Origin of the sequence: Thermococcus sp. Bubb.Bath, from assembly GCF_012027595.1 — an archaeon.
In the GTDB taxonomy this organism is placed as follows: domain Archaea; phylum Methanobacteriota_B; class Thermococci; order Thermococcales; family Thermococcaceae; genus Thermococcus.
This window is the reverse complement of the sequence record NZ_SNUR01000002.1, coordinates 274,057-357,032: the sequence shown is the minus strand read 5'-3', so window position 1 is coordinate 357,032 and position 82,976 is coordinate 274,057. Positions and strand designations below refer to the sequence as shown.

At 52.0% G+C, this 82,976-nt stretch carries 98 protein-coding genes and 10 tRNA genes (1 of these 108 running past the window's edge); 34 read left to right on the top strand and 74 right to left on the bottom strand.

The window, feature by feature from the left end; translation table 11 throughout:
* Nucleotides 1–209: 209 nt before the first annotated feature.
* From E3E29_RS07210 to E3E29_RS07200, 3 genes are all read right to left on the bottom strand, one after another.
* A tRNA-Leu gene (locus E3E29_RS07210) sits at nt 210–297 on the bottom strand.
* A gap of 36 nt (nt 298–333) precedes the next feature.
* Nucleotides 334–1,020 (bottom strand): ribose-5-phosphate isomerase RpiA, encoded by a 687-nt coding sequence (gene rpiA, locus E3E29_RS07205; protein ID WP_167910260.1) that lies wholly within the window; start codon nt 1,018–1,020, stop codon nt 334–336.
* Between the two features lie 12 nt (nt 1,021–1,032).
* Complete coding sequence (locus E3E29_RS07200; RefSeq protein ID WP_167910259.1) at nt 1,033–1,401, bottom strand: hypothetical protein; 369 nt, start codon at nt 1,399–1,401, stop codon at nt 1,033–1,035.
* Between the two features lie 207 nt (nt 1,402–1,608).
* On the opposite strand from E3E29_RS07200, the gene minD (E3E29_RS07195) reads away from it, so the two are divergent.
* The 9 genes from minD (E3E29_RS07195) (at nt 1,609) to E3E29_RS07155 (ending at nt 10,173) form a co-directional block, all read left to right on the top strand.
* Nucleotides 1,609–2,388 carry a cell division ATPase MinD gene (gene minD / locus E3E29_RS07195; RefSeq protein WP_167910258.1) on the top strand — a complete coding sequence of 260 codons (780 nt, stop codon included), beginning with the start codon at nt 1,609–1,611 and terminating at the stop codon, nt 2,386–2,388.
* Between the two features lie 5 nt (nt 2,389–2,393).
* Entirely contained in the window at nt 2,394–2,642 is a 249-nt protein-coding gene (locus E3E29_RS07190) for a hypothetical protein (protein ID WP_167910332.1), read from the top strand.
* Between the two features lie 121 nt (nt 2,643–2,763).
* On the top strand, nt 2,764–3,003 hold the full coding sequence (locus tag E3E29_RS07185; protein ID WP_167910257.1) for a hypothetical protein: 240 nt from the start codon (nt 2,764–2,766) through the stop codon (nt 3,001–3,003).
* A gap of 83 nt (nt 3,004–3,086) precedes the next feature.
* Nucleotides 3,087–4,598, top strand: coding sequence for an AMP phosphorylase (locus E3E29_RS07180; protein WP_167910256.1), 1,512 nt, complete (start codon nt 3,087–3,089; stop codon nt 4,596–4,598).
* A 304-nt stretch (nt 4,599–4,902) separates the two neighbouring features.
* Nucleotides 4,903–5,106 carry an archaeal histone HpkA gene (hpkA, locus tag E3E29_RS07175; RefSeq protein WP_167910255.1) on the top strand — a complete coding sequence of 68 codons (204 nt, stop codon included), beginning with the start codon at nt 4,903–4,905 and terminating at the stop codon, nt 5,104–5,106.
* An 82-nt stretch (nt 5,107–5,188) separates the two neighbouring features.
* Complete coding sequence (locus E3E29_RS07170) at nt 5,189–6,463, top strand: TIGR04013 family B12-binding domain/radical SAM domain-containing protein (protein WP_167910254.1); 1,275 nt, start codon at nt 5,189–5,191, stop codon at nt 6,461–6,463.
* A gap of 78 nt (nt 6,464–6,541) precedes the next feature.
* Nucleotides 6,542–6,934 carry a toprim domain-containing protein gene (locus E3E29_RS07165; protein ID WP_167910253.1) on the top strand — a complete coding sequence of 131 codons (393 nt, stop codon included), beginning with the start codon at nt 6,542–6,544 and terminating at the stop codon, nt 6,932–6,934.
* Nucleotides 6,931–8,361, top strand: a complete 1,431-nt coding sequence (dnaG, locus tag E3E29_RS07160; RefSeq protein ID WP_167910252.1) for a DNA primase DnaG — start codon at nt 6,931–6,933, stop codon at nt 8,359–8,361. Before E3E29_RS07165 ends, dnaG begins: the two co-directional genes overlap by 4 nt.
* A 90-nt stretch (nt 8,362–8,451) precedes the next feature.
* Nucleotides 8,452–10,173: a glutamate--tRNA ligase gene (locus E3E29_RS07155; protein ID WP_167910331.1), complete on the top strand. Its 1,722-nt coding sequence runs from the start codon at nt 8,452–8,454 to the stop codon at nt 10,171–10,173.
* 68 nt (nt 10,174–10,241) lie between these two features.
* On the opposite strand, the gene E3E29_RS07150 is transcribed toward E3E29_RS07155, so the two are convergent.
* The 3 genes from E3E29_RS07150 to E3E29_RS07140 form a co-directional block, all read right to left on the bottom strand.
* Nucleotides 10,242–11,528, bottom strand: coding sequence for a sodium-dependent transporter (locus E3E29_RS07150; RefSeq protein ID WP_167910251.1), 1,287 nt, complete (start codon nt 11,526–11,528; stop codon nt 10,242–10,244).
* Nucleotides 11,529–11,664: 136 nt separating this feature from the next.
* Nucleotides 11,665–14,157: a maltodextrin phosphorylase gene (malP, locus tag E3E29_RS07145; RefSeq protein WP_167910330.1), complete on the bottom strand. Its 2,493-nt coding sequence runs from the start codon at nt 14,155–14,157 to the stop codon at nt 11,665–11,667.
* A 96-nt stretch (nt 14,158–14,253) separates the two neighbouring features.
* Nucleotides 14,254–16,125, bottom strand: coding sequence for a phosphoenolpyruvate carboxykinase (GTP) (locus E3E29_RS07140; RefSeq protein ID WP_167910250.1), 1,872 nt, complete (start codon nt 16,123–16,125; stop codon nt 14,254–14,256).
* A 157-nt stretch (nt 16,126–16,282) separates the two neighbouring features.
* On the opposite strand from E3E29_RS07140, the gene E3E29_RS07135 reads away from it, so the two are divergent.
* The 4 genes from E3E29_RS07135 (at nt 16,283) to E3E29_RS07120 (ending at nt 17,899) form a co-directional block, all read left to right on the top strand.
* Nucleotides 16,283–16,990, top strand: coding sequence for a phospho-sugar mutase (locus E3E29_RS07135; RefSeq protein ID WP_167910249.1), 708 nt, complete (start codon nt 16,283–16,285; stop codon nt 16,988–16,990).
* 79 nt (nt 16,991–17,069) lie between these two features.
* Nucleotides 17,070–17,684, top strand: a complete 615-nt coding sequence (tmk, locus tag E3E29_RS07130; RefSeq protein ID WP_167910329.1) for a dTMP kinase — start codon at nt 17,070–17,072, stop codon at nt 17,682–17,684.
* Between the two features lie 51 nt (nt 17,685–17,735).
* Nucleotides 17,736–17,813 (top strand) — tRNA-Ala (locus E3E29_RS07125).
* Between the two features lie 8 nt (nt 17,814–17,821).
* Nucleotides 17,822–17,899: transfer RNA gene (locus E3E29_RS07120), tRNA-Val, on the top strand.
* A 492-nt stretch (nt 17,900–18,391) separates the two neighbouring features.
* On the opposite strand, the gene E3E29_RS07115 is transcribed toward E3E29_RS07120, so the two are convergent.
* The 4 genes from E3E29_RS07115 to E3E29_RS07100 all read right to left on the bottom strand — a co-directional run bounded on the left by E3E29_RS07115 (nt 18,392) and on the right by E3E29_RS07100 (nt 20,998).
* The gene (locus E3E29_RS07115) at nt 18,392–18,877 is read right to left on the bottom strand and encodes a DUF835 domain-containing protein (RefSeq protein WP_167910248.1); all 486 of its coding nucleotides are present in this window, start codon (nt 18,875–18,877) and stop codon (nt 18,392–18,394) included.
* A 294-nt stretch (nt 18,878–19,171) separates the two neighbouring features.
* The gene (mce, locus tag E3E29_RS07110; RefSeq protein WP_167910247.1) at nt 19,172–19,570 is read right to left on the bottom strand and encodes a methylmalonyl-CoA epimerase; all 399 of its coding nucleotides are present in this window, start codon (nt 19,568–19,570) and stop codon (nt 19,172–19,174) included.
* 4 nt (nt 19,571–19,574) lie between these two features.
* Entirely contained in the window at nt 19,575–20,531 is a 957-nt protein-coding gene (meaB, locus tag E3E29_RS07105; RefSeq protein ID WP_167910328.1) for a methylmalonyl Co-A mutase-associated GTPase MeaB, read from the bottom strand.
* 38 nt (nt 20,532–20,569) lie between these two features.
* Nucleotides 20,570–20,998 carry a cobalamin B12-binding domain-containing protein gene (locus E3E29_RS07100; protein ID WP_167910327.1) on the bottom strand — a complete coding sequence of 143 codons (429 nt, stop codon included), beginning with the start codon at nt 20,996–20,998 and terminating at the stop codon, nt 20,570–20,572.
* 120 nt (nt 20,999–21,118) lie between these two features.
* Here E3E29_RS07100 and E3E29_RS07095 point away from each other — a divergent pair, with 120 nt between their 5' ends.
* Complete coding sequence (locus E3E29_RS07095) at nt 21,119–21,775, top strand: PHP domain-containing protein (protein ID WP_167910246.1); 657 nt, start codon at nt 21,119–21,121, stop codon at nt 21,773–21,775.
* 41 nt (nt 21,776–21,816) lie between these two features.
* On the opposite strand, the gene E3E29_RS07090 is transcribed toward E3E29_RS07095, so the two are convergent.
* From E3E29_RS07090 to E3E29_RS07080, 3 genes are read right to left on the bottom strand one after another with little or no spacing between them, the layout of a single operon-like run.
* Complete coding sequence (locus tag E3E29_RS07090) at nt 21,817–22,377, bottom strand: Maf-like protein (RefSeq protein WP_167910326.1); 561 nt, start codon at nt 22,375–22,377, stop codon at nt 21,817–21,819.
* A gap of 19 nt (nt 22,378–22,396) precedes the next feature.
* Nucleotides 22,397–22,765: a hypothetical protein gene (locus E3E29_RS07085; RefSeq protein WP_167910245.1), complete on the bottom strand. Its 369-nt coding sequence runs from the start codon at nt 22,763–22,765 to the stop codon at nt 22,397–22,399.
* A gap of 41 nt (nt 22,766–22,806) precedes the next feature.
* The gene (locus E3E29_RS07080) at nt 22,807–24,615 is read right to left on the bottom strand and encodes a PINc/VapC family ATPase (RefSeq protein WP_167910325.1); all 1,809 of its coding nucleotides are present in this window, start codon (nt 24,613–24,615) and stop codon (nt 22,807–22,809) included.
* A gap of 98 nt (nt 24,616–24,713) precedes the next feature.
* Between E3E29_RS07080 and minD (E3E29_RS07075) the strand changes: the two genes are divergently transcribed.
* The 3 genes from minD (E3E29_RS07075) (at nt 24,714) to asnB (ending at nt 27,767) form a co-directional block, all read left to right on the top strand.
* Nucleotides 24,714–25,451, top strand: coding sequence for a cell division ATPase MinD (gene minD, locus E3E29_RS07075; protein ID WP_167910244.1), 738 nt, complete (start codon nt 24,714–24,716; stop codon nt 25,449–25,451).
* Nucleotides 25,452–25,460: 9 nt separating this feature from the next.
* Nucleotides 25,461–26,207 carry an ATP/GTP-binding protein gene (locus E3E29_RS07070; protein WP_167910324.1) on the top strand — a complete coding sequence of 249 codons (747 nt, stop codon included), beginning with the start codon at nt 25,461–25,463 and terminating at the stop codon, nt 26,205–26,207.
* A gap of 108 nt (nt 26,208–26,315) precedes the next feature.
* Nucleotides 26,316–27,767, top strand: a complete 1,452-nt coding sequence (gene asnB, locus E3E29_RS07065; protein ID WP_167910243.1) for an asparagine synthase (glutamine-hydrolyzing) — start codon at nt 26,316–26,318, stop codon at nt 27,765–27,767.
* On the opposite strand, the gene E3E29_RS07060 is transcribed toward asnB, so the two are convergent.
* From E3E29_RS07060 to E3E29_RS07050, 3 genes are all read right to left on the bottom strand, one after another.
* A complete protein-coding gene (locus E3E29_RS07060) occupies nt 27,761–28,963 on the bottom strand; it encodes a hypothetical protein (RefSeq protein WP_342764687.1) in 1,203 nt (400 codons plus the stop codon). The genes asnB and E3E29_RS07060 overlap by 7 nt on opposite strands.
* 78 nt (nt 28,964–29,041) lie before the next feature.
* Nucleotides 29,042–30,064: an L-threonylcarbamoyladenylate synthase gene (locus E3E29_RS07055; RefSeq protein WP_167910241.1), complete on the bottom strand. Its 1,023-nt coding sequence runs from the start codon at nt 30,062–30,064 to the stop codon at nt 29,042–29,044.
* Nucleotides 30,061–30,501 carry a hypothetical protein gene (locus tag E3E29_RS07050; protein WP_167910240.1) on the bottom strand — a complete coding sequence of 147 codons (441 nt, stop codon included), beginning with the start codon at nt 30,499–30,501 and terminating at the stop codon, nt 30,061–30,063. The genes E3E29_RS07055 and E3E29_RS07050 overlap by 4 nt, the downstream gene beginning before the upstream one ends.
* 60 nt (nt 30,502–30,561) lie before the next feature.
* Here E3E29_RS07050 and E3E29_RS07045 point away from each other — a divergent pair, with 60 nt between their 5' ends.
* Both E3E29_RS07045 and E3E29_RS07040 read left to right on the top strand, forming a co-directional pair.
* Nucleotides 30,562–31,266 carry a nucleotidyltransferase domain-containing protein gene (locus E3E29_RS07045; RefSeq protein ID WP_167910239.1) on the top strand — a complete coding sequence of 235 codons (705 nt, stop codon included), beginning with the start codon at nt 30,562–30,564 and terminating at the stop codon, nt 31,264–31,266.
* 57 nt (nt 31,267–31,323) lie between these two features.
* A complete protein-coding gene (locus E3E29_RS07040) occupies nt 31,324–32,085 on the top strand; it encodes a hypothetical protein (RefSeq protein ID WP_167910238.1) in 762 nt (253 codons plus the stop codon).
* A 5-nt stretch (nt 32,086–32,090) separates the two neighbouring features.
* Here the strand turns inward: E3E29_RS07040 and serS are convergent, their stop codons facing one another.
* From serS to E3E29_RS07025, 3 genes are all read right to left on the bottom strand, one after another.
* Nucleotides 32,091–33,455 (bottom strand): serine--tRNA ligase, encoded by a 1,365-nt coding sequence (serS, locus tag E3E29_RS07035; RefSeq protein WP_167910323.1) that lies wholly within the window; start codon nt 33,453–33,455, stop codon nt 32,091–32,093.
* Nucleotides 33,456–33,530: 75 nt separating this feature from the next.
* The gene (glp, locus tag E3E29_RS07030; protein ID WP_167910237.1) at nt 33,531–34,733 is read right to left on the bottom strand and encodes a gephyrin-like molybdotransferase Glp; all 1,203 of its coding nucleotides are present in this window, start codon (nt 34,731–34,733) and stop codon (nt 33,531–33,533) included.
* Between the two features lie 74 nt (nt 34,734–34,807).
* Nucleotides 34,808–34,885 (bottom strand) — tRNA-Arg (locus E3E29_RS07025).
* A 67-nt stretch (nt 34,886–34,952) separates the two neighbouring features.
* Between E3E29_RS07025 and E3E29_RS07020 the strand changes: the two genes are divergently transcribed.
* The gene (locus tag E3E29_RS07020) at nt 34,953–35,411 is read left to right on the top strand and encodes an Lrp/AsnC family transcriptional regulator (protein WP_167910322.1); all 459 of its coding nucleotides are present in this window, start codon (nt 34,953–34,955) and stop codon (nt 35,409–35,411) included.
* Here the strand turns inward: E3E29_RS07020 and E3E29_RS07015 are convergent.
* Nucleotides 35,395–35,733 (bottom strand): hypothetical protein, encoded by a 339-nt coding sequence (locus tag E3E29_RS07015; protein ID WP_167910236.1) that lies wholly within the window; start codon nt 35,731–35,733, stop codon nt 35,395–35,397. The two genes, E3E29_RS07020 and E3E29_RS07015, sit on opposite strands and share 17 nt — an antisense overlap.
* A gap of 3 nt (nt 35,734–35,736) precedes the next feature.
* A complete protein-coding gene (locus E3E29_RS07010; RefSeq protein WP_167910235.1) occupies nt 35,737–36,456 on the bottom strand; it encodes a phosphoribosyltransferase family protein in 720 nt (239 codons plus the stop codon).
* A 363-nt stretch (nt 36,457–36,819) separates the two neighbouring features.
* Here E3E29_RS07010 and E3E29_RS07005 point away from each other — a divergent pair, with 363 nt between their 5' ends.
* Nucleotides 36,820–38,109: a dicarboxylate/amino acid:cation symporter gene (locus E3E29_RS07005; protein WP_167910234.1), complete on the top strand. Its 1,290-nt coding sequence runs from the start codon at nt 36,820–36,822 to the stop codon at nt 38,107–38,109.
* A gap of 14 nt (nt 38,110–38,123) precedes the next feature.
* Here the strand turns inward: E3E29_RS07005 and E3E29_RS07000 are convergent, their stop codons facing one another.
* Genes E3E29_RS07000 through E3E29_RS06990 form a run of 3 tightly spaced genes read right to left on the bottom strand, consistent with a single transcriptional unit; the run spans nt 38,124 to nt 40,233 of the window.
* Nucleotides 38,124–38,636 (bottom strand): YkgJ family cysteine cluster protein, encoded by a 513-nt coding sequence (locus E3E29_RS07000; protein WP_167910233.1) that lies wholly within the window; start codon nt 38,634–38,636, stop codon nt 38,124–38,126.
* 5 nt (nt 38,637–38,641) lie between these two features.
* Nucleotides 38,642–38,887: an Lrp/AsnC family transcriptional regulator gene (locus E3E29_RS06995; protein ID WP_167910232.1), complete on the bottom strand. Its 246-nt coding sequence runs from the start codon at nt 38,885–38,887 to the stop codon at nt 38,642–38,644.
* Nucleotides 38,884–40,233: a signal recognition particle protein Srp54 gene (locus E3E29_RS06990; RefSeq protein WP_167910231.1), complete on the bottom strand. Its 1,350-nt coding sequence runs from the start codon at nt 40,231–40,233 to the stop codon at nt 38,884–38,886. The genes E3E29_RS06995 and E3E29_RS06990 overlap by 4 nt, the downstream gene beginning before the upstream one ends.
* A gap of 470 nt (nt 40,234–40,703) precedes the next feature.
* On the opposite strand from E3E29_RS06990, the gene E3E29_RS06985 reads away from it, so the two are divergent.
* The 4 genes from E3E29_RS06985 (at nt 40,704) to E3E29_RS06970 (ending at nt 44,641) form a co-directional block, all read left to right on the top strand.
* Nucleotides 40,704–40,913 (top strand): hypothetical protein, encoded by a 210-nt coding sequence (locus E3E29_RS06985; protein WP_167910321.1) that lies wholly within the window; start codon nt 40,704–40,706, stop codon nt 40,911–40,913.
* A 103-nt stretch (nt 40,914–41,016) separates the two neighbouring features.
* A complete protein-coding gene (locus E3E29_RS06980; RefSeq protein WP_167910230.1) occupies nt 41,017–42,351 on the top strand; it encodes a hypothetical protein in 1,335 nt (444 codons plus the stop codon).
* Nucleotides 42,352–42,391: 40 nt separating this feature from the next.
* Nucleotides 42,392–43,195: an S-methyl-5'-thioadenosine phosphorylase gene (mtnP, locus tag E3E29_RS06975; protein ID WP_167910320.1), complete on the top strand. Its 804-nt coding sequence runs from the start codon at nt 42,392–42,394 to the stop codon at nt 43,193–43,195.
* Nucleotides 43,196–43,300: 105 nt separating this feature from the next.
* Entirely contained in the window at nt 43,301–44,641 is a 1,341-nt protein-coding gene (locus E3E29_RS06970) for an NAD(P)/FAD-dependent oxidoreductase (RefSeq protein WP_167910229.1), read from the top strand.
* Between the two features lie 364 nt (nt 44,642–45,005).
* Here E3E29_RS06970 and E3E29_RS06965 read toward each other — a convergent pair.
* Nucleotides 45,006–45,083 (bottom strand) — tRNA-Arg (locus E3E29_RS06965).
* 102 nt (nt 45,084–45,185) lie between these two features.
* On the opposite strand from E3E29_RS06965, the gene E3E29_RS06960 reads away from it, so the two are divergent.
* Nucleotides 45,186–45,263, top strand: a tRNA-Gly gene (locus E3E29_RS06960).
* A gap of 260 nt (nt 45,264–45,523) precedes the next feature.
* On the opposite strand, the gene E3E29_RS06955 is transcribed toward E3E29_RS06960, so the two are convergent.
* The 4 genes from E3E29_RS06955 to E3E29_RS06940 all read right to left on the bottom strand — a co-directional run bounded on the left by E3E29_RS06955 (nt 45,524) and on the right by E3E29_RS06940 (nt 47,813).
* Entirely contained in the window at nt 45,524–45,949 is a 426-nt protein-coding gene (locus E3E29_RS06955) for a hypothetical protein (protein ID WP_167910228.1), read from the bottom strand.
* A gap of 72 nt (nt 45,950–46,021) precedes the next feature.
* A complete protein-coding gene (locus E3E29_RS06950) occupies nt 46,022–46,876 on the bottom strand; it encodes a hypothetical protein (RefSeq protein ID WP_167910227.1) in 855 nt (284 codons plus the stop codon).
* A gap of 12 nt (nt 46,877–46,888) precedes the next feature.
* On the bottom strand, nt 46,889–47,158 hold the full coding sequence (locus tag E3E29_RS06945) for a hypothetical protein (RefSeq protein WP_167910226.1): 270 nt from the start codon (nt 47,156–47,158) through the stop codon (nt 46,889–46,891).
* Complete coding sequence (locus E3E29_RS06940; RefSeq protein ID WP_167910225.1) at nt 47,151–47,813, bottom strand: recombinase family protein; 663 nt, start codon at nt 47,811–47,813, stop codon at nt 47,151–47,153. Before E3E29_RS06940 ends, E3E29_RS06945 begins: the two co-directional genes overlap by 8 nt.
* 270 nt (nt 47,814–48,083) lie before the next feature.
* Here E3E29_RS06940 and E3E29_RS06935 point away from each other — a divergent pair, with 270 nt between their 5' ends.
* The 4 genes from E3E29_RS06935 to E3E29_RS06920 all read left to right on the top strand — a co-directional run bounded on the left by E3E29_RS06935 (nt 48,084) and on the right by E3E29_RS06920 (nt 56,364).
* Nucleotides 48,084–49,589 (top strand): hypothetical protein, encoded by a 1,506-nt coding sequence (locus tag E3E29_RS06935; protein ID WP_240922799.1) that lies wholly within the window; start codon nt 48,084–48,086, stop codon nt 49,587–49,589.
* A gap of 150 nt (nt 49,590–49,739) precedes the next feature.
* Nucleotides 49,740–53,033: a helicase-related protein gene (locus tag E3E29_RS06930; protein ID WP_167910318.1), complete on the top strand. Its 3,294-nt coding sequence runs from the start codon at nt 49,740–49,742 to the stop codon at nt 53,031–53,033.
* Nucleotides 53,034–53,045: 12 nt separating this feature from the next.
* A complete protein-coding gene (locus E3E29_RS06925) occupies nt 53,046–53,600 on the top strand; it encodes a Holliday junction resolvase-like protein (protein ID WP_167910224.1) in 555 nt (184 codons plus the stop codon).
* Between the two features lie 37 nt (nt 53,601–53,637).
* Nucleotides 53,638–56,364, top strand: a complete 2,727-nt coding sequence (locus E3E29_RS06920; protein ID WP_394352981.1) for a DUF1156 domain-containing protein — start codon at nt 53,638–53,640, stop codon at nt 56,362–56,364.
* A 5-nt stretch (nt 56,365–56,369) separates the two neighbouring features.
* Here the strand turns inward: E3E29_RS06920 and E3E29_RS06915 are convergent, their stop codons facing one another.
* Both E3E29_RS06915 and E3E29_RS06910 read right to left on the bottom strand, forming a co-directional pair.
* A complete protein-coding gene (locus tag E3E29_RS06915) occupies nt 56,370–57,068 on the bottom strand; it encodes a hypothetical protein (RefSeq protein ID WP_167910222.1) in 699 nt (232 codons plus the stop codon).
* Complete coding sequence (locus E3E29_RS06910; RefSeq protein WP_167910317.1) at nt 57,038–57,787, bottom strand: hypothetical protein; 750 nt, start codon at nt 57,785–57,787, stop codon at nt 57,038–57,040. Before E3E29_RS06910 ends, E3E29_RS06915 begins: the two co-directional genes overlap by 31 nt.
* Nucleotides 57,788–57,959: 172 nt before the next feature.
* Here E3E29_RS06910 and E3E29_RS06905 point away from each other — a divergent pair, with 172 nt between their 5' ends.
* Together E3E29_RS06905 and E3E29_RS06900 are read left to right on the top strand one after the other, a co-directional pair.
* Nucleotides 57,960–58,160: a hypothetical protein gene (locus E3E29_RS06905; RefSeq protein WP_240922798.1), complete on the top strand. Its 201-nt coding sequence runs from the start codon at nt 57,960–57,962 to the stop codon at nt 58,158–58,160.
* Between the two features lie 173 nt (nt 58,161–58,333).
* A complete protein-coding gene (locus E3E29_RS06900; RefSeq protein ID WP_167910221.1) occupies nt 58,334–60,991 on the top strand; it encodes an ATP-binding protein in 2,658 nt (885 codons plus the stop codon).
* Nucleotides 60,992–61,233: 242 nt separating this feature from the next.
* Here the strand turns inward: E3E29_RS06900 and E3E29_RS06895 are convergent, their stop codons facing one another.
* The 5 genes from E3E29_RS06895 to E3E29_RS06875 all read right to left on the bottom strand — a co-directional run bounded on the left by E3E29_RS06895 (nt 61,234) and on the right by E3E29_RS06875 (nt 63,835).
* Nucleotides 61,234–61,491 (bottom strand): hypothetical protein, encoded by a 258-nt coding sequence (locus E3E29_RS06895; RefSeq protein WP_167910220.1) that lies wholly within the window; start codon nt 61,489–61,491, stop codon nt 61,234–61,236.
* 139 nt (nt 61,492–61,630) lie between these two features.
* Nucleotides 61,631–61,792 (bottom strand): hypothetical protein, encoded by a 162-nt coding sequence (locus E3E29_RS06890; protein ID WP_167910219.1) that lies wholly within the window; start codon nt 61,790–61,792, stop codon nt 61,631–61,633.
* Nucleotides 61,789–61,929: a hypothetical protein gene (locus tag E3E29_RS06885; RefSeq protein WP_167910218.1), complete on the bottom strand. Its 141-nt coding sequence runs from the start codon at nt 61,927–61,929 to the stop codon at nt 61,789–61,791. The genes E3E29_RS06890 and E3E29_RS06885 overlap by 4 nt, the downstream gene beginning before the upstream one ends.
* 38 nt (nt 61,930–61,967) lie before the next feature.
* A complete protein-coding gene (locus tag E3E29_RS06880) occupies nt 61,968–62,834 on the bottom strand; it encodes an integrase (RefSeq protein ID WP_167910217.1) in 867 nt (288 codons plus the stop codon).
* A 701-nt stretch (nt 62,835–63,535) separates the two neighbouring features.
* Complete coding sequence (locus tag E3E29_RS06875; RefSeq protein WP_167910216.1) at nt 63,536–63,835, bottom strand: FUN14 domain-containing protein; 300 nt, start codon at nt 63,833–63,835, stop codon at nt 63,536–63,538.
* 106 nt (nt 63,836–63,941) lie between these two features.
* Here E3E29_RS06875 and E3E29_RS06870 point away from each other — a divergent pair, with 106 nt between their 5' ends.
* Nucleotides 63,942–64,271 (top strand): PadR family transcriptional regulator, encoded by a 330-nt coding sequence (locus E3E29_RS06870; RefSeq protein WP_167910215.1) that lies wholly within the window; start codon nt 63,942–63,944, stop codon nt 64,269–64,271.
* Between the two features lie 27 nt (nt 64,272–64,298).
* On the opposite strand, the gene E3E29_RS06865 is transcribed toward E3E29_RS06870, so the two are convergent.
* The 20 genes from E3E29_RS06865 to E3E29_RS06770 form a co-directional block, all read right to left on the bottom strand.
* Nucleotides 64,299–64,457 (bottom strand): 50S ribosomal protein L40e, encoded by a 159-nt coding sequence (locus tag E3E29_RS06865; RefSeq protein ID WP_167910214.1) that lies wholly within the window; start codon nt 64,455–64,457, stop codon nt 64,299–64,301.
* A 59-nt stretch (nt 64,458–64,516) separates the two neighbouring features.
* A tRNA-Leu gene (locus tag E3E29_RS06860) sits at nt 64,517–64,604 on the bottom strand.
* A gap of 37 nt (nt 64,605–64,641) precedes the next feature.
* Entirely contained in the window at nt 64,642–65,247 is a 606-nt protein-coding gene (gene rpsB / locus E3E29_RS06855; protein WP_167910213.1) for a 30S ribosomal protein S2, read from the bottom strand.
* A gap of 14 nt (nt 65,248–65,261) precedes the next feature.
* The gene (locus tag E3E29_RS06850) at nt 65,262–66,293 is read right to left on the bottom strand and encodes a hypothetical protein (RefSeq protein ID WP_167910212.1); all 1,032 of its coding nucleotides are present in this window, start codon (nt 66,291–66,293) and stop codon (nt 65,262–65,264) included.
* A 6-nt stretch (nt 66,294–66,299) separates the two neighbouring features.
* The gene (locus tag E3E29_RS06845; RefSeq protein WP_167910316.1) at nt 66,300–66,473 is read right to left on the bottom strand and encodes a DNA-directed RNA polymerase subunit K; all 174 of its coding nucleotides are present in this window, start codon (nt 66,471–66,473) and stop codon (nt 66,300–66,302) included.
* Nucleotides 66,474–66,516: 43 nt separating this feature from the next.
* A tRNA-Pro gene (locus tag E3E29_RS06840) sits at nt 66,517–66,594 on the bottom strand.
* An 18-nt stretch (nt 66,595–66,612) separates the two neighbouring features.
* Nucleotides 66,613–66,810: a DNA-directed RNA polymerase subunit N gene (locus E3E29_RS06835; RefSeq protein WP_167910211.1), complete on the bottom strand. Its 198-nt coding sequence runs from the start codon at nt 66,808–66,810 to the stop codon at nt 66,613–66,615.
* Between the two features lie 32 nt (nt 66,811–66,842).
* Entirely contained in the window at nt 66,843–67,250 is a 408-nt protein-coding gene (locus E3E29_RS06830) for a 30S ribosomal protein S9 (protein WP_167910210.1), read from the bottom strand.
* Nucleotides 67,251–67,261: 11 nt separating this feature from the next.
* Nucleotides 67,262–67,690 (bottom strand): 50S ribosomal protein L13, encoded by a 429-nt coding sequence (gene rplM, locus E3E29_RS06825; protein WP_167910209.1) that lies wholly within the window; start codon nt 67,688–67,690, stop codon nt 67,262–67,264.
* A 6-nt stretch (nt 67,691–67,696) separates the two neighbouring features.
* Nucleotides 67,697–68,062 (bottom strand): 50S ribosomal protein L18e, encoded by a 366-nt coding sequence (locus tag E3E29_RS06820; RefSeq protein WP_167910208.1) that lies wholly within the window; start codon nt 68,060–68,062, stop codon nt 67,697–67,699.
* A gap of 65 nt (nt 68,063–68,127) precedes the next feature.
* Nucleotides 68,128–68,212, bottom strand: a tRNA-Leu gene (locus tag E3E29_RS06815).
* A 1-nt stretch (nt 68,213) separates the two neighbouring features.
* Nucleotides 68,214–69,002 carry a DNA-directed RNA polymerase subunit D gene (locus tag E3E29_RS06810; RefSeq protein ID WP_167910207.1) on the bottom strand — a complete coding sequence of 263 codons (789 nt, stop codon included), beginning with the start codon at nt 69,000–69,002 and terminating at the stop codon, nt 68,214–68,216.
* A 30-nt stretch (nt 69,003–69,032) separates the two neighbouring features.
* On the bottom strand, nt 69,033–69,452 hold the full coding sequence (locus tag E3E29_RS06805) for a 30S ribosomal protein S11 (protein ID WP_167910206.1): 420 nt from the start codon (nt 69,450–69,452) through the stop codon (nt 69,033–69,035).
* Nucleotides 69,449–69,991 carry a 30S ribosomal protein S4 gene (locus E3E29_RS06800; RefSeq protein WP_167910205.1) on the bottom strand — a complete coding sequence of 181 codons (543 nt, stop codon included), beginning with the start codon at nt 69,989–69,991 and terminating at the stop codon, nt 69,449–69,451. Before E3E29_RS06800 ends, E3E29_RS06805 begins: the two co-directional genes overlap by 4 nt.
* A 10-nt stretch (nt 69,992–70,001) precedes the next feature.
* Nucleotides 70,002–70,451 (bottom strand): 30S ribosomal protein S13, encoded by a 450-nt coding sequence (locus tag E3E29_RS06795; RefSeq protein ID WP_167910204.1) that lies wholly within the window; start codon nt 70,449–70,451, stop codon nt 70,002–70,004.
* A gap of 38 nt (nt 70,452–70,489) precedes the next feature.
* A tRNA-Ser gene (locus E3E29_RS06790) sits at nt 70,490–70,576 on the bottom strand.
* Entirely contained in the window at nt 70,562–71,149 is a 588-nt protein-coding gene (locus tag E3E29_RS06785; protein WP_167910203.1) for a class I SAM-dependent methyltransferase, read from the bottom strand. Before E3E29_RS06785 ends, E3E29_RS06790 begins: the two co-directional genes overlap by 15 nt.
* Before the next feature lie 40 nt (nt 71,150–71,189).
* Nucleotides 71,190–71,369: a hypothetical protein gene (locus tag E3E29_RS06780; RefSeq protein ID WP_206205820.1), complete on the bottom strand. Its 180-nt coding sequence runs from the start codon at nt 71,367–71,369 to the stop codon at nt 71,190–71,192.
* Between the two features lie 136 nt (nt 71,370–71,505).
* A complete protein-coding gene (locus tag E3E29_RS06775; protein WP_167910201.1) occupies nt 71,506–71,865 on the bottom strand; it encodes a hypothetical protein in 360 nt (119 codons plus the stop codon).
* 155 nt (nt 71,866–72,020) lie between these two features.
* A complete protein-coding gene (locus E3E29_RS06770) occupies nt 72,021–73,037 on the bottom strand; it encodes an RNA-guided pseudouridylation complex pseudouridine synthase subunit Cbf5 (RefSeq protein WP_167910315.1) in 1,017 nt (338 codons plus the stop codon).
* A 123-nt stretch (nt 73,038–73,160) separates the two neighbouring features.
* On the opposite strand from E3E29_RS06770, the gene E3E29_RS06765 reads away from it, so the two are divergent.
* Nucleotides 73,161–73,598, top strand: a complete 438-nt coding sequence (locus E3E29_RS06765) for a hypothetical protein (RefSeq protein ID WP_167910200.1) — start codon at nt 73,161–73,163, stop codon at nt 73,596–73,598.
* 19 nt (nt 73,599–73,617) lie between these two features.
* Here E3E29_RS06765 and E3E29_RS06760 read toward each other — a convergent pair whose 3' ends face one another.
* From E3E29_RS06760 to rplX, 18 genes are all read right to left on the bottom strand, one after another.
* Nucleotides 73,618–73,869: a 50S ribosomal protein L14e gene (locus E3E29_RS06760; RefSeq protein ID WP_167910199.1), complete on the bottom strand. Its 252-nt coding sequence runs from the start codon at nt 73,867–73,869 to the stop codon at nt 73,618–73,620.
* Nucleotides 73,870–73,882: 13 nt separating this feature from the next.
* A complete protein-coding gene (gene cmk, locus E3E29_RS06755) occupies nt 73,883–74,446 on the bottom strand; it encodes a (d)CMP kinase (protein WP_167910198.1) in 564 nt (187 codons plus the stop codon).
* Between the two features lie 16 nt (nt 74,447–74,462).
* A complete protein-coding gene (locus tag E3E29_RS06750; protein WP_167910197.1) occupies nt 74,463–74,735 on the bottom strand; it encodes a 50S ribosomal protein L34e in 273 nt (90 codons plus the stop codon).
* Nucleotides 74,736–74,777: 42 nt separating this feature from the next.
* On the bottom strand, nt 74,778–75,299 hold the full coding sequence (locus E3E29_RS06745) for an EMC3/TMCO1 family protein (protein ID WP_167910196.1): 522 nt from the start codon (nt 75,297–75,299) through the stop codon (nt 74,778–74,780).
* A complete protein-coding gene (locus tag E3E29_RS06740) occupies nt 75,292–75,882 on the bottom strand; it encodes an adenylate kinase (protein WP_167910195.1) in 591 nt (196 codons plus the stop codon). The genes E3E29_RS06745 and E3E29_RS06740 overlap by 8 nt, the downstream gene beginning before the upstream one ends.
* A gap of 74 nt (nt 75,883–75,956) precedes the next feature.
* Nucleotides 75,957–77,387 carry a preprotein translocase subunit SecY gene (gene secY / locus E3E29_RS06735; RefSeq protein WP_167910194.1) on the bottom strand — a complete coding sequence of 477 codons (1,431 nt, stop codon included), beginning with the start codon at nt 77,385–77,387 and terminating at the stop codon, nt 75,957–75,959.
* A gap of 35 nt (nt 77,388–77,422) precedes the next feature.
* Complete coding sequence (locus E3E29_RS06730; RefSeq protein ID WP_167910193.1) at nt 77,423–77,869, bottom strand: uL15 family ribosomal protein; 447 nt, start codon at nt 77,867–77,869, stop codon at nt 77,423–77,425.
* An 11-nt stretch (nt 77,870–77,880) separates the two neighbouring features.
* On the bottom strand, nt 77,881–78,348 hold the full coding sequence (locus tag E3E29_RS06725) for a 50S ribosomal protein L30 (RefSeq protein WP_167910192.1): 468 nt from the start codon (nt 78,346–78,348) through the stop codon (nt 77,881–77,883).
* Nucleotides 78,349–78,359: 11 nt separating this feature from the next.
* Nucleotides 78,360–79,067, bottom strand: a complete 708-nt coding sequence (gene rpsE, locus E3E29_RS06720; RefSeq protein WP_167910191.1) for a 30S ribosomal protein S5 — start codon at nt 79,065–79,067, stop codon at nt 78,360–78,362.
* A complete protein-coding gene (locus E3E29_RS06715) occupies nt 79,064–79,669 on the bottom strand; it encodes a 50S ribosomal protein L18 (protein ID WP_167910190.1) in 606 nt (201 codons plus the stop codon). The genes rpsE and E3E29_RS06715 overlap by 4 nt, the downstream gene beginning before the upstream one ends.
* 10 nt (nt 79,670–79,679) lie before the next feature.
* Nucleotides 79,680–80,126 carry a 50S ribosomal protein L19e gene (locus E3E29_RS06710; protein WP_167910189.1) on the bottom strand — a complete coding sequence of 149 codons (447 nt, stop codon included), beginning with the start codon at nt 80,124–80,126 and terminating at the stop codon, nt 79,680–79,682.
* Between the two features lie 10 nt (nt 80,127–80,136).
* Nucleotides 80,137–80,517 carry a 50S ribosomal protein L32e gene (locus E3E29_RS06705; protein ID WP_167910188.1) on the bottom strand — a complete coding sequence of 127 codons (381 nt, stop codon included), beginning with the start codon at nt 80,515–80,517 and terminating at the stop codon, nt 80,137–80,139.
* Between the two features lie 10 nt (nt 80,518–80,527).
* Entirely contained in the window at nt 80,528–81,082 is a 555-nt protein-coding gene (locus E3E29_RS06700; RefSeq protein WP_167910187.1) for a 50S ribosomal protein L6, read from the bottom strand.
* Nucleotides 81,083–81,096: 14 nt separating this feature from the next.
* The gene (locus E3E29_RS06695) at nt 81,097–81,489 is read right to left on the bottom strand and encodes a 30S ribosomal protein S8 (RefSeq protein WP_167910186.1); all 393 of its coding nucleotides are present in this window, start codon (nt 81,487–81,489) and stop codon (nt 81,097–81,099) included.
* Nucleotides 81,490–81,500: 11 nt separating this feature from the next.
* On the bottom strand, nt 81,501–81,671 hold the full coding sequence (locus E3E29_RS06690) for a 30S ribosomal protein S14 (RefSeq protein WP_167910185.1): 171 nt from the start codon (nt 81,669–81,671) through the stop codon (nt 81,501–81,503).
* Nucleotide 81,672: 1 nt separating this feature from the next.
* Nucleotides 81,673–82,224 (bottom strand): 50S ribosomal protein L5, encoded by a 552-nt coding sequence (locus tag E3E29_RS06685; RefSeq protein ID WP_167910184.1) that lies wholly within the window; start codon nt 82,222–82,224, stop codon nt 81,673–81,675.
* A gap of 11 nt (nt 82,225–82,235) precedes the next feature.
* Nucleotides 82,236–82,967 carry a 30S ribosomal protein S4e gene (locus E3E29_RS06680; RefSeq protein ID WP_167910183.1) on the bottom strand — a complete coding sequence of 244 codons (732 nt, stop codon included), beginning with the start codon at nt 82,965–82,967 and terminating at the stop codon, nt 82,236–82,238.
* A protein-coding gene (rplX, locus tag E3E29_RS06675; RefSeq protein WP_167910182.1) for a 50S ribosomal protein L24 crosses the window boundary here: on the bottom strand, nt 82,967–82,976 show its 3' end. It continues 359 nt past the right edge of the window; only the last 10 of its 369 coding nucleotides appear in the window; its start codon lies off the right edge, out of view; the stop codon is at nt 82,967–82,969. The genes E3E29_RS06680 and rplX overlap by 1 nt, the downstream gene beginning before the upstream one ends.

Genomic DNA, 82,976 nt, shown 5'->3' with positions numbered 1-82,976 from the left:
TGCACTCTTTTTGTGACCCCTTAAAGAAGGGTTTTTAACTCTAAAAGTAGTCTTTCAAGAAGTTTGTTTTTTGTTCTGGCGTCCGAAGGACGCCTTGAGGAGAGCAAACCCTATGAAACGACAATTTTGTTGGTAAACCCCCTCGAGAATTTCCTTTTTTAGAAAGCACGCAATCTTTCCGCCAGCGCTTTCGTCAGAAAGGGCTGTTGTGGTGCGGGGGACGGGATTTGAACCCGCGAACCCCTACGGGACGGGACCCTGAATCCCGCGCCTTTGACCAGGCTCGGCAACCCCCGCGTCGCCACTCGATGAAGGCAGGGCGAACTTATAAACTTAACGTTCCAGCCGCCTTACCCCCTCTGGGGTACCCACCAGCACAACGTCGGCTATATCGGCGAATATTCCGTTCTCAACCACTCCAGGAATGCTGTTGAGCTCCATCTCCATGTCAAGTGGGTCTTCTATCATCGCGAAGCGTGCGTCGAGGATGAAGTTCCCGTTGTCCGTAATCACGGGCCCGTCCTTCTTGACCGCCATCCTCAGCTCAGCCTCTGCGTTGAAGACCTCAAGCTCCTCCGCTATTGCCCTCCACGCTGCAGGAATTACCTCTATTGGGACGGGCATCTTCTGGCCGAGTCTCTCCACGAGCTTGCTCTCATCGACGAGAACCAGAAAAGTCCCGGCCCGGTACTCGATTATCTTCTCCATTGTGAGCGCAGCACCGCGGCCCTTTATCAGGTTGAGTCCTGGATCAACCTCATCCGCACCGTCGACGGCCAGGTCTATGGCGTCTACTTCCTCCAAAGATACTATTGGTATCCCCGATTCGATTGCAAGGAGTCTAGATTGATGGGAAGTTGGAATCCCGTATATTTCAAGCTCCTCCTCCATGACCTTCTTGCCGAGGAGCCGTATGAAATGGGCCGTCGTTGAACCCGTCCCGAGACCCACTACCATATCGTCTTCAACGAAGGAAAGGGCCTCGCGCGCGGCCGCCTTCTTAATCTCTTCAACGCCCATGACAATCACCCCTCAAGTGCTTACGTTAGTCCCATTCATCATGTGGGAAAGCAGGCTCTTGTCATTGTACGGAACCGGCGTGAAGTGGATTCCCACCGTATAGACAAGCATCGTGAAGTAGAGCCAGAACAGGAACCAGCCCCAGAAGGCCTTCTTCAGGATTGCACTCCTGAGCTGGTTGCCTTGGAGCCCCTTGATCTCCTCAGGGAGGTCACCTCTAAGTATGAGTTTGACGAAGACGTCGGTAACCACGTACAGGAGGGCACCTATTATCCACGCGGCCCGTGATTCCACGGAGAGTGCGCCGCTGATGGTTCCAGTGATGGCACCCCAGAGGTAGACTACCAGTGCAAATTTTTGGTCTGCTCGCACTTCTCTCACCCACCCTAGCTTTTTCTTTGACTTTAAAACCTTTGTCCGTCGTCAGGGTCACCTTTTCCATTCATCCTGAAGAAAGTAAAACTTGGAAAACCATAAAAACCACAAAAGATAAAAGCTCAAAGGTCAAAAGAGGCCTATGTAGAAATGCGAGGGCTCGCGACACGGATAATTTAGTCGGAGTCAAATCTGAGTATGGGGGTGTAACTCTTGGAGGGCCGTTCAATCGTTTTTGCATCTGGAAAAGGTGGAACCGGAAAAACAACCACCGTGGCGAACCTGGGTGTGGCGCTGGCCCAGTTTGGCAAGGAGGTCATCCTAATAGACGCGGACATAACTATGGCCAACCTGAGCCTCGTTCTCGGAATGGAGGACATACCAATAACGCTCCACGACGTTCTCGCCAGAGAAGCGGACCTCAAAGATGCTATATATGAGGGGCCCGCCGGTGTCAAGGTTATTCCTGGTGGCCTAAGCCTTGAGAAGGTCAAGAAGGCCAAACCCGAGAGACTGAGGGAAGTCATACGCGAAATAAGCCAGATGGCAGATTTCATACTCATCGATGCCCCTGCTGGTCTGGAGATGACGTCCGTCACCGCTCTGCTCATCGGTAAGGAGCTCATAATCGTCACCAATCCTGAGATTTCTGCAATAACCGATTCCCTCAAGACCAAGCTCATAGCCGAGAAGCTCGGAACGTTGCCTCTCGGAGCGATCCTCAACAGGGTAACCAACGAGAAAACCGAGCTCAGTCCGGAGGAGATAGAGGCAATCCTGGAGGTTCCAGTCCTGGCCATGATACCGGAAGACCCGGAGGTCAAACGTGCGAGTGCCTACGGTGTTCCGCTAGTCGTTAAGAACCCGACTAGTCCAGCTGCAATAGCGATAAAGCAGCTCGCGGCCAAGCTTGCAGGCGTTAGGTGGGAAGCACCACAGCCTGAGAGCCCGATAAAGAGGGTCTTCAAGGCAATATTCGGCGGCAAGAGGTGATGGCAATGAACGCAGCGTTGCTCTACGCTCTCGTTATTATACTAGTGTTCGTCAACCTTCTCCTGTTCATGCTCTACCTCTCGTCCAAGAGGAACCCATACTCCGTGGTCTACGATGAAGAGACTAAGAGCGCCCTCAAGAGGCGTGTTACCAACCTTAAAGAGGAGCTTGAGGACGAGCTGGTGGACTTCGACGTCGAGGAGTGGGAGAAGGAGCTCGAAGAGAGTATTGACGAAGAGGTAAAGAACCTCTGATGGCCTTCTCTCCTTTTGATTCCTTTTCTGATTTAGTCCTTCTTGCGGTCTTTCACAGAGGTTGAAGGCATGCGTTAAACTTTTAAAGTCACCCTTTGTTATTAATCCGGGGGTGAGACGCATGAGGGTGCGTCTCGGATACCCCGATAGACTTCTGGTGGTGGATGGAAAGACGGTTTATCTATTCAAAAAACGCCTCTACAGCGCCCCGCTGGAGGAGATAACGAAATGGGTACGTGGGGAGGAGGCACTTCTGCCACCTGTCATGAGGGAAGTCGCCATCGATGTTGTCAATGCACTGGAGTTACTTCAGAAGACGAGAGTTTACAGTAGCGGAACCCCCAAAGCTGCGGTAACTTAATCCACTTCTTTTCTAAAATCGAAGGAGTTAAAAGGGATCCCATCCAAGAGAAGTGATACCACAGAGTTGATGGAGGGAATAAAATGAAGGCAAAGGTTAGGATACTGGATGTGTACAGCGGCAGGTACTCTGTATTCATAAACGCAGAAGAGGCCAAGAAAGCCAAACTCCACCCTGACGATCTGGTGAAAATAGAGTCGGGGAAGAAGACAGTCTTCGGGAGCCTCGTTATAAGTGACCTCGTTGGTCCTGGTGATGTGGGGGTTAGCAGGGATGTGCTACAGCTTCACAACCTGGCCGAAGGAGAGATAGTGGGAGTCTTCCCGGCAGGAATCCCTGAGAGCGTCCGCTACATCAAGAAGAAGATGCACGGTGAGAAGCTCAGGAAGGTTGAGATAGAAGCTATAGTCAGGGACATCGTTGACAGGAAACTCAGGGACATTGAGATAAGCTCTTTCGTGACGGCCCTGGAGGTAAACGGCCTCGACATGGACGAGATAGCTGCCCTGACCATAGCGATGGCAGAGACTGGAGACATGCTCGATATCGACAGGAAGCCGATAATGGACGTCCACAGCATAGGTGGCGTTCCAGGAAACAAGACCAACATCCTCGTCGTCCCGATAGTAGCAGCGGCAGGCCTTACGATCCCGAAGACAAGCTCAAGGGCAATCACCAGCGCCGCAGGAACAGCGGACGTTGTCGAGGTCTTCGCAGACGTAAGCTTCTCATTGGATGAAATAAAGCGTATAGTTGAGAAGGTTGGGGCCTGTCTGGTCTGGGGAGGTGCCCTCAACCTCGCACCTGCTGACGACATAACGATTAAGGCCGAGCGCGCCCTCAGTGTTGACCCTACTGGACTCATGCTCGCCAGCATCATGTCAAAGAAGTACGCAATGGGCAGCCAGTACGTCCTCATTGACATACCAACGGGAAGAGGAGTGAAGGTGGAAACCGTTGATCAGGCTCGCTCCCTCTCAAGAGACTTCATAGAGCTCGGAAAGAGGCTTGGACAGTACGTCGAGGTGGCGGTTACTTACGGCGGCCAGCCGATAGGCCACACAGTCGGTCCCTCCCTCGAGGCTAAAGAGGCCCTCACCGCACTAATGACAGGAAAGGGGCCGGGAAGCCTCATAGAGAAGGCCACGGGACTCGCGGGTATACTCCTTGAAATGGGTGGAGTCGCCCAGGAAGGTAATGGAAAGAAAATGGCCAAGGAAATCCTGGAGAGCGGCAAGGCATGGGAAAAGATGAAAGAAATCATAGAGACACAGGGCGGAGATCCCAACATCAAGCCCGATGACATACCAGTGGGCGACAAGACCTACACATTCACCGCGACCACCAGCGGCTACGTGACGGCAATCGACAACAGGGCAATAACCGGAATCGCCAAGGCCGCGGGGGCACCTGAAGACAAGGGCGCTGGACTAGAACTCTACGTCAAGGTCGGTGAGAAAGTAAAGGAGGGCGACCCACTGTTCACGATACACACGGAGAGCGAGGCAAGGCTCGACCAAGCGATAGTGTTTGCTAGGAGAACCGAACCAATACGAATAGAGGGCATGGTTCTGCAGAGGATAGGGAACATCTGATTCCCATTATCCTCTTTTTGGCCCTATTCTTGTAAGCTCCCCTAATTCCAAATAAGCCCTAATGGGAAACGATTATTCAATTTCTACCGGGCCACTATTACACAAATCCTCCAATTTGAATATGGGGCGGGTATTGGGTATATGGCAGCGGATTCTTTTTTCTCAAAACTTTTTTTTCGTGATAGGACGGGCCTACCTCTCAAAATAGCCCGTTCAGACCCACTATCCCCCCGTTTTACCGAAAGGTTTATATACCTCCAATTGCTAAAAGACTAATGAAAAACCCTTTGTGGAGGTGTAGCAAATGGCCGAGTTGCCGATTGCCCCGATAGACAGATTGATTAGGAAGGCTGGCGCCGAGAGGGTCAGCGAGGACGCCGCCAAGGTTCTCGCCGAGCACCTTGAGGAGTACGCCATCGAGCTTGCCCGGAAGTCCAACGAGTTCGCCAGGCACGCTGGCAGGAAGACCGTCAAGGCCGAGGACATCAAGCTCGCCATAAGGGCCTGAAGGCCTTTTTGACCTTTTTCTGCTTTTGTATTCCTATTTCTGTACCGTTACCGTTTTAAGCCCCTCCCATCCTCAAGCTCCCATGCCGGATATAGCCATCAGAATGACCAAACGCAACTACAACGCCTTCGTTCATCTCCTTGGGGCCCTGGAGGGTCAGGGATTTGACCTCGGAGAGCTTCTCATCACGAGGGACTTCAGAGAGATACTCCAAGCAAAGCCAAAAGTCGTCCTCTACTCCTTCTTCACAGAAGAAATCTGGGGCTCTCTTCCGGAGGAGGTTAAACTTCTCAATGAACGAGGCTCACTTCTCGTAGCCGGAGGCTACCACGCGATAGCAATGCCCAAACACACCCTCAACCAGCTCGGCTTTGATATAGCAGTTATCGGCGAGGGGGAAGAGGTCCTCTACCAGCTCCTCACAGCTCTCAAGAGGGGGGGTTATAAAATCACAAAGGAGCTGGCCAACATCAGGGGTCTCGCGTTCTACCTCAACGGGGAGTTCACATTTACTGGCTTCGCGAAGGTCGAGGACTTCTGGCGCTTTCCCCCGTATCCAGAAAGCGTGAGGCTGATTTCGCCGATAGAAATAACCCGCGGCTGTCCCTTCGGCTGCTACTACTGCCAGACTCCCTACATTAAGGGCCTCCGCATGAGGCACAGGCCGATAGACCAGATAGTGAGGTATTCAAGAAGAATGAAGGACATGCGCTACATCACCCCCAACGCCTTCGCCTACGGCAGTCCCGGCGCAATATTGAAGCTCGACAAGCTCGAGGCCCTGCTTAAAGCCCTCCAGCCCCTGAGGAAAGAAGGTAGGAGGCTCTTCTACGGCACCTTTCCAAGTGAGGTAAGACCAGAGTTCGTCCTACCCGAGACGCTGGAACTGCTCATAGACTACGCTGACAACAGGAGACTGGCCATAGGCGCCCAGAGTGGCGACGACGCCATGCTTAAAGCAATGCACAGGCTTCACAGGGTCGAGCACGTTCAGCGGGCCGTTGAGTACATGCTTGAGTACGGTTTCGAGCCGGTTGTGGACTTCATAGTTGGCCTGCCTCATGAGACAGAGGAAAGCCAGAGAAAGAGCATCGAGCTTATGAAGTGGATAATGAGAAAAGGCGGGAAGGTTCGCGCCCACTACTTCATGCCCCTGCCCGGAACGCCGTGGTCGCGCTGCAAACCCTCCCCCCTGAGTGACGAGATGAAGAAGTTCCTCGGAAGGATGGCCGCGAAGGGGAAGATAGAAGGTTCATGGGGCAACCAGATAGAGCTCTCCAGGAAGCTTCAAAAGCTGATGGAGGGGTTCTACGAGGAGCCAATGAGCCACACTGTTCCGGTGAGGAACGTCTGCTAAATCACCTCTCATTGATATCGGCTGAAGCCACAACCCAAAACCTTATAACGCAATTGAGTATTTCCACGCGGGGAAGTCATGTATCCCGAAAACTATAAAAGGTTCCTGGAGCTTATAGACACACTGCGAGAGTTTGAAGGGGCCATCATAGTTGAGGGCCCGCGAGACGAGGTGGCTCTGAGGAATCTGGGGGTCAGAGCGGAGATAATAAAGCTCTCACGCTTGCCGCTTTCCGAAATCGCGCTCACTGCATCACAATATCGTGAAGTCATGATACTTACGGACTTCGACAGAAAGGGGGAAGAGCTGGCAAAGAAGCTCCTCTCCTACCTCTCGGGTTATCCCTGCAGGGTGGACTCAAGGACAAGGAAGGAGCTCAAAAAACTTGCCAAAAAGGACATAAAAGGCATTGAAGATCTCTATGGTCTTTATCTCTCCGTTTCTGGCCCCCGATTGGAGGGGTTTCAATGAAGAGAAAGAAGAGTGTACTTCACCAGATCCTCTCGGAGAAGAGGAAAGCAGAAAAAGTAAGGGGTGGTAACATGTCAGCTAAAGATGAGTTCGGAACCACAAAATACATAATCTACGCTGAATTTGAGGCAAACGGTGTTGTTGAAAGACCGGATGTTGTCGGCGCTATTTTTGGTCAGACGGAAGGACTCCTCGGGGACGATCTCGACCTGAGGGAGCTCCAGAAGACCGGAAGGATTGGAAGGATAAGGGTTGAAGTTCACACGAAGGCCGGAAAGACCTACGGGACTATAACTGTCCCATCGAGCCTTGACAGAGTTGAGACGGCTATTCTCGCGGCGGCGCTTGAGACGATCGACAGGGTAGGACCCGCCGAAGCGGGCATCAAAGTTCTCCGCATAGAGGACGTCCGCGCCACCAAGAGGAAGTACATCATAGAGAGGGCAAAGCAGATACTCGAGGGCCTGATGGAGCAGGAGATTCCGGAGACCCAGGAGCTCACGGAGGAGGTCAAGAAAGCCGTGAGGGCGAAAGAGCTCATAGAGTACGGCCCCGAGAAGCTTCCAGCCGGACCGCACGTTCCGTTCTCTGACTCAATCATAGTTGTCGAGGGCAGGGCAGACGTCCTCAACCTGCTTAAACATGGGATAAAGAACGCCATAGCTGTTGAAGGGACATCAATTCCAGAGACCATCATAAAGCTCAGCAAGGAGAGGATCGTAACCGCCTTCACTGACGGCGACCGCGGTGGCGAGCTGATACTCAAGGAGCTGCTCCAAGTTGCCGATGTGGACTACGTGGCCAGGGCCCCCGAAGGAAAGGAAGTCGAGGAGCTCACCAAGAAGGAGCTCGTTAAGGCTCTGAGGAGCAAGATACCAGCGGAGCAGGTCATCACCGAGATGTTTTACAAGGGCAAGAACTTCTACGACATACTGAAAGAGAAGGCGGAAGAAAAGGAGAAGCCGACGACGCACAGGGAAGTGAAGCCACCCACATCGGCGCCGGCACCAATACCGCAGCCAGAACCAGTTAAAAGAGAGGCACCTACACACCCGCCACAGAAGCACGAACCTCCCCAGAGACCCCCGGTCCAAAAGCCCGCGGAGGAGTCAAAGATCATAAGGCCCATCCAGGGAGGAAAAAGCGAGGTCGGGAAGTTTGAGAACTTCATCGAGAGGGTGAAAAAGGAGCAGACAGCGGTTCTTCTCGACGAGAACATGAATGTCATAGCTGAGATACCTGTCAGGGACCTGCTGAGTACGATAACCTCAAAGGACGGTGTCCACGCGGTGGTCTTCAACGGCATCATAACCCAGCGGCTTATCGACATAGTCAGTGAGAAGGGGGTAAAGTACCTGGTCGGTGCCAGAAAGGCCAACGTGGTAAGGAGGCCGATAGACCTCAAGATAATCACCTTCGCCGAGTAAAGGGCGCTCTTTTCACCTTCCCTTTTGTCCTCCTTTTGAGTCTCGAATAACTTTATAACCGCCCGTCCCGTTCTCTCCCCGGTGAGGAAGATGAACCTGGAGGAAACTGTGCTTAAGTACGCTCTCATAAACGCTTACCAGCACGGCGGGAAGGCCAACTCGAAGGCTGTCATAGGAAAGGTCTTGGGCGAGAACCCCAAGCTCAGACCGAGGGCCAGGGAAATAATACCCCTTGTTAACGAGGTGATTGAGAAGGTCAACTCCCTTTCTCCAGGGGAGCAGGAGGCAAAGCTCCGGGAGATTTATCCAGAGTTCTTTGAGGAGAAGGAGGAAAAGAAGGAGGAGAAAAAAGGCCTCCCACCCCTCCCCAAGGCGGAGAAAGGAAAGGTCGTTACGCGCTTTGCTCCAAACCCCGACGGCGTCTTCCACCTCGGAAACGCAAGGGCCGCTATCCTGAGCCACGAGTACGCGAGGCTCTACGGGGGCAAGTTCATACTAAGGTTTGACGACACAGACCCCAAGGTCAAGAGACCAGATCCTATATTCTACAAGTGGATTCTCGAAGACCTCGAATGGCTCAACATGAAGCCGGACGAGGTTCACATTGCGAGTGACAGGCTTGAACTCTACTATTCATACGCTGAGAAGCTCATAAAGATGGGCAAGGCATACGTGTGCACCTGTCCGCCCGAGAAGTTCCGCGAACTCCGGGATAAGGGAATAGCCTGCCCCCACCGCGAGGAACCACCGGAGATTCAGCTCGAACGCTGGAGGAAGATGCTGAACGGGGAGTACAGGGAAGGCGAGGCCGTTGTCAGGATAAAGACCGACCTCAACCACCCGAACCCAGCCGTCCGCGACTGGCCCGCACTCAGGATAATCGACAACCCCAACCACCCACGGACAGGGGACAAGTACCGTGTCTGGCCTCTCTACAACTTCGCGTCAGCAATTGACGACCATGAACTTGGCGTTACCCACATCTTCCGCGGGCAGGAGCACGCGGAGAACGAGACGAGGCAGCGCTACCTCTACAATTACCTCGGCTGGGAATATCCAGTGGCGGTTCACCACGGAAGGCTGTCCATTGAAGGAGTCGTCCTGAGCAAGTCCAAGACGAGGAAGGGGATAGAGGAGGGCAGATACCTCGGATGGGACGACCCGCGGCTTGGAACAATCCGGGCACTCAGGAGGAGAGGGATACGACCTGAGGCAATAAAGGAGCTCATAATCAAGGTGGGGATAAAGACAAGCGACACAACCGTAAGCTGGGACAACTTAGCCGCAATAAACAGGAGGCTGATAGAGCCAATAGCCAACCGCTACTTCTTCGTCGCGGACCCTGTTCCGGTGTACATTGAGGGCTATGAGGAGGAGTTCACGGCGGAGATACCTCTTCATCCCGACCACCCTGAAAGAGGAATGAGGAAGCTCAAGTTCGAGCCAGAAAAGCCGGTCTATGTTTCGAAAGACGACATGGGGCTCTTCAAGCCTGGTAACTTCGTCCGCCTCAAGGATCTCTTCAACGTGGAAATCCTCGAAGTGAGCGAGCAGGGCATAAAGGCCAGATTTCACAGTGTTGAGTATGAGGTGGCCCGGGAAAACCGCTGGAGGATGGTTCACTGGATAACAGAAGGGAAGTCCTGTGAGGTTCTTATTCCAGAGGGTGAGGAGCTTCTCGTAAGGAGGGGTCTCCTGGAGAGCGACGCAGCCGTTAAGGTCGATGACGTTGTTCAGTTCGAGCGCGTTGGCTTCGTCAGAATAGATGCCGTAGAACCGGAGAGGATAGTGGCGATTTTTGCCCATAGGTGACCGTTTCTTATTTTTTATTTCGAGGATCAAGAAGGGGGCAAAATAAGAAAAAACAAACCCAAAAAAGCTCATTCTCCCCTCGGGATGATGGTGTCGCCAAAGAAACCAAAGAGCACAACAAGCACCGCCAGTATCGCTGAACCAATGTATATCCCGCCTTTTCTGAAGAGGTCCACTATGGCGTAAAGGCCTCCTCCCGCAAATATGGCTATCATGATCCAAGCAAACGCGGTCTCAGGGCCGGAGGCACCCTTCTTAATCGTCAGCACTGAATAGAGCTCAAATATGGCAGTGAAAAACAGTGCGGCGCTGACTGCGTTGAGGACCATCTCCGCGGCGCTGGGTGGCGCATCAACTATGGCGAGAACTGCCACGATTCCCGTCAGGTAAAGAGCGGCTCTGTTCCTGCCAACCCTGAAGGAGGATTCCATGATTTGGAGGCCAACCTCTGCAATCGGGAGGATACTTGTGAGACCAGCCATGAAGACGGAGAGGGCAAAGAGACCTAGAAGCAGGGGATGAGCCGAAAGAATATTCGGCAGGTTTTTCATGACGTTAATGGCCGCTTCGTTTCCCCCGTAAACGTACTTAACCAGCCTCCCAGGTGATGTTGGGGCCAGTCCGTAGATAACAATGACAGCCGAGAGGAAGCCGATGATAACCTGAATCACCACTCCAGTACCGATGATGAGCTTGCTGTTGAAGCGCTCGTTCATAAAGCTTCCCAGCATTAGGTAAAAGGCAAATCCAAGACCAATTCCATATATGGCCCTTGATGCAGTGTCTTTGATCATTTCAGGGGTTATTCCATGACTGGACGTGGCCATGTGCTTCGCCAACGCCAAGAACTCGGCGGTGCTTGGTATCGTAAGCTTGAATGCAACTGCGGTGACAGTTATCGCTAGAATGAAAAACAGTGCTCCACCAGCCATTATCAAGAACGTCTTATCCTTGGCACGCGTGAGGATTACGTAGACTATCGCCAGCATTGTAAAAGCTGCGATTAATCTTCCAGCGATTCCCGTCCCGACAACGGGCCCCAGGAACACCAGCATTGTGTTGGCGGTGTAGTACGACAGGAACATCAGGATAACGACCAAGATAGTCAGTATCATGGCCGGCCGCTTCGTCACCTTCCTGTAGAGCTCTGCGAAGTGATAGCCGGATTTCATTACCTTCTCGGCCTCAATAATGGCCACGTATGTCAGTATGGCCAAGAAGATCAGGTGTAGGACAAGGCCTGTCATTCCATACTCAAGCCACATCTGGGGAAACAGCCCTATAGTTCCGATTCCAGTTGTGAACCCAGCTACGAGGGCTATTAGATACAGCGTCCACTTTCCAATTTGATCCATTTGAACACCCCCTGATTTTCTTCAGAAGTTCATGCTCGTAATGTTTAAAACTATTGCTGTTCTTAATGAGACAATATTGACGCGATAGAAACCATTCAGAAAAACAAAAAACAATATGAGAAACGGAAGGTTAAATTCAGTCCAAACCCTTCCACTTTACCAGACCCAGAAGGAACCTATGCGGAAGCTTCTCGTGGTGTGGATGAATCCTCACCGCGTAGTGCCAGCATGGGTCTCCAAGGTGTCTCAGGGCGTTGCCCTCGTAGACGTAGAGCCACTCGTTCTCCCCGACTTTCTCGGAATGTCTCAATTCAAGGATGTGAGGCTTCTCTATATCATACCCTTCCGCCCTGACACCGTAGTAAAGCTCGACTTCAACGTCGTCCGGTCTAATGCCGTCAAGGTAGGCCCTTATCTCCAGCCGGTTTCCTTCTACCTTGGCATCACGTATCTCGACCTCGTCCCATGAAGTGGTGATCCTGTCCTTCCACGCGGCGATATCCTTGACCCCGCTGTAATTCTCCCTCGTGAGCCAGATATGGTTGCTCATAGCCTTGGAATAAAAGCGGTCCATGTACTCCTTGACCATCCTGTGGGTGCTGAAGCGCGGGGCTATGCTCTTTATGCTCTCCTTCATCATGTATACCCAGCGAGAATGGTTGTCGTAGTAGGTGGGGACTACCTCCTCCTCAAGCAAGCTGTAGAGGCTCTCAGCGTCCTTAGGGTCGTCCACCTCCGTCTCCGGTTCGGTGGTTTCCTCACCGATCACCCAGCCGTTCTTGCCGTTGTAGCCCTCAACCCACCAGCCGTCATAGATGCTGACGTTCAGGACGCCGTTGAGGCCTGCCTTCATTCCGCTCGTTCCACTCGCCTCCATAGGTCTGCGCGGGTTGTTGAGCCAGACGTCAACGCCGGCTACCATAAGCCTAGCACTTCCCATATCGTAGTTCTCCATGACGAATATCTTGCCCCTGAACTCGGGCATCTTGCTTATCTCGTAAACGTGCTTGAGGAACTCCTTCCCTGCCTTGTCCATGGGGTGGGCCTTGCCACCGAAGACGATATAAACCGGCCTCTCGGGGTTGCTGAGAATCTTCTTGAGCCTTTTAAGGTCGCTCAGGAGGAGCGTTGCGCGCTTGTAGGTCGCGAACCTTCTGGCGAAGCCTATTACAAGGGCGTCCTCATCTATGGCTGGTATCGGGTCGTCTATTCCGAGCCTCCTGTTCCTCTCTATCGCCTTTTTCCTGAGCAGCTCTATGAACTGCCTCTTGGCCTCAAGGTGGGCTTCCCAGAGCTCGTCGTCCGGAATTCTCTCGACGGCGTACCAGATGCCCTCGATGTTGGCGTGTTCGCGCCACACCTTGCCAATGTACCGATCAAAGAGCTTCCTTATCTCGTTGTGAACCCACGTCATGATGTGGACGCCGTTCGTGATTCCCTCTATTGGAATTTCATTGAGCGGAACCCCCGGCCAGAGGTCCTTCCACATTTTCTTGCTCACTTCCGCGTGGAGCTTACTGACTCCGTTGACATAGCTGGAAGTCCTTATAGCGAGGAGCGTCATGTTGAGCTGGTCGCCTTCCCTTCCAAGTTCCAGAAGCTCGTCCCTTCCGTTGAGGAACTTTTCAAGCCTCTTTCTAACCTCCCTAATCGGAAACCTGTCATGGCCCGCCGGAACGGGCGTGTGAGTAGTGAAGACCGTTGTCCCCCTCACGATGCTGAGGGCTTCCGTGAAGGTAAGACCCTCTCCCATATACCAGGTTATCCTCTGGAGGTTTGCAAAGGCGGGATGCCCCTCGTTGAGGTGGATAACCCCCGGCTCGATCTCAAGGGCCTTGAGGAGCATCATTCCACCGATTCCGAGGAGGATTTCCTGCTTTATCCTCTTATCCATCTCTGCGTTGTAGAGGTAGTCGCATATTGTCCTGTCATCGGAGCTGTTCTCTGGAACATCGGTATCGAGAAGGTAGAGCTTGACCCTGCCAACGTTCACCTCGAAAGCCCTCGCGTAGACAATACCCTCCCCAATTGGGACCTCGATGCGGAGCGGCTTCCCCTCCTTGTCAAGAACGGGCTTTATTGGCATCTCCTCCGGCTTGTACTCAGGGAATATCTCAACCTGCCTACCGTCCTGGTCTATCTCCTGCCTGAAATAGCCGTGCTTGTAGAGGAGGCCTATAGCGATGAACGGAAGACCAAGGTCGCTCGCGGTCTTCACGTGGTCGCCGGCGAGGATTCCAAGGCCGCCGGAGTAGATCGGAAGGCTCTTGCTTATGCCGTACTCCATGCACAGATATACAATCGGCTTGTCCCACTTGGGGTAGTTGGTCGAGAACCAGGTCGAGCGCTGGTTCATGTAGGCATGGAACTGGTCCATGACCAGTTCGTAGAGGTTCATGAAGTCGTCGTCGCGGAGGAGTTCCCTAAAGCGGTCCTGTGGGGTATCAAGGAGCAATTTAACTGGGTTCTTATACTCCCTCCAGTGCTCTGGATCGATGTACTCCCAGAGCTTTGTGGCCCTCCTGTTCCAGCTCCACCAGTAGTTGTAGGCCAAATCAACGAGGTCTCCCAAAGGGTACGGGAGCTTCTTCCTTATTTCATCCTCAACGGCGTTTGAAATGTTTACCATGGCCATCACCATGTATCATTTATGGTGATACTGAATATTCCCAAGGCTTAAAAAGTCTTGCCGCTCGACAGATGACGAAAAGGGAGAAAAAAAGACTCACTCGCCCTCAAGGGCGAATGGGCTTATGTAATCACCGTACTTCCCCCTGGCCTCAAGGAGTCTCTTCCTCTCCTCCTCAAGGACTTTGAATAGCTCCTCAGGAACGTTGTCGAGCTTCCTGTAGATTTCCTCGATGCGGTCAATCTTGGCGAGGAGCTCCGGAACCCTTATCTTGAACTGCCTCTCGTAGTCCTCCCTCGTGTATTCCTTGTTGAGAACCTCTTCGAAGAGCCCCACGAGGTCCTCGTACCTCGGGATGTAGCCGATGGGCGTTTCTATCGCGTCGACGTCGCCGTGAACCCTCAGCTCCATCCACTTAAGCCAGACACCTTTGTCCAGCTTGTGGTTGAGCCACATCCCGTCCTCGCGGAGGAAGTAGTTCACTGCAAAAACCTTGGGCGTCTTTTTAACGTGCTTCTCGAACTCAAGGTAGTTCCTGATGTAGTCTCCCAGGTGGACGCTCATGAAGTCTAGGATGGCCATCGGGTTGAAGGCCCTGACCCCTTCCTTGCCAAGAGTTGCCGCGGTGGTCTCGCTCTCCAAGGCGGCACCCATTGTTATGACGCCATGCTTCCAGTCAAAGGCCTCCCTCACCGGCGGCCAGGTGTCGGCATCTCTGCCGCCAAATATCATGCCACCGACTTCCACACCACACGGGTTCTCAAGGGCCTCGAGGTCGGCGTTGGGGAAGTGCTCAAGGGAAACCGTGAAGCGCGCGTTCTTGTGGCTCGGCGGTATCTCGTTGCCCTCTTTGTCCTTCTTTCCGCGCCACCACTTTCCGCTGTGGTTCTCGCCATCATCCGGAACCGGAACTCCCATGTCGTTCCAGTAGGGCTTCCCGTCCTTGACGAGGACGTTGGAGAAGATTATCTCGACGGGCGAGTGGAGAATCCCCCAGATTATCGGGTCATCCTCCGGGTTCACCCCCTGGATGATGCCGAAAACTCCCTTCTCGACGTTCGCCCCCCTGGCAACTCCGTTCACGGGCAGGATAAAGCTCAGGTCGTCTCCCACTATATTCTCCCAGCTTATCATAGCTGTTGAGGTCTTCCCACACATGCTCGGGTAAGCACCGGTAAAGTAGGTTTTTCTGCCGTGCGGGCCGTTTACGCGCATCAGGAACATGTGCTCGCTGAGCCAGCCCTCCTTGACTGCCCTGGCAATGGTGAGGCGGAACGCGGGCTTCTTCAAACCAATCGTGTTGCCGCCGTACTGGGTGTTGACGGAATAAACGGTTTCATCTTCGAGGTCGATGTAAATCCTCCTCTTGTCCAGGTTCTTGCTCGTCTTCCTCTCATCGAGCTCGCCCTCGCTGTGGACGAAGCGGAAAAAGCGCGCACTCCTGCCCAAACGCTTGAACTCCTCGTAGCCCTTCCTGTAGAGGATGAAATCGGAATGAGCAACGTAAGCAGAATCGGTGAGCTGAACGGCTGGAATCGTGAATATTGAGTTCTTAGGTCCGAGGACGAAGAAGCACACGAAGAGCTCCTTACCCCTCATTATGCCCTTCATCAGCTCTCGTATCTCTTTCAAGCCCTCTTCCCTGTCTTTGGTGTTCAGGTATGGGAGGGGCTTTCCGCCTGGGGTGAGGATGGCAGTGTTGGCCTTGTCCCTTGCCTGGTCGTAGTAGTTGTCGTAGTGAACGGTGTGGTTGGGCATCTCCAGCATCTTTTCCTCGCCGTAGTAGAGGGCCTTCCAGCGGACGTAACCCTCGTCCTCTGGGCTGTCCGTGCAGACGAAAACCTTATCTGGTTCGAGCCACTCAATCCATTCCGCCAAGAATTCGTGGAGCTCGGGGTTGTCTATCGCCTTAACCTTCTCGAACTGCTCCGGTTCAAGGAGCTTCTCAAGTCGTTCGAGCGCGTTCATAATATCGCCTCCTATGGGGGTACCCCGGTGTATTAAAATAGTTTGCCGGTAAGTTTAAGTGCCCTGGAGAATAAATACGGACATCGGGCACCACCGATAACCTCAAAAATAGGCAGGACTTTAAACACTCACGGTGATACATAGGGGGTGTGAAAGTATGGAGCTGTACTACTCTGAGAAGTTTAATCCAGAGGAGCTCGCCCTTCTCGGGAGGGCCATTGGAACCGTCGCACACGGGACAACGATAGCCGGGAGAGATGGAAGGGCACTCTCGCGCTATGGGAAGAGAGCTATGGTGGTTGGAATCGTCAGCACTGGGTCCACTACGATGGACGTCCGTCTAATGCCCCTCGTGGCCTTAAAGGACTTCGCCCACAAAAAGGGTCTTCCCATAGCCTACGTCTACTACCATAAAGGAGTCCGCGTGGAAGTGAGCGGGCTCGACGTGGAGGAGATTCAAACCATCCTAGAAACGCGTAGCTTCATCGAGGCCCATCCAAGCGACATCGGGGCAACTGTCTACTACCCAAACGCCCTCGACGACTTCACGAACGACCTCCTGAAGAAGTACCGCCTCAACCTCGGAAAGAAGGTTCTGGTTGATGCCATGAACACTCCTGCGATACTGTTCTTCCCGCGCCTTTCAGATGCGCTGGGCCTAAAAGTCGAGATAATAAACGATATGATGACAAGCTACCTGCCGCCGAAGCCGAAAGAGGTGTTCCTCCACAAGCTGAAAAAGGACGGCTATAATTTTGGACTGCGCTTCAGGCCCGATGGGGTTGTTGAATTCCATAGAGAAGGAGAGGAGGAAGAGTTCTCGAGCATGTGGACGCTTCTGGATTACATCAAAAAGAACGTTTGAGTGCATTTCAATCAAGGTGGAAACCGTTAAAAGGCCACCCATTTACTTCCTCCGTTTTCTGGAGGTGACGGCGGTGGGTATGTTCATAGTCATGGAAGGCATCGATGGCGCTGGTAAATCAACGCAGGCTAAAATGCTGGCAGATTGGTTTGAAAGTAGAGGATATGAAGTTGTTCTCACAAAAGAGCCCACTGACACAGCCTTTGGCAAGCTCATCCGAAGGCTGGTTCTCACGGGTGGAAAGGAGGGTATAATCGACGGGGCCAGGATAAGCCACGAGGCGGAGGCACTTCTGTTCGCTGCGGATAGGGCGGAGCACGTGAAGAAGCTCATAGGCCCCTCATTAAGAGACGGGAAAGTCGTAATATCGGACCGTTATTTCTACTCTTCCCTCGCATACCAGTGGGCCAGGGGACTCGATCTGGAGTGGCTCGTTGATCTCAACAGGTTCGCTATACGGCCTGATCTCGTGATACTCCTCGACCTCCCGGTAAAGGAGAGCATGAAGAGGATAAACGGCAGGAGCATAAAGAGCGAGTTCGACAAGATAGCCGAGCTCCAAAGGAAGGTCAGGGAAAACTACCTGAAACTTGCGGAAATGTTCCCTGAGATGCGCATAGTAAACGCGCAGAACACGGTCGAGGACATTCACAGGGACATCGTGGGGCTCGTCGAGCAGGAGCTCCTCGAATGAAGACACCGCAAAATTTATAAACCCACCTCGATAGGTGATTACGGCGGATGTGGGCCGGTAGCTCAGCCTGGTATGAGCGCCGCCTTGGCAAGGCGGAGGCCCCGGGTTCAAATCCCGGCCGGTCCACCATCCTGGGCGGGCCCGTGGTCTAGACTGGTTATGACGTCACCCTGACACGGTGAAGGTCCGGGGTTCGAATCCCCGCGGGCCCACCACAACAGCCCTTTCTGAAGAAAGCGCTGGCGGAAGAGAAGTATGAGATTCTAACAAGCCCATTTTTCAAGTGGGTTTACTTACTAATTTACCTAAATTCCCGATCTAACAGCAAATTTCTCCAAGAAAATCCCCCTGGAAATGTCACCTCCTAACAGGAACCACAAGCTTTAATGAAACTTTGCTAGCAAAGTTCCAGCACTGGCGGAATTGTTCTAACTGTCTTAATCAATTACTTTGAAAAGCGAATGTCTAATCATACTCGCTTCATTTTTATCAGGATTCACGACTAAAATTCCAGCTTTTTAGGGGTTTACTCAGAGTATAACGCCCAAAGGGTGTTAAAAAGAAAAGCAACCTCCCTATCTGCCAGTTTCTGCAGGAATCTACTTATCACAAAAGCTAATTCTCAGAAGCCATTCAAACTTTTGATGCTTCAGCGCCCCTTACACCAACGTTCAAGTGTCCTAAACAGGCAACAGGAAGAAACCAACCTATGGGAGTCCAAGAACGCGGCGTATGAGGGCCTGCTCCTTGGGACCAAGGGCATCGCTGACTGAGATGTACATCTCAGAATCATGGAGAGCTGCCATGTCCCTAACCTTTCCAAGGAACTTAAGAGTCCCGGTCAGGCCGTTCTCGATGATGAGGTACTCAATTCCATCGAAGACAAGAACGGACCGTCTTTTTGAAAGCTCATTTTCAACCAGGGCCTCAAGACGGTAAAGGGCCCTTGGATTAACGCTGTTCTCATCCTCCACGTCACTCAGCCACACAACGTTCAGATGTCCCTTTGAATCCCTAAAAATCTTGAAGACGAGTTTGGGATGGGTGCGGGTTATTAAAAGGACGTTATTTGAGCTCAGCTTATTTGAGACAAGCTTTCCCAGTGACTCGTGGGGGACCAGGGGTGAGGCTGAGAACTCTGAACCTCTGGAACGTCCCTTGATGTTGATAGAGAATATCATCGCTGTCCTCACCCGGTCATTGTGGTATGACGAATAAGAGTTTAAAACCTTATCGGTTAATTGAAACAGTAGGTCATATAAACTCCAGATAAATACTTCAAAAATGTACATTTTACCTGTGTCAACAAAATACCTCGCAATTAAGATAGGGATATTAACAGAAAGAAACTGGAAGAAACGCATAACAAACGATACAAGTTCAGATTCAAAACATTCCAACATGGCTCTCCAGGGTTCAAGTATGTGCCAAGATTAACCAGCTGATCACAAAAATATACAAAAATATCTGCAAACTTCGAACAAAATTCAATCCCTCTGGCAGAGTTCCAGAAGAACGCCGGTGACCGCCTTTGGGTGGACGAAGGCTATCTTTGCACCGCCCGCGCCGATGCGGGGCTTCTCGTCTATGAGGCGGTATCCCTCCTCCTTAAGGTGCTTGAGGGTCGCCTCAATGTCATTGACGCCGAGGGCCATGTGGTGTATTCCCTCGCCGCGCTTGGCTATGAACTTCGCTATCGGCGAGTCCTCCGCAGTTGGTTCGAGGAGCTCTATCCTGCTCTCACCAACGTGGATTATCGCAGTCCTGACCTTCTGGTCCGGTACTTCTTCAATCTCATCGACCTTGAGGCCGAGGCCTTCCCAGACCTTAATCGCCTCTTCAAGGTTCTTAACGGCTATACCAACGTGGTCTATCTTTTTGAACATACCATCACCTCCCGTCAAAAACTCTCTCCATGACGATGTCCGCGGCAGAGTAAGGGTCTATCTTCCCGGACAGAACCCCCCCGATGAGTTCCTCCGCCTCAGGAGAGTGAAGTCTCTCCTCAACACGGGAAACAACGGAGTCAACCACTATCGCCTTGACTTCCTCAACGGCCCGGAGCCTTCTCCTTTCTTTTAGCCTTCCGCTGGAGAGCATGAAGTCTCTATGCTTCCCAATTGCCTCCCAGAGTGGTCTAACCCCCTTGAGGGTAAACGCAGTGGTTTCAACTATCGGAGGCTCCCATCCAAGCTGCCTCCAGCGGTCGCGCTCGAACTCAACCGCCATCTGAATTTCCAGGTGGAGCATCTCAGTACCTTCCCGGTCAGCCTTGTTTATGGCGAAGATATCCGCTATCTCCATGAGACCGGCTTTCAGTGCCTGAACCTCATCGCCGTAACCTGGGACGAGCACGAGAACCACCGTATCGGCCGTCCTGACGATGTCAACTTCCGTCTGGCCGACACCCACGGTCTCAACGAATATGATGTCGTAGCCAGAGGCGTCGAGCACCTTTATCGCGTCGTTAGTGGCCTTCGCCAGACCACCAAGGGAGCCCCTGGTTGCCATGCTCCTTATGAAAACACCCGGATCAGTGGAGTGCCTCTGCATCCTGAGCCTGTCGCCAAGAAGGGCACCACCAGTGAACGGGGACGTCGGGTCGACGGCTATAACGCCCACCCTGTGCCCTTCGTCGCGGGCGAGCTTTATGAGCTTATCAAGAAGCGTTGACTTCCCGGCTCCTGGTGGACCAGTTATGCCGACGACGTAGGCTTTTCCGGTGTGTGGGTGCACGAGCCGGACTATCTCCCGTGCCTTCTCCTCGTCGTTCTCCACCATCGTGATTAGCCTTGCCACGGCCTTTTTGTCCCCTGCCATGGCATTGTGGACAAGTTCCTCTAGCATCGCCATCACTGGAGAAATTATCCAAAGGGGATATAAAGTTAAGCATTGAACCTCTTGAGGTTCTCGACCGCTCTGTCAACGAACTCTATCGTCTTGCTCAGTGGCGTTCCAGGCCCAAAAACCTCTGCAACGCCCATCTTTTTGAGCTCCTCTGCGTCGTCGGGCGGGATTATTCCCCCTGCGAAAACCACGACGTCCTCGTTCACCTTCAGACCCTTCTCCTCAAGGAGTTTAAGTATCTTGGGAATCAGAACCATGTGGGCACCGGAGAGGATGCTAATGCCAAGAACTGGAGCGTCCTCCTGGATCACCGTCTCAACGATCTGCTCAGGGGTCTGTCTTATACCCGTGTAGATGACCTCGTAACCTGCGTCCTTGAGGGCCCTCGCGACGACCTTTGCGCCGCGGTCGTGGCCATCCAGACCCGGCTTCGCAATGACAACGCGGACTTTCGAGCGCTCGACCATTTTCATCACCGCTTTACTCTCTCCCCCGGAATATTTAAACCTTTGTCAAAGTTCAAGGAGGCACTTTACATTGGATATTTTGTCCAGAAGCTTTTTAATCCCTACCCTTAATCCCAGAATATGCTGGAATTCCCACACGACACCCATACCCACACGGAGTACTCCGATGGTGTAGGTTCAATCCCAGACAACGTAGCCGCGGCAGAGGAGAAGGGGCTCAGACTTCTCGGGATAACTGACCACAGCCACTACCTCGGTCCAAAGAGCCTTAGAAGGTACGTAGCGGATATAAAGCGGTGGGGTAAGGAGTCCGACATAACAGTTCTTGCCGGGATTGAAGGGAACATAATTCCCAGCGGGGTTGACGTGCCGGACTGGGTGGCGGAGAAGCTCGACTACGTTATAGCCAGCGTCCACGAGTGGCTTGAAACTCCGGAGGAGTACCTTGAACTTGTGAAGCTGGCCCTGGTGGATGACAATGTCGATGTAATCGGGCACTTCGGGGCAAGCTTCCAGTACATCGGCTTTCCATCAGTGGAGGAGGTTAGAGAGGTTCTTGAGCTGGCTGAAGAGAACGGAAAGGCGTTTGAGATAAGCTCCCGCTACCATGTCCCGGATGTCGAGTTCGTCGCCGAATGCATAAAGAGGGGGATAAAGCTCACCTTCGCGAGCGACGCCCACTTCCCGGCCAAGGTCGGGATAGTTGGGTGGAGCGAGAAGGTTTTCAAGAATGCAGGGGGAAGAAAGGAGGATCTGCTTTTTGAAGAGTTCTTGTAATAAAAGTTCATTAGTTACCGCGAAGTGTCTTAGAAGTGTACTCAATAAGGCAAGACATTAAAACCAAGCTCCCTGAGCTTCCAGATTATCTCCATCGGAAAGCCGACGACATTGTAGTAATCTCCCCGTATCCTATCCACGAGGAGGCCGCCCCAGCCCTGTATACCGTAGGCCCCTGCCTTGTCCATCGGTTCGCCAGTTCTCACGTAGGCATGGATTACATCCCTGCCAAGCTCTCTGAACTTGACCTCCGTGGTCACGGCGCCCCTATGCTCCTCCCCGCGGTGGACAATGCAGTAGCCGGTCGTCACGTTATGAACTTTTCCGGAAAGCAGCTCAAGCATCTCAATTGCCTCTTCCTCGCTCCGCGGCTTGCCTAGTATCTTCCCTCTCAAGTGCACAACTGTATCGGCGCCCACAACCGTGCCCCCTGTTCGGAGGTAAACCTCTCTGGCCTTCCGGCAGGCGAGCTCAACCGCGTACTCCATCGGGTCGGAGAGGGAGCAGTTCTCATCGGCGTTGCTGGGGACTACCTTGAAATCAGAAATGAAGCGCGAGAGGATTTCACGCCTTCGGGGGGAAGAAGAAGCGAGAACAAGCATGAAAATCACCAAAAAGAGCTCAGGAGAGACATCCTTCTATCTCATCAACAACACACTCAATGTCCCTCTCGAACTCGAAGATGGAACACTTGTTTCCGCTTATGGGCGGGCAGCCCGGTGTTACCTTCCTGAGGCGGAGGTGGAGAAGACCCTCTTTCTCCCCGCTCTTGAGTTTGTAGACGGCGTGGATTTCGTCGCATTCGTCTTTCTCCTCACTGACCTTCTCGACCTCGAATCTGGTCTCCACGGTTTTGAGGATGCCGTTGAAGACCTCCATTGCAACGTCAATGCCGCTGTTCCCTATGACCATGGGAACGCAGACGTGCTGCATGTTGTGCTTATCAAACTTGTGGAACGTTTCGGGCGTGACAACGATGCTGTACTCCATACTATCACCGGAAAAAGTAGGGGGAGCCGGTTAAAAAGCTTTCACGTGCTCGCCCATATCCCTATCCCGGCGTCGATGAGCCTCTTGAGCTCCTTGCCAATGGGAGTGTTCTTGCTCACCTTAACGAGGCCCTTCCTGCTCGGCGTCGCCGTGAATATGTACTGCTCGCCGCCGTAGAACTTCAGGGGCTTTCTGGCATGCTCCTGCGGCACGTAGAGGACTATCGTCTTCTTCTTTTCCTCGACTTCGATGGGAACCCTCTCCTTGGGCTTGCCAGCTTCCCTCTCGGCGAAGCTCTTGACGTCGATACTTATGCCTATGCGCTTCTCGAGGTCCGTTATCCTCTTCCCCTTCTTGCCTATTATAGCCGGGATATCGAACTCGTCCGCGTAGATAACTGCCTTGTGGGGGCTCACTATCTCAACTTCTGTGTTTACATCGGGCAAGAATTTCTTTATCTCCTGTTTGAGCCTCTTCTCAGCCAGCTTGAACGCGGGGGCCTTCCCCTCCTTCTTCACTGGGACAACACTGACCTCTTCACCGTAGGTGTATATCTCGTACTCCAGCTCGCCGGTCTCAAAGTCGCGAATCTCTATCACCGGCCTCGCGAGGTCTTCTTCGCTCATCCCGCTCGGAACCTTTACGAGGTACTCCAGGGTCAGGACTTTGGCGACCCTTCCAGCCTTGATGAAGATGACGGTATCGACTATCTGCGGAATCATACCGAGATCGACCCTGCCGATGAACCTCTGCACCGCGTCGATTGGTTTTGTTGCGTGGACGACTCCAACCATGCCGACTCCCGCAAGCCTGAGGTCAGAGTATATCTTGAAGTCGCTCGTCTTCCTCATCTCGTCGAAGATGGTGTAGTCAGGCCTCACCAGGAGGAGAATGTCACCGGTCAGCTCCATCTCGCCGTTTAACGCTGTATACTGGGTTATCTCCTCCCCCACCTGCAGGTCGCGCGGCTTCTCCATCGTCTTGACGACCCTCCCCATGCTTGCGTACCACTCAGCAAGGGCCTGGGCGAAGGTTGTCTTGCCCTCACCGGGGGCACCGGCTATCAGAACACCTTGGGCCTTGTCTTTGAGCCTCTCAAGGAGCTTCTCGTCCAGTTCGTAGTCCTCTATGCCCAGCTTCACCACGGGTCTAACCGCGGTTATCTCTATCCTGTCGGCGAACGGGGGCTTAGCTATAACGATACGGTAGTTCCTGAGCTGAACGACGGTGGCTCCAGGTTCGTCCATCTCTATGAAGCTCTCCGGGTCGCGCCTGGCCCGCTCAACGATATCGTCTGCTATCTCTGCCAGCTCCTCATCGGTCAGAACCTCGTCCCTGACCACGACGAGCCTCCATTCGCCGGGCTTCCCCTTCTTTGCCATCGGTTTTAAGCCCGCTTTGAGGTGGACACTCATTGTCGTCTCATCGAAGAAGTCCTCAAGCCTGTGCCGAAGTTCCTTCTTTGCGGAGAGGAAGATTACTTCAATGCCCTTTGCGATGGCGACGTCCCTCTGCACCCCGTCCCCAGTGATAAGAATTGCATTGAGCTCCTTCGCAGTCTCGCGGACCACACTGTCAATCTCCCCCAGCTTGGCACTCCTTATCTGCCAGAGCTCGGGGCGGGTTCCGTGGAAGTCGAGCTCGATTAAGCCGCCATCCGATATCTCCCTGAGCTTCTTGAGCTCCTCAAGGCCGGTATGACCTATTGCCTTCCCCTGGTTGGCCTGGTGCTCTATCTCAGCGACCACCACCTCTGGGATAACAACCCTAACCTTCTCGCGGAGCGTTGAGAGGAACTGCGTTAGACGGCCATCAACTATGACGCTCGTGTCAACAACGAATACCTTCATTTTTCTCACCGGAATGGGCTGGGGTGAACAGTTCATAAATCTTTGGCAAAATCCTAAAAGTTCATAAAGGATTGCGTGGACTAACTATGGGTGGAAAGATGGGCCGGCTGATATCAGTTGCCTCAGGAAAGGGTGGAACTGGCAAAACCACGACAACTGCCAATCTCTCAATAGCCCTCGGCAAAATGGGACATAGAGTTCTGGCGGTGGATGCTGACCTCACCATGGCCAACCTCAGCCTTGTGATGGGAATAGACGACGCTGAAACCACCATACACGATGTCCTGTCCGGTAACGCCGAGATAAACGATGCGATATACCAGACCAGCTACGAGAACGTTGACCTCATCCCCGCGGCAATAGACTGGGAGCACGTTAAAAGGGCAGACCCTAGGGGATTACCTGGGGCAATAAAACCCCTGAAGGCGGGCTACGACTTTGTTCTGATAGACTGTCCCGCGGGACTGCAGATGGACGCAATGAACGCGATGCTCAGCGGCGAGGAGGTCATACTCATAACCAATCCCGAAATTTCATGCATAACCGACACCATGAAGGTGGGCATAGTCTTGAAGAAGGCCGGCCTGGCTGTTCTGGGTTTCGTGCTCAACCGCTACGGGAGGAGCGACAACGACATACCCCCCGACGCTGCAGAGGAGGTTATGGAGCTCCCGCTTCTCGCCGTCATTCCTGAGGACCCGAAGGTTAGGGAGGCGACCCTGGAAGGGGTTCCGGTTGTCGAGTACGACCCCGACTCAGAGGGAGCAAGGGCATTCATGAAGCTCGCCGAAGAGGTGGATAGGATAGCGGGCCTCAAAGCACGGGTTATGTACTGAGTGAGGGAGATGATACTGACTTTCCTCGGCACGGCGGGTAGTGGGAAGACCACGATAACCAGTGCATTCGGGAGATACCTTGAGGAAGAGCACGCGGTAGCCTACGTCAACCTCGACACAGGGGCTAAAACGCTCCCCTACAGCCCTGACCTCGATGTCAGGGATACCATCACTGTGGAGGAGATAATGGAGGAGGGCTTCGGTCCCAACGGCGCCATAGTCAAGAGTTATGACCGCTTACTTGGACACGTGAACTGGATTCTGGAGAGGATACTAGAGCTTGACCGGGAACACGATTACGTCCTTGTGGACACCCCGGGCCAGATGGAGAGCTTTCTGTTCCATGAGTTCGGCACGAGGATAATGGAGGGCCTGAGCGAGCCTCTGGTTGCCTACCTCTTCAGCCCCGAAATCCTGCGGAGGCCTCCTGACTACTGCTTCGTCAGGACGTTCGCGATAATGATAGACCTACGGCTTGGAGTCACCACAGTCCCGGTTCTCAACAAGGTGGACCTGATGCCTCAAGGAGAGCTGGAAAGACACAGAACGCTCCTGGAGGACTTTGAGTACCTCACGGCCAGACTGAAGCTGGACCCATCGATGCAGGGTTATCTCGCCCACAGACTGTGCTCCTTCCTCCCTGAGGTGTCGCCGCCGGTAAGGGTGGTCTACGCATCGGCGAGGGACGGGCGGGGTTTTGAAGAGCTGGAAACCCTCGCCTACGAGCATTACTGCACATGTGGAGACCTAACGTAGGGGTTCTCTAAAAGAACGTTCAGATTTTTTGGCGTTACCGTTTAACCAATTCAAATCGGAAGGGAACAGTCTTTTTAGCGGACATATCAAGGGTTAGGGGGTGGGAAAATGTGCCTCATAGCCGGCGGGATGGGGAAGCATCTACGTGACAGGTTCAAGGTCATGATAGAGGCAGGAAAACACAGGGGCCCCGATGAATTCGGTGTGTGGACTGACGAGGGAGTACTCAAGAGCAGCGACTTCGGGAAGGTGGAAGAGATACCCAACGGTAGGATAGGGGTTCTCCAGTGCCGCCTTGGAATGACGGGTTCGAAGAACTATGTACAGCCCTTCTTCAACGACCTCGTTCTCGTCCACAACGGAGAGATATACAACCACAAGCAGCTCAGAGAGTACCTTGAGGGGAAGGGAATCAATTTCGAGAGCGACGTTGACAGTGAGGTCATCCTACGCCTCATTGAGCATCTCCTTGAAAAAGGACTTACAATGGAGGGAGCCGTAAGGAAGGCAATGGAGATGCTGAACGGCGACTACGCCGTCGGGCTCGTGAGAGGGAAAGAGATATACCTCTTCCGCGACCCGATTGGAATAAGGCCACTTTACTACTCACCAAACGGGTTCTTTGCGAGCGAGAGAAAAGTTCTGTGGGCCATCGGCGAGGAGGAGACGATACCAGTTAAACCAGGCGAGATGGTCGTTATTTCAAGGAAAGGAATCATGAAGAAACGTCTCATGGAGCCGACGGAACCCCCCTGGAGGAGGGAACTGGATGAGAAAGAAGGAATAAAGGTTCTCATGCGGAGCCTGGACTGCTCAGCCAGGCTGAGGGTGGGGAAGAAAACCGGCGTCCTCTTCTCAGGGGGCCTCGACAGCTCGATAACAGCCCTCTTGGCCTCACGCTATTCAGACGTTGTCCTCTACACCGCGGGGATGGAGGGGAGCCATGATATGAAATGGGCACGGAAAGTCAGCGAGGTGCTTGGGCTGGAGCTTGAGGAGAGAGTATTCACAAAAAAGGACGTTGAGGAGGCCCTTCCAAGGGTGATGTTCGCCATCGAGGAGCCCAATCCGATGAACCTAGCGATAGGCATCCCCCTCTACTTCGCAACACAGGAAGCCTCAAAGGATGGAGTGAAAGTCCTCCTGAGTGGCCAAGGGGCGGATGAACTCTTCGGTGGCTACGCCAGGTACCTAGAAAAACCAACACTAATGATCCAAGATATCCTGGAACTCGGTGACAGAAATCTGGCCAGGGACGACAAGATAGCCATGCTGAACGGCGTTGAAGGAAGGTACCCGTTCCTGACTCTTCCAATCCTATGGGCCGCTATGAGTATCCCAGTCGAACTTAAAATCAAGAACGGGATCCGAAAGTACATCCTGCGGAGAACGGCTGAGGAGCTCGGTCTGCCGAAGAAGGTTGCATGGAGGGAGAAGAAGGCGGCGCAGTACGGCAGCGGGGCCCAGAAAATTCTTGAAAAAATAGCTAAAGAAAGGAGAACAACACTCAGGGGTCTCGCGGAGGAGACCTTCAGGAGGGTTTTCGGGGACTCTCAGTAGGAGGGCTCCTGGGATATTCCCTCTGCCTCATGGAGAAGTTTAATCACAGTCTCAAGCTCCTTTTTGGAATTTAACCTAAAATCAGCCACTTCCACGGCCTTTCCGGGGTTCCCCCTTTCAAGGTAGTACTCAACCTCCCAGGCGGTGGAGATGCATGCCGCTTCCTTGTTTCTAGCCCCGTACTCCTTCAGGATCGCCGAGCGCATTATCGCCTTGTTCTTGAGGTCGCTTTCGAAGTCAAGAACTTCATGGTACGCTTTGAATGCCTCCTTATGCTTGCCGACGGCGAAGAGAGCCTGTGCCAGCTCAAGCAGCTTCCTGGCGGTGTTCGCGCTGTCGCCCTGTTTCTGGAAGTCACCAATAACCTGGTAGATGATCCTGATGTTGTTGACCCCTATGAGCTTGGCGCGGCTCACGTTTCCGGAGAGCAGGTAGGCGTACTGGGCCTTGAGGAGATAGGTAGTGGTTCCGTCCAGGTCCCCCCCAGAGTAGGCGATTTTACTTGCCTTCTCATAGTTCCTAGCGGCTGTGTCCATCATGTCCGTATAGTGGCTGTCGTATCCAAACAACTCGAGGACGTACATGGCAAGGCGATAGAAAGCCTCAGCAGCTCCAGCGCTGTCCCCCTTTGCCACGAGTTCTTCAGTGATCTTTCCGTAGATCGTTATTAAAGCATCGGCGACCCGACGTGAGGCCTCCTCATCACCGAGGAGTTTGTAGTACCTAAACGCGTCCTCGTATGCCCGTATAGCCATCCAGCTGTCACCGTTCTCAACATAACCCTTCCCAAGATCCTCATACATTTCAGCGAAGTGTCTAGCGTATTTATTCAGGTTCTTCTCATCACCTACGACCGCGAATATCGCCAGGGTCTTTGAACAGAACTCATTGAGGCGGGTTATGTCAACGTCAAACCTGCTGAGCTCTTCTTCTATTAAGGAGATGTAAAGGGAGGCACTCTTAAGCAGGGGGGCACGGGCCTTGTCCGGTTTTCCTAACCTCTCAAGGAAGAAGTAGCCAAAGTAGCGGTAGAGCCTGGCCGCATCCTCCAGCTTCCTCTCATCTTCGTACTTTTTAGCGGCCCGGAGAATGAGTTTGAGTCCCTCTTTGAGCCCCCCCTCGTTGAGCTTTTGAAAACCCATCTGCTCAAGGTCCTCCGGTGATGCCATTTCCGGGAGTATCGCCAACTTCCTCACCCCATGATTCGATTAAAGAGCTGTCATGAAATAGACATCCGGATATTTAAGTTTATCCACCGACCTAGCGAAAGTCAATTACGCCCTGACGATTTTGAACCCCGCTGCTTTCCTTAACCTGTTCATGACGGCAAGTCCCAGCCCTTTCTCCTCGACACCCTGGGCGATTATCACGTCGACCCCGGTACGGTCGAGCTCTCTGAGGGCGCGGAAGAGGTTCCTGGCGGCTTCTTCGCTGGTTTTACCTAAGTAGAAGAAAGCGTCGGCTTCATGCTCCCCCATGGCCATGACGCCCACTTTGAGGCCGTTCCTCCGAAACTCCTCGATGAGCTCGTTGATTTTTTTACCAACGGCTTCTTCCGTTCCTTCAACGACTATCACCTTCGCACTGGGTGCGTAGTGCCTGTACTTCATTCCGGGGGCCTTGGCAACGTCAACCACCTCTCCCCTCACCGCGGGATGGATTTCAACCTTACCAACAACCTTCTCTATCTCTTCCAGCGGGAGCCCGCCGGGGCGAAGGAGGAGCGGCTTCTCTCCCGTGAGGTCTATCACCGTCGATTCTACTCCAACTGGAGTTGGGCCGCCATCAATTATGCACTCTATCCTGCCGTAGAAGTCGTCGATGACATGCTCCGCATCAGTGGGGCTGGGTTTCCCGCTTATGTTCGCGGAGGGTGCCGCAACAGGAACTCCGCTCATCCGTATCAGCCCGAGGGCTATCGGGTGAGCGGGCATCCTAACGGCGACGGTATCGAGCCCGCCGGTTGTCACCCTGGGAACGGTCTCCCTTGCTGGAAGGACTATGGTTAATGGACCGGGCCAGAACTTCTCGGCCAGCTTCCATGCAGTTTCAGGGATTTCCCTTGCAAGTTCCTCAAGCCATTCTATCTCCACTATATGAGCTATGAGGGGGTTGTCAGCGGGCCTGCCCTTTGCCTCGAATATCCTCCTGGCGGCAGCTCCATCCAGGGCGTTGGCACCCAGACCATAGACTGTCTCGGTCGGAAACGCCACCAGCTTTCCATTTCTTATCAGCCTAGCGGCAACCCCAAGACCCCTCTCCGCAGGGCCTTTCCTCATGTTTATCACGATAGTCATCCACCGCTCACCTGGGGGCCCTGTTTAAGCTCAACCCTCGGTAGCGGGATGTGGTATGGAAGTCTCATCTCCTTGGCCAGGACGAAGAGCAGCGGGCTTATCTCGGAGGTTATGAAGTTGACCATCTCCGCGAAGACATCTGGTCTCACCTTCTTCTCGGCGTCCCATTCATCAAGAATCCTGTCGATGTCCTCCTTGCGGGCAGGAAGGTACATTATGGCCCCTTCAACACGCCCCTCCGCTATCTCAGGCCTGTAATTTATCTCGTACTTGAAGAGTATCTCAACCCCCTTCATCTTGCCCGTTGGTGAGCGTATCTCCCCGAGGCGCATGTCTCTAACATTAGGGGTTAGGTTTACCTCTATCCTCATTCCGGGTATTGGAGCACCCCTCTTCTCGAATTCAACTTTGGTGAGATTCATTCCTATGACCGGCATGTTACCACCAGAGCCCTTTCGGAGGAGCACCTTAAAAAGGTAGGGCTCTAACTACCCACGATGCCGAGGGAGAAAGTGGTCAGAATCTGGGACGAGCGCGAGGTGGTTTACACCCCAAAGCGCTGGCGCTACCTCTGGGAGAAGCGGGAGAAAGCTTTAGCGATAATGGAGCGCCTTGAGGGGTTCGACCCCCAGCTATATGGAAGCGTAGCCAGGGGGGACGTTCGGAAGGACAGCGACATAGACATCTTCATCCCGTTTAGGGTGCCGAGCTACCTAATCGAGCTCGCCCTGGAGGGCCTCGTAAGGAGGAGGAAGATAGTCATGGCCACCCCCCGGCACCTCGTCAAGGGGGTCATCGGGATAGACGAGGAAACAACGGTCACTTTTCCGCTCATCGAGCCTACCGACAGGGAGCTGGAGTTCTACCGCTGGGGCGGAATGGTCGACTTATGGGGCGTGAAGACGAAGCAGCGCGTCCCCGGAGTTAATAAAAAGCTGATTCTGATAGTCCCCACTGAAAAGGGGCACATAGAGAGGGAAGTCATTGGAAGGGAGCCGGAGGTCGCCAGAACGCTCGGAGTCAGCATCGACATAGTCACCGAACGCGTTCACGTCCTCACGAGAAGGGACTCGATAGGGAGAACGGGCATATACACAGACGAAGAGGTTCCGGACTGGATGACATTCGAGGAGGCGTTAAAGGTAATAGCCGACCGCGATCCTAACGTGAGGAGGAAGGTGAGGGAGCGGGGAGGGGTTTAACAAGGTTGGACTGTACACAGTATAACCTTTTATAAGTTCTTGTTCTGTATGTAGTACATGGGGGACAACGTGAGGTGGACGGTCAAAAATAGTAACGTTCTCAAGCTTGTTGCTGTAATAGGTATATTATTAATAGTTATACCCGCGATAGCGGTTGGATTAATTTACGGGATTAAATACGTAGCGCCTGTCGCCACTATTATAACTGCCACCATCATTGCAGTCCAAGCTTGGTACAACAAGAAAACCGCAGAACTGATGAAACAAAGTATAATGATCTCCATAAGGCAGGAGCATACAGAACAACTCAAGAATAAAGTCATAGAGCCGCTTTATGAAATATTTTCACAGATAAATATGGAAGATAATAAATTGAGTGTGGAGAAGTCTAAAGATACTGGGACATCAATTACAATCATTGACCCCAGATCCTTGTCTGGAAAGGATATATCAAGCAATAAATCATGGAATCTGCTACTTATAGCGTTTGCAAATTCGATTAATCCCGACTTAGACATATATCTCTTGTATGATCTTGTAGAATACCACCTCCCTCAGAAATTTGTAGAATATTTCAAATTATTAGTACTTGCTGCTACTGAAGGCAAAAACTCGGATTTTGAAGAACATTTGGATAATATGAAAGGAATCTTGGATGCGTTTAGAACTCTTATAATATTCCCAGATGAGTGCCCCTACATTATGGGGGCCATAGATAAAGAGAACGTTCCAAAATTGATTGAAGAAGTGCAAGAACTTAAGAAGAAAAAGATCAAAATTGAAATCGACAAGAAGGAACAACAAGAATTTTACTTTTAAATTAGCTACTCACAGCACCCCTCCTTCATGCTCGCCGGCAGTATCTCCTTGAAGCCTGTGTACTTCCAAAGGGCCTTCGGGAGCTTTACGACGCCCTCCTCCGTCTGGTGGTTCTCTAGGATGGCAACTACCGCCCTCGAAGTGGCTATCGCAGTGGAGTTGAGCGTGTGGACGAACTTGGGCTTCTCGTGAGTCTTGTCGCGGAAGCGGATGTTCAGCCTTCTCGCCTGCCAGTCAGTAGCGTTGCTCGCTGAAACAACCTCGCGGAACTTGCCCTGGCCTGCCATCCAAGCCTCAATGTCGTACTTCTTGGCGGCGACATAGCCCAGATCACCGGTGCAGATGTTGACGACACGGTAGGGTATCTCAAGGGCCCGGAATATCTCCTCGGCGTTGGCGATTATCTTCTCGTGCCAGTCCCAGCTCTCCTCCGGGCGGGAATAGACGAACTGCTCAACCTTGTGGAACTGGTGGACGCGGAAGATTCCCTTCGTGTCCTTCCCCGCGGTTCCAGCCTCCTTCCTGAAGCACGGGCTTACTCCAACATAAAGGAGCGGGAGGTCTTTTCCTTCGATTATCTCGTTGGCGTGAAGGCCGGCTAATGGGTGCTCGGCCGTTGGGATAAGGTAAAGGTCCTCGTCCTCGACCTTATAAATAACGTCCTCGAAGTCTTCGAAGGCGGTGACCCCCTCCTCAACGAAGCGGCGCACCATGTACGGTGGAACAACCGGGGTGAAGCCCTTCTCTATGAGTTTGTCGAGGGCAAAGCGGATGAGTGCCAAATCAAGGATGACGAGCTCGTTCATGAGGTAGTAAAAGCGCGCTCCGCTCACCTTGGCGGCCCTCTCAAGGTCGGCACCGCGGAGGAGTTCAAGCAGGTCAACGTGGAGCCTCGGCCTCCAGTTCAAAACTTCGTAGTCCATCTTTCCGAGGCTCTGCTCCTTAAAGCTCTCCAGGAAGCCCTCCCAGACCCTGGCCTTGCCCCAGAACCTTATCGGAACGTTCTCTGTGTCGTCCTTTCCAATCGGGACGCTCTCGTGGGTTATGTTAGGGAGGCGCCAGAGGTAGTAGTCTATCCTCTTCCTCAGCTCTTCTACTTCCTTCTCCAGCTCCTCAATCCCCTTAGCTATCTCGTTGCTCTTCGCGAGGAGGTCGTCTACGGGCTCTCCGGCCTTCTTCCTCTTGCCTACCTGGACGGCGAGCTGATTGCGCTCCTTCCGTAGGGCGTTTATCTTCTTCAGGTTCTCGCGCCACTTCGCGTCGAGCTCCAAGATTTCATCTATCCACTTCAGCTTTTCAGTTTCTCCACGTTTGATGAGGTCCTTCCTAACTACATCGGGGTTTTCGCGAATGAGCTTTATGTCGAGCATGTTCTCCACCTCAAGTGAAAACGGGCCAAGTCTAAAAAAGGTTTTTGGAAAAGTTTGGAAAGGGTTAGTTCCAGGTCAACCAAAGAGCGTGACCTCCACCTCTTCCCCCGCCTCCAGTATCTCAACGTTCTCCGGGACCTCGATGAAGCCGTTGGCATCGACAAAGCTGGTAACCACGTCGCTACCCTTCAGTATCGGAACGGCCCTATCACCGTCGATTTTGACTGGGAGAAACTGCCTCCTGCCCTTGACGGAGAAAACCTTGTGGGCGAGCTTCTTTCTAATTTTTCTGACCTCGGTTTCCCTTCCAAGGAGCTTCCTCAGGAGGGGAGCTACGAGGAGTGTGAAGTTCGTTAGACAGCTTGTGGGCTTACCTGGAAGGCCAATCACGGGCTTTCCATCGATCTGGCCAATTATCGTTGGCTTTCCTGGCTGTATTGCAATACCGTGTATGTAAAGCTGGCCAAGCCGCTCGATAACCGAGCTCGTTAGATCGTGCATTCCCCCGCTGGCGCCCCCGCTGAGGAGCACCATGTCGCACTCCGAGATGCCCTTGAGTATGAGCTCGGCAACGCGCTTCTCATCATCCCTGGCAACCCCAAGGAAGCAGGCCTCTCCACCGAGTTCCCTTATCGCGTCGCTGACGGCCCTGCCGTTTATGTCGTATATCTCGCCGGGTTTAAGTTCCTCCCCAGGAAGGACGATTTCGCTTCCAGTGCTTATAACCGCCACCCTGGGCTTTCTGTAGACTTTGACTTTAGAGAGGCCAACAGCGGAGAGAAGCGCCGTCTCCTTGAACCCCAGGCGCGTGCCCTTCTCCAGAACGAGCTTGCCCTTTGGAACGTCCACACCGCGCTTTACCACGTCCAGTCCAGGGTATGCAGGTTTGAATATCACAACTTCATCGCCCTCACGCTCGACGTCCTCGAACTGGATAACGGCATCGGCTCCCTGGGGGAGCGGGGCACCCGTCGATATGTATGCACAGGTTCCGGCATCGAGGGCAAAGTCGGGAAAATCGCCAGCGTGGACTTCCCCAATGACTCTAAGCCTAACCGGCTCTGCCTCGCTGGCCATGAACGTGTCCTCCGCCCTAACGGCGTACCCATCGAAGGTGGCCCTATCAAACGGAGGAACGTCTATTGGAGAAACCACGTCCTCAGCAAGAACCCGCCCTAGAGCATCTTCGAGGGGGACTTCCTCCGTTTTGGGCTCCATCCCAAAGGAGTTCAGAATCTCACGGGCTTTTTCAAGGGGAACAACCTTAAGGAACGCCATGTCATCACCGGAGTTTAATGGGAACGAGAATATAAATGGATTTTGTTAAACAGTTGAGTTAACGAGAAGAAATCTGGCGGACCGGCGGGGATTTGAACCCCGGACCTGCGGCTTAGGAGGCCGCCGCCCTGTCCTAGCTAGGCTACCGGTCCACTGCCCGCTATTCCCTCCCGGAGAAGGGTATTTAAAGTTTACGGTAAAGGAGAAGTGGTGGTGAGGATGGACGAACTCGACATGAAGATACTTCGGCTCCTTCAGAAGAACGCCAGGATGTCTTACAGGGAGATGGCGAAGGAGCTGAAGGTGGCAGTCGGAACGGTCTACAACAGGGTAAAGAAGATGGAGGAAGAGGGGATAATACGGGGCTTCTGCGTGAACATTGACTACGAAAAGGTCGGCTTCGGTCTCACGGCGGTCGTGGGGATAAAGGCGAAGGGAAGGGAGATAGTTAGAATCGAGAGGAAACTCGCAGAACATCCCCGCGTGGCCCAGGTGTACGACGTGACTGGCGAGTACGACATAATAGCGGTCGCGAAGTTCAGAGATAGAGCGGATATGAACAGGTTCGTGAAGTGGGTTCTCTCACTGGACGGTGTCGAGAAGACCAACACAAGCGTCGTTATGGACACGGTAAAAGAAGAGCCGGTGCTGGAGATAGGGACTAGCGAAGAACGATGATCGAGTCAGTCGCATCGATGAAGCGCTTCGCGAAGTCCTCCATTGACTCCACCGGCAGAGTAACCTCTCTCCCGTTTACCTTCCCGAAGAAGAGGTACTTCCTGACGGATATTGCGTCTATGACCCTAAACGACGGATCCTCAGCAATCACGTTTCTGAGGCTCCTGTTAAATTCTTCCTCTTCCACCTCAAGGATTCTACCCTCTATCCTCACGGTTTTGCCACATTCCGTCTCTGAGCACTCAAAATTAAAGGGAAGGCCGAGTTCAGCCTCAACGGGGAGCGTGAGGCCGGCGGCGTTGTACACCATAAACTTCGTCATAGTTCATCTCTCCAGGGTTACGATGCTCTCAACTGGGATACCGTACTCTTCACGCAGACGCTCGATGATGTCCCCCACGCTGACCAGGAAGACCATTCCAACGGGCTTGGCCCCAGCGCGGTGGCAGAGCTCAACGAGTGCCCTCTGTGTCTCTCCGCTCCTCACGACATCGTCCACGATGAGTACTTTATCCCCTTTGCCAAGGGCCCACGTTGGGAGGTAAAGAGTCGTTATACTCCCAGATGCACTGGGGACGTAGTTGACTTCGTGGAACTTCTCAACACCGACTTCCTTCTTCTTTTTGGCGTAAACGACGTCAACGCCCAGTTCTCTGCCGATGTGAACCGCGAGGGGAATCCCGTCCGTCGCCGCGGTCAGCACCTTGTCGACATCAATGTCAGAGAGCTTCCCCCCAATGTCCTCGGAGAGCAGAACCATGAGCGGGGTGTCGCTCAGAACCGACATGCTGTCGAAGAAGCCAAGGCTGTCAAACTTAAGCCTCCTCCTCACCTCGTTCTGGATGTTGATGTATGGACTCAGGAGTTCAATAAGCTCCCTGGTTCTCTCGGTGCTTGGGAGGACCTTCCCCCGGACGTACCTGTTCAGGACGGTTATTGGAAGGCCCGTCAGCTTGGAGAGCTCATCGTACGTGTACGTCTCCTTGAGGAGCCTGAGTATGTTGATGAGTCTGAGTTTCTCCCTAACTGACTTCAGCTGGCTCATGACATCACCTCCGGTGGCCATTGGTTAACAAAAAAATGTATAAATATGTTTCGGTCAATTTGTCCTTTGCCTTGGAGCCAATAGGACATATGGTGGCAAACAGCATCCCCTAACTTGGAACGTTCCTTAGCTCAAAGAATTTAAAAAGAATAGAACTTGTTGGTCAATCCACAACATTCCTGATTTATCTCAACCAATTTTATACATTAACAGCCAGATGATTAAAGTACTTCACAATGATGTTTCGCTTATAACTGCCCATTTATTTTGACGTTTTGTCAATCTTTCTCGAATAGCATTAATAAACTTCTTCTTTCAAGAAACATATGCTGGCAATAAGCCAACCAATAAGGAGGTGGGAGGATGGGAAAAAGTCTCTTAAGACAATACCTCGACTATCCGGTTCTGTGGAAAATTCTCTGGGGTTTAATTCTTGGTACCGTTTTTGGCCTCATAGCAGGGCACTACGGCTATGCAGAAAGTGTGAAGACTTACATCAAGCCCTTCGGTGACCTCTTCGTTAGACTGCTAAAAATGCTCGTGATGCCAATAGTCCTCGCATCACTTGTAGTTGGTGCCGCTAGTATCAGTCCAGCTCGTCTCGGTCGTGTTGGTGTTAAGATAGTCGTTTACTACCTCATCACCTCCGCTATGGCAGTTTTCTTCGGTCTCATTGTGGGCAGGCTCTTCAAGGTCGGAACTGGGATACATCTCGGAACGGGAACCGGAAAGGCAATACAGGCAAAACCACCCTCCCTGATCAAGACCCTTCTTGATATAGTACCGACAAATCCCTTTGCTTCCCTCTCCAATGGCAACGTCCTCCAGGTTATATTCTTTGCAATAATTCTCGGCATAGCGATAACGTATCTCATGAACAGAAACGAGGAGAGAGTTAGACGAGCAGGTGAAACTCTACTGAGGGTCTTCGATGGGCTAGCTGAGGCAATGTACCTCATAGTCGCTGGAGTAATGCAGTACGCGCCAATAGGCGTTTTTGCCCTTATAGCTTACGTTATGGCCGAGCAGGGTGTTAAGGTGGTAGGACCCTTGGCAAAGGTCGTTGGGGCAGTCTATACCGGCCTCTTCCTTCAGATAGTCATTACTTACTTCATTTTCCTGAAGGTCTTTGGGATAGACCCCTTTAAGTTCCTCAAGAAGGCGAAGGATGCCATGGTAACAGCCTTTGTCACAAGGAGCTCCAGTGGAACCCTTCCAGTCACGATGCGTGTGGCTGAGGAGGAGATGGGAGTCGACAAAGGCATATTCTCATTCACCCTACCCCTCGGTGCGACTATAAACATGGACGGAACAGCACTCTACCAAGGTGTCACAGTCCTCTTTGTCGCCAGTGCTATTGGACACCCGCTCACTCTCAGCCAGCAGCTCGTTGTCGTCCTCACTGCAGTTCTTGCATCGATAGGAACGGCGGGTGTTCCAGGTGCTGGTGCCATCATGCTCGCGATGGTCCTTCAGAGCATCGGCCTCGATCTCACAGCGGGAAGCCCCGTGGCCCTCGCATATGCTATGATACTTGGAATTGACGCCATTCTTGACATGGGCAGGACGATGGTAAACGTAACCGGTGACCTCACTGGAACAGTGATCGTGGCCAAGACGGAAAAAGAGCTAGACGAGAGCAAGTGGCGTTAGATTAATCTTTCATTTTATCTCTTCTTTTGCACATTTCCAAGTTTACTCTGGTATTCTCTGATAATGTCCCCGTACTCCCGCAGGAGGAACTCCCCGGTTACCTCCTCTCCATCAGGATGGTTCACTCCGGGACAGAAAGGATCCATTCTTATGTATACCTCCATGGTTTCACCGTGCTTGACAAAGACGAAAGGATAGAGCCTGCAGGCGAGGGGTCTTTCACGGTATATCCTGCACCTCTTGGTCTCTGGATCAAGGAAAACGCACTCGTCCGTTACGGGGTTTTTCTTTATCGCATAGCCAAGGAACTTGTCCCCGCGGTAGAAGGACTTCTCGTAGTCGACGAATTCCCATGCATTATACCCAAGGTCTTCAATGCGCTCTATGTCTTCGTCTCTTAGCGGTATTTCAAGCTCTCTGCAGCACCTGCCGCAGTTCTCTACACACTTGAACCTGACACTGGAGTGGATGGTAACTTCGAGCGTCCGAAGGTTTACCGTGGCCACAAGCCTCTTATCCGAGGCCATGCGGCTCACTCCTTGACACTGTAAGTACTGGCTATCATCGTCTCCGTGAGTTCGATGTTCCCGGTTCTCCTGAGGGCGCTGTCGTGGAATTCGTCCAGCTCGCCGATGTCGCTGACCTCAACGCGGAGAAGCAGGTCGTACTCGCCGTAAACCCTGTATATCTCCTTCACGTTGGGATAGGCGCGAAGGGTCTCGTAGACCTTTTCCTCAGTTCCGGGATGGGCGACTATAAGGATTATCGCCTCAATCATATTCCCAGCCTCCCGAATCCTCCAAAGTTCTTGGCCATCTTGGCGAGTTTCCTTTTGTCGAGGTTCTTAAACATCTTTCTCATCTGGTTGTACTGGCTCAGCAGTTCCCTAACTTCTTTGGCCGAAGTCCCGGAACCCCTCGCTATGCGCTTTATCCTGGAGTAGTTTATGATGTCCGGGTTCTCCAGCTCCTCCTCGGTCATGGAGTCCATGATGACGCGGAAGCGCCTGAGCTTCTCCTCCCCCACTTTCACGGCATCCTCCGGAAGGGAGTATCCAAGGCCCGGTATCATTTGGAGAACCTTCTGGAGGGGCCCCATCTTCTGCATGGCCTCAAGCTGGGCGTACATGTCCTTGAGGTTGAACTTTCCTCTGAGGAACTTCTCAACGTCCTCCTCTTTTATCTCCGTCTCCTTGCTGAGCTCTTCGAACTTCTCAAGGAGGCCCTCTATGTCCCCCAGTCCCAGCAGCCTGGAGACGAACCTCTTTGGGTCAAAGGGTTCGAGGTCGTCTACCCTCTCACCAACACCGATGAACTTTATCGGGGCCCCTGTGGCCGCCACCGCAGAGAGGGCGCCTCCACCTTTGGCACTCCCATCGAGTTTTGTCACTATTATGGAGCCTATTGGAGTGGCCTCCTTAAACGCTTGGGCCTGGTGATAGGCCTGCTGGCCTATGGTTCCGTCTATCACGAGTATGACCTCGTGGGGATTCACAACGGCGCTGATCTGCTTCATCTCCTCGATGAGACCGGCCTCGTCCTTGTGCCTACCCGCGGTGTCGACGATTATGACGTCAACTCCTTTGCCCTTGAAGTACTCGACGCCCTCCCTGGCGAGTTTAACGGCGTCCTTCTCGTTAGGGTCACCGAACACTTCCACACCTATCGGCTCCACGAGCTGCTTGAGCTGGAAGTAAGCACCGGGACGCCAGGTGTCGGTACAGACGAGGCCCACTTTGTAGCCCCTCTTTGTTAGATGCCGGGCCAGTTTGGCTATTGTCGTGGTCTTACCCGAACCTTGGATGCCAACGGTCAGAAGGATCGTGGGCTTCTCCTTTATCTCCAGGGGGACCGCCTCTCTTCCGAGGAAGTTCGTGAGCTCCTCGTAAACGATCTTAACAACGTGCTCTTTAGCGGTAACGCCAGCTGGAGGCTTTTCGTTGAGCGCCCTTTCCTGTATCCTCTTCGTCAGCTGAAGGACGAGCCTCACGTTAACGTCAGACTGAAGGAGGGCCCTCTGGATGTCTCTCACAACTTCCTTTATGAGGACCTCATCAACTGTTCCAGACCTCGCGAGTTTCTTAAGCGCACTGTTGAGTGCCTTCCCAAGTCTTTCCAGAGCCATTTTTCACCCACCGGCCATTCTATCCAGCCCCACCTTATAATACTTAGCTTTCTTCCGGAAGGTTCTAATGTATCCATTTTAGAAAAACAGCGGTATAAACGCCAGTTTAACGGAACAAAAGTGTACATTAACTCCAAAAAGGATTCATTGGGCCTATTTTGCGAGTAAAAAGAACTTAAACGCTCAACCCAGTCAAAAATTTATCAGAAAGCCTTTTTAATCAAAAAGACCATCATATAATTGAGAAAGAGATGAGAGGGGGTGAGAGCATGGAGTGGCTGATGGCATTTTACGGTTACAAGGCGGTTGAGGACATGAAGAGGCTCAACAGGAAGCCCATCCCAGAGGAGATGGAGTACGTTGAGATGCTCAGAGCATGATGACATCGACGATTGTCTATCTATTTTTTAACAATTGTCTTTCCGAAATCTTTTTATATTTTAATGTGGTATATACTAATGGTGATAGCCATGACAACCGTGATAAAGAGAAACCCCGCTTTGTTCCTGAGGGAACTCCGGGAGTATTACAGCGATGTTTGGAGGATGCCCCAGAGCCAGTACCTGAGCAACCCTGATTTCCTGGTCGTTGACCAGAAAACCGGCAAAAAGGCGAAGGTGAGCTTTGTAGTCCTCGACGACGGGGAGACCGTCAGCGTTGTGTACGATGACATGAGCTGATTTCGTTGTTAGACGAAATTCATCCAGGGTTTCAATAACCCCCTTTTAAAATCCGATTAAAATTAGCAAGAGTTAAATATAGTGAGCGATTTTTAAAGTATTGGTGAAAGCTGTGCCGGATTCAAGCCGGGATATATACCGAGAGGTTCTAACCATAGGGCGGGACATTCCCGACCCGTACATCCGTACAATCACCCTCGCCAGAATCGCTTATGAGATGAAAAAGGCCGGGCATCCAGCGTATAAAACCGCCCTTAGATTCACGTTCTCATCGATAGAGGGCATTGAAGACCCCATTCTTGTTATAAAGGCCATGGTAGAGATATCGAAATACCTCCACGCCGCCAGCATGGGCGACATGGCAAAGAACGTTCTCCACCAGGCGTACGAGGGGTCGGAGGTTCTCCCAGAGCCAATCCGAGATTCTCTCCTCTCGGAGATAACACTCCAAGCCATTGCAATAGGCCAGGTGGACGACGCCGCTTTTTATGCCGCAAGCATAAAAAATCCTGAAAAACGGGACGATGTTTTTCTGGCCATCATAAAGCTATTCCTGCGCGAAGGGAACCTGCGGAGAGCGAAGAACCTGCTCGACGCCATCTCAAGCCCGGACGTGAAATCCCAGGCGGCGGTTGAGATTCTGAGGGAGCACCTAAAAAGGGAGGAGTTCGCAACGGCACTCAGCCTCCTACCCCACATAGAGAACGCCTACTGGCTCGAGACGGCTATGGAGGAGATAGGGAGGAAGCTGAGGAAATCCGGAGTTCACCCAGGCACCTATGAGAAGTTCATCAACGCCGCAAAAGAGCTTTCGGAACGGATGGGCCGGAACCTCGTGACATCTTTCCTATCGGGCCTCATCCAGGAGGACGAAGTAGGGTTCATGGCGGAGGTGATTAACTCACTCCCCTCGGAGGACAGGCTAGACGTGGCCAGACACATAGTAAAGCTCGTTTTAAACAACCCCGGAAAGCTCAGGGACCTGCTCACATCCCTTAATATGGATGCCGGAGATTTTGATGAACTCGCCAAATTCACAATGGATCTCCTGCTCGAAGAAAAGCCGCGTGAGAGCTACATTCCATTGGTAAAGTGGATAGGTGAAAAAACCGAGGATGAGACAGTGCTGGTAAAGACAGCCACGTACCTGGCAAAACTGGGCGAGCTGGAGGGAGCAACCCTTCTTGCGAAGCCAATAGAAGACCCATACCTCAGGTCTCTGGCCTTCGGGGCGGTAGCACTGGAGAAACTCAAACGAGGGGACATTGATGGAGCCATCGACGCGGCTAGGGAAGCCCACGACCGGGAATGGGGCTCCTGGCTCATGGGTGAGATACTCATTCGGGTGCTCAGGATGGCCTCAGGGGAACGGGAAGAGACGGAGCTCCAGGAAAGTGCCAGGAAACACAAGGAGCTGAGGAAGGGGCTGGGGCACTAAGTGTTTTATACCCTACCCCCAAGATAAAGCGGTGGTCAAGATGCCGAGGATAGCAATAATTGGTGGTTCTGGAGTGTACGACCCGGCACTCCTTGAGAACATCAGGGAGGACTTCGTGACGACACCCTACGGGAAGGTCAGGGTAAAAATTGGAGAATACCAAGGAGAAGAGATAGCCTTTATGGCGAGGCACGGTGAAGGGCACAGCGTCCCACCTCACAAGATAAACTACAGGGCCAATATCTGGGCGCTTCACGAGCTCGGCGTTGAGAGGATCCTCTCCACCTCCGCAGTCGGTTCCCTAAACCTTGAGATGAAGCCCGGGGACTTCGTGGTTCTTGACCAGCTTATTGACTTCACCAAAACGCGGCATTATACGTTCTACGACGGAGAGGACAGCCCCCACGAGGGGAAGTTCGTCGCCCACGTGGACTTTACCGAGCCATACTGCCCCGAACTGAGAAAGGCTCTGATAAACGCAGCCAAGGAGCTTGGCTTCACGTACCATCCGATGGGTACGTACGCGTGCATGGAGGGGCCGAGGTTCGAGACCAGGGCGGAGATAAGAGCCCTTAAGATACTCGGAGCAGACGTCGTGGGGATGACTCAGTGCCCGGAGGCCGCTCTAGCCAGGGAGCTTGAGATGTGTTACTCCAGCGTTGCTATTGTTACCAACTACGCCGCCGGTATCAGCCAGAGCAAGCTAACCCACACGGAGGTCGTCGAGCTAATGGCCAAAAGGAGCGAGGAAATAAAACTTCTCCTGATGAGCGCCATAAAGTATATACCGCGGGAGAGGCGCTGTCCCTGTAAGGACGCACTGAAGGGCGCCACAGGTGAGTGATGTCCCTTCCCGTTCTTTCATATTCCCAGATGTGCTTACGTTTTGAACTTTAAGTTAAAGAAAGTGTTTAATAGTCCAGTACCGAGTTTTTAGTGGTGATCCAAAATGGGGTACGACGTTGTTGTGATAGGGGCCAGTGCAGGCGGCCTTACAGCCGCAATTTCCGCCAAGAGGTTTTATCCGGACAAAAGTGTCCTTGTGATAAAGAAAGAGGAAGTCTCTATGGTCCCATGCGGAATTCCATACATATTTGGAACTCTGACTGAAGTTGATGATGACATCCTTCCCACGGAGAGGTTTCTGAAGCCACTGGGAGTGGAGACTCTAACCGACGAAGTCGTGGAGATAAACGCCAGGGAAAAGACTCTGAAAACGAAATCCGGCGAGGAAATAGGCTGGAAGAAACTGGTCATAGCAACTGGATCAAGGCCCCAGATTCCCGATATTCCCGGTGCGGACCTGGAAGGTGTCTTCACTGTCTCAAAAGACTACAACCACCTCAAAGAGCTTAAAACGAGGCTGGAAAATTCAGAAAAGGTCGTTATAATCGGCGGCGGCTTCATAGCCCTGGAAGTGGGAGACGAGATAAGAAAATCGGGGAAAGAAGTAACCCTCGTAGTTAGAAGCAGACTCCTTAGAAACTCCTTCGACCCGGAGTTCAGCGAGATGATAGAGGAAAGGCTCACGGAGAGCGGAATAAATATAGCCTACGGCAACGCGGAAGAACTCATCGGGAAGAGAAAGGTTGAGGGTGTTAAGCTGGCGGATGGAACTGAACTGCCCGCAGATACCGTCATACTGTCCACAGGTTACCGTCCAAACGTCGAACTCGCGGTCAAGGCAGGCCTGAAGGTTACGCGGTACGGGATATGGACCGACGAATACATGAGAACATCCTGCTCAGATATCTTCGCCGTCGGCGACTGCGTTGAACACAGGGACTTCTTTACGGGAAAGCCCTACCCACTCATGCTTGCCTCAACGGCCACCTTTGAGGCAAGAATAGCCGGGGCGAACCTCTTCAAGCTCCAGATAGTCAGGGAGAACAGAAGGACGATAGGGGCTTACTCCACCCACGTCGCTGGATTAACCCTCGCAGCGGCGGGTCTTACCGAGGAGGCCGCCGGAAAGGAGGGCTTTGAGGTGATAGTAGGCTACGGAAAGGGTCCCGACAGGCACCCGGCGAAGTTCCCGGACACGTCAATGGTGACGGTGAAGCTGATCTTCTCCCGCGACAGGGGGGCGATCCTCGGGGCCCAGATAACCGGCGGAAAGAGCGTCGGCGAAATGATAAACGTCCTAGCCCTGGCAATACAGAAGAGGCTCACCGCAAGCGAGCTCTACACGCTCCAGATAGCAACCCACCCGCTCCTCACGGCTTCCCCTGTGGGCTATCAGATACTCCAGGCTGCCGAAGACGCGCTGGCAAAGCTGAGGGCCAGATGAACCCCCGCCATTTTTATTTTGGTTTCCCTTTTGAGGATGTTCATAAAAGCGAAAATGATGTGTTGAAGCTTTTGGGAAAGCTTCATCAAAAGTTCGTAGCTCCTCTCGGAAAATAGCCATATCCAAGGATTTTACACTACAAGTTCCTATTTCCGGGGGGAACACGTTAGGTAAGAACTCTTAGAAAAGGTTTATTCTTCTTTTGACGCCCTCCGGGCGTCCATTTTCAGAGTTAAACATCCCCAAGGGAGCACTTTAAGAATTCTCTCACTCAAAACAGCCCTCCAAAGAGGAAATCACGTGAAAGCTGGCTTTTTAAAAGGAGCTACAATCTTTGATGAAACTTTGCTCAGCAAAGTTTCTATGGCGCCCCGGCGGGGATTTGAACCCCGGACCTCAAGGTCCGCAGCCTTGCGCCCTATCCAGACTAGGCCACCGGGGCATCTACCAGCTAACCATTCTCAGGGACGCTTTATAAATTTAACCGTCCCAGCGCACCGAAAGATTTATAAATTGGCCGGAGGTGAGTATGTAACGGGCAAACGCGGTGGTAGTCTAGCCTGGTCTAGGACAGCGGCCTGCCACGCCGCTGGCCCGGGTTCAAATCCCGGCCACCGCACCACAATTCTCTCAGCAAAGCCTTCTGAGCCAAGCAAAGCCAAATAAAGCAAAGCTGAAGCTTCAAAAAACGAGCTCAGCTGATAGCCCAGCTGACGAATCTGAGCCACAAGCGAAGCGTTTATTTTCACATGCACATCAACACGGCCATCGGCCCTTTCCATGTTCATACTATGTTCACCATATGAACATAACGCCACTGGCCCATAACATTTTCCATCAGATTGGACAAAATATCCAGATTACAAACAACAAAAATAAAAATCACTCACGACGGCGTTTTCTACCCTTTTGCTTCTCTTCATTGTCTTCAAGCTTCAAATACCTTTCAACCTTCTTTGCTATGGCAAAAGCCTTATCAGTGTAGTTTTTCAGATCTTCAAGTTTGTCATATATCTCTTTTATGTCCTCTTCGACATCGGTAAGGCGGCGCTGTAAGTCGTCAACGTCCGCAATAAGCTCTTCCTGCTTCTTCTTTACTTCCTCCAGCTCTCCTCTCAATTCACTGGTTTCCTCACCGCTTCCCTTCTTCTTGGAGAGCTCCTCTATTTTGGCGTAGAGCTCGTCATTCTCTTCTTCGAGAACGTAGAGACGGCGGTTTATGGTACGAAGCTTCTTGTATAGAACCTCCCACTCATCCCCTTCAAACTCCCCTTCCTGCTTCTCAACATCGTCAGTCATACAATTCACCAGATAAAAAATAAATGTACAAAAAATAAAAGGATTTCGAATTCAGATTACGAATGTTACATTCTTCATGGCTCAAAAATTCAATGCACCAAGCCAATGCTCGTATAACCACCAGTAACCCAAGGCAGCAATAAACGTCGGTGGTCCCATCGGATAACCAATCCCCCCATAAGGATCCTCATCAGTAAAGAACTCTCCAATGAGATACTGTGCCAAGTAAGCAGGGAGACCCAAGGGACCAAGAGCCATAAAAACGTTCGTAGTGATGAGAATATCTCCGCTACCACTCCTTCCAATCACGTGATTATCAACGAGCCCTATGGTAGCTCCCGCCACAAATGCATAACCGAGAATCAGCTCGTGAGTGGAAGAATGAAGCATAAGCCACTCCGAATAAGCCACCAGAGGAATAGAAAGCAATATCGAGAATTTTTGCCGGAGAAGTATAGTAACGACTGTTATACCAAAAAGAACCGACAACAGAGGGTTCTCCCATGCAACCTTTACGTAAAGCCAGAACGCCCCAACAAAGGCCAATCCACCAATAATCACCTCCACGGAATAACTCACGTAATCCGTAATAGCCTGGGTAAACAACATAAACAGGAAAAATGCTTCCGTATCTGTGTTAACCCACGGAACCGGAAACCCCCACCATCCTGCAAGAGCTATGACACCGATAGACACAGCCAAACCAGCAAAGAACCCATTGAGAATGCCACGTAACTGATCCCATAGAGGAGAATCATCAGAAGTAAGAGCCCACCCAATACCAACGGATATAAACAGGAAAAAGACCGCCACATACAACGCGTACCGTGAAGGTTCACCATACCCCGCCACCATCCGCTTGGTTACCTCATAGAGCACGTATAACGCTGTAATACCCATAGAGAGATCAATGAGACCAGACCATTTCCCCCACATAACACCTCCCCACTACTTCCCCCGCTTATGAGTGCCTATTCTACGCTCAAGCCCCTTTATCATCCCGTACAGCTTATTCAAGTACTTGCTCTTGTACTGTCCCGCCTCTTCATCGTAAGTCACGTCCAGAATCTTCTCAATCGTTCTTATCCTTGCCTCATGGTTCTCAAACTGGTCATCCGCCCATTCAGCGCCACCCTTGAGATCAGCAATCTCTTTCCGAAGCTTGGAAATTTCCTTACGGAGCTCATCCAGCTCTTCTCTCAACTCACTCTCAGTCACTGCCAATCACCTCCTTGAGCTTCTCCCGGTTCACTCTCACAACCCTCTGCTCATCCAGAATACCCTGCTCTCTGAGTCTTCGAATGGCCCTACTCACAGTACTGGGACTGACCTCCAGAATACCCGCTATTTTGCGGGCAGAAAATCCTTTCTGGTACAACTCAACGACTGTGATGAGTTTGCTCTCGTCCAAAAGAGGAGGTCTCCCAAGCCGTTTTCCCTGCGCTTTTGCACGCTGTAATCCCTCCATTGTACGCTTTCTTATGAATTCACGCTCAAGATCAGCAAAAAGAGCGAACAGAGTCGTCATAACCTTGAATTGCATCGGATCACTCGTACTATCCAACCCTTCCTTGACTGAGACGATCCGAACTCCCCTCGAGGTCAGCTCGTTCAACGTGAGTATTACATCACTGAGGGAGCGACCCAAGCGTGTAAGTTCAGAAACTACCACTATATCCCCATCTTCTGCCTCATTCAGTATGTAAGAGAACCCTTGCCGTTTCTTGGTTGGAATACCCCCAGAAACACCTTCATCTTTGACGATCTTGAATTCTCCAATACCCTTTTCTGATAACCAGCGCTTTACGCTTTCCATTTGGCTCTCTATGTCCTGTTCGTCCGTACTTACCCGAAGGTAAACGTAAACTGTCATGACTTCTCCCCATACTATGTATCATAAACATCGATATAAAGTTTTGCATTGATATATCAAAAATATAGTAATCTGTAGATTCAATGATTCAAAAATGTATCTTGTCAATATTTTGATACAAAATTACGGAAACGCACATTTTTGACACATAGGAACGAACAAAAAATGAAACTCCAAATAAAGAGAGAGCCATTGCCAGAAATAGGCACCAGAAAAGATTATATCCTCAATGAGCATATCCAACAATGAACCTGCCAATATGTGAAGGGGATGAAGAACATGTATAACGAATATTCTATCCATAATTCTGTGCAGGACGCAGTAGTGAACATTCTTCGTTTCTATGGTTTTACTGCAAGAACAGAGGCCCCTGCAAGGATACCTGAGGGCGGTATGGGAAGAACTGACGTTGTAGGCCAAAAAAGTAACACGAGTGTTGGAGTCGAGGTTGTAGATACTGGCGATGTGGCAAGGGATGCCAATAAACTCGCCATGAACAACTACGATTACTGCTACATTATTACCCTCAGTCCCTCGAAAACGGTCGATGAGGTAGTTGTGAACGGAAAACGTATAAAAGTCCTACCACCCGAGCTGTTTGAGCACGAACTTCGCCGTGATCTTGGGATACCTCCAGACCACCCATACTATTTCAGTCAAGAAATCGAAAAGCCGCCTGAAGTTTTTGTAGAGGGCACCAATGAAGTGGATAAGGTCATTGACGAACTTCAGGACTACGGTCTCGAAAACTTTTCAAATGAAGTCCTCGATGCAATCAGAAGAATTTACATTTCAGGAAATCTAACAGTCGAAGTAAGAGTTCATTATAATCCCATGACTGGGCCAACAGCCCCAAACGAGTATGAGAGTGCAAATATAAAACCACAAATAGTCTCAATACTCCAGCGCCTGAACCTCATTACAATAACTCGTGAGGGAACTGGATACCACAGAAAAGGCATTGCGGTACCAACAGAACGTGGGAGGAAAGTCGGGCATGAACTTATTCTCAAGGCAATCGAGGAACACAAACCTGAGTTGAATGAGCTTATTCGCAGGTATGGTGACAAGCTCTGGACAATATTATACGGATCATTATGGTATAATCCGCCAATATATGTAGTGGAGTATGTTATTGCGGAGGAAGATTCAATATTCAAGCCAAAAGCAGCCCGCAATTTACCGAGAGATGACCCGATCATAGAAGCGGCAAAGAGAACAAGGCTACTCGGTAGATACAATGTCTATGATTTGGAGTATATGCCCCTCCAAGATGAAGTGGCACAGCCCCCGGTTATTCTCTTATTCTCAAGATTCCTTGTGGATACTGCACTGAGGGAGGACACCCTCCGCTTCTTTAGAGAACTTGAACAGTATGGCCTTGCCATAGTGGACACTGAATATGACTCAAAGGGGACACCCTTATACAGAGTATACAAAGCACCCCTTGAGATCTTTCAGTACTTCATAACAAGAACAAAGGCCCCTGGACCGCTTGGATACTATGCACAACGCTTTGTGGCGTTTTATGTGCTACTGAATGTTCAAGAAATCGTTCACCCAGAAACGGCGAGGAAAGTATATGATGAAATGGTAAGACTGTTGGAGATACCGGATAAGCTTATGGCTGAAATCCTGGCAGATATGAATCACAGAGGAATAACTTCGAGACTCATAACAGACCCAACAAAGGCCCCATTCATAATTCTCGATGAGAAGAGATTCAAAGATTACATCAAATACGAACTTACAACTATCGCCGAGCACTTCAAATGAGGAGAATTGCTCCAAAGATCTCTTCAGAAACCAGAGAATCCTCAAGTCAACCATTTTTACCAGGTGAGGATAGACGCCATCAATCTCCACACAAGAAAATCCATAACCCTTTTATCCCTCAAAGTAGAAAACCCCACCAGGTTGGTGCTCATGAGTACGGAGATAAAACCAGGGTATATCCTCAAAAGTACGAAATGGAAAGAACCGTTTCTCGTCGGAATGGTACAGGCTCAGAGAGACACAATCATGGTAGCCGGCCACTACCTGAACTCCCGTGAGCCCGACTACTTCATCCTGACACCCGCGGACTTCGAAGAGATTGAGATCATCACAAACCCCCTCGACTTCAAGGGCGACCCGGAAGCCGTAGCCCTTGCAATCGAGGGAGAACGGTACTACTTCGCCTCGCTCTACGACCCAATACTCGCCGTGAGCGTCTCAAAAATAGCCCCCCTACCCTTCCAGATCGATGCCGTTTACAATTACATACTCAAGAACCCGGAAATACGCTTCCTCCTCGCCGATGACCCCGGTGCAGGAAAGACCATCATGGCTGGTCTCGTGATAAAGGAACTCAAACTCAGAGGACTCGCTGAGAGGATTCTCATCGTCGTTCCCGGCCACCTTGTGCCTCAGTGGAAGAGAGAAATGAAGGAAAAGTTCCAGGAAGAGTTTACCATCGTCAACAGGGAGATTTTCAGAACCACCACCGACGTTTGGAGGCGCGAGAAGCAAGTAATAGCGTCCATAGACTTTCTCAAGCAGGAAGACATCCTCAAGAGCCTTGAAAACGTGGACTGGGATCTCGTGGTAGTGGACGAAGCCCACAAGATGGCCGCCTACCGCTTTGGGAAGAGGGTACATCGTACGAAAAGGTACAGGGTCGGCGAGGTACTCTCAAAGAACTCCACCCACATGCTCTTTCTCACGGCTACCCCTCACAAAGGAGACCCTGAGAACTTCCGCCTCCTGCTCGATCTCCTCGTTCCAGGGCTTTTCAGCGACAAAGAGATACTCCTCGAAGCAATCCGGAACAACGAGAACCCAATCTTCCTCAGACGCATGAAGGAGGACCTCATAGACTTTGAGGGAAAGAAGATATTCAAGCAGAGGTACTCTCACACGGTAACGTTCAGCCTCACCGACAAGGAGGTTCGGCTCTATAATGACCTCTCCCGGTACCTCCATTATCAGTACACAGTACTCGAAGGAAGCAAGAGAAGCATCGTGTTTCCCCTGGTAATACTCCAGAGAAGATTCGCATCGAGTACGTACGCTCTCCTCCAGTCCCTCAGAAGGCGAAAAGCCCGGCTCATAGAATACCTCCAGAGCGGAGAACTTGAGGCTGGCCCGATACAGCTTACCTTTGAGGACCTCCTTGAGCTTGAAGACGAAGAGGAAAGGGAGAGATGGAAGGCCGAGATGAAGCTTGAGGGTCTCCCCCTCGTCAAGAAACGGAAGTATATAGAGGCCGAAATAAGAACTCTTGACGAGCTTATTCACATGAGTGAGGAGCTTATAGCTCAGGAAGAAGAAACAAAGCTCAGAAAGCTCAAAGAGACCCTTGAATTCATTGCGAGGGAGCATGGAAAAGACGAGAAAATCCTCATCTTCACGGAGTTCAAGGACACCCTTGAGTACCTTGTGAACAAACTCCAAGAGTGGGGATACAAAGTCACCTTCATTCACGGCGAGATGGACATGGACACAAGGATACAACGTGAGAAAGACTTCCGAGAGTGGGCGCAGGTAATGGTCGCAACTGAAGCAGCCGGCGAGGGCATAAACCTCCAGTTCTGCCACCTGCTCATAAACTACGACATCCCCTGGAACCCCAACAGGCTCGAACAGAGGATTGGAAGGGTTCACAGGTACGGGCAAAAGTACCCCGTCCATATCTTCAACTTCGTGGCCAAGAACACAAGAGAGGGCATGGTACTCGAAAGACTCTTACTCAAGATAGAAGAGATAAGAAGAGCACTCGGTGATAAAGTCTTCGATGTTGTTGGCGAGCTACTGGACGGAGAGAACCTCTATACACTCCTCTCCGAAGTTGCCGTCATGCTCAGAGACCCCGATAGCGTACTGAAGGAAGAGGAGCCAAAACTCCAGCCAGAAGAAGTCGCTCAGAAGGCCGAGGAGCTTCTTGGGGAAAGCCTTGCCACGAAACACATAGACCTGAGTAGGATACTGCAACTCCTCGAAAAGGCCGAGGAGAACAGGTTGTCCCCGGAGTACCTTGAACTCTTCTTCCTCAAGGCTATGAAGCGCCTCAACGCAAGGGTAAGAGAAAAGGAACCCCACATTTACTCCATCGAGAGAACACCGAGAGTTCTCCGTGATATAAGCGAGAGGAAAGGGTACGGGATAGTCGAGCGCTCGTACAAGGCTATAACCTTCGATAAGGCCATTTCCGAAAAGAGAGACGACGTGGAGTTCGTGTCCTTTGGGCATCCACTCTTTGAGGCCCTCCGTGAGTGGGTGCAGGAAGAGTACCTCAAAGAGCTTCAGCGTGGGGCGGTCTTCTACGACCCCAGGAACAGGCTCCACGGTACCATCTGGTTCTTTGAGGGGGAGGTACAGGACGGCTTCAACAAGACCGCAGGAAAAACCCTCGTTGCCATCTACGACGATGGAGAGAACTTCGAGGTCATAGACCCGAAGATAATCTGGGACCTCGAACCTGCGAAAGACTCTCCCGAAGTGAGCATCGAGTTCAGTAGAAGGGAGAGCGCAATGATCTACGCCCTGAAAGCCCTCGAAGACTACAAGAACAAACTGCTCGAAGAAAGGAAGAGGCAGGCAGAGATAAAGAAGAAGTACGGTATGAAGTCCCTCAGGAAGCTCATAGACGACCTCGACTACAAGCTGGCCGAGTACGAACTCCTGCCGCCAGAGGATAGGAAGAGGTACGCGCTGACTATAAGGAACATAGAGGAGAGACTGAACCGGTACAGGCGTGCCCTTGAGGAACTGCCAGAAAGGATAGCCAGGGAAACAAGCCTCATGGTGCGGCCGCCCGTGTTCATAGGGGCCATTTACGTACTCCCCAGAGGGGAAATGGGCGAAGACCCGGCAATAGAAGAGGTTGGAATGCAGATAGCGATGGAGTACGAAAGGAAGCACGGGAGGGAGCCAAGGGATGTATCAAAGGAGAACCTCGGCTATGACATCTACTCAAAGGGGAACGGCGAAAAGCGGCACATCGAGGTAAAGGCGAGAGCACACCTCGGAGACGTTGAGCTCACCTGGAACGAGTACGTTACCGCAAAGAGGCTTCGCGACAAGTACTGGCTCTACGTGGTTGCGTACGCCGCCGAAAAGCCGACCCTCTACATAATCCGTGATCCCACTCACACTCTCAAGGTCGTTGAGAAGTACGAGATCAGGTTCAAAGTTCCCGTGGAGGAATGGAGGAAGAAGGGTGAAAAAGTTGAAGTTTGAGGAGGCGGCAAAATGGGAGTTGAGACCCTGGTTCTACTGACTCTGGTCGTTGTTTTGGCCATGATAGTACTGGTTCTATGGAGAAACAACCAGCAACTCATAAGAGAGAATACCGAGTTCAAAACCAAGCTGGGGCTTCTGGAGGAAAACCTGAGGAAAGAGTACGAAGTAAAGCTCCAGGAGTGGAAACAGAAGGCAGAGAAGGAGATAAGAAAGGATGCAATCTCACGCTCTTCCTCGACAATTCTTGGGCGTGTTGGAGAGCAACTCGCGCCACTACTGATGTTCTCCAACTACAGGATAAATCCAAAGGACGTACGCTTTATCGGTACCCCGATAGACTTCATAGCGTTCAAGGGACTCGAAGAGGGAAACCCGGAGGAGGTAATCTTTATCGAGGTAAAGAGCGGAAAAACCAAGACGCTCACCAAAAGGGAGAAGCAGATCAAAGAGCTCATCGAAAACAAGAAGGTGAGATGGATAACTTTCCACACTCAAAGCGAGATTCAAAAGCTTGAAAACGCTGTTTCCAATGAAATAGAGAAGGAGGAAGATAGAAATGAATGATAAGCGTTTTATCGAGGTTGCTTTCCCGGTCAAGTCCGTGAGTGAAGAGTCAGCAAGAGAAAAGAACATAAGGCACGGCCACATCTCGACGCTCCACATCTGGTGGGCAAGGCGTCCGCTTGCCTCATCCAGAGCCACGAACTACGCCGCACTCATTCCGGCACCAAAAGACGAAGCCGAAATCGAGAGGAAAAAGAAGTTCATAGCAAAGCTCTCGAAGTGGGAAAACTCTCTCGATGAGGAGGTTATACGAAAAGCCCGCGAAGACATACTGGAGTACTTCAAGCAGATAAGGAACGACCCCAGTCAGGAGAGGCCGAGGGTTCTCGACCCGTTCGCTGGTGGTGGCTCAATTCCGCTTGAGGCCCTCCGTCTCGGGCTTGAGACATACGCAATGGACTACAACCCCGTTGCCGTTCTCATCCTGAAGGCTGTCCTTGAGTACCCACAGAAGTACGGGAAGAAAAAGAAGGGAGCGCTCGACGAGTGGGTCTCCGGAAAGAAAGAGGAGAAGAACTACGACCTCGTGAGGGACGTCAAGAAGTGGGGCGAGTGGGTTCTTGAGGAGGCAAGGAAGGAGCTTGAGCGCTTCTATCCCAAGGACGAAGATGGGTACATTCCCGTTGGCTACATATGGGCGAGAACTATAAAGTGCCAGAACCCAGCGTGCGGTGCCGAGATACCCCTCACGAGACAGTTCTGGCTCGCAAAGAAGAACAACAAGAAGGTGGCCCTGTACCCGTACGTTGATGGTAAGGAAGTGAAGTTCAAGATGGTGGGCGATGGCTATGAGCCAATGCCCGAGGATTTTGACCCGTCAAAGGGTACCGTGAAGGGGGCAAAGGTTACCTGCCCGGTCTGCGGCATGACCCACGATGCAAACACTACTCGGAAGCTCTTCCGTGAAGGAAAGGCCGGCCAGAGAATGGTGGCCGTTGTCCTGTACCACCCGGAGAAGAGGGGCAAAATCTACCGTCTACCAACTGAGAAGGACGTTCAAGCGTACGAGGAAGCGAAGCGGTACCTTGAGGAGAAGAGGGCAAAGCTCATGGAGGAATGGGGGATTGATCCGGTACCTGATGAACCAACACCCGAGGGAAGAGGGCGGGGAGCCGAAAGGGCTTTCTCGGTGAGGAACTATGGAATGAACACATGGGGCGACCTCTTCAACGATAGGCAGAAGCTCGCTCTGATAACCTTCGTCGAGAAAGTACGGAAAGCGTACGAAAAAATGCTTGAAGAGGGCTATGATGAAGAGTATGCGAAAGCAGTAGTGACGTATCTGGCACTTATTGTAGATATGGCAGCCGCATTCACAAATACCCTCACAAGATGGGAAAATACGTCAGAGGCGATAAAACAGCTATTCTCAAGGCAAGCTCTTCCAATGATGTGGGATTGCCCAGAAGTAAATCCATTCAGTGGTTCAACAGGAAGTGTGGTTACTGGCATATCCTATTACTTGGAAACTATTGAGCATCTATCCTTCACATCGTCTATTCCCGCTCATGTTTCTCAATCATCGGCAACGTCACTCCCCTTCCCAGATAACCACTTCGATGCCGTCTTTACTGACCCGCCGTACTATGACAACGTACCCTACTCCTACCTCAGTGACTTCTTCTACGTCTGGCTCAAGCGCACCATCGGAGACCTTTATCCGGAGCTGTTCATGACACCGCTCACACCGAAGAGCAAGGAACTCGTTGCCTACACCCAGAATCAGGACTGGGAAGCCGCAAAGAGGTACTTTGAAGAGGGAATGAAACAGGCACTCAGAGAAATCCACCGCGTCCTCAAGCCGAACGGAATTCTCGTGCTTGTTTATGCCCATAAGACAACGGAAGGTTGGGAGACACTCATAAACTCTCTCCTTGACTCTGGTTTGGTACCAACTGCCTCATGGCCTATTCATACTGAGATGGCAAATAGACTCAGAGCCAAAGAATCAGCCGCCCTCGCCTCATCAATCTACATAGTCGCCCGTAAAATCAAGAAAGAGGGCATTGGCTGGTTCGATGAGGTCAAGAAAGAGCTCAGGGAAACACTTGAGAAAAAGCTTGACCAGCTCTGGAAGGAGGGCATAAGCGGTGCAGACTTCTTCATCTCAGCAATAGGCTCGGCCATCGAGGTCTTTGGCAAGTACGAGAAGGTTCTCGACTACGAGGGCAACGAGATAAGGGGCGACAGGTTGCTCCAGCTCGTGCGCGATATAGTCAGCGACTACGCGATAAGGCAGGTTCTCAGGGAGGATATCTCCGCCGAGCTTTCCCCGCTCACGAAGTTCTATGTACTCTGGCGCTGGACGTACGGGGAGGCGAAGGTGGCTTTCGACGAGGCGAGGAAGCTCGCAACTTCGGTCGGCCTTGACCTTGAGAAGGAGTGGAACAGGGGGTTCATAGTGAAGGAAAAAGAGTTCATCAGGGTTCTCGGCCCGCAGGACAGGAAGTTGAAGGAGATAAAGGGCAATGACCTCATTGACGTACTCCATAAGGCTTTGCTCCTCTGGCAGGCGAACAGGAAGAGAGAGATGATTGGTCTGCTCGCCGAAACTGGCTGGGGCGAGAAGGATGTATTCTTCAAGGTGGCTCAGGTCATCAGCGAGGTGCTTCCGAAGGACAGCAAGGAGAAAAAGCTCCTTGATGGGTTCCTGGCTGGAAGGGGGCACATAAGGAGGGCCATTGAGAAGGGGGACTACTCGCTGTTCAACGGTGAGGAAGAGCCGGAGAAGCAGGCGACTATTGAGAAGTTTATACAGGGCTGATTTTTCTATTCGTCTCTTTTTTCAATTTCATCGGCGAGATAGACCACTCGGAGCTTTATCTCTGGGTTTTCGGCTTTCAGCTCTTCAAGAACTTTCTGGGCGGTTTTTGCGAAGTTTTTGTCGAGTGTGTAAAGTGTACAGGGTTCATCCGTTTTGCTTGAGAACATGACGGCCTCGCTGAATATGAGAGCGTCGTAATCGTCTTTGAATTTGGCTCGTACCTCGTCGTAAATGTCTATTGCGGATTCGAGTTCCTCCTTTTGAAAGTCTATCTTTGTTATATTGCCCACGAACCTGTCTATCTTTGCCATCTGTTCGATTATGAAGTCGTTCATTTCCTTGAGAAGGTTTACCCGCTTTCTGATGAGGAGAAGACCCTTTCTCTCGGCGACATCAACAATGTACTCACAGAAGTTGAGGATTTGGGGTTCTGTCTCCCTGCAAATCTGGAGGGTGAGTTCTCGTATGGTTTTTATCTCTTCTTCTTCGCTCTCGAATTTCATTTTGTTTGCCTTACTCATGGCCTTTTTGAGTTTTGTGAGCGCGCTGAAGGCTTTTTCATAAAATGTCTGGCGGAGTTCTTGGTAAATTGCATCAGTAACTATCATCCTGTGCGTTTGAGAGAACTTATCAACGAGTTCATGATTTGGATCAGTTTCAAGGAGCCTTGCTACTACGATGTTGGTGTCGACGAAGTTGGCCATTCCTTCCCCACCAGTTTTATGAGTTCCTCGATTTCCTCTGGGCTTGCAGTTCTCTCAAGCTCTGGGGCGATTTCTACTATGTCCTTTCTGAGAAGTGGGAGATGCTCAAGCTTGCCATTGAGTATTGCGAGTATTCTGAGGCTGAGCATGAGGATGTATATCGAGAGCTCTGGGTTTTTCCAGTCTTCGAGCATTCTCTCGTACAGTTTGATGAGAAGGGCTATGCCCTGATCGAGTGTCATGTACTTCTCAAACACTTCATCCGGGATATCGGGATCTGAAGCTATTTCGAGGATACTATCCCTCATTGAGTTCAGAAGGCCTATCTGCCTTCTGATGTCGGTTCTTATGGAGTTCTTGAGTTCTTTCTCGTTCAGTATTCTCATAAGCTCGTCTATCTCGTCCATAACGTCCTCAAGCTCTTCCTCAAAGATTTTTATGACCTCTGCCTGAGCTTTGAGGTAGTGCATTCTGCTCGCTTCCTTGGGCAGAACTTCTGTTATCCTGGAAATAATGGCATCTCGCTTTTCATCCAGGAGTTCCCTCAGACGGAGGAGTGTACGGAATCGGTGGGTCTGGTGTTTCTTTCTCACGTACGGGATGGCAGAAAAGCGTGGATTTATAGCATCGAGTACCCCCATGAGAAGGTCGTCGCTGTATTTCTCCACCATCACGTCGGGAAGTGACCAGTGGGTCTGACTGGTGTTGAGGGACTCCATGATTATCACTGTTTGCTATTCCGATAAGGTACTTATAAATCTTCCATACCTTCAATACCGTATATGCCTCACAAATGCTTTCCTACGTTGGATTGTTGTCGGGTCTTTGGCTCATCGGTCACAACGTTTATGTGCCCCCTTGGACGTCCCCCATTATAGGGGGTGTCCATAAATGTTGTTTGATACTCAGCCAAAGACATCAATTGATGAGCTGTTTGGAAGGAAAGCCGAGTACTTGAGCTTTATTGATGCAATTGAAAAGGAAGGGAGGTTTTTCATAATCACCGGGTCGAGGAGAATTGGAAAAACGAGTTTTCTTTATGCTTCTCTCAATGAGCTTGAGAAGAATTATGGTATCCTACGCGGTAATTGACGCAAGGGCTGCGACGGTTTTGAATTCACGGTACCCGCAGAAGGTTATTGCGGAGAAGTTGTACAAGGTCATTATGAGGAGGAGGGGCTTTATTGGTAGGGTACGGCAAGTTATGGGAACGTGACCGGAAAACTCAAATACTGTCTTGGGTATAACGGTTTGGAGGTGTAACCATGGAGTTGAAGCCGTTTTATCAGATTGCCATTCCTCATGAGGACATAAAGGAAGGGAAGTTCACCCTTGATACTTTTGCGGCGGATCTATGGAGTGTGTACCAGAATAAGGGGCCGGAGGATTACAGGAACCCACAGCTCTTCTGGGAGAGGACTTATCTCACGAAGGGCTTGAGTGACCTCATTGAAATAGCGAGAAAGCGGCTTATAGAAGGTACGGGGGATGCAGTAATCCAGCTTCAGACGCCGTTTGGCGGGGGTAAAACACATTCGCTCATAGCGCTGTATCATAAGGCCCATGAGTGGGGGGCGAACGTTGTCGTTCTTGATGGTACGGCCTTCGATGCGAAGGAGGTAATTCTCTGGGAGGAGCTTGAGAGACAGCTTACTGGTAAGGTAAGCCTTCTCAGGGGAGAGGTCTCTCCAGGCAAGATGAAGCTCTCAGAGCTTCTCGAAGAGAAAGCTCCGGTACTGATCCTCATTGATGAACTCCTTGAGTACATGGTGAAGGCCGCTGGTGTTGTCGTTGGTGAGACAACTTTGGCTGATCAGACCCTTGCATTCATTCATGAGCTTACTGAGGTTGCGAAGTCCACTGATAGGGTTCTGCTCGTCATGACTCTTCCATCGAGCATTTTGGAGCACTACTCGGAAAAGGCTGAGGAGTACTTCCAGAAGCTTCAGAAGATCGTTGGACGCTCTCAGAAGGTGTTCACTCCTGTTCAAGACGAAGAGGTACACGATGTCATAAGGACGAGGCTTTTCAAGAGGATAAACGAGGCTGAGGCAGAGGCCGTGGTGAAGGCAGTCGTTGATTATCTTGACAACGAGGGTCTGATTCCGGAGGGGCTTACTGCTTATCAGTACCGTCAGAGGTTCTTGAGGAGTTATCCCTTCCAGCCGGAGGTTATTGACGTTCTCTATCACCGCTGGGGAAGTCTGCCCAAGTTCCAGAGAACGAGGGGTGTGCTGAGGCTTCTCTCAATAGTGGTACACTCCCTCATGGGAAGGGATGTACCATTCATACGGCTCTCTGACTTTGATTTGAGCGTCAAGACTCTCAGGGACGAGCTTATTGACATCATAGGTGAGAGCCGGTACTACTCAGTTCTTGACGCTGACATTCTCTCTCCAAATTCCGGAGCGAAGAAAGTTGATAAGATGGTTGGGGAGTCGTACGAGCACTATAGGATAGGAACTCGGGCCGCCACAACGATTTTCATGTACTCCTTCTCTGGCGGAGAAGTGAAAGGAGCCACGACGAAGGAGATAAAACTCTCCTGCGCTGACACTCGGTATTCGAGCAGTATTGTGGGTGATGCCATTCTCTATCTCAAAGACAATCTTCTCTATCTCCACTATAGGGATGGGAGGTACTACTTCAGTCTTGAGCCGAGCCTCAACAAGCTGGTCGTTGATGAGATGAACAACGTGAGTGATGAGCAGATAGGGGAAGTTGAGTATGAGTTGCTGAAAGGGCAACTGAAGGGCAAGCACTTCAAAGTGTACTTATGGCCAACCAAACCTTCTGATGTTCCCGATAATGATCCCAACTTGAAGCTTGTGGTTCTGCGTGAACATGATAAGGAGAAGGTTCTGCAGATACTACAGTCCTATGGTGGTACTGAGAGGGTTTACAAGAACACTCTCATATTCCTCGTTCCGAGAGAAACGGAAAGAGCCAGCTTCAATAGGTTGGTACGTAGGTACCTCGCATGGAAGACTATCGAAGAAAGAACGAAGAGAGGCTCGCTGGAGCTTACATCGGAGCAGAAGGAGGACGTAAAGGAGAATCTGAAGAGGGCTCGTGAGGATATCGTTCAGAAGATTGCCGAGCTTTACAGGGTTATCCTCCTCCCAGCGAGGGGAGGGTACGAGGAGCTTGATCTTGGGATGAAGCCTGTGGGTGTCAAGAAGACCATTGAGGAGCTTGTCTATGAGAAGCTCAAGGACGAGGGCAAGCTGGTTGAGAAGATAGCTCCGATAGTGATAGAGATGAAGTACTTGGATGGCAAGGAGTACGTCTCGACAAAGGCCCTATATGAGAGTTTCCTCAGGACTCCGGGGATGCCTCTGTTGAAGGGCAAGTCGGTACTTGTGGAGGCAATAAAAGAGGGTGTAGGTGAGGGTCGCTTTGGGTGGGGGTACCTCTCTGGTGAGGAGGTTACTTGTGAGTACCTTGGGAAGAAGCCAACGGTAACTCTTGAGGATAATGAGGTCATTGTACGCAAGGACTACTGCGAGGAGCTGAAGGCAAGGGCAAAGAGTGAAGCTGAAGCAATTGCAGAGGCTGGGTCTTCAGCTGTAGCTCAGCAGGAAGCTATAGCTGGAAGCGAAGCTGGAGCTACGCCCAGAGAGTGGAAGCCTCCGGAGGTAAAGAGGGGTCAGACTGTGCTTTTGCCTGCTCAGGAGAAAGCTGAAGAGAAGGCTGAGGCTCAGGGAGGCATTGGGGAGGTACATTTACGCCTCGCTTTTGGACCTGGTACTGGTGGATTGGCGGATCTTGTGAGGGCGTTGAAGTTGCTGAAGACAAAGTTCGAGAGGGTTACTATTGAGATCAAGGCTGAGGAGGGGTCTATGACGGATATGGAGTATGAGAATCTGCTGGAGACTTTCAAACAGCTTCAGATTGAGGTGGAAGAGCTCAGGAAGGGTTGAAGTCTCTTTTCTTTTCCTTACATGAGATAAAGTGTAAGGGGGTGGCCCGCGGGCCCAGTCATAGGGTCATAGGACCCGGCCATACGAAGTCACGGGTTCAAGGCCAGTACCGTATTCACTGCCACTCCGGAGTGGCCATTTGTACTACTACAATGTTGAAATAAAGGTTGCTTATTGTTGGTACTGGTATAGACTCTTGTATCAATATGGCAAAAGAGAGATGAAAAAAGAAAAAAGAAAAGTCACGAGAGGGGAATCACCTCAAAATCCTCCATGTCTTCTATTTCTTTCGGCTTTTTCTTGAAGAGGGCGGCGGCAATGCTGACAGACAGGGGTATAAGCCTCAGTCGCTTGTTCTTGCGGTAGTAAAAGTACGCGAGCCATGCAATGACGACGTACCGGAAGTTTTTCCAGTTGTCAACTTTCTGGAAGAGGCCTATGATCTGCTTGCGTGTGGGTTCTGGTATGCTCTTCTCGATGAGGAGAATTGCTCGTGCCATGCGTTCAATGCCCTCCAGTAGAGTTCTTCGAGGCGGGTAGCGATTTTTCTGCGGTAAATGATGTCAATTTCGTCGTTTGCGTCGTCGTTGAGTACTGTGATGGCGTCGGCGAGTGTGATGAGGTCGTCTGTTTTGATCTTCATTCCGTCATCATCTCCCAGTAGAGGCGTTTGAGTATCTTGATTTCTCCTTCCAGGCGTTCTGTTTCTCCGCTGAGGATTGCATTGGCGTCGAATCGTTTCCAGAATAGTTCGTCTTCTTTTTGTTTGATGAGTTCTTTGAGTTTGTACGCTGGCATCATGCTACCCACCTCCACTGTTCTGCTTCCTGTACTATGCTGGCGAATTTCTGAAGGGCTGCCGTGTAGTCGCTCCGCAATCCTTTTATCTCCAGGAGTACTACCCCCATATGCTCGACCTCCTCCCATATGTAATTCACGTAGGGGCACCCGTAAGGATGCCCCGATATTACGTACTTTAATCGTAATAAAATTTTCGGAGTTCTTTGAGGAGGTGGGGGTAGTACTTTCTCGTCATTTCGAGCATGTCGAGGTAGTGTTTTGCGCCGATGTTTTTTATTGCCCTTCCTTGCCAGAAATCGACAATGTCTGGGGGTATCTCCAGGCGGCGAGCGGTTGTGTAGAACCATTTTCGTATTGCATTGAATTTTATGCCTTTTTGGGTCAGTTTGTGAACTTGGTTCTCTGATAATTTTTTGCCGTGCTGTTGTATCTTTTCTGCGAGTTTGGCGGGACATACGCATACGAATGCTCTTTTTGAGGCGTGGGAGATGAATAGGTCAAGTACGGCAATGTCGCCGAGTTTTTTGAATTCCGTGCCTGTTGCGAGGCGGTTGAAGGCGATACGTGCATGTGAACGGCGTAGTCCTGAGCTTATGACGAGTTGGAGGTAGAGTTTCTTTGTGGGGTCTGTTGTTGATGAGAGTACTTGTTTTATGTCCTCGTTTGTATAGATGTAAGTGTTGATTCCTGATTTTGGGAGTTGTATGATTTGTTTGAGTTCTTGGTACTCTATGGGGTCAATGTACCCTTTTTCGTGGAGGAATTTTATGAATTTTCTCAGTGCCAGTCTGTCGGTTTTGGAGCCTTTCAGGGCTTTTTTCAGGTCGTACAGGATCATGATTCTGTTTATTGCTTTGCTGTAGTTCCGCTTTTGCTTTTCTTGTAGGCTTGTTGTTTTGATCCACTTGTTGAATTCTGCTTTGCGCTCCGCTATTGCTTTGAATAGCTCTGCTGTGAGCTTTGTTTTGCTGCTGCTCCGCTTTTGTGGCTTTATTGTCTGCCACGCCGCTGGCCCGGGTTCAAATCCCGGCCACCGCACCATTACAACAAACTTCGCCTGCGCGAAGTTTGATCAAGGCTCGTGGTTCCTTTAAAATGGCTTTTCTACGCGGATTTTCATTCTAAAAAGATCTCTTGAAATAGAATTAAACAAGCACTGGCTTTTTTAAAGGAGTTTTCCCCTCCTTGACGCCCTTCGGGCGTCGATTAACAAGCAAACTCACAGAGAACAAGCCCTCTAAAAACTGAATTCACAACTGGAATGACAAGTTTCCGGGGAAAATCCCTGAACGTATCACTTTTGACAAGAACCACAAGCTTTGATGAAACTTTGCAAGCAAAGTTTCAGCGCCGCTTTCACTATCGTTCAAGCGTCCTTAACAGATGGCGGAAAATAGTGTGTTTTTCTGAAAATGTGAGTTTTTGGACGGGTTTACTCATTATTAGCCAGTTTAAAGTGTTTGCTCCATACAAAGCGCCTTCGGACGCCAGAACAAAAAGCAAACCTCTTGAAAGGCTGATTTTAAAGTTAAACCCTTTTCTAAGGGGTCACAGACAGTGCATGATTACCACTCCTCCTTATGAGAGGAGCATTTTGATCAAACTCTGCCACAAAGTTTCTTTAGTGAAGCTTTTGGAAAAAGCTTCAGCGCTACTTTCACTACTAAAGGAACCCAGCAAATATCAGAAATTAAAATCCACGCTAAAAGTGAAATTCGCCTCAAAATTTAAGGGACCAAAGATTCAGCCCTTCTGAAAACCAAAATAGAACCCTGCTACGAAAGCAGTAGTTCCAGGAAGTATTCCCACGACCTTCTGTCCGAGGCTAACAACCTGCTGGGTAACACTACCACTGAGGTTGAAGAGTTTGTCGGTGTTTATTGATATAACTCCCTTCTGCTGGAGCCAGAACAAGCTGAGAATATACGCCCCAATGATGGCGGTGACTATCTTGATGAACTTCTTGAGTGCGTATCCGGTTATAAACCCAGTAACGGCACCAACTCCAAGGTCGCCAGTCATCCCGTCCAGATCAAAGTTCATACCACCACCTCCAATCTTCTTTATGCCGCTCTGAATAAAAGGATTTCCCAAAACCTTAAATTATACGGAGCTGAAATATTTCATAGCACAATAAGAAGGTGATAGCATGTCCACACCCATGGAGAGACTCAGGAGCAAGATAACAAAGGAAGTTCTCTGGCTTTACATCTTAAGGCTTCTAAAGGAGAGACCCATGTACGCGTACGAACTGAAACAGAAGATAAAGGATGCCTTCGGATTTGAACCTGCAACAGTCAGCTCATATGTCGTTCTCTATAAGCTGGAAAAGGACGGGTACGTTACCGCAGAATGGCAGGAGAGTGAGAACGGAAAGCCCTCAAGAAAGTACTACAGGCTAACGCCTGAGGGGGAGACCCTCCTAGAAGAGGGAGTTAAATTCCTCGAAGAGACACTCGCAAAACTGAAGGGAGAATGAAATGCTAAAGTTAAAAAGAAAGGTTCATCAGCGTCCCATTCCACCGCGCGGCTCCCTTGCCTTCGGGCGGAGGCCCTTGTAGCCGCACTTTCTGCATTTCTTTGCGCCCCACGGGTTTGTGGCACCGCAGCGCATGCAAACAAGCTTTCTGAAGATCCTTGCCTCAGCTTCCGGAAATCTCGCCATCGTGAATCACCTCATGATCTTAAACCGTCTCAACCTACACGGATCCATTTTTAAAGCTTTGGTGCGGGGGACGGGATTCGAACCCGCGTAGCCCTACGGCAACGGATCTTAAGTCCGCCCCCTTTGGCCAGGCTCGGGCACCCCCGCGCAAATGATGTAGGAAGGGCGATTAAAAAACTTGCCCTCAGCCGCGGATTATCCTCATCTCAAAGTCCTCAACCGGGATCTTGAAGTCCTCCCTGCTCTCAATCTCCTCCCTGTTGTAGAGAACCTCCCTGGCGAGGATCCAGTAGATGAGCGCCAGGGCCTTCCTCCCCTTGTTGTTGGTCGGGATGGCAAGGTCAACGTAACTCAGGAAGTTCTCGGTGTCAACGAGGGCAACTATGGGTATTCCTATCTCAACGGCTTCCTTCAGAGCCTGGTGGTCTGCTCTTGGGTCAGTGACTACGAGAACGTCCGGCTCGATGAAGTTCTTGACCTGTGGGTTGGTCATAGTTCCTGGAAGGAAACGGCCGGGTATTGTCCTGGCACCGGTAACCTCACCGAACTTCTTGACAGGCTTCTGACCGTAGAGCCTGACGCTGACGGCGAGAACGCTCTCAGGATCGAACCTGGCGAGGAATTTGCCGGCGACCCTCAGGCGCTCGTCGGTCTTCCTGACGTCAAGGACGTAGAGACCGTCCTGCCTGACGCGATATATAAACTTCCTCATGTCCTGGGTCTTCTGCTGGGTGCCGATGTGGACACCGGCGGCAAGGTACTGATCGAGCGGAACCAGATACTCCTCCATTTTCTCAACCTCCTTTATCCTTCAAACGTCACCAACCGACCCCTTTCACCGAGGTCTTCCGCTATGCGGTTAAGCTCATTGAGCTTCGCCACGGAGTCCCTTCCAACCACCATCGCCGGGCACTTCAAGCCAACGGCCAGGTGCGGAAGGGCCTCGTCGGCAGATTCATACCTGGCCTCGGCCAGGATTGGAACTATGCGCTCAGACTTAACATCATTAATGAGATTGTAGAGGTCTGTGAGCGTTCCAAAGTTTATAGACTTTATGGAGAGGGCGTTGTAGTACCTCCTGTCAAGGATGCCCTTCTCCCTGAAGAGGTGTTCACCGTCTACGAACACCCCGTGGGTACTCGCTATGAGCTCAAGGAAGAGCTCCTCATCGCCTATAGGCTTTATGTAGGAGACGTTGTTGTCCTCAACCATCGTGAGGAGCGAATCAACGTCAAGACCGGCCTTCTGGACAAGGCCAAGGGATACTTCAAGGCCCAGCTCGGCTCCAACTTCCTCTGTTATCTTTGAGAGTCCTTCCACGTTCACGTTGCCATTTCCGAGCCGGTTCAGTATTTTGACCGCGGCATCAACCGCGTCGGTAATCTCCATTATGTCCCTCGCGAGCACATAGTAGTCGAAGTCCCCCGTTGAGAGGAGGCTAAGCATCGGAACGGGCAGTTCGGTTGTGAAGGTGCCACCGATGTAGCTGTAAAGGGGCATTTTCTTGGAGCTTGCGGCGGCCTTGGCAACGGCTACAGAGACTGCGAGAGCGGTGTTGGCCCCGATGTGGCTGAAGTCCTCAGTCCCGTCGATCTCCCATAGGTAACTGTCAATGAGCTCCTGCTCGCTCGCGTCGAAACCTATCAGCTCCGGCCCTATGATCTCGTCGACCTCGCTGACTGCCCGGTGGGCCTCTGCTATGTACATGTAAGGGTTATCGTCAACTGGAGCGGCGAATCGGCCAAAGCCCGAATCGGTTACTACGTCTACCTCAACGGAGTACCTACCGCCCCGGAGGAGGGCAACCCTGCCCACTATGTTCTCTATCACCGTCATCTCGCATCAGCTCGGTCTTACAACGGTTATTGGTATAATGCCCTTCTCAAACTCGATCATGGCGGCCTGGAGGGGAGTGGCACCCTCCGGTATGTTGACGAGTAGGGGTGCGCCCATCGCTATCTGAAGGGCCCGCGCTCCTATTATCCTGGCCTTTTCAAAGCGGGTATACCTGAACATTACCATCACCCTTGCCCTTATCAACACCAACCAGTGCAAATTTTGGTGGGGCCGCCGGGATTTGAACCCGGGTCTCCGGCACCCCAAGCCGGGAGGATAGACCAAGCTACCCCACGGCCCCTCAAGAAGTGCGGTTTTTTCAGTAGACTCTGTACGTCATTACCTGATCTATGAGCTCCACATGGCTCAGGAGGGTCCTTCTGCAGCAGTACCTCTCAATTCCGAGGTCGTCGAGGACCTTCTCAGGGTCTTCGCCCTTCTCAACCCTCTCCTTGAACTCGTAGTATTTGTCGCCTATCACGCGACCGCAAGTGAAACACCTGACGGGAACTATCACCCGTATCACCTCAAATTTTTAAAGGAAAGGCATCAGCGGTAGGACTTCTGCCTCTTGGCCCTCGGACCCTTTGTTGAGCGGTTGGGCTTGTGGGGCTCGGTTCTCCTGCTGTCACCGACGAGCATTGTTCTGTCGTACTTCATAAACTTTTCCTTCAGGTTCATGTCGTTGGTCCACTCAACGAGGGCCCTGGCTATGGCAACGCGGGCAGCCTCGGCCTGTCCCATGAAGCCGCCACCCTCGACCTTGACGTCGATGTCGACCTTGCCCACGATCTCCTCGCCGGCAAGGACCAGAGGCTCCATGATGGCAAAGCGGGCTATCTCCGGCTCGATGATCTCAACGGGCTTGTGGTTGATCCTGACGCGCCCCTTTCCTTCCCTGATGGTGGCCCTCGCAACGGCCGTCTTCCTCTTACCAGCAGTCTGAATGACCTTCATTTTCTCTCACCTCAGATCTTTCCACCGAGGAACTTGGCGACCTCACCGACGGTAACGTACTTGGGAGTTCCAACCCGGGAGCTGTGGGCCTCAACAACGGTCTCAAACTCCCTGCCCTCGAACTCCTTTGGAACACCTGCGTAAACCTTGAGCCTCCTGAAGGCCCTCCTTCCACGGTCGGTCTTCCAGGGGAGCATGCCCCTAACGGTTCTCCTAACGATCTCGTCGCTCCTCTTCGGGTAGAACGGTCCCTTCCTTGGGTTGCTCCTCGTCCTGAGCTCTGTCCTCTGCTTGTACTTGGCGAAGATGTCCTCGCGGTTGCCGGTGATAACGGCCTTGTCAGCGTTGACTATGATGACCTCCTCACCCTCAAGGAGCATCTTGGCAACCTTTGAGGCAAGCCTTCCGAGTATGAGTCCTTCAGCGTTAATTATCCTCATGGCCCATCACTCCATTATGATTACTCCACTACCCTTCGGGTTTCTCTCAATGAGCTCCTCAATAGTGAGGACCTCACCACCGGCCTCGACTATCTTCTTCCTGGCAGCTTCGCTGACCTTCCATGCGGCAACAACGACCTTGTGCTCAAGCTTTCCTGCCCCAAGAACACTCCCTGGGACGATGACGGTGTCTCCGTCCTTAGTGTAGCGGTTGATCTTGCTGATGTTCACCTCAGCCCTCTGCCTCCTGGGACCCTCAAGGCGCCAGGCGATGTCTTTCCAGACCTTGACTTCTTCCTCGTTGGACTTCTTCCGGAGGTACCGGATGAGCCTCCTCAAGTTTATGTCAGTTGGTCCTGTTCTCTTAACCATGAGCATACCTCCATTCTCTCTCACAGGTGGGAAACCGACAGGTTGGACGGGGTGAGCGTAAATAGTGCGGGGGCGGGGATTTGAACCCCGGAACCCCTGCGGGAGTGGATCTTGAGTCCACCGCCTTTGACCAGGCTCGGCAACCCCCGCGTCAGTCGGCTAATTTATGAAGTTCGCTTATAAATCTATCGCTCTTTCTCATCAATATCTTGAGCGCAGTGGTCACCATTTCCTCAACGGGGAGTTCTCCATTGCTTTCCACAGTAAAGACGAATGTAGCGGGGATTACCTCCTCAGAGATACCATCACCCATGTAGGCATCAAATTTCCGCGGGAGGTAAAAGGCCTTAACTGTGGTGACCACTAGTTCGTTATCCTTTTCTTCAACAGGGAGACCGCGTTTCTCCGCGAGGGCTTTAATCTCCTCCCAGTCTGGAATTTCTTTGCTGACGTGAAGGCGCGTGAGGTACTTGTAGTAAACGAACCCCGGCTGCCACTTGGCGTGATCCTTCCCGCGGCCGAGCTTCGCGTAGGCGTTGAGCGTGAGCTTCTGCCCCTCTGCAAGCTTCACTATTGGAATATCTGGATTAGCCGGTTTTACACCCTCATCGTCACTCTTGAGGTCTCCAGAGTAGACAACGGCAGGCCCCTCCAATTCAAGTGAGAGGGTCACCGTGTAGTCATCAAGCTCAAGGGAATCGAGGGAAAACCTCTCGTGGGGAGTGGTGAGGGGAACCATAGCCAGCCTGTGGGATATTATCTCATCAAAGAGAGCTGAATCGTTTTCGAAGAATTCCACTTCATCAATGGCAAAGGTCGGGACATCCGCCAGGATCGTCCTTCTCAGTGCGTTTGCGAAGGCAACATCTACTCCGCGGAGGATAAACCTGATGGAGTCGGCCCGCTTATCAAGAACCTCAAACTCAATTTTTCCGGCCATCGGCACCACCAAAAAGAGATTATAAAGGGGTCAGACTCTCCTGCCCCTTCTGCCGCCCTTTGGTCTGGTGCCGTCGTGGGGAATCGGGGTGGCGTCTTCAACGCGGCCTATCCTGAGTCCGGCCCTGGCGAGGGCACGGATGGCTGCCTGGGCACCCGGACCCGGGCTCTTGCTCTTGCTTCCTCCCGGGGCGCGGACTTTGATGTGGACGCCGACGAAGCCCTTCTCCATGGCCTCCTCGGCGGCCCTCCTGGCGGCTATCATGGCAGCGTACGGGGAGGGCTCATCCCTGTCAGCCTTGACGACCATACCACCGCTCCACCTAGAGACTGTCTCGGCTCCGGTTATGTCGGTGATGTGGATTATGGTGTTGTTGTAACTGGAGTAGATGTGGGCGACTCCCCACTTCTCCTTCTTCTTGAGGTTAACCTGCTGGACTTCCTCACTCATGCGGCCTCACCCTTCTGAGCCTGTTCAATAACAACCCTCTCGGGGTGGCTCTCCTTGGCAAATGGGGAGTTCTTGTTGTAGACTATGGTGCCCTCTTCCTCCTTGAGGACGAGGTAACCCGGTGAGCGGATGACCTGACCGTTTACCTCAATGTGGCCGTGGACTATGAGCTGTCTGGCCTGCCTCATGGTCCTGGCAAGGCCCTTCTTGAAGACGAGGGTTTGAAGCCTTCTGTCGAGGACGTCCTCAAGGGTGAGCGAGAGAACGTCATCGAGTGCGGCATCGGCAGGAAGGAGGCCAAGCCTGTTGAGCCTCTGGAGGAGCTGGGCCCTTTCGATTTCAGCCTGCTTTCCACGTGCTGCCAGAAGGCGCCTGGCCCTACGCCTAAACTCCTTGAGCTGGGTCTCGTGGCGCCAGAGCTCCTTCTTGTTTTTGAGGGCGTACTTCTTCATGATGACCCTTTCGCGGTCAAGCCTCTCCTTAATCCACGGGTGAGAGGGAGTCTCATACCTCTTCCTCTGCCTCTTTGGGTCTCCCATTTACACCACCTCACTTCTTCTTCCTGCTCACACCGAGCGTGCTTCCATGCCTGAAGTTGGACCTGGTCCTCTGACCCCTAACGGGCAGACCGCGCTCCAGCCTGATGCCCCTGTATGACCTGATTCTCCTGAGCCTGTTGAAGTCCTCGCGCCAGGCCATAGCGAGCTTGGCCGTGATGAGGTGAAGGTCCTTGCCAGTCTCGTAGTCCTTAGGCCTGTTGACCGCCCACGCGGGGATTCCATGGGCGCTGGGATTCTCTATTATCCCCTCAAGCTTCTTAACCTGCTCATCCGTCAGATAGCCCGTCTTCATGTTCTCGTCAAAGCCGCCAACACGGCAGATTATTGCGGCCATGTTGGCCCCGATGCCCCTGATTCCTGTGAGGGCCCATCTGAGCGGTCTGTTCCCATCCAGGTCAACTCCCGCAACACGGACTATATGTCTAAAGTTCTCGGTCATTATCAATACACCTCCAATCAATCCTTCATAGAGGATTTTGGCGCCGGGACGGGGATTTGAACCCCGGTGTCCAAGCGGACACGGGCTCTCAAGGCCCGCGCCATCCCAGGCTAGGCGATCCCGGCATACACCCGATACCCGCTTCCCTTTGCAAGCTCACGCACTTCGGTAAAGGTCTCCTCCATCAGGGCCTTAATATATTTTGCGCCCTGATTAGTGCGAATGACCAGCTGAAGCAATCCCCCGTCGTTCAGATGCTTTGGTGCGTTTATAACTATTTCCCTCAAAGTATCCTTTCCCGCATGGACGGGGGGATTGGTAATTATCGAGTTGAACTTCTCGCCACTTACAGGGCCATAAAGCGACCCCCATCTGACTTCAGCGTTCCTAACACGGTTGATTTTTAAGTTTTTCTTTGCGATGCTGATTGCCCTCCGGTTTACATCGGTCATGACGACGTAATCCACGAAGCGGGACACAACGATACCTACGGGACCGTAGCCACAGCCCAGATCTAGGACCCGCCAACCCTCGTTAAGAACCATACTCTCGATGAGCAGTTCGGTGCCCCTGTCAATCTTCCCGAAGGAGAAGACCCCACTGGCCGTGACAAACTTGAAACAGTGCCCCCTAATGCAGACCTCGATCGTCTTCGTCTTCAGCGGCGTTCCTGGCTCTTCTGAGTAGTAGTGGCTCATGGTCGGGGATTAGGTGAGGGGTTTATAAAGGTGAAGGAACTCAAGCGCCCCGTAGCACATCCCACACAATGACCGCACCCGAGACCGCAACAGCAAGGACAAGGAAGGCCAGCTTTTTTCGCTTCGGGAAGAGGTAAGCTTCAACGGCACCAAAGGCGGTACTCTGCACGGACAGAAGGAGAAGGTTTTTGAGGAGCTGATCGTTCCTACCCATCTTCAAAAGGTCCTCGACCATCTCAAGGGAAGAGAGCTTTCTACCATACGCCCCAGGAGGTAGACACCAACCACCAAACCGGCACTAAACAGGGAGAGGCCTTTATAATCCACAGGCCGGCGTTCCTAGCAGACGTCACTGTCTATTCCTCCCCAGAGGCGAGAGCGTATAAAGAAAAGGGAATGTCCATTGTCCACTGAACCATGAGGAGGAAGATGGGGATAAACGAAAAAATTTCCAGAAACATGGCGACCACGGAAATTGCCGCCCCCACAACGTTTCCAGTCAAAAAGAGGGCCATACTGAGTAGATACCAAGCAATTATGTGATGGCCAATTATTTCCTGTACGTCCTTCACAAACCTGCCTCTTCCCCAGTTCTCCTCAAGGATTATGTGAAGCCGCTTAACATCCTCCTTCTGGTAACCATGCTTCTCAAGATAGCGGCCGATGAAGAAGGTCACAGAAACCCCGAAGAACGGAAGAAGGACAAACATCGTCACGAGCAGCTAGCATCTATAGTATCTCCATTACCGTGGGCTCCCAAAAAGAGGAGGGCCATGAATATGGAAATTAAACCAACAACGGTCTCAATTATCAGCCGGAGGCCCCCCCCTTCTCCTCCTCATGGAAAACACCCAGAAGAAGGGAAGAGGGCTCACTCTTTATCCTTCCAAAGCTTAGGATACCAGTCCCTCGGCATGAAGACTTTGTCCACATCGACCGCTATGCCCTTGCTCTTCTGGAGTATCTCACCGGTGGTCATCGTTGCCTTACCCAGAGCCACAAGTTCGTCTTTGAGCGTCATTACTGCAACGAGGTCGCCCTTCTTCATGCCCTTGTGGAGCTTAACTATGCCCGGGACGGCCAAGTCGGCACCGTGGGTTACGGCTGAAACCGCCGAGTCTCTAATCCACACCTTGGGCAGGTGCTCTACAGCCTTCTCCATAGGCTGGATAGCCTTTCTGAAGTATTCTTCTATTCCGTCCTCCTTCCAGAAGTGGTAGTAGTCGATGAGGTCGTGGAGGGTCACGAGGGTCTCGTCCTCCTTGAAGGGGCCGCTCCTCGTTCTCCTGAGCTCGGCCATGTGCGCCCCAACCCCCAAAGCCAGGCCGAGGTGGTGAATGAGCGAACGGATGTAGGTACCGGCCTCGACCCCAACGCGGAAGAGGACGTCCCTTCCGTCTATCTCAAGCACTTCTATGTAGTAGACCTTCCTCGTCCTCAGCCTTCTCTTGACCGCGCTCCTCAGGGGGGGCCTCTGGATTATCTCTCCCTGGAACTCCTTCATGACGGCCCTTATCCTCCCCTCCGGGACGTCGCCGTGGAGGTGCATTAATGCGACGTACTCCTTTCCAGCCGGGAGGAGGGCCTGCACAACTCTTGTTGCCCTCTCAAGGGCGACCGGTAAAATACCGCTGACCTTTGGGTCGAGGGTTCCACCGTGGCCGGCCTTGCTCAGGTTCAGGAGCTTTTTAATCCAAGCAACGACCTCGTGGCTCGTCGGCCCAGGTGGCTTGTCCAGGTTTATTATGCCGAACTGCATGTGCATCTCAATCGGCCTCTTCTCCGGCGGGAAGCCCCACTTGGGGTTGGTCTCCGCCTTATCGTCCTTCACAACCACTTCCCTCTTGATATCAGCGGGGAGGATTCTCCTCACTTCGTTCCTCACCATGAGCATCACCGATGAGCGTTATCAGTGTAAGTTGAATATCTCCTTTATAAAGTCGACGAACGACAAGTTAGTTAATTAAAGGCATCGAAAATATTAAATAATGTAAAGTAGCTACCATTTTCGATGGGACTCATGAGAAAAGAAATAACCTTGGTTTTAGTCATTGTGGCTATAGTTGCAGGCATAGCCTTTGGCCAGTGGTACGAGCAGGGAAACAACTCAACGCCGAGCAACATACCAAAGAGCGAGATGCTCGGTTACATGAACAACAATCTCAACGTAAGCGTTGGAATAACGTTGAATGGGGAGATTCTCAGCCTCAACGTTAGTATAATAAACGATGACACCGCCAAAACTCATACCGGAGTTGTGAACCTAAAGTCTCCAAGTGGGAAGACACTGCTGAATGTAGAAGAATCCCTAAAACCTCAACAGAGCTTCTTCAGAACGTACACTCTGAACGTAACCGGACTGAAAAATGCTGAGGTATTCATACTCATAGACCCCCAAGCAAAAATAGCATCGGGGATTTCAAAAACGATCCAGTTATCAAAGAAGTAAGAAGAGGCCGAAGGACCTCTCACTCAAGGCTGATTCCAGCCTGCTCGAGGGTGGCCTTGACGGCCTCGTCGTCGGCGCCGCGCTCGATGTTGACCTTCTCCGGAAGGGGCTCGAGGTGCTTGACGTTCATCCTCCTGCGCTTGACCTTGTTCAGTCCAGCGCCGGTAACGAGGACGAAGTTCCTGTCGATGATGTCAACGACGACGACCTTCTGACCGGCTCTCCTTCCGGCAATAACGACGGCAATCCTTCCAACTTCCATAGCTGGCATTCATCCCACCTCCTCAGTTTTTGTTGCCCCGCGTCACCGTCGGGGAAAGGTGGTCGATGGCGGCCTTCACGATGGCGAAGACCCCATCGGGACCCCATTTTGCAGTATTGATGATTAAATCATAAATCGACCTGTCCTCGATGTCAATGCCATAGAGGTTTAAATACCTTTTCCTGTTCTGCTTCTCCCTCTCGGCAGTTTGGACGTAGGCCTCCTCAACGGAGATGCCTTCCCTTCTGGCAACCCTCTTCGCACGCTCCATCATGGGAGCATCGAGCCATATCTTCAGGTCAGCGTCCCTAACCATCCAGCCCGCGAGGCGGCCCTCAATAACGACGTTGCACTCCTTGGCTGCCTCGACCTGCCTCTTATCGACTTCCCTATCAATCTCTGGGTGGAGCTCAACGTATTTCTGAAACTCCTGCAGGGTCATTCCCATCTCTTTCGCCATCTGGCGGAATATTAAACCCGCGTATATGTGCTTGAAGCCATAGTACCTTGCGAGGTTCCGGCACAGGGTTGTGGTTCCAGAACCGCCGGGTCCGCTGACGGTTATCACGAGGCAGCCCTTTGGCATGTTAGCACCTCATTCATCAGAGGGAGATCCCGGCCCTGACCTGGGCCTTCATGACCTTTCTCATGCAGTCCGGACAGAGGTTCGGATAGGGCCTCTCTGGCCTCCTCTGGGTCTTTGAGAGTTTTCCGATTTCGCTCGGCCTTCCGCGCGGAACACCGTTGAGCGGCCTGCCGCACATGGGACAGTGGGCCACCTTCGGCTTCCTTCTCTCGAAGTGGATGACGGTTCTCCCGCTGGGAGTCCTGACGTACTTTCTCCTCCATGACCTTGACCTGTACATCGCCTTCATGTCTCTCACCTCGCCTTTCCTTTCAGGGGAGCGTTTTTAAATTTAACCCATATCCAGGAATTTTCTGAGCACCATTCCAATGACGTAGCTCGAAAGGATGTACCAGCCGAAGTATCCAAGCTCATCCGGCCTGAGGGCCGAGTGATACCAGCTATGGAACCAACCGAAGAGGAAGAAGTTGAACGGGGACTTGACTATGGCAACCTCAACGTACCATCTCCTGAGCCACTGGAAGAATATCCAGAATATCGGGAGCGTCAGGAGCATCGGAACCATCTGCTGCTTCATCATCTCGCTCTGCATTTTCATGAGCTCCATCTGTTTCTGCTGCACCTTCTTTAGTTTCTTCTCATCCCCCGATTTCTGGGCCTCCCTCATCTCCTTCTGTATCTCCTTCGCCATCTTCTGGACTTTTCTTGTCTTCTCTATGTCCGTAAAGAAGTAGTAGATCAGCGTATACGAACCGCCGATAAGGAAGCCCGCGATGGTTATTGCAAGCAGAGGGTGCTGGGCTATGTAACCCCCGAAGATGTTGTCCAGGAAGGTGTATATCTCCTCAATCATACTCTCTCACCGCCAGGTTTAGTACTCCAACAAGCTCGTTAACGGCCTCTTCCAGTCCTTTGTCTTCATGGTTTTCGATCACCTTTATAAGGGCATCGGAGTGCATCGCGTAGCTTATCGCGGCGGCCCTGTTGAGGTCTTGGTGCCTCTCTATCTGTTCCTCGGTCTCGACGTCTCTGTCCCTCTTGAGGTCACGGAGGCGCCTTCCCAGTATCTCGCTGGGCGTTGCCTCTATTATGACGACGAAGTTTGGTCGTATGGTCTCAATTACCTCCCTTGGAAAGCCGAGGAGGTAGCCCATAGGGGTCCGTATAGTGGCATGGGTGTCGAGAAGAACGGGCTCCTTCCGCGCTATCCCTACTATCTTTCTGGCGGCCTTAAGTTGAAGCTCTTTTTGTATCATCGGATCTAACTTCCTCATCTCGTCCCTGTGGTGAACCAACCCACTTTCCACTGCCTCCTCGAACATCAGATCGCCAAAGTTCACTAGGCGAAACTTGATGTTCACCTTCTGAAGGGCCAGTCTCGTGATAGTACTCTTTCCGACACCAGGAATGCCCGTTATCATCACCACAAACGGCATGAACACCACCCATCCAGTATCCAAGTAGAATAAGACCATCGGTTTAAAAGAGTTAAGTAAAGAATGAAAAATGGTCACTTGGCGAAGAACTTCCTCAGTACCGGGAACATCTCCGTGGCCTGTTCTCTGGCTATCTCCTCGTAGAACCTGTAGAGAATACCGACCGTTAGGAGGATTCCCGTTCCAGTACCAAGGGCACCGAGGAAGTTTGCCAACACCGCAACTATGGCTAGTGTGAACGAACCCCAGAAAGTAACGTACGGGATGTACCTGTTGAGGACTCTCTCGAGTATCCTGGGGTCCCTTCTGAATCCTGGTATCTGTAGTCCCGAGCTCTGAAGCTGCTTGGCTATACTCTTAGCGTCGAGTCCGGTAAGTTCAACCCACAGGAATCCAAATATTATAGACCAAAATATCGTCTGCAGCCCATAGACAGTGGCCTGAAGCGGGTTGTGAATAAGCTGGTAAATATCGTACGGGGGATAGGTATATTTGGCAAGGCCCGAGACCGGAACGTTACCCTGAAAAGTTCCAAGCCAGTTGATGCCCCTACTCGAGAGTAGTCTAGCCCAGAGCTGAACGTTGGCGTAGAGGGCCACTGTTAGGATGATAGGGATGTTGCTGACGTACATGAACCTTATCGGATACCTCCCCCTGACGGTGACCCTTCCATAGCTGAGAGGTATCTCAACGCGCATGCTCTCAAGGTAAACTACTACAAGGAAGACCAGTATAGTCGCCAGCAGATTGGTCATGTCTGGTATTCCCGGACCCCTGTAGATTGCACCCCACAGGTCACCGTGTGCCAGGTGCTGGATAAACGCAGGAATTGCACCGCTCAACTCGTTCGGGTTCTGAGGCAAGGGGAGAGGGTTCAGGGACTTGACCATAACCTGCTGTGAAACACCCGCGGCGATGAAGAGGCTGATACCGCTTCCTATTCCCCACTTGCTGACGAGTTCATCTAAGAGTATCAACATACTGGAACCAAAGCCAAGCTGGAGTATCACCAGTATAGCTAGGCCAACGCCTATAGCAGCATAATGCCCTTGGGCAGATTGGAAGATCTGGAACGCTCCAAGTCCAGTGTCTATCCTACCAAATGCACCGGCCAAGACGTAGATGGCAGCCTCGAAGAAGGCCATGAACACGGAGAACAACCTCTGCAGGGCCTGGTAGAACCTTCTATCCTCCGGGTTGGAGAGATCAAGCTTGAGTATCTCGGAACCAACGAGAAGCTGGAGGATGATTCCAGCGGTGACGATTGGACCGATACCAAGGGTGAGCAGAGAGCCGTTCCTACCGGCAAGAACGAATCTCAGGGACGCGAAATAATCCTGAATGGTTTTAGGAACACCATAAAGGGGGATTTCAGCGAGGACGAAGTACAGCAGGAGGACGATACCAGTCCACATAAACTTCTCCTTCAGAGGAACTCGCCTCTTGGGTCGTTCTACCTCTGGAAGCCATCTTTCCATGGCGTAAGTTAATTCCCGGACGCCCATTTTTCAACACCCTGGTAGTTTTTGGAAAGAAATAATCAGGCGAGGAGAACCTCGCCGCCCGCGGCCTTGATCTTCTCCTCGGCCTTCGGGGTGACGTAGTAGGCCTTGACAACGAGAGACCTAGTGAGCTTCCCGGTTCCGAGTACCTTGTCAATGCCCAGCGCGGTTGCGTCGAAGACGAGCTTCCCTTCTTCCTCGTAGATTATGCCAGCGTCCTTGAAGAGCTCAAAGTTCTCGTCGATGTCATTGAGGTTTATGGTCTGCGGGGTGTACTGAACTGCCTTCGGTCTGTGGAAGCCCCTCTTGCCGAGCCTGTCTGGGGCGTACTTTATGACCCACGTGAACTTCTGGTCCTTCCTCTTTCCGGTACCTGCCATACCCTTACCGCCCTTGCTTCCACCACCGCGGTGCTTCTTCTTGCAACCCCATCCGTGAGTGTGACTTCCGCGAAGCTTCCTAACCTTCCTCTTCCTCCTTATCATCTCTCGCCACCTCAGAGCATTCTCTCAATGAGCCCGTTTATCTTCTCGCCGCGGTAACCGAGCGCTCCACCTTCCTTAAAGGAGCGCTTCTTGCTGCCCTTCAGTCCCCCCCTCGGCGGGTGGAGCCTGAAGACGGGCTTGATGTTGGGCAAATCTGTGAGCTTCATCTCGCCGTTGACGACCTTCTCGGCGAACTCATCGATGCTCATTCCAAGCTTCTCCTGGGTGTACTCATCTGTTACAGGCCTGTTGCCTATGAGCCTACCCCTCTTCCTTATGAGGGCCGCAAGGGTTCCCTTGTCTATCTCGCCCCATGTTACGTAGTCCTTGACCTTCTGAACCATGCCCTTGTAGCTTGGGGTGTCGTCAACGAGGACGAGGTGGTTGATCCTGTGAAGGCGGAGCATGGCGAGGGTGTCTCTCACCTCACCCTTCGCCCTTATCCCGCTCCTAAGCCTGATGAGTGCAAGCTTTGCCATCTTCTCTCACCTCACTCAACCTGGAAGTTGGTCGGCATCTCCCTTCCGACTATTATACCGTAGCGCTCGATGTCCTCCGGCTTAACGGCAACACTGTTGGTGTTGTAGAGCGCGTTGAAGACGGCCCTGGCGAAGTTGACGGTGGTTCTCGTCTCACCGAGGGTCTGAGACCAGATGTCCTGAACTCCAGCAAGGCTGAGTATCTTCTTGCCGACGTCACCGATGACCAGTCCAAGGCCACGCGGTCCCGGCATGAGCTTGACCCTGACGCTTCCCTCTTTACCCTCGACGGCGAACGGAATTGAGTGCGGCCGTCTGCACCTGCACTCCCAGGAACCGCAGCCGCGCTTGATCTCGATGATGTTCATCTTTGCGTAGTTGATGGCCTTCCTGATGGCTATACCGACTTCCCTTCCATGACCGATTCCAAGGCCAACATAGCCGTCCCTGTTGCCCACAGCGGCGAGAACCCTGAAGCGGATCCTCCTGCCACTGTCGGTCATTCTGACGGTGAGGGCTATGTCGAGGACTTCCTGGTTTTCCCTCATGTTGACCTCCGGAAGGAGGACATCAACGATCTCCGGCTCCTTGATCTGGTAACCCTTGCGGAATATCTCATGAATGTCAGTTATCTGACCTTCCTTGACGAGCTTGCCGAGCTTGGTCCTCGGCTCCCACTCCTCAAGAACACGCTGGGCCATCTCTCTCGGGTCGCTCATTCTCTCGCCCCCTCAAACTTCTCGATTATCTTTGACTTAACCTCTTCAAAGTGCTCAGGGAGCTTCTCAGGCTCAAGGCCCCTGACGAGGTATCCACCGAACTGCCTCCTGTAGAGGCTCTCGTCCTCCTCCTTGAGGGCCTTGGCGTAGTTGGCAACGTGCTCACCGTTTATCCTGTAGTCATCCGGGTATATTTCCTCGCTGTGTGGGACGTTCAGGCCGGCATCAACGGCACCCTTGAGGACCGCGAATATGCTCGAGCCCCTAGTCGGTGGGTGGAGACCTATGTCAAGGATAGCCTCCTCTATCCCAGCCCCCTTAGCCTTGTAGCCGATGAGGAGACCGAGCAGGTAGGCGCTTGGTGTGTTTCCTCCGTGACCCTTCCAGCCGAAGTCCCTCACGAGCTCCCTGGTGTGGGCTGAAACGAGTGTTTTGTCACCCTTCGGGTCGTAGACTACGATCTGGGCAACGTGGTGGTTGAGGGTCTTTCTCACAACGAGTCTAGGCTTGCCAGACTTGAGGAGAGCAAGCCTCTTGTGATAGTTAGTCCTTCCCTCCCTTCTTCTCCTGAACGGAACCTTATACCTTGGTCCGTGTGCCATCTCTCTCACCTCACTCCTTCAGGATACCGTGCTCCTGCATGAACATGTAGAGCTGCCTCTTGTTCTTGAACTGGCCACCTTTGGCCCTGATGTAGAGCCTCCTGTAGGTGTGTTCGTCAAACTTACCCTCTGCTTTGAGGGTTCTGAGCTCTTTCCTAAGGGCCCTTATGGTCATCATCCAGCGCTCTTTCCTGCCCATTCTAGCGGTCTTCTTACCCTTCCTGCTTCCAGGGCCCCTGTGGCGGCCCTTCTTCTTGGCCTCCTGGTAGGCCCTAGCCCTGGCCCTGCTCTGTCCCTTAACCGGCTTCTTCTTGATGACACCGTCGTGAATGAGCCTCTTAACGTCCTCACGGGTTATGGCAGAGGCAACCTCATCAATCTTCTCAGGGTCAATCCAGACCCTGTTCTCACCGCATTTCAACAGGTCAGCGGCAATCCTTCTCTGCATCTTGAGCATGAGCCTCACCTCACGGGTTGAGTACCTTCACGCCAAGCTCCTTAGCCCTGGCGAGTATCATTTCTCTCTTTCTGGCGCCGACGGTTCCGGCTATCCTTGCCACCTGCCTGGTTGGGTCTATGGCCTCAAGCTCCCTAACGTTGTGGACGAGGACTTCCTCGTACCCACTCGGGTGGAGTCTCCTAACGGCCCTAGGTGAGCTCCAGCCTATGCTCGGTGAGCGGGCCTTGCCCTTCTTCTTGAGCCTCATCTTGCTGTCTATTCCCTTGGGTTTTCTCCACTTCGGGTTGTTCTTGAACTTCGGATAGCGCCACCATTCCTGCCTGAGGAACCTCGGCTTTTTCCTCTTGAGCTGGGCCCTAATCTTAAGGAGTCTCGCCTTCTCGTTCATTTCTCACACCTCAGAACCTTATCGGCCTACCCGCCTTCTCAACGATGTAAATACCATCCTGGAAGACGCGCCGGTCCCACTTGTTTATCTTGGTGGCCTGTTCGATGTTGGCGGCGGTCTGACCAGCCCTCTCCCTGTCTATGCTCTCCACTACGATTTCCTGGCCCATGACCTTGACGGTAACGCCGGGGAGTATCTTGGCCCTCCTCGGGTTCTTCTCACCGAGGAAGTTCTCTATGACGACCTCGTCTCCCTGAACCTTGACGGTCATGGGGAAGTGGCTGTACAGCACCTTGAGCTTGTAGGTGAAGCCCTCGGTAACCCCATTGATCATGTTGGCTATGTGCGCTTTGAAGGTTCTAGCGATGGCTATGTCCTTCTTCCGGGGGAACTCCTTGAAGACGGCAACCTTACCGTCCTCAATGAGGATCTTAACGCCAGGGTACTTGAGCTCCCTCTGGAGCTTTCCCTTCGGCCCCTTGACCTTGACAGTATTCCCCTCAACAGTGACCTCGACTCCCTCTGGGATCTCAACTTCCTCCCGTATCCACGCGTCAACAGGCATCTCATTTCACCCCGCTAATACACGTAGGCTATCAGTCTGCCACCGATTCCATTCTCAATGGCTTCCTTGTGGGTCATAACTCCCTGGGACGTTGAGACTATGAGTATACCGAACTCGAATGCCGGGAGAAACCTCTTTTCCCACTTCTCGTACTCCCTAGCCTTAACCGGGAAGCGCGGCTTTATGGCACCTGCCCTGTTGATCTTGCCTATGAGCTGAACCCTGTATATCCCGGCCCTTCCATCGTCAATGAACTCGAACTCGCCGATGTAGCCGTTCTCCTGCATAACCCTGAGAACCTCACCCATGAGCTTGGAAGCCGGCTTGAGGTAGACCTCTTCCTTTCCAACCCTCTCGCTGTTGGTTATATGTGAAAGGGCATTTGCCAGCGGGTCAAGCAACGTCATCTCTCCTCACCTCACTCGTATTTCTTAAAGCCCAGCTTCGGAGCTATCTCGCGGAAGCAGTGCCTACACAGCATGAGTCCGTGGATCCTGATAACCGGGCCGTACTGGCCACAGCGCATGCATCTTCTCGCGCCCTTCCCGAACTTCCTGGGCTTCTTCTTGTTGTAATCAGCCTTCGCCATCTCACAATCCCTCCACCTTGGCCTTCAACTCTTCCATAGCGAAGACGATACCTTCTTCCTTAGTCAGCTTGTGTCTGGTCGGGAGCTTCTTCCTCTGCCTCTTCCTCTTGGCAACGCGATAACCGGGCCTTTCAAGGGTCACACAAACGTCCATACCAAAGATACCGATCTCAGGGTCGTACTCAACGCCGGGGATGTTGATGTGCTCCTGGATTCCAAAGCAGAAGTTGCCGTGTTCGTCGAAGTTGCTTGCCTTCAGCTTCCTGTCAACTGCCTCGAGGAGCCTGTCAAGCATCTGGTATGCCTTCTCACCGCGGAGGGTGACCTTAACGGCTATCGGCTCACCACGCCTGATTCCAAAGTCCCTGTTGGTCTGCTTGGCCCTCCTCCTTATCGGCTTCTGGCCAACGAGGCTCTCAAGCATGGTCTCGGCCTTGGTAAGCCTCTCGCCGCTCTCACCAACGCCTATGTTGATGGTGAGCTTGGCTATGCGAGGCTTCCTCATGGGATGAGCTTCCCAGTCAGTTATTATTGCCTCTCTGTTTATCTCCATCTCCTCTCACCTCACGGAAGGGAAATCTGGGGCTTATCCTTGCCCACGACGAAGGCGTACTTCTTCAGGGTGTCGAACTTTTCGCCGTTCTCGTCCTCTATTGTAACGACGTCCGGCCAGCCCATTGGGAACTGCCTGACCTCGATGACCTTACCTTTTCTCGCGACGTTCTTACCCTGGGTAACGAAGACATAAGCCCCGATGTCGAACGGGAGAACCTCAACGATCTCTCTCTCAGGAACCTTCATGAGGATCGTGTAGGCGGTCATAAAGCCGTCTTTTTCTGCCATTGTAACAAGGTGGTTGCTGCCGTCGTGGAGGTTGAGCTGAACCTTGGCGCCCTTGACCATCCTCTTGTTGTTTATGCGCAGGGGCTTGATCTTGGCCTCTTCCGCACTTATCGGGTGGAGTATGAGCTTCCCGATCCTGTTTGAAAGAACCCTGTAGTGCTCTCCGGTCTCGGGGATTGAGATAACGTCCATAATACCAACTGGGAACTTGTAGTCCTTCCTGACCTTTCCATCAACGAGAATCTTGCCCTCGTTGAGTATCTTCCTGGCTTCCCTCGCGGTCTTTGCATAGCCGAGGTAGTCCCTAACTATGTAGATGAGCGGGATTGAAGTCCCCATGCTGTGCGGGCCCGCCCTTGGCCTGACCGCCCACTTGTAGGTCTTCCTGTGAATGTACCACGAAGTTGGGGCGGCAAGCCTCTTAAGGTGCCTCTTGGCTCCTTTCCTCGCCATCAGCCAGCC

Coding starts and splice junctions, on each gene's coding strand:
- serS (WP_167910323.1), bottom strand. CDS start 33,455: ATGCTCGACATAAAGCTCATTCGCGAAAACCCCGATGTAGTTAGGAAG.
- E3E29_RS07015 (WP_167910236.1), bottom strand. CDS start 35,733: ATGACGAAGTTTATGGTGTACAACGCCGCCGGCCTCACGCTCCCCGTT.
- tmk (WP_167910329.1), top strand. CDS start 17,070: ATGTTCATAGTCATGGAAGGCATCGATGGCGCTGGTAAATCAACGCAG.
- E3E29_RS06995 (WP_167910232.1), bottom strand. CDS start 38,887: ATGATTGAGGCGATAATCCTTATAGTCGCCCATCCCGGAACTGAGGAA.
- E3E29_RS07170 (WP_167910254.1), top strand. CDS start 5,189: ATGCCGGATATAGCCATCAGAATGACCAAACGCAACTACAACGCCTTC.
- E3E29_RS06770 (WP_167910315.1), bottom strand. CDS start 73,037: ATGGTGAGGAACGAAGTGAGGAGAATCCTCCCCGCTGATATCAAGAGG.
- E3E29_RS07050 (WP_167910240.1), bottom strand. CDS start 30,501: ATGCCGGTCATAGGAATGAATCTCACCAAAGTTGAATTCGAGAAGAGG.
- E3E29_RS07095 (WP_167910246.1), top strand. CDS start 21,119: ATGCTGGAATTCCCACACGACACCCATACCCACACGGAGTACTCCGAT.
- E3E29_RS06845 (WP_167910316.1), bottom strand. CDS start 66,473: ATGTTCAGGTATACCCGCTTTGAAAAGGCCAGGATAATAGGAGCGCGG.
- E3E29_RS07180 (WP_167910256.1), top strand. CDS start 3,087: ATGAAGGCAAAGGTTAGGATACTGGATGTGTACAGCGGCAGGTACTCT.
- E3E29_RS07040 (WP_167910238.1), top strand. CDS start 31,324: ATGGGGGACAACGTGAGGTGGACGGTCAAAAATAGTAACGTTCTCAAG.
- E3E29_RS06680 (WP_167910183.1), bottom strand. CDS start 82,967: ATGGCGAGGAAAGGAGCCAAGAGGCACCTTAAGAGGCTTGCCGCCCCA.
- meaB (WP_167910328.1), bottom strand. CDS start 20,531: ATGCTAGAGGAACTTGTCCACAATGCCATGGCAGGGGACAAAAAGGCC.
- E3E29_RS06890 (WP_167910219.1), bottom strand. CDS start 61,792: ATGATGCCAGCGTACAAACTCAAAGAACTCATCAAACAAAAAGAAGAC.
- E3E29_RS06950 (WP_167910227.1), bottom strand. CDS start 46,876: ATGTGGGGGAAATGGTCTGGTCTCATTGATCTCTCTATGGGTATTACA.
- E3E29_RS06910 (WP_167910317.1), bottom strand. CDS start 57,787: ATGGAGTCCCTCAACACCAGTCAGACCCACTGGTCACTTCCCGACGTG.
- E3E29_RS07190 (WP_167910332.1), top strand. CDS start 2,394: ATGAACGCAGCGTTGCTCTACGCTCTCGTTATTATACTAGTGTTCGTC.
- minD (WP_167910244.1), top strand. CDS start 24,714: ATGGGCCGGCTGATATCAGTTGCCTCAGGAAAGGGTGGAACTGGCAAA.
- E3E29_RS06700 (WP_167910187.1), bottom strand. CDS start 81,082: ATGCCTGTTGACGCGTGGATACGGGAGGAAGTTGAGATCCCAGAGGGA.
- E3E29_RS06710 (WP_167910189.1), bottom strand. CDS start 80,126: ATGCTCAAGATGCAGAGAAGGATTGCCGCTGACCTGTTGAAATGCGGT.
- E3E29_RS07135 (WP_167910249.1), top strand. CDS start 16,283: ATGGAGCTGTACTACTCTGAGAAGTTTAATCCAGAGGAGCTCGCCCTT.
- E3E29_RS06760 (WP_167910199.1), bottom strand. CDS start 73,869: ATGCCAGCTATGGAAGTTGGAAGGATTGCCGTCGTTATTGCCGGAAGG.
- E3E29_RS07080 (WP_167910325.1), bottom strand. CDS start 24,615: ATGAAGGTATTCGTTGTTGACACGAGCGTCATAGTTGATGGCCGTCTA.
- secY (WP_167910194.1), bottom strand. CDS start 77,387: ATGGGCGTCCGGGAATTAACTTACGCCATGGAAAGATGGCTTCCAGAG.
- E3E29_RS06695 (WP_167910186.1), bottom strand. CDS start 81,489: ATGACGTTGCTTGACCCGCTGGCAAATGCCCTTTCACATATAACCAAC.
- E3E29_RS06725 (WP_167910192.1), bottom strand. CDS start 78,348: ATGGCAAAGCTTGCACTCATCAGGCTTAGGAGCGGGATAAGGGCGAAG.
- E3E29_RS06745 (WP_167910196.1), bottom strand. CDS start 75,299: ATGATTGAGGAGATATACACCTTCCTGGACAACATCTTCGGGGGTTAC.
- E3E29_RS06690 (WP_167910185.1), bottom strand. CDS start 81,671: ATGGCGAAGGCTGATTACAACAAGAAGAAGCCCAGGAAGTTCGGGAAG.
- E3E29_RS07090 (WP_167910326.1), bottom strand. CDS start 22,377: ATGCTTGTTCTCGCTTCTTCTTCCCCCCGAAGGCGTGAAATCCTCTCG.
- hpkA (WP_167910255.1), top strand. CDS start 4,903: ATGGCCGAGTTGCCGATTGCCCCGATAGACAGATTGATTAGGAAGGCT.
- E3E29_RS06940 (WP_167910225.1), bottom strand. CDS start 47,813: ATGACAGTTTACGTTTACCTTCGGGTAAGTACGGACGAACAGGACATA.
- E3E29_RS07020 (WP_167910322.1), top strand. CDS start 34,953: ATGGACGAACTCGACATGAAGATACTTCGGCTCCTTCAGAAGAACGCC.
- E3E29_RS06810 (WP_167910207.1), bottom strand. CDS start 69,002: ATGGCCGGAAAAATTGAGTTTGAGGTTCTTGATAAGCGGGCCGACTCC.
- rplM (WP_167910209.1), bottom strand. CDS start 67,690: ATGAGGATAATTAACGCTGAAGGACTCATACTCGGAAGGCTTGCCTCA.
- E3E29_RS07055 (WP_167910241.1), bottom strand. CDS start 30,064: ATGACTATCGTGATAAACATGAGGAAAGGCCCTGCGGAGAGGGGTCTT.
- E3E29_RS07085 (WP_167910245.1), bottom strand. CDS start 22,765: ATGGAGTACAGCATCGTTGTCACGCCCGAAACGTTCCACAAGTTTGAT.
- asnB (WP_167910243.1), top strand. CDS start 26,316: ATGTGCCTCATAGCCGGCGGGATGGGGAAGCATCTACGTGACAGGTTC.
- mtnP (WP_167910320.1), top strand. CDS start 42,392: ATGCCGAGGATAGCAATAATTGGTGGTTCTGGAGTGTACGACCCGGCA.
- dnaG (WP_167910252.1), top strand. CDS start 6,931: ATGAAGAGAAAGAAGAGTGTACTTCACCAGATCCTCTCGGAGAAGAGG.
- E3E29_RS06985 (WP_167910321.1), top strand. CDS start 40,704: ATGACAACCGTGATAAAGAGAAACCCCGCTTTGTTCCTGAGGGAACTC.
- E3E29_RS06895 (WP_167910220.1), bottom strand. CDS start 61,491: ATGGCACGAGCAATTCTCCTCATCGAGAAGAGCATACCAGAACCCACA.
- E3E29_RS06935 (WP_240922799.1), top strand. CDS start 48,084: ATGAAGAACATGTATAACGAATATTCTATCCATAATTCTGTGCAGGAC.
- E3E29_RS06800 (WP_167910205.1), bottom strand. CDS start 69,991: ATGGGAGACCCAAAGAGGCAGAGGAAGAGGTATGAGACTCCCTCTCAC.
- E3E29_RS06820 (WP_167910208.1), bottom strand. CDS start 68,062: ATGGTTAAGAGAACAGGACCAACTGACATAAACTTGAGGAGGCTCATC.
- E3E29_RS06830 (WP_167910210.1), bottom strand. CDS start 67,250: ATGAAGGTCATTCAGACTGCTGGTAAGAGGAAGACGGCCGTTGCGAGG.
- E3E29_RS06765 (WP_167910200.1), top strand. CDS start 73,161: ATGGGACTCATGAGAAAAGAAATAACCTTGGTTTTAGTCATTGTGGCT.
- E3E29_RS06930 (WP_167910318.1), top strand. CDS start 49,740: ATGAGTACGGAGATAAAACCAGGGTATATCCTCAAAAGTACGAAATGG.
- E3E29_RS07005 (WP_167910234.1), top strand. CDS start 36,820: ATGGGAAAAAGTCTCTTAAGACAATACCTCGACTATCCGGTTCTGTGG.
- mce (WP_167910247.1), bottom strand. CDS start 19,570: ATGTTCAAAAAGATAGACCACGTTGGTATAGCCGTTAAGAACCTTGAA.
- E3E29_RS07150 (WP_167910251.1), bottom strand. CDS start 11,528: ATGGATCAAATTGGAAAGTGGACGCTGTATCTAATAGCCCTCGTAGCT.
- E3E29_RS07140 (WP_167910250.1), bottom strand. CDS start 16,125: ATGAACGCGCTCGAACGACTTGAGAAGCTCCTTGAACCGGAGCAGTTC.
- E3E29_RS06715 (WP_167910190.1), bottom strand. CDS start 79,669: ATGGCACACGGACCAAGGTATAAGGTTCCGTTCAGGAGAAGAAGGGAG.
- rpsE (WP_167910191.1), bottom strand. CDS start 79,067: ATGAGCGACCCGAGAGAGATGGCCCAGCGTGTTCTTGAGGAGTGGGAG.
- E3E29_RS06740 (WP_167910195.1), bottom strand. CDS start 75,882: ATGCCGTTTGTGGTGATGATAACGGGCATTCCTGGTGTCGGAAAGAGT.
- E3E29_RS06705 (WP_167910188.1), bottom strand. CDS start 80,517: ATGAACGAGAAGGCGAGACTCCTTAAGATTAGGGCCCAGCTCAAGAGG.
- E3E29_RS07100 (WP_167910327.1), bottom strand. CDS start 20,998: ATGGTCGAGCGCTCGAAAGTCCGCGTTGTCATTGCGAAGCCGGGTCTG.
- glp (WP_167910237.1), bottom strand. CDS start 34,733: ATGGCGTTCCTTAAGGTTGTTCCCCTTGAAAAAGCCCGTGAGATTCTG.
- malP (WP_167910330.1), bottom strand. CDS start 14,157: ATGGTAAACATTTCAAACGCCGTTGAGGATGAAATAAGGAAGAAGCTC.
- E3E29_RS07185 (WP_167910257.1), top strand. CDS start 2,764: ATGAGGGTGCGTCTCGGATACCCCGATAGACTTCTGGTGGTGGATGGA.
- E3E29_RS06805 (WP_167910206.1), bottom strand. CDS start 69,452: ATGAGTGAGGAAGTCCAGCAGGTTAACCTCAAGAAGAAGGAGAAGTGG.
- E3E29_RS06900 (WP_167910221.1), top strand. CDS start 58,334: ATGGAGTTGAAGCCGTTTTATCAGATTGCCATTCCTCATGAGGACATA.
- E3E29_RS07070 (WP_167910324.1), top strand. CDS start 25,461: ATGATACTGACTTTCCTCGGCACGGCGGGTAGTGGGAAGACCACGATA.
- E3E29_RS06685 (WP_167910184.1), bottom strand. CDS start 82,224: ATGGAGATAAACAGAGAGGCAATAATAACTGACTGGGAAGCTCATCCC.
- rpsB (WP_167910213.1), bottom strand. CDS start 65,247: ATGGAGGAGTATCTGGTTCCGCTCGATCAGTACCTTGCCGCCGGTGTC.
- E3E29_RS06880 (WP_167910217.1), bottom strand. CDS start 62,834: ATGGTGCGGTGGCCGGGATTTGAACCCGGGCCAGCGGCGTGGCAGACA.
- E3E29_RS06850 (WP_167910212.1), bottom strand. CDS start 66,293: ATGACGGTGATAGAGAACATAGTGGGCAGGGTTGCCCTCCTCCGGGGC.
- E3E29_RS06915 (WP_167910222.1), bottom strand. CDS start 57,068: ATGGCCAACTTCGTCGACACCAACATCGTAGTAGCAAGGCTCCTTGAA.
- E3E29_RS06905 (WP_240922798.1), top strand. CDS start 57,960: ATGTTGTTTGATACTCAGCCAAAGACATCAATTGATGAGCTGTTTGGA.
- E3E29_RS06875 (WP_167910216.1), bottom strand. CDS start 63,835: ATGAACTTTGATCTGGACGGGATGACTGGCGACCTTGGAGTTGGTGCC.
- E3E29_RS06970 (WP_167910229.1), top strand. CDS start 43,301: ATGGGGTACGACGTTGTTGTGATAGGGGCCAGTGCAGGCGGCCTTACA.
- E3E29_RS06785 (WP_167910203.1), bottom strand. CDS start 71,149: ATGAGCCACTACTACTCAGAAGAGCCAGGAACGCCGCTGAAGACGAAG.
- E3E29_RS07000 (WP_167910233.1), bottom strand. CDS start 38,636: ATGGCCTCGGATAAGAGGCTTGTGGCCACGGTAAACCTTCGGACGCTC.
- E3E29_RS07165 (WP_167910253.1), top strand. CDS start 6,542: ATGTATCCCGAAAACTATAAAAGGTTCCTGGAGCTTATAGACACACTG.
- E3E29_RS06990 (WP_167910231.1), bottom strand. CDS start 40,233: ATGGCTCTGGAAAGACTTGGGAAGGCACTCAACAGTGCGCTTAAGAAA.
- E3E29_RS06750 (WP_167910197.1), bottom strand. CDS start 74,735: ATGAAGGCGATGTACAGGTCAAGGTCATGGAGGAGAAAGTACGTCAGG.
- E3E29_RS07155 (WP_167910331.1), top strand. CDS start 8,452: ATGAACCTGGAGGAAACTGTGCTTAAGTACGCTCTCATAAACGCTTAC.
- E3E29_RS06925 (WP_167910224.1), top strand. CDS start 53,046: ATGGGAGTTGAGACCCTGGTTCTACTGACTCTGGTCGTTGTTTTGGCC.
- E3E29_RS06795 (WP_167910204.1), bottom strand. CDS start 70,451: ATGACCGAGAACTTTAGACATATAGTCCGTGTTGCGGGAGTTGACCTG.
- E3E29_RS07010 (WP_167910235.1), bottom strand. CDS start 36,456: ATGAGCCAGCTGAAGTCAGTTAGGGAGAAACTCAGACTCATCAACATA.
- rpiA (WP_167910260.1), bottom strand. CDS start 1,020: ATGGGCGTTGAAGAGATTAAGAAGGCGGCCGCGCGCGAGGCCCTTTCC.
- E3E29_RS06870 (WP_167910215.1), top strand. CDS start 63,942: ATGTCCACACCCATGGAGAGACTCAGGAGCAAGATAACAAAGGAAGTT.
- E3E29_RS06730 (WP_167910193.1), bottom strand. CDS start 77,869: ATGATAAGGAGGAAGAGGAAGGTTAGGAAGCTTCGCGGAAGTCACACT.
- E3E29_RS07045 (WP_167910239.1), top strand. CDS start 30,562: ATGCCGAGGGAGAAAGTGGTCAGAATCTGGGACGAGCGCGAGGTGGTT.
- cmk (WP_167910198.1), bottom strand. CDS start 74,446: ATGCCAAAGGGCTGCCTCGTGATAACCGTCAGCGGACCCGGCGGTTCT.
- E3E29_RS06865 (WP_167910214.1), bottom strand. CDS start 64,457: ATGGCGAGATTTCCGGAAGCTGAGGCAAGGATCTTCAGAAAGCTTGTT.